Source organism: Rickettsia sp. MAE-05, from assembly GCF_057319745.1.
The window spans coordinates 346,029-461,371 of record NZ_JBLTIO010000002.1 but is presented as its reverse complement, the minus strand read 5'-3'; the positions used below and the strand labels follow the sequence as shown (position 1 = coordinate 461,371).

Genomic DNA, 115,343 nt, shown 5'->3' with positions numbered 1-115,343 from the left:
CGTCATTTGCTAAAGAATATACTGAGCAGATAGATAATCTTAAGAGAGATGATTTAATAGCGATTAGAAGTATAGCAATTGGAGCATATACGAACGAGAAGGTAGCTGAGTTTAATACAAGAGTAAGAGATGAGCTAAAGCATAACGGGGCATTAAAGGGAACTGAAGTACAAATTAGCAGTGGCGAGCGAATGCTGCCGCTGATGAAAGGCGACCAAATAGTATTTGAAGAGAATAGTTTAAGATACGGCATTAGTAACGGAGAAGTTGGTACAATATTGTCAGTCAATCCGTTTGGAGGAAGTGCAAATAGTAAAGGTGATGGGGTTTTACGGGTCTTAGTCCATAAAGCAGATGGCAACAAGGATATAATTGAGATTAATACTTTTTTAGATTCATTTAACAATAAGAGACGAGTGAAGTTAAATCATGGATACGCATTAACCGGTTACAAGTTACAAGGTGAGACGGTGGACAATATGCATGTATATTTTGACCGCTCTATTGGATATGAGGCGTTTTTGGTACTCATGTCACGTCATAGACAGGAGGTTAAGCTTCATGCGTCCGCAGAGGAGCTGGAAAATATAGTGTATCAGCGTCTTGATAGTGATGTTGAGACAGTAAGAAATCAGTTCAAGCTTAACAGCTATGAGATGCGAGATGAGACGCGTATTAATTCTGCAGGGGAGGAATATACAGTTCAAGGGTCATGCCTCCATATTGCAGTTACGCCTATTAAAAAGCTATACGTTCAATAAGAGTACCAATAACCTTATCATGAATATCCAATGACTTGGAAAAGCAGATTGTCTTACGTGCAAGCCTCTTGCATCTCGTTCTAAGGTTCAAGTTACTTCGTTCTATCCGTTGAGTGTATTTTTTACTGATAATATGCTTTTTAGGGTCTAATAACCTAGCATAACTCCCCCATCCATCTGTATAGTAAAAAGTCACCTTGAAATTCTCTAGTTTTTTCAGTAATGATTCTAATGTGCTATCACATCTTGTACCAAACGTATAAGCAACTACTTTTAACGAAATCTTATCCAAGGCATACCAAAGCCATCGTTGTCTGGATTTATTCTGTACATAAGACCATTGTTCATCTATCTCAGGAGCAATAATTACTTCTGTTGTACTGATAGAATGATTTATTGTTTTTAATACTAGATTTTTTTAAAACACGGATAACTGTATTGATACCCACTTTTAATACTCTTACTGTATCTCTAACTCCAGAGCCGTTGATTGACATTTCTACTATTTGCTCCTTAACTCCAGGCTTAGATGCATTATTAATATACTCCAATTGAAAATATCGATTACACCGCTTGCATTGATATCTCTGTTGTTTTGAAATTGAATATCCTGACTTTATTACTTCTTCTGTGTTGTTACAATATCTACACTTAACATCTATTTTTGCCATAACTCCTTAACTATAATTCTCTCTTATTACTGTTTGAGGATTATAGACTATTTACTCTAAACTGCAATACGGAGGCACGACCAAATGTTTGTACTTTCTGTTCTGTAAAAGATTTTTTTATAGATGTTACCTCTGCTTTATATTTTTCTTGGTGGTAAAAATTTCTATCCTTTGCATCTAAGGTTCTCCCTGTTTTCTTTGCTAAATTTTTATTTCTGTCTACATAACTGTTTATAAGTTTAATTTCTTCAATTCCTGTATCATTTCTGTAAATGTAAAGGTTAAGGTAAGTAATGGAGTTATTGAACTTAAGAGCTTTAGATAATTCCTTTATTCCGGTTTCATCTATTTTGCTCCCTGAAAGGTCAAGGTGAGTAATGGAATTATTGAATCGAATCGCTTCGGCAATTAGCTTTGCACTGATGTTATCTATATTGTTTGTCCTAAGGATAAGGTGAGTAATAGAATTGTTAAACTTAAAAGCTTCAGCTAATTCCTGTATTCCGACAGTACTTATGTTATTATACGTAAGGTCAAGGTAAGTAATAGAATTATTGAATTTAATCACTTTGGCAATTAGCTTTGCTCCGACGTCACCTAAGTTAGTAGATCTAAAATTAAGTATAGTACTATTGTTTCTTAAATTGTCTATTTCCTCACTAAATCCTTTTTCTTTAAAAATTCTATTAATTTTTCATGAGATGTTGTTGTTGCTTCTTGCGGAGTTTGAAATTGTCCTTTGAGCACTATTATATCCTTATTAAATTCTATAAATTTCAATATTTTGTTAAAAAAATAACTAGAATATGGATAAACTATAATAAGTAGTTTTAAGAATGCAATGGATATTTAATTAGAAGTATAAATAAATGAATGGAGATTGATTTAAAGAAGAATCACTAGAAAGGTTGAACATTCTCTAACCTTTCTTTAAACGCCGAAAAGCTTGACTTTATGCTGCATCCGCCGTTTGACACCTTTGTAGAAATACCGAAAAATGGAGAATGGTGGCCACGGTTGGAATTGAACCAACGACACAAGGATTTTCAGTCCTTTGCTCTACCGACTGAGCTACGTGGCCGTATATACTCGTTTAATTTGAAAAATTGGCTACGTCGTTCTACAAGTACTGCGGTACTCACGTATAAGTATACGCTGCGTTCCTCGTCTTGTGAACTCCTTGCTCTTTTCCAAACTAAACTTCGTCTATACTATTCTTTCATTTATTTAGGGTGTAAGAAAAACCAAATATAACTAAAGCTTATAATAGATTAATCGGCTTTTGTCTATTCTTAATTAGTAGTATTAGACAAAAATACTTAATTATGATATTATGAGCGTTTATTTTTATAACGGTTTTTTATGATCAAAATCGGCGATATAGAACTTTCTTCAAATGTAATTCTTGCTCCAATGTCTGATATTACGGACTTAGAATTTAGAAAATTGGTGAAAAGATTCGGTGCAGGGCTTGTAGTTTCTGAGATGATAGCAAGTCGGGCAATGGTTGTAAAATCTAGGCAGTCAATGCAAAAATGTGCTATCGTGCATGACGATCCGACAAGTGCATGCGTGCAGCTAGCCGGCTGTGAGCCGAATGTAATAGCTGAAGCTGCTAAAATGAACGAGGATATGGGGGCAAAGATTATCGATCTTAATTTTGGTTGTCCGGCAAAAAAGGTAGTAGGTGGTTATGCAGGTTCGGCTCTAATGAGGGACGAGCAGTTGGCAGCTAAGATTTTTGAAGCTACCGTTAAAGCGGTGAAGATTCCGATAACGGTTAAAATGCGTATGGGGTGGGATGATAACACGAAAAATGCTCCGGCTTTAGCTAAAATTGCTGAAAGCTCAGGTGTTCAGATGGTTACCGTTCACGGTAGAACTAGATGCCAGTTTTATTCCGGTAATGCCGATTGGGATTTTATACGATCAGTTAAAGAAGCGGTAAAAATTCCGGTTATTGCTAACGGCGACATCACTAATTTTGCTAAGGCAAAAGAAGCTCTGCAAAGATCAGGTGCAGACGGTATAATGGTCGGTAGGGGAGCGTACGGCAAGCCTTGGCTTATTTCGCAAATCGCACATTATCTTAAAACCGGCGAAGAAAAACCCGCCCCTTCTATAGCAGAGCAGCTAGATATCGTAACTGAGCATTATGAGGCAATAATTGACTATTACGGTGAATCTGTGGGCGTACCTATTGCACGTAAGCATATTGGTTGGTATAGTAGCGGTTTGCCGAGTTCGGCAGAGTTTAGAGGTGCCGTTAATTTGATGAACGACTCCGCAGAGGTAAAAGAGAAAATTGCAGAATTTTATACAAACGTTATGGATAACGAGAGTAAGTGAAAAGAATTTTAAGTTTTATTTTTGTAATATTGTTTTTTAGTTTAAGTTATGCAAGTGAAAAAGCAGCAATTATAACTGATTATAAACCGGTATTTTTGCCTGTAATTTATGACAAAAAGACGAAAATCGCCATTCGTTCTTATTTAAATAAGGACAAAGCGTATTTCGTTTTAGTAGATCCAAATTCTTTTAAAACTGAGCTAGTCTTACAAGAGCTGGTAATTTTACCTACGAATAAAACAGAAAAAGAAAATCTTCTAAAAAAATTAAATAAAACTCCATATATTAAAGCTTTAAATAAATATAACTCTGCACCTTATATACTGCAAAATTACGGTGCTACGAGTAGCATGTATAAAGTAAAAGGGCAGTTCTTGACAATTGATATGTGTCCTTCTTCCAAAAGCTTTGAAGAAGATTTTTTTAAAAAGCTCGTAGAATTATCGAGCAAACTAAATAAACCTGTTCCGATTGCTATATGTGTTTCAGGCTTATGGATTAATAAGCATACTGAAGAGTTCTTATGGTTATTAAAGCAACAAGAAAACGGTTATTTACAAATAACATGGGTTAATCATTCATTTAGTCATCCTTACTTTAAAGATAAACCTCTTGAAGATAATTTTCTTCTTTCCAATAAAGATGATTTTGAAAATGAAGTATTAGAAGCAGGGAAAATATTAGTAAGTTATAATATTGCTCCGTCACCTTTCTTTCGTTTCCCCGGATTAGTTTCTGATCAAACATTAATAGAAAAGCTAAAAGATTTAGGATTTATTCCGCTTGGTAGCAATGCTTGGCTTGCTAAAGGCGAAAAAGTTCAAGACGGCTCTTTCATATTAGTACACGGTAATAGTAACGAAAAAGCCGGAATAGATTTAATTATGCCGATGTTACCGGAATTAAAGTTACTTCCTATTGAAAAGGCGTTTTTATCACATGACAATTGATTAGCTAGATATTAAAATTGGAGCATCAATGACTCAAGCAGTAAAATCACCAGTAATTATAAATAAATACGGCAAACTTCTTATATCACCTGAAGAATATGAGAAATTTAATCAGTTTGAAGATATGTACTGGGCAATGCAAGCAAGAAATGCAAGTAAAAGCGATTTTTTATCAGAGGAAGAGAGTAAAGATTTTTTAGATAAGATGTTAAAGAAATAGATATGATTATAACTTAATTTTTCTAGTAGGACTTTTACCTCTTTGAATATCAAGCTTTGTACCGAATAACGGAGAGGCTTGTAAAAAATCAATAAGGGAAGATTCTGACGAATTTGTTATAATGCTACACAAACGTTTATTTTCGTCTAATACTTCTAGATTTACCTCGATTAAAGGCGGGGTAAGTAAATGCTTAATAATTTCAGACCATTCTATTAAAATTAAATTGCCGTTTAATGCCTCTTCAAATCCAAGTTCATAAATTTCTTCAGGTGATTTAAGACGATAAAGATCATAGTGATAGATAGTGAAGTTAGATGCTTTATAGTCACTTGATCCCCCCTCGCCTACTGCGTTGCTCGTCGCTCTCCTATTAGTTATAGGCTTTGCTCCTCGCTCCTTGTATGCAAAGGAGGCTGAATTGACTATATATGTTTGTAGTAAGTTAAAAGTCGGGCTTATAATACTCGTATTTTCACCGCAAAAATGTTTAATAATTTCACGGCAAAAAAATGTTTTACCAGCTCCAAGGTCACCGTTAAGTAAAACTATATCATTTGGCTTTAAGCTTTGTGCTAAAAGTTTTGCAAGTTTTTTTGTCTCTTCTTCGTTATTTAATATAAGCATTTTTTAACTTGATTAATCATTTGTAAATATTGGTTCTGAAAAGTGCTTGAATTAATATTTTTCACATTCCAGTTTTCGCTATTTAATATTATTATTTTAGCGTTTAATTTATCGTATAATCGTGAATTTTGTTCGCTACTTAACACAAGACATTTGTTATTAGACTCTTTAATTAAATCTTCTAGCTTGCGTATATATCGTAAGCTTTTCTGACTTTCGCTATATAATTTTGCAGTTTTAATATTAGTATTAACAAAAAAATACTCGCTACTATCACTTAATAAAATTACGTCTTTTATCGCCCTAAGCTCGTTATTTTTAATTTCTTGTAGCTTGTTTAATTCTTTAAGTGCTATTGAAAGGTTATTATTAATATCTTCTTGTAGCTCAGGCAATTTTTCACTAAATATTCGTGCAAATTCCTGTAGTAAAATTCTTACATTATCAAGATCAAGCCAAATATGCCAATTATAGTCAAATGATTTGAATTCACTTCCATCGTCACTTGTCGCTCTCCTATTAGTTATAGGCTTCGCTCCTCGCTCCTTGTAATTAAATCCAACTGATTTGACTATATCTTTTATAATGGTTAAAGATTTAATATCACTAATTTTAATAATGTTTTTGCTATGATTATCAATTAATTTCTCGGCAAAACCGTCAAATTGTTCATTAATATAAATAGCTATATCGGCATTTTTAACTTTTACTAAATCACTAGGTTTTATATTATAATGATGAGGACAGTCGCTACTAATAGCTAAACTTTCTATATCGGCTTTATCTTTAACAAGCATCGAAACAATACTAGCAATTGGCGTAATACTTACAACTATTTTAGGCTTAGCGTAGCTAGTAAGGCTGAAGAAGGTGAGACATAATAAAATCGTCATTGCGAGCGACTGAAAGGAGCGTGGCAATCTCAGGATTTTGGCACGAGATTGCTTCGTCAAAATTTTCAATTTTTCCTCGCAATGACGGTTTAACACACTATCTCTCATAACTTCTCCAACAACTCCAATTTACTAGGCTTGAAATCCTGCTCTATCCAAAAATTTTTTAGATATTCTAGCTTTGCTCCTATCTCTTTTTTTTCTATATTCATATTTAATAAATCATTACCGTTTACTTGGAATTTCGGACGTAATAATGTATCATATTTATAAATAAATTCTTTTACTTGTGAATGGTCTAGTTTACCGATTATGCAGGCTGCTAATAAATATTCCTTATAGTTCTTTTTTTCAAACCAAATTTTTTTTATGTTAGCTTCAGAATCATTCAGAAAGTTTAGTATCGATAATATTTGCATTGCTTCCTGTCTTGAGAATTTCCAATCGAGAAGAAGCTTTGAATTTATATTTTTTAAATTATATAGTAATAAAGCATAATTAGTTGCTAATTCTAATTCTTTAGATTGCTCAAAAAATTTTATTTCATAATTTTGGATAGAGAATATTAGTTCTAATATTCCTATGTGGGACATAGCTTCTAAAATTTGTGCTGCTTTTTTTGAAACAATGATTTTATCCATTTCGCTTTTTATTCGCTCTCGTGATAAAGTTTTTAAGCCGTCTTTTAAAGCTTTACATGCTTTAAAGCTGCCATCATCAAGTTGATTCGCATAATAGCTAGAAAACCGAAAAAAGCGTAGGATTCGTAAATAATCTTCTTTAATTCTATCTAGAGCTTCCCCTATAAATACAACCTTTTCCTGCTGCAAATCCTTAAATCCTTCAAAATAATCATATATCTCGTTCTTAAAGGGACAATAGCTTAAAGCATTAATAGTAAAATCTCGTCTTGCGGCATCTTCGGCAAAATCGTTTGTGAATATTACTTTGGCATGTCTGCCGTTACATTCGATATCTTTCCTGAGAGTTGTAATCTCAAATTTTTCCTCGTTTAAAATAGCCGTAATCGTACCGAATTTTAAGCCGGTCGGGATGGTTTTTATCTTAGCTTTTGATAAAATATTTATTACTTCATCCGGTGTTAAATTAGTAGCTATATCGATATCGTAGCTATCTTTCTCTAGTAACGCATCCCGCACGCAGCCGCCGATAAGTCGTGCTTGCCCTTTTTCATTTAAAAGGCTCAAGATTTTTTTATATCCTTTTGAAGGAATTTTTAAAGTTTTATGTATAACTTGCATTATTTGATTTTACCGTACATTCCTTTTTATTGCAAAAGATAAGTATAACAGGGCTTTTTTTAAAAAAATCATGATTAATCGTTATTAAACTTCCTTTGCATTTAGCTTTGTAGTTAAGGTTGATATGAATTTCGGCGTCTTTACAATAATTGTTTTTATTAATAATAATTTTCTGTCCGTGATTAGTTATGAAAATACTATCTTTTAAAGGTAACACCATACTATCTTTTTGTCCGAACCAATTAGCCCAATAAGTTCTATTAAATGTAGGCATTTTATCGGCATAAATTATAAGCTTGTCGTCTTTGTCTTTAATGCCTACTGCCATATGATTTATGTCAAATATTAATTCCGGCTTTGGAGAGTAGAACATAAATATAAAAGATATTATCATAATTACAAGACCAAGCAAACGCCACGAAGTTTTCCATATACAAATCCAAAAAAACCGAATAAAAAAAGTAATATGCTGAAATTGGTAATATAACCGAAATACCATACAGCTCTCGGTAAGCTATTAAAATAGGCGGCTGATTTTATTATTATTTCAATAAAAAATCCCATGATCATTAATATATAGCTATCAAACCCAATCATAGTAAAAGGCAGAGATAGCAAAGCAAGCGGCATAAGAAAAAATGATGTTATCGGAACAACAATGAGGTTAGCCGGCACTGAATAAGTGGAAAATATGAAGAATTGATTAATTACTACCGGAGCGGTTATAATACTTGCTAAGAAGCTTGAAAAAATATTTGAAGCCATATAAAATTTTACTGCTCCAAAAATGCCTTTATTTTCCCCGATTAGCCATGAATTTTTTAAGTAAAACTCGAAACCTGCGACAAGGGATAATACGGCGATAAAAGATAATTGGAAACTTGGATGAAAAATATATTCGGGATTTAACGATAATATTATAAAAGACGCAATTGCAAGTGAACGAAGAGGAAAGCAAGAACGTCCGATAATAATACCGTAAATAAAGATTGCAGCAGTAATAAAGGCTCTAGTTGCTGCTATTTGCATACCGCTTAGCTCTAAATAACCAAAGCTTCCTATTAGCGAACAATAAGCAGAGATTAATTTTATATTGAAATTATATGCCAAATAATTTGAGAGATTTAATAAAAATCTTGTAGTAAGGAAAATAATCATCACAACTAAAGATAAATGCAAACCTGAAACGCAAAGCACGTGTGATATACCGCTTTGCCTCATATCCTGCATTATTTGCCTGTTTAAACCTTTCGTTTCACCGAGTAATATCGCAGCTGCAAAATTCCCTTTATCTTTTCCTAGCTTGTCTATTAAATTATTATAAATAAAGATACGCACTCTATAAATAAAACTATCAAAATTTGTCTCGTTACGTTCTATAATTTGTGGCTGCGACATGGCATAGCCGTTTGCCCCTATATCCGATAGATAAGCGTAAAAACCAAAATCATACCCCCCGGGGAGTATAGCATTTTGCGGCTTATAGAGTTTAGCAAGCAAAGTAATTCTGTCATTTATCCTAATTTCTTGTATATATTTTTTTGGTATACTAATTTTAACTTTTTGTAAATTACGGTTAATTTTTTCAATCTTAATGTTGTTTAATACTATTTGTCCTCCTATAATAGTCGGTTTTATAGATTCTATATTGCCGCTAATTTTTGTTATTATTGGTTTATGAAGTGTTTCGCCGTGTAAATTTGTCACGCGATATTTAGAGATAAATACGCCAAAAATAAAAGCAATAATCATCCAATAAGTAAACTGTAAAAATATATTAGAATTTCTAGTAAAGGTTAATATTAAGCAAGCACAAAAAATGAAAAAATTGTTGTAAATGAAAGCTCAAAATCAAGCGAAAAATAAACAATAATACCGTAAATGAAACTAACAAAATACCAAATATTTAAATTATTATACTCTGCTTCCAAAGTTATTTTAAAATATTGTAGCATTTTCAATTGAAAGTTAAAAATGTATTATACGTTATATCTATTATATTTCAATAATTAGAATAAAATTCTCTCGTAATTATAAGTTAAGATAAATTAACTTATATATTGCTTTTTATTAACTTATTTATTATAATGTCCAACGTTTATGTATATAAAATTTTAATTTAAATTGAGATATTTGTAATGAATAAGTTAACAGAACAAAATTTACTAAAAAAATCAAGATTTTTAAAATATTCTCTTCTGGCCTCTATTTCAGTAGGAGCGGTAATGGCAATGCCTGTTGAAGGAATGGCGATGAGTAAAGAAGCATTTCGCACCGAACTTAGTAAGAGATTATCGATCAGATTGCCACAATCAAACAAAAATAGAGATACGACAAGTACACCGCAGCAGATAGGAACAGTGATTGTACCGGAACCGGAAAGAAACACATATACTTCATCTGAAATAAGAGAAATGGAAATATCTAAGCAATCTAATCCATCTAATTCATTAGATGATATTCCTAATTATATAAAGGTAGCACGTAGTAAGTCTGATGTCGGAAAAGTGAGAAAAGTACGATCACTTACTAGAAGAAAAACATTTGTAGGTGCTAAAAAAGTAGAGCAAAATCAAAATAATTATACTCCTGAACCGACAGAGCAAACGCCTCAAAAACCAGAAATTATAATAACAGCGTCTTCGCCTACTGTTAGCCCAGCTTCAAATGGCTTTGTCACTGCACCTAATACACCAAATACTACTCTGACATCACCGGAACATTATACTACGGCACCTGGTACTCCATCAATACCGGCGACTCCGTATCAGCCTACTCCAGATTCTAAACCAAATGATAATTTGGGAGCTAAGACACCGCCAAACACAAACTCAAAGGCGGTACGAAGATTATCGTTTAGTAGCGAGCCACAACAGACAGTACAACCTAGCACCCAGGCTAAACCTCCAGTTCCTCCAAAACCTCTATTGTTGAGTAGTGCTGGGGTTGCAGCGAAGATGGTAAGCAATATATTACGAGTTAATGAGATGTTAGGAATCAAGTTAGCTGAAGTAGAATCGACAATTAAAAATACCCAAGGCAAAAAAAATAAAAAACCGTTACAACAGCTAAAACAACAGATAGCTTCATCGCAAAAAACAACAGAAAAACTAAAATTAGAAGCTGCAGAGATAGGAATAAAAATAAAAGAATTAGATGAAAAAAATAAGAGTGAATTGGATAAAGATAATGCAAAATTAAAAGAAAATAATAAAAAAATAGATGAACTTCAACAAAAGTTAACAACTAAAAACAACGAAGCAAATAGGTTATCTGAAGAAATAGATATTTCAGTAAATAAGGTAGTTTTAATAAAACCTCAAGTAAAAGCTCCGGTTACGGAAATGACGCCGGCTGGGCCATTCTTAAATCAGCAGCAACAACTAGAGGTGCTTACTCAACAGCAGGAAGTCAATGCTGTTAAACAAGATATTGCTGTAGAAAAACAAAAAAACAGCAACAAGCGGAGGATAAGCAAAGGACTGAAAGAGAAAAGAAAAGAAGAAAATCATCAACAAGAAAAAGCAAGAGATATAGTAAGAATCAGGGAAGATATTGCAAAAAAAATGCAACAAATATCAAATGCTAATACAACATCGAACAGGTTGCAAGAATTAGAATTAAAAGTAGGAGCTATAGAGGATGAAAAGCAAAGACAAGAAGCACAAAAACAATTATCGGAAATAAAGAAGCAAGAAAAAGATATAAAAGCGACGGCAGATGAAGCTCAAAAAATATTGAATGATGCAAAAAAGGAAGCAAGTAGAACAAAGCTAAAAAAACTGCAAGAGCAAATGGACAATCATGTTGCAATGGTAACAAATGATAAGATTGGAGAAAATATAAAAAAACTAGAGGGACTAGCTCTTACTCCGTCAACAGCTTCTTCTGCTGTTACTATTTCTATCCAGTCGCTAACAGCAAAGCCAACCATGCAATTAAGTGATAAGTTTCAGAGAACTTTGCAGGAAGATGAAGATGGGTACTTAGAGCCAATAAAAGTTCAGCAGCAACCTCATACAGTAATGTTGTTGAATCAAGAAGTGGCAGACCCTAAAAGTATGGATTCAGGCTTGGGAAGCTTACCAAGCGGTATTTTAGGTAAAGAAACAGATGAAGATGCTGGATTTGGTCAAGGTTCGGGAAATGGGCATCATAAGGAGCTTATTTTAAGCGTAGATAGTAAATTAATAGAAAAGGCAGCTCAACTTATAAGTGACTTAGATGTAAAAAGAAGTGAAATACTGCAAACAACCAGTCCTTCACAACAAAAATCACTTAATTTAGCTTTACAGGGAATAGAAAATGATTACCAAGAAGCAATTGAAGTCTATCAAGGATTACAACAGGCATTAATAAACAAACCGGAAGATATAAAAGCACATAATGCAAAAGCAGAAAAAAAATTGGACGCTATTAAAAGCAGAGCGGATAAATACTTTAATAATATAGAAACAGATGTAGATATTGGATTTAATCAAGATTGGAGTAATGTGCATACACAAACTGCACAAAGTGATTCAGTATTAAAGATGCAACAGGCACTACTGGAAAAACGTTCAAAAGAAGGTTCAAATCCTAACTTTACAACATATTTAGACCCACAGCCGGGAGAAGAGGGGCTTAAAAGCATTGATTCAGGACTTGGGAGTTTGCCAATCGGTGCTTCGGTAATACCTCAATATGTAGAGGAATTAAATAACCTAGCGTCATTTTCTTCACTAAACCAAATACAGCAAGAAAAGTCCCAGATAATAACATATATGTTATTATCAGAAACATCAGCATTAAGTGATGATGAATTTAGAGCAGTGGCAAATGAAGTTCATCCTAAAATACGACCCATATTAACATATAATAGGCAGAAAGAGAAAGAAGCTAAACTAGTAGAAGCTGAAGCGGCACATAGCCAAGCTGTTCAAAATGCAATAAAAACTCCAAATAGTACTCAAGCAAAAGAGGCAGTAGAAAATGCAGCTAAGTTATTTGGGCAACATAATAATAGCTTTAAATTAACGCAAGACCTTCGTGATGAGCATAGAAAGAAATATTATGAGATGCCTAAAAAAGTGACTGATTCCATTAATAGTTTGGATTTAGCAGTTCTTGCAGAATCGCAACAGTTAAAAGAACCTAGATCAAAAAGTCTAGAAGCTCTTGATTTAGCTGGATCTGTATCATCACAATTAAAGCAAGCAGAATATAAGTCGGTGTTATCACCTTCATCTTCTGTTAACAGCCTGCTTAGCAATGAAGATGAGCAAAACCATGAATTGGAAATACCAAAACTATCGCTTTCCTTTTCATTCGGTAGTCTAAACAGTGATGCAGAATCAAATTTATCTCGTTCACCGTCAATTAAGAGCTTAAATGATTTAAGCAGTTCTAATGTTATAAAATTAGGAAAATTAAAACTTAAACATGAACAAACAATCACTGATATAGAAGCTATTGAAGCACAGTACTCTCTATTACGTAATCAATGTGAAGATGATCCAAAACTTGAGGAATTAGCTATAAAACATTTGGAACTACAGAAAAAACAGTCAAAGTTAGAACAAGATATAAAAGCCATAGATCCTTTATTTCAAGTTGCTGGATATTCAGACACAGGCAGCTCAGAGCTATCACGTTCCCATTCAGTTGGCGACATAAGCGATTTACTTAGCGATACAGAATCAAATCTATCCCGTTCACCTTCAATTAACGGCTTAGAAGATTTAAGCGGTTCTAAAAAGGATAAACCACTAAGGCGTTCAGCTTCAGCTAGTAGCCTAAATATATTTGGTAGTAATGAAGATTTATCATGGGATAATACAGGAGATATAGGAGTAGGTCATAGATATGGAGCTGAGGATAGCTGTCCAACTCCGGACCAATCAAGCTCAAAGATAGCCAATAGTAGTGATAAAAATTCAAGTGAAACTAAATTAGCTCTTCTACGGACATATCAAATGGCAGTAATAGTTAAAAGGCAAGAACTGGAACAATTGCTAAGTACAAGCTCAGGAGCTGCTCAAATCGTTCAGCAGATTGAAGTGCTGAGAGAAGAAGAAGAACTTGTAAGTAAGGTTTTGAGTAGAGCTGAAAAAGACCCGTTAGCATTTGATCAAGCTTTTTCTTTTGAAGAAATAAATAAAGAGCTTAAGAAATACGATGCAGAAATTCCTATATCCTTGGATCCACAATATAATTCAGACGAAGATATTGCAATTTTAGTCAGTAGTTTAGATGAGGTGGTTGAAAAATTCAATCGTGAAATGGATAAAATTCCAGCGTCAGATGGTAAATCAGAATCTACCTTACCTGCAGGCAATGAAGAACAAGAAGACACAGAAGTAACAGAATCTGGTATTCAAAAAGCAGGAGATAAAAGGTTACTTGCACTACCTGTATCAAGTAATGAGTGTGCATTAGCATTAAGTGATGGTAGAGAAAAGGAATGTTTAGCATTAGGCGATGGTAGCGAAGATGAAGAAAGTTATGATTCAGGATTTGAAGAGGAAGAAGAAATAATAGAGCAATTATCCGATTCCGATGGGGGTAACCTTAAAATAACGGAAGTTGATACGGCTATTCCTCTTGAACAGAAAGCAAAAAAAGAAATGCAAACGCAAATTTCAGAAAATGCTCCTACTTTAAATCAAGCGAAAGTTGTTAATACTATTGTAAATAATATGATTCGTAATAGATTAGATGCATCTATGAATATGTCTAATAATATGGTAGCGGTAGGAGCCGGTGATGAAGAAGAATCTCGTATAAAAAGAGGTTTGTGGATGCGTGGTATTTACGGTACTAATAATCATGGACGCGTAGAAAATATGACCGGTTATAGAGGTACTAACAAAGGTGCTACTATTGGGTTTGACGTTGAAATCGACAATAATATTCTAGGTATAGCTTACAGTAATGTTCATTCAGTATTTAAATTTAAAAATAGTAAAAATAATGACAAAGAACTTATTGATAGTCATGTGGTTTCTATTTACGGACAAAAAGAATTACCGAGGAATTTTGCACTACAAGCTTTAGTATCTGCTTCTAAAAACTTTATTAAAGATAAGACAACTTATTCATACGGTGATACTAAAATTAGAAGTAATGTAAAACATCGTAATCATAGTTATAATGCGGAAGCATTACTGAATTATAATTATCTTTTGCAGAACAAGCTTGTTATTACCCCAAATATCGGTTTAAGATACGGGAAGTCACGAGACGGGATATATAATGAAACCGGTATTAACGTACAAGAAATAGCTCTTACAATGAAAGAGAATAATATATTGTCCGGAATTGTCGGTACTAAAGTCAAAGTACCTTTAAAAGATGTTCTAAAATTTAATAATTTAGGTCTAACATTCCAAGGAGCGGTAGAACATAATTTTAAAGAGAAAACCCAAAGAATAAATAGAGTTGTTAAAATATTTGATAATACATTCAAACAGGATTATCTAATACCGAAGCAACCGAAAACATCCTATAATTTAGGAACGGGTATTATAGGTAGTATCAAGAATACTACTATTTCTTTGGATTATAATTATTATCTAAATAAACATTATAGAAGCCATCAAGGTAGTGTTAAGCTTAAGGTAAACCTATAATTTTTATACTTGCAATATTGGCAAAGTTGTTGTATAAAACTTCTAACTTACTGTCATGCCGTAGATTAATTCCATCACTGTCATACCGTGGCTTGTCCACGGTATCCAGAAAAAAACTAAAAATACTAATATTAGTATTTTTAACTGGATTCCGTGAATAAATCACGGAATGACAACAAAAAAAGTGAGCCGGTCGTAGCCACGGTATGACTAATATATCTATTTGCCTACTTTAAAGGCCCCTTCGTCTAGCGGTTAGGACACCACCCTTTCACGGTGGGAACACGGGTTCGAGTCCCGTAGGGGTCACCATTCTATATTTTCCTATAAACTCATTACCTCAAATAATCTAATTTTAAATTCAGAATAAAAATAATAGTTGAAAGTAATAACTTTTAATGGTCGTGCCTCCGTATTGCAGTTTAGAGTAAATAGTCTATAATCCTCAAACAGTAATAAGAGAGAATTATAGTTAAGGAGTTATGGCAAAAATAGATGTTAAGTGTAGATATTGTAACAACACAGAAGAAGTAATAAAGTCAGGATATTCAATTTCAAAACAACAGAGATATCAATGCAAGCGGTGTAATCGATATTTTCAATTGGAGTATATTAATAATGCATCTAAGCCTGGAGTTAAGGAGCAAATAGTAGAAATGTCAATCAACGGCTCTGGAGTTAGAGATACAGTAAGAGTATTAAAAGCGGGTATCAATACAGTTATCCGTGTTTTAAAAAATCTAGTATTAAAAACAATAAATCATTCTATCAGTACAACAGAAGTAATTATTGCTCCTGAGATAGATGAACAATGGTCTTATGTACAGAATGAATCCAGACAACGATGGCTTTGGTATGCCTTGGATAAGATTTCGTTAAAAGTAGTTGCTTATACGTTTGGTACAAGATGTGATAGCACATTAGAATCATTACTGAAAAAACTAGAGAATTTCAAGGTGACTTTTTACTATACAGATGGATGGGGAGTTATGCTAGGTTATTAGACCCTAAAAAGCATATTATCAGTAAAAAATACACTCAACGGATAGAACGAAGTAACTTGAACCTTAGAACGAGATGCAGAGGCTTGCACGTAAGACAATCTGCTTTTCCAAGTCATTGGATATTCATGATAAGGTTATTGGTACTCTTATTGAACGTATAGCTTTTTAATAGGCGTAACTGCAATATGGAGGCATGACCGCCTACATTAACAAGAGAGCCAGCAATATCTTGATGATTCCATTGCAATGCTATTAGAAATATTTTTAGACCTTCCTCTAAATATTTTAGACCCTTAGAAATATCGCCTAAACCTCGGTAAGATCTACCAATATTATTGAGAAAAATAGCAATATTATGGTAATTATTTTGATTCACTACTTGTAACATTTTTAAAGCTGCTTTTTGATATTTCAGACCTTTATAAGCATTGCCTAAGATTCGATAAGCCTTACCAACATTATTAAGGACATTAGCAATAGAAGAGGGATTGCTATTAGATAACTCTTGAAACATATTCAAAGCTTCTTTAAAATATTTTAATGCTTTAGAGATATTGCCTAAACTGATATAAATCTCACCAATATTATTAAGAGAAGTAGCAATATCAGGATGATTGCCATTGTATAAACTTTTCTTCATCTTTAGAGCTTCTTTTAAATATTTTAGACCTTTAGAGATATTACCTAAATTTCGGTAAGCTAAACCGACATTATTAAGGGAGGCAGCAATATCAGGATGATTGCTTTGATACAAATCTTGCGACATTTTTAAAGCTTCTTTTAGGTATTTCAGCTCTTCTTTAGTATCTCCTAATTTTGCATATACTGCTCCAACATTATTGAGAGAGTCAGCAACATAAGGATGATTGCTTTGATATAATTCTTGAAATATTTTTAATGCTTCTTTGTAATATTTTAATGAGTCCTTAAGTTTATATAACACGCTTTCATTATAATTCCCTAACTTTTTATATAAATTTGCTTTTCTAAGTTCATTGATTTTAATATTATCATCGCTTAATATTTTTATTATATGTGAATAAAGTAATTTAGCATTTTCCCAGTCTTCGTTTGGAACAGCTGTTAAATAAGGAAATAAATTATCTAATACTTCTACTAATTTTGTATAAATCTCTTTTTCATCTATTGCATGTTCTTTATATTTATTTATATATTGCTTTGTTATAGACTGCACTAACCTATGTAATTGTAAACCGGCTTGTCCATTTTGATATGTTAAATTCATTAATGATAGTGCTTCTAACCTTTTTATAGCTTCTTGTAGCTTTTCTTCATCTATTAGAAATAATTCTTTGAAAATCTCTATGCTGATAAAATCAGGGTCTAAATATGCCGAATATTGTAATATTTGCCAAGCTGCCGGTGATTTTTCTAATAATTGTAGTAATAAAACGGTTTCTATGTGATCATCTTTGCTATTTTTAAAGTAATTAATATAATCATCTACTTTAAGTAGTTTATTTTCTTTTAAATACGCTACTGCTTTAGATAACCTATAAGGTGATGCAGCATCTTTACTACCAAACTCTTCTACTAATTTATAAATATCTTTCTCGTTTAATCTATTTCCTAAAGATTTTTCTAGATATGATATTGCTTCTTTTTGCTAAAATACTTTAATTCAATATTTAAATCCTTATGTAATTTTAAATCACTATGTAAATTTTTATCTTTAGTAGTAATTATTGCTTGTGCCTTATCGTTAGGTATATTCATTATACTGTTAAGATAAGGCTCTATAACTGCATATTCTTCAACGGTCATGCCTCCATATTGCAGTTACGCCTATTAAAAAGCTATACGTTCAATAAGAGTACCAATAACCTTATCATGAATATCCAATGACTTGGAAAAGCAGATTGTCTTACGTGCAAGCCTCTTGCATCTCGTTCTAAGGTTCAAGTTACTTCGTTCTATCCGTTGAGTGTATTTTTTACTGATAATATGCTTTTTAGGGTCTAATAACCTAGCATAACTCCCCCATCCATCTGTATAGTAAAAAGTCACCTTGAAATTCTCTAGTTTTTTCAGTAATGATTCTAATGTGCTATCACATCTTGTACCAAACGTATAAGCAACTACTTTTAACGAAATCTTATCCAAGGCATACCAAAGCCATCGTTGTCTGGATTTATTCTGTACATAAGACCATTGTTCATCTATCTCAGGAGCAATAATTACTTCTGTTGTACTGATAGAATGATTTATTGTTTTTAATACTAGATTTTTTAAAACACGGATAACTGTATTGATACCCGCTTTTAATACTCTTACTGTATCTCTAACTCCAGAGCCGTTGATTGACATTTCTACTATTTGCTCCTTAACTCCAGGCTTAGATGCATTATTAATATACTCCAATTGAAAATATCGATTACACCGCTTGCATTGATATCTCTGTTGTTTTGAAATTGAATATCCTGACTTTATTACTTCTTCTGTGTTGTTACAATATCTACACTTAACATCTATTTTTGCCATAACTCCTTAACTATAATTCTCTCTTATTACTGTTTGAGGATTATAGACTATTTACTCTAAACTGCAATACGGAGGCACGACCATGTAGGCTTAGCTTATGAAACATTAAGCGATATTAATAAGTCAACGGAACTTTATAAACAAGCTTATTTAATGTTTATGCAAACTTTAGGTTCAAATTATGCTATTACTAAAGAATTAAAAAATTACCTTGAGGAAAAAGCCCCGGAATTTATAAAAAATAACGAAACTAGGGAGTTTATATTACAACGAGGTGATTTTGAGGAAGTTACATTAGAAATTAAACAAAAAATACAAAAAGAGTTTTAAATAAAATATATATTAATGCGGCTAAAGATAAATGGAGTAGTAAGTTCTCAATCTTAGGAAATTGGGGGGTAAAAGGCTATTTAGGCGATAGATATTTAGCAAAACAACTAGGAGCTTTATCTAATATTAAAAATATAGAAATAGCTAAAATGTTATGCTTTGAAGCAATTTGCTTAGGGGCGATTAACAGCCTTAGCAAAAACTTCGCTTGTGTAAAAGAATTCACTAGAGCCTATCCTGAATTAACCAACAAGATAACAAACGAACATCCGGAGTATTTTATTGACGGCTCAATATTACGGGCATGTATTAATGACGAGGAAATCTTAAGGAAATTGCTAGGTAGCGGTTGTGTGGCTATGTAGCTTTATCCTCATCACGAGAAGAATAAGATTTATCCATTAAATTTTTAGCAATGTCGCTTTCTGAAAATTTAGCTGATTGGAAATATTCGGATACAAGTTTTATTACCTCATCACAAAATTCATCTTGTAGCTCTTTAGTTGCAGTTGATTTTTGGTTTTGAATTAACTGTATAGCATCAGATTTTTTATGCTCTAAAAATTCTTCAATTTCTTTAGTTTTTTCTTGAATGATTTTCTTAGTAACTTCATTGCTTTCTTCTATCATTTGAGAGCGTAAAGTTTCTAATTTTTGTATTTGTGCGTTGGTTTGTTCAAAGAGCAAAGCAGCATCTTCTTTTAACTTTTCAGCTTTTAGAACTTTTTCTTGGACTTCTAAAATCTTAGCATCTAAAGAATTTAAAATGGCTTTTTTTGCCGGTCTATAAATTAAATATACAAAAATTATAAAACTAATGGCAAGCCAAAAGCTTTCATCTAGGAAATTCATTGTTTTATTTTTTTACGTTATTGCCTAATTATCAATATCGTCATTGCGAGCGACTGCAAGGAGTGTGGCAATCCAGAAAAATAATAAAAAAATGTTATACATTTTTTTACTGGATTGCTTCGTCAATTATTTCGTAATTTTCCTCGCAATGACGTAGGCTTTTTAAGCTATCTATATCTGCTTTAGCTCCGGCTATTTTTTCAATAATATTAACTGCAAGCTTTATAATTGCTTCGCTTTTATTAGTTCTAAATTGCTTAGCAGCTAAATTTATATCTTCAATATTGTGATTTATAGAGTTTTTTAAATCCTGCTCTAGATTCTTTTTTTTAATTAAAAATTCTGATTCTAAAGAGTCTATTTTTTCTTTTTTTAGCCTATCTATTTCGGTATTTGTTTTGTCTATTTCCTCGTTATAATATTTATTTAGCTTTTCTACTTCTTGGGTTAGCGTATCGGCCCTCGTAATATTATCTTGAATATTTGTCTGTCTATTATTAAAAATTTCTTCGGCTTTTGGAGTGATAAATTTATAAACAAAGATATACAATAAGCCGAAAGTAACGATAAGCCAAAAAATTTGTGAATAATAGGTAGCAATATCAAATTGAGGCATCTTATTTAAAAATGAATTTTAAGAAAAAATAAGTAACATAGCAATTACAAAGGAAAAAAGCCCCATTGCTTCAGCAAGACCTGCACCGATCAGAGCCATTCTTTGTAAGTTTTCTGCAGCTGAAGGGTTTCGTGCTATTGAACTAAGTAGAGAGCTAAATATATTACTAACGCCTAGAGCCGCACCGTACATGCCGATAGCCATAAGCCCTATACCAATAAATTTTAAAGAAACCATATCCATAAAAAACCTAACTTTTAATTAATCAAAAAATAAATATATACTCGCTGAATTTAAAAAATTGGCTTTTTTATTTTTTGCTTTTAATCCTCACGTACTAGTATGTACGCTGCGGTTAAAAGCTTCAAAACGCCTCGCTCTTTTTCAAATTGAGCTTCGTATACCAACTCTTCATTTACTCAAGGTATATAAATTATTACTAACCGAATAGCGAATTATGTAATAATCCGCTATTCGCATCAGTGTAAATTAATAGCATCATTAAGATACATACAAGATAAAATAGTAAAAATATAAGCTTGAAGTATTGCAACAAAAATTTCAAACCCAATTAGTATCACCATAAGAGGGATTGGCAGAAATTTCAAGTAAATCATTAACGAGACGGTAAAACCGGCTATTACTTTTAATAAAACATGTCCCGCCATCATATTAGCGGCGAGTCGCAATGATAAACTAACCGGTCTTGCTAAATATGTAAACAGTTCAATTACTATCATCAATGGTGCTAACCATAAAGGAGTACCGTGTGGTAAAAAAAGAGTTAAAAAACGTAAGCCGTGTTTTACGAAACCGACTATAGCGACCGTTAAAAATACTAGAATTGCTAAGGTAAAAGTAACGATAATATGACTAGTAGCAGTAAAGCTATAAGGCGTCATACCAAGCAAATTACAGAATAAAATAAAAATAAACAAACTAAAAACTAACGGAATAAATTTGCGTCCTTTTACTCCTATATTCTGATTTAACATATCAGCTACAAGATTATAAACTATTTCAGCACTTACTTGTAATCTAGAAGGTACTAATTTCCGGTTATAAAAAGCTAAGTAAAAATAAGTTAAGGCTAAGATGCCGGCAAGTAACATATAGATACTCGAATTAGTAAAGCTGACGTCAAAACCGAACATTTTGATGTCTATCAATTTTTTGATATCAAATTGTGCTAAAGGGCTATGAGTCATTTCCTTACTTTTTATTATTCACTTTTTGCCTTATAATGTTAAAGCCGGCAATCATTCCTATTATTGTAAATATAATAAGAAATAAAGGTTTAGAATTAAAAAACTTATCCGTAAATATTCCAATTACGACACCTACCATTGTACCTGAAACTAAATCTACAGCGATAGTGAACGGGCTAATCTCTTGCTGAATCTTAGAATTAGAAATCTTAGGAGTTTTTAAATCTTTAATTCTCGCTTTGATATCTTTTAGTTTTTCCGTATTCATTAGTTTATCTCCGTCATTGCGAGAAGACGTGGCTCAATTTCACCTCTGTCATCCCGTGGTTAAGCCACGGGATGACAGAGGTGAAATTGAGCCACGTCTTCTCGCAATGACGATCTACTGTCAAAATTACAAACTCATCTCATTTTTTGCTTTTTCTCTCTGCTCCTCTAAAGCTTTATCGACTGCCGTAGAAATACTATCTATACTATAATTTCCGGTTTGTACTCCGTTAACGAAGAAAGAAGGAGTACCTATAAATTTTGGTGCTTTTGCTACAAAATTAGTATTAGCAATTAGCGTTTCAGTAATTTTATCACTATTTAAACATTGCTTATATTCTTCCGGAGGAACACCGCCAAGCTGACCTATATCAGTTAATAATTCTCTGTATTTATTGCTATATGCCCATTTATCTTGTTGTTGTAATATGATATTATGAAACTGTACAAAACTATTTATATCACCTTTGCAGCGGGCTAAAATTGCAGCGTCTAAATCTTGTTTTGTAGCAATAAATTCACGAACCACATATGCAATTTTATTAGTATCGATATATTTTTTCTTAAGTTCCGGAAAAATTGTTTGATGATAATAAGCACAATGCGGACAGGTAGGAGAAAAATACTCGACTACTATAACATTTGATTTTTTGTTACCGAGAACCATATCATTATCATCAACTTTAAAAGTAACTTTAACAGGTTTTATTTCAGGATTTTTTTGTTCTTGTGAAGTCGGCGTTGATACTTCATCAGTCTGATTATTATCGTTATCAGGAACTATTGATTCAGCCGTGTTTTCAGAATTTACTGTTTCTTGATTTATTTCTTGAGAAGTGTTGTTGTTTTGCAGAGTTTCCTGCTCTATTATTTGTTTCTCTTCTTGATTCTTATTTTGTGTTTTTTCTTCTGAACAACTACTCAAAAATAATAAAAATATCGGTACGATAAAAATACTTCGCATAACTTTCCCTTAACTATTAACTTTCTCTACAATAAAAGCGTATCAATTTTATTTCAATAAAAATATCTACTTTATAATAGAAGCAAAATGTGCTATGCTATAGAAAATAATAGTCTAACATTAAGTTCTTAGGCACTAAAACCACTACGGAGGAATTAATAATGGCAAATACAACACAATCCGAAAATAAAACCGAACAAAAATCCGAGTTTAAAATAGGGCAGAGAATTGTCTATCCTGCACATGGAGTTGGTGAAATAACAAATATTGAATATCATACTATTGCAGGTACTGAAATTAAAGTATATGTAATTTCCTTTTCGCAAGATAAAATGACATTAAAAGTGCCTGTTAGTAGAGCTGCGGTTGTTGGTCTTAGAGCGGTTGCAAGCAGAAAAGATTTAGATGTCATATATTCAACTCTTCAAGGTAAACCAAAACAAGGAAATAGAATGTGGAGTAGAAGAGCCCAAGAATATGAAGGCAAAATTAACTCAGGTAATATTGTAGCCATAGCCGAAGTATTACGGGACTTACATAAAAATGTTGATAATGATCGTTCTTACAGTGAAAGAACACTCTACGAATCAGCTTTAAATAGACTCGCAGGCGAGCTTGCTATCCTTGAAAACATCCACCCAACTGAAGCAATTAATAAGTTAGTTGAAGTATTACGTGAAAAATTAGTAGCCTAAATACCAAATCGTCATTGCGAGGAAATTTACAATAGTAAATTGTACGTTCGCAATCTCAGGATATTTGATGAGATTGCCACGCAGCCATGGCTGCGGTCTTGTTGCATGGCTTGAAAAACACGCTCGGTGTCATTCCTGCGAAAGCAGGAATCCATCATAAAGCGAGATAACCTCAGCTTTTAATTTCAAAAATTTGTTATATGTATGCTTTTTTTTGGATTCCTGCTTTCGCAGGAATGACATAAAGAGCATTACCGGTCCACACGCGGGCAATGCCATGCGGGAATAACATAATGCAACAAAGCAGACTTGACCACGAACATTTTAATTACCCTACTAACAGATAGTTCACCCGAAATTTCTCAAGGGATGCAGTAACTACATAGTCAACAAATTCTTTTAACAATTTGGGATCAGTTACTTCCTGTCCTTTATCGTCACGAGCAGTTAAAAGTTTTGAATTAATTTTTTCAAGAACGCCTTTCTTAATATCATCAATATTATGCGTACCATCTAACATTTCTAAAATATATTTTTCATGTATCGGTATACCTACCATATCGTTAAGTCTATTAGTGACGCTAAACACGCTAGTTACATTATTAAAATGTGCTTGTTTTGCTTGGTATCTTGCAAATTCGCTAGTTTTGGGTTTTTCGGTGATAGTTGCTATAGCATGCGGTTTGGTCTCAAATATTTTTAGATAACCTTGAAAAATGAATGTGATAAAATGCTGTTCTAATGCTGCTAAGAAATCTTGTAATTGATATTTACCAAGCTTTTTAAAAGCTTCTTTTGCTACTTGTTCTAAGCTTATCGGATTGCTAATATTTTCAGCATATACATATAAAATAGCTTTCATAATCGGTGAAGTGGTTGAAATAAAAGGATCAGGTAAATTTTCGTAATAGAAGCTAATATTTTCCTGTTCGTTAGTTAAATCAACATCTTTTTCTAGAGTTACCGGTCTAATATTAAGGCTAGTATAAAACCCTTTTAAATTATTAAATTCAATTTTTCTGTTTATAGGTATGTTTTGATGACATAATAATGTCGAGCGGAATTTTCTATTAGTGATAAAATCCATATATTGCTCTGTACGAACAATATCGTTAACAGCTTGTAGTTGTTCTGCTGCTTTAGCCGGTAAATTACCGATAAACATTGCAGTAAGCGACGTATCACCTAAGTAATTTAGATTATTGTTTTGAGCTTTTTCTATGAATTGGTGAAAATATGTACCTGTATTAATTTCGCCTAAATATTCATGTAATACATACGAGTCCGTATATGCGGATAATAATTTTGTTTCATCTCGTAGGAAATTAGAATAAGGAGTTGTAGAACTTTCTAATGAGTCATTGATAAACTTTAAAAGTAATCTAGCTTGCTGTAATTTATCGTGGCTAGTATTAAATAGCTCTGAATGGAACATCATCATTTCGCGTATTGTTCTCTGCATATTCCAGCCAGGCAGCGTATTATAGCTTACGAAAGCGATACCGTTTGGATTTAGCAGTTTATTACAGACTTCAAGTATTTTATCTTGTACTTCTTTAGGCACCCACGAATATACGCCGTGACAAACTATATAATCAAACTTACCGTATGACTCATCAAGGTCCAATATAGATAATGCCTTTAGCTCTGCATTTTTTATTTTCAAATCACTGATAATTTTTTTACCTAATTCTATTTGTGTTTTGGATAAGTCAACACCTAGAGATTGTGATTTAGGATATGTTTCAGCAAAGTTAAGCAGATTAACACCAACTCCACAACCGATATCAAGTACTTTAGCAGTTTCAAGAGGCGGAGGGTTTAGTCCAAATAGCTTACCGATAGTTCTTAAATACGGTGGGGAGGTATAACTGAAAGTAAATGGAGAGTAAGGTACTTCATCGTAGGATATTTTATTAGCTTGTTTTGTCATATATTTTTCTTAAATAAAAAAATAATTCTAAGGAGTTTTAAAAGATTAAGCAATAGATTTTACATACAAAAACTTTTAAATTTAGTTTGCTGTTTTTATATTTTATGACTATACTCTAAGTACTATATAACCTATATTTAGTAGTCATATAGTATTAAGATAAATATTAATTGTATTTATATTATGAAAAATAGTAATGTTCAAATATCTGCTACTGAGTTTAAAAAGCATTTCTTAAATCTAGTTGATCAAGTTAAAAGTAAACATAATTCTTTTATTATTACAAAAAGAAAATTGCCGGTTGCTAAGGTAGTGCCTCTAGATACTTATACCAAAGAAAATAAAAAAAGTTATTTTGGTTGTTTAAGAGGTACTGTTAAAATTAATGATGATATAGTAAATTTTTCTTGTGAATCTGACTGGGAAGTAAATAATGACTGATATTGAAGCTAGTAACCAAGATGGGTTGATTTTAGATACTCATATATTAATTTGGTATGTAGAAGGAATTAGATTATCTGAAGCACAAATCAATTTAATAGATAAAATAAGAGAGCAAAATAAGCTATATATATCTGCTATATCTATATGGGAAATAGTAATGCTTGAAAATAAAGGTAAAATAGCATTTTCAATTGAGTTAAATGATTGGATTGATAAGTTACTATCTATACCTGGCTTAAATTTAATTGACCTGTCGGTTTCAATTTTAATACAAAGCTGCCTCTTACCTCATTATGAACATAAAGACCCGGCAGATAGATTTATTATAGCAGCTACTAGAACTACTAATGCGTGTTTATTTACTTTTGATCAAAGAATTATAGAATATGCCAATTTAGGTTATTTAAAAATAATCCAAGCTAAATAATTATAACTTAAACAATTGTGCTTTACTTGCAAAATTTCCTATTCCCTCTAAATCGGTAGCGGTAACCCATAGCTGCATGTTTAAACCGGTAAAAAATTCGATTAAATACCCTCGTCTTTTGTCGTCTAAATGCACAAAGACTTCGTCTAAAAGTAAAATCGGTGCTATTTTAGTTAGCTTTATAGCATAATTCATTTCAGCAAGGATTATCGCAATTAATATAGCTTTCTGCTCACCTGTAGAACAAAATTTTGCTAAGATATTTTTCTTTTGATGCTTTACTAAAAAGTCGCTTTTATGAACTCCAAAGCTAGTACGACCAAGTAGTTTATCTTTGCTTCTTGTTTGATAAAGTTCTGCAGTAATAAAATTAACAATATTTTCTTCGCCGTCTAATATTTTTTGTTCAACAATGCCGTCAATCGATAAATCGGCTTTTGGAAACTCATTTTCAAGTTCATCTATTGCTTGCTGCATAAATTCTAAGGTTTTTAAGCGATTATTAGCAATATGACTAGACATATCAGCCATTTTTTCTTCTATGATTTTCAGCCAATTATCATCTCTTATATCTTCTGCTAGAATTTTATTTCTCTCATACATGTAATATTCATATTTACTCACTAATTCTGCATGCTTTGAATCAAAATTATAAACTATTCTATCAAGAAATTTTCTTCTATCACTACTACCGCTTGTAAAGATTCCTTCCATTTGCGGAGTCAGCCATACCATGCTGGTAAATTTACTTAACTCATTATTGGCTATTTTACTTTCGTTATACTCGGTTATTCTTCTATTAGAGCTACGTTTAAATTGTGTGGTAAATTCTGCAAGCCCTAATTTGCTTTGCAATAGAGCTTTAACTAGACACTGATCTTCTGAAGCTTTGCATATATCGGCAAGTTTAGCTGACCGAAGTCCTCTACCTGGATAAAACAACGATATAGCTTCTAAAATATTAGTTTTACCGCTACCGTTTTCACCTATTAAAATTATGGGGGTATTATCTGTTTTTAATTCAAGATTTTTAAAATTACGATAATTTTCAAGGCTTAAGGAATGTAGGAAGATATTTTTCATTTTATGAAAGAGAATAATAGTTAATGATGCGTTGTATTTATACTTCGAGTAAATGAAGAGTTGGTATACGAAGGTCAATTTCAAAAAGAGCAAGGAGTTCACAAGGCGAGGAACGGAAGCCGTTACTTAATACGTGAGTACCGCAGATCTTGTAGAACGACGTAGTCAATTTTTGAAATTCACCGAGTATATATACCGTCTAGAAATTGCCATAGTAGTTTTGCACCTTTTATCGCTCCTTGATATACTAATTTTTGTTCTTTTGAGCTTAAATTATTAATCAAATTTGCACATTCTTGTGTATGCCATTGATCAACTTTACTATGAACAATGAAAAATTGTAAAGTTCTGTAATCTGAAATTCCATAAAATTTTTGTAATCCTTGAATTTTAGAGTCAGATACTTCAGGAGTTTGACGCTCATAAGCATAAAGCGCTCCAAGACCTATAGAAAAAGATTGCTCTGTTAATTTAAAATAACCTTGAACAAGTTTTTGAGTTGAGTTTAATTTAGGTTCTGAAGTGAGCTGGCTTCTTAAACATCCAAGCCCTTCAGCAAAACGTTTCCATAGTTCCGGGTGATTTTCTTCACCTTGCTCTTCTTCTATAAGATTACCAAGTAATATTTGCCTAGCTTGTATATCACTACATTTGGAATGTATTGCACTTATATAACGTGGGAAAGCTGTAACGTGATGATAATATTCTTTTGCGTAAATTTGTAAAGTATAATGAGTAAGTTTCCCCATATTCCATAATTGATAAAATGGATGATTTAAAAGGTTATATTGTTCAAGATCTATATTAAGCTGTTCTAAAAATTTCATCTTACCTCTTTATTTAATGAATTTGTAAATTTGATAATCATTTGTCTTGTCTATTATTATCGAATGCCATCCTGCTAGAAAATCAATAGGGAAAAAAGCATATCCATCATAATTTTTATTTATTTTTGTAAGTAAAAATTCATCAATAAGATTTTGCTCTAGGAAAAGAGTCGCTATTTCTGCCCCTCCAACCATAAAAATTTTCTTATCAGTAAAAGGTTTTATTACCCGCCAAAAATCATCTAAAGATTTAATAAAAAATATATTATTATAAGATTGTAATGGTGTATTTCTTGAAAAAACAATACAAATACAATTTTTTAAAATCTTTGCAGGTATAGAGTCAAAGGTTTTTCGTCCCATGACTATAATATTATTTTTTACCGTCTGATAAAAATATTCAAACTCCTTAGTATAAGACCAAGGCATCTGACCTTTATTACCTATCACCCCTTGTGGGTCACATGCCATTATACCAATGATTTTTCTATTTTTCATGAGATGAATATTTAATCATATGGTTTGCTACAAAAAATCTTTGATGCTCTACAACATTATGCACTCGTAAATAATCAGCTCCATGCTCTGTTAAATATTTTGATATTGCTATTGTTTCTAAATCTCTTTCTGATGCTTTGGAATTATAAAAAGCAGAAATATAAGATTTTCGTGAGTGTCCTACCAATATCTCACATCCTAGATTTTTAAATTTTTTAATATGTTGTAATATATATAAATTTTGATAAACGGATTTTCCAAAACCAATTCCAGGATCAAGAATAATATTTTTTCTATCAAATCCACATTTTTCTAATCTTGTTATTTCTTGCTCTGCCCATATATTTAAGCTAGCAAGCGGATAGTTATCGAAATCAAGACATTTTTGTTTTTGCGGTGGAACGGTTAATGAGTGCATAGTAATAATTTTACAATTATAATCGGCAATTAATCGTAATGTATAATTATCTAGATTATTTTTAACCAAATTTATACAGGAAATAGGGTATTTTTAAAACATTTTTAATTACTTCAGGAGTAAAACTATCAATACTGACTATAACTTCTTTTTCCTTTATAACTTCCCTAAGCTCTTCAAGAACATTCCCAAGCCTTGCATATTCTTCGTCTTCAGTAATAATTAAAGCAGAAGGACGTGTTGATTGTGATCCAAGCTCAATTATTGTAGCCCCTTCATTTATCAAGCGTACAAAATTTCTAACGGCATCTTCTTTATGAAAATTTAATCCTCCATCAGAAAAAGAATCAGGAGTAATATTTAAAATACCGACAAATTGAGGATTTAAAACAAGAGAGCGTATAACTCCTTGATTCTCAATTAAATGTGCTATTTCTGCAAAGGTTTTATTGTTGTAAAAATTATTAGTCGGACATGTATAACGACATTCCAAACTTAAACCTGCAATTAGATGAATAAGAAACGGTCTGTTTAATAATTCAGGATGCGGTATTTTTAAATCAGGCAAATCTATATGGCAATTACTCCAAAGTAGGATATCTAAGTCAATAACTCTTGGAGACCATTTATCGTAAGAACTTGCTCGACCTAGTTGTTTTTCAATCTTTTTAAGCTCAATTAGAAGTTTACTGGGCGTTAAAGTACTTTTACCCTGCACCACCATATTTAAATATGACTTATTCCAAGCTTTATCGGCATTAGGTGGTAGAATAACTTGTGTTTCAAAAATAATAGATTGCTTAAGCAATATAAAACCACAGCTTTTTAGTAAATTTAGAGCTTTTTTAATATTTAAAAGTCTATTACCTAAATTACTGCCTATAGAAATATAAATCATAGTATACTCGCTGAATCCCCCAAAATTGGCTTCGTCGCTTTGTAAGTCCTCCGGTCCTCACGTATTATTATACGCTCCGTTCCTCGTCTTGTTGATTCCTTGCTCTTTTTCAAATTAAACTTTGTATATCTTCTCCTGAATAAGAAAAAGAAACTCCGCCATGCATTCCTGAAACCGGTGATTTTAATTTAGTAACGGTTACGTTTAGAAAAATCTTTTCTAATTTAGATTCGATAAAATTTTGATAAATAATATCATATATTTGTGCGGCTAAATACTCGATAAGATTAAAGTGATTTTCTTGAGAAAGTTTTTGTACTAGTCGTACGATTTCTGCATAACAAACAGTATCGTTTATATTATCCGTTACAGTAGCAGGCGGGGGAGTTGATAGAAAGAGTTGTATGTTAATTTTTACAGGTTGAGCGTGGTGTTTTTCTTGAGTACTGCAGCCAAGATGTACCCAAGTTATTAGTTCCGAAATATTAAGTTTACATGAATAATTTAAGTTGAAAGCTTGATACTTATCATAATGTTAATGTTAGTTTAATATAAGCTCTTTATAAAAAGATACAATAGTTAAATTGATATACCGCCACTTTTTTTAAAGCCAGCATGAGCTTTTTCAAGTTTTTTAATAAGTCTGGGTGAATATGATTTAATGTCTTTTTCCTTGCCGCCTTCGTATTTTTTAGCGAGTTTCATTCCCCCTCTGATCATATTATAGGCGAAGTTCATTAGCTTTGTTTCTCCTGCTATTCTTTTTGGATTCATAAACATATAAACTTGATAAACGGCAAAGCTCTTTATTAAACGCTTTAAGTCCATTCTAGCTTGTTTGGTTATACCTTGTAATTTATCTTTTGGGTTTGCAAGGTTTTTATTAGCGTCTCTAACGATTTTAGAACGTTGATGCATTAAATAATTACTGACTTCGGCAACGTTCTTGTTAATGAGCTTCTCATCCATTTTAAGCATTTTAAGCTTTAAGTTTTTAGTTTTACCTAAATACTTACGGATTAATAAGATAATTCGGCTTTGCAGTTGACTTAAATCCATAGTTTGTTCGTTTAAGATAGCAAGTATCCGCTCTATCTCATACTCAAACTCTTCATTTTGGCTTAATTCTTCAAAAATTTCCTCCACCTCTTTACTCTCAAGTACAAGATCGTCACTAATACCCATTAATGCATCTTTTATTTGATCGGCGATTTTTTTGGTATCATCGGAAAATTGATTATTTGTCATAATCTAATTCATCGTTAAATATAGCTATTTTTATACTAGCACCACATTTCTACTTGTCTATAAAAATTGTATTAAGAGATATTAAATTTTTCTCATTGAGGATACTCTGAGGAATTATAACAAGCACCTAACATATTGCTAGAATCTTCATTATTATCATAATATGTTTTAAATGAAGTATTAGGGATTAAATCATTGAATTTAAGTAAAGGTTCTTTAAAATATGAATCATGTGACCGGCTTGTCGTAATATTCGTATAATCAGTTTCTAGTTTTTCTTCTTTAAATTTTTCTGCTAAATTTTTGTATTTTTCAGCTTGTTGTATAAATTTAAGCTGAATACAAGGTGAAGAAATCATTGATGCTAACTCTTTAGACAAATCATATAATATTCCGTAAGGTTTAGGTCCTCCTTGTTCTTCTATGAGAGCTATCGTATTAAGAAAAAATACTTTTAGTGAATCTTGCAGACTTTTTTCTGATATATCTAGATTATATTGGTTATAAAAATCACCTTGGCTTGAATATAATTCAATTATCTCTGATGTTAATTTAGCTATATCTTGCGGGTTCTTTTGCTGTATTTTCTTTTTAGTTCTGATTCTTTGAGATGTAATAATTTATTAAAAGCTTCTTTTGCATAAGATATATGAGTAGTAGTTTTAAAATATTCTAAAGCTTTTACATAATTTCCGCTTTTAAATTCAATATTCCCAAGTTTTATATTTGCCTCTTCAGAACCAAGATTAGCAGCGTTTTCATACAATTCTATTGATTCTTTAGATAGTTTTGTTGAGCCATTAGCTGTATAGATTTGTGCTTGCCCACAATAAATTTCTGCTAATTGATGTTTATATAAGTTTTCGTTTTTATAACAATCATTAATAGATTTATGAGTTTCTTTTTAGTAATTTTTCTAATAAATTGTAAATAGGTAGCTCTTGATCCGGTAACACAGGTTTATGTAAAAGCTTATCATATATTACTTCATCAAGATTTCTAGATATTTCTGTAATAGATTTAGAGGCGGTAATATACTTCCAAAGAGATTTAGCTTCTTGCTTGCTGACTGATCCTATTAGTTTTTCTAAATTACTAATGCTATTATTTATAGTTATACCTAATACATTATTAAAATTCTTAAAGCTCTTTGTTAAAAATAATTTAATATTATCTAGATTTTCAATATCAGGGCTAGAATTGTTAATATGCTGTAAAAAGTTTTTTAAGTTATATATATTATTGATTGCTTTTAAATCTAAAACATCGTTATTTTTGATATCTTCATAAAATTTTTCAATAGTCTCATTTAATTTGTTATAGAATGAATCTTTATCTTTGCATATTGTATGCTTAAATGATTCTAATAACTTTTCTTTTATATTATATGCCCCAAGGTTACTAAATAAATCGTTAAACCATTTTGCAGAATTAATTGTAACCAAATTTTCTTTTTCAGAAAATTTGATGTCAGATAAATATTTAAGGTAATTTAGAAGGTTCTCTAATTTATTTTCTGATTTCGGTGTTTCTAAAAGCTGATTTAATTTTTTAACGGTTTCTAAGAAACTTCCTATAGTTTTGGCATTGTTTTCTAACTGTTTATAACAATTTACTATATCTATTAATTGTTTCAATTTGTCTGTTTTAGCCGAAATATCTTCAAAACTTAAATTACTTTCTATATTTTGTTTCCATTTTTTTTCTATATATGTTTTAAACTCATTGATACTAATTAGTATTTCTTTATCAATTACATTTATAGAATTTAAAATATATGTTAAATTTTCACCGTCGATTGTTATTTTATTATATTCATCTGGAATGATATAATTATCATCTGTAATATTTAATAGATCTTTATAGTCTTTTGCTTGTTCGCTAGCTTGAGGTAATAAATAAATAGAATCTTTTATTTTATTAATAATAATCTTTTGCTCATCGCTAAAATTACCGAGTTTGGTCATGCCTCCATATTGCAGTTACGCCTATTAAAAAGCTATACGTTCAATAAGAGTACCAATAACCTTATCATGAATATCCAATGACTTGGAAAAGCAGATTGTCTTACGTGCAAGCCTCTTGCATCTCGTTCTAAGGTTCAAGTTACTTCGTTCTATCCGTTGAGTGTATTTTTTACTGATAATATGCTTTTTAGGGTCTAATAACCTAGCATAATCCCCCATCCATCTGTATAGTAAAAAGTCACCTTGAAATTCTCTAGTTTTTTCAGTAATGATTCTAATGTGCTATCACATCTTGTACCAAACGTATAAGCAACTACTTTTAACGAAATCTTATCCAAGGCATACCAAAGCCATCGTTGTCTGGATTTATTCTGTACATAAGACCATTGTTCATCTATCTCAGGAACAATAATTACTTCTGTTGTACTGATAGAATGATTTATTGTTTTTAATACTAGATTTTTTTAAAACACGGATAACTGTATTGATACCCGCTTTTAATACTCTTACTGTATCTCTAACTCCAGAGCCGTTGATTGACATTTCTACTATTTGCTCCTTAACTCCAGGCTTAGATGCATTATTAATATACTCCAATTGAAAATATCGATTACACCGCTTGCATTGATATCTCTGTTGTTTTGAAATTGAATATCCTGACTTTATTACTTCTTCTGTGTTGTTACAATATCTACACTTAACATCTATTTTTGCCATAACTCCTTAACTATAATTCTCTCTTATTACTGTTTTGAGGATTATAGACTATTTACTCCTAAACTGCAATACGGAGGCACGACCCCGAGTTTTATAGAGTCATCAATAATTTTAGATATACGAGTATTATTATTGCTTGCTGGACTATCGGTCACTACTATAGATAAATTACTTTCATTTATATCAATATATCTCAATAATTTAGTAAATTGTTCAAATATACCGACAAGTTTTTCTAGATTGGCTTTGACAAGGGAAGAGTTAGAGTTTTTGGTTTCAATATTTTTTATTGCTAATATAAATTTAGTAGGAGTCGTGCTTAGAATTTTTTGTAGAAAAAATTTATCAATAGTAGATTCAGAGGATAAATTAGCAGCATCCAAATAAGAACTTTTATATGTTAAATATTTTTCATTTTTTATATAAAAACTATCTAAAATATTTGAACTTTCTGTTAGATTTTTTTGAGAAGTCCCAATCTCCATACTCATTACTTTCTAATATTAATTTACCGTCTTTAAGAAAATTAGCTATAAGATTTAAATCTTCTTTCTCTTGCTCCTAATATAATTATAGCTTTATTACTCCCATCAATAATAGATTCATATTTCTCACTATCTTTATTAATTAAGTCGATAAAATTTTTATCCTTTAACATATCGGATATAAAATTTTCTATTTCTTCTTGTTTCAACATCATTGTATCCCTCATATTTTCTGCCTTATTGTTTTCAATATTATTTGTTATTTCAAACGAATTTTGATTTAGGGGTGTTTGTATCGGTTGAGTTTCATTGGTGTTGTCATTTAGTGTTGGGGGTGGGTGGTCTTCGGGGGTGGTGGTGTCTACTATTTCCGTATTTTCTTGTTTTTTAAATTTATCATTTAAACGTTTTACACAAGTGATATAATTGTACATGATTAATCCGTTTCTAGTTGTTTTTTTATTTAATAATCTTAACTTTAAGATTAACTCAAAAATTTCAACTTAGTTAATAAATTAATTAATTTATTTTAACTAAAAATATGTATATGATAAAAATATCACAATTTAGATATTACGATATTTAATACAGTATAAAGATGATTTTTATTGCATATATGATAAGAATAAGTTTTATTATAAATAAATATTAATAATTACTTAGGTTATGAGAAATAATAAAAACCAGATGTATATTATAAAAATTTTTATAGCCCTAGCTATGATTACGGGCATAATATTTTTATGTTTATTTTATTCTTCATTAACTCCGTCTAAGCTTAAGATTGGTGCAAAAACTAGTAATATGGACGATTCACCTAAAATTAAGTTCACTCTTATAGATCAAGAAGGAAAGAAATTTGATAGTACCCATTTGCAAGGTCATTTAAGTTTGATTTATTTTGGTACTACCTATTCTTTGTATGACAATCAAGCACTAAAAAGAGTAGAAGATATTATTAAGATTTTGAAGAAAGAGAATATTTTAGTACAAGTAGTTTTTATTACTTTAGATCCTGAGCATGATACAAGTGAGGTATTAAAAAAATATTTAGAAAAAATAGATGGTAATTTTATAGGTTTAACGGGGAGTAGAAGATATTGAACAATTAGCAGATCAATTTAAGGTCTTCTATACATCCAAAATATTTGATGTAAAAACAAACGAATATGAATTACAACATTCTAATTTTGTGTATTTAATTAGCAGCCAGGGAAAATTTTTAAAGCATTATTGCTTAGGCTTACCGAAAAATGGCTAACAGATAATCTCTAAGCATTTCCTATTTGTGATGAGAAATGTATTTCATCAATGCCTAGATGTTTTAATGCATTATGCCATTTACTTTCAGGATTATCGGCAAAAATAAATTCTTTATTACAATCCATAACCAACCATAGGTTTTTTTCTAATTCTTCTTCAAGCTGCCCTGGTTTCCATGCGGTATAACCGACAATGAATAAGCTATTTTTAGGTCCTTTACCGAAAGCTATATCTTCTGAAATTTCTAAATTAGAGCTTACTGCTAAATCATTCTGGAAATCCAATAACAAATTTTTATTATAATCGCTAGAATGAAGAAAAAAACCTTTTTCATGTTCTACGGGTCCGCCAAGATATATAGGAACCATAACTGGGGTTGTTATTTCGTCATTTTTTATTTTAAAAAACGATTTTAAATCTATATGATTTACTAAGCGGTTAAATATTAATCCTATTGCTCCTTCTTCCGTGTGTGATAACATATAAATTAAGGATTTATGGTAAATGCCTTTTGTAATTACATGCGGTGTAGCAACGAGTGTTTTACCGGATAAGTTATGAAAAATTTTATCGCCCATAAATAAAACTTTAATTATAATATTAGAGGTGATCTATAAAGATATTTTAATTGATAATTAAAGAGCTTTTTTAGCGAAAATGAATAAGATTTTTGTAGTAATAGTAGTTCATATTTCAAAAAAATCTTACAATTTATAGCAAGAAAGAATCTAACTAGCTTTAAAATATCTTTATAGATCACCTCTTAAAGTATATAAGATTTAAATCCAATTATTCAATAGAAGTTAACAATAATGATCACATTTTTTGATATTACTATTTTTGCTATTATTACTCTTTTCTCATTTTTCGGCTTATATCAAGGTATAATCGGGTTTTCAACTAGAATACTCGGTTTTATTACTTCTATAATGTTAGGATATTTCTTATATCCGTATATTTCTGAACTAATCGGGAAATATATGGATAATGAGGTTATAAGAATAATTATAGCCGGTGTTATATCTTATGTTGTTTCTTTAATTTTATGTGTTTTTATAGTTTATAAATTTCTTGCTATAATTTCGTTTATGAGAAACGGTTTTATTGACAGATTCTTAGGGCTATTAGCAGGATTTGCCGTAGGTACTACTATCTCGTTAGTACTATTTTTTATAACAATGATCTTTACTTCTGAAAATTATTTTAAAAGTAAATCTTTAAAAGATTTTGTGGTAAGTAGCAAACAGAGCAAATATGGAGGAGTGTTGAAAGTTTCCGTTACCACTGATTATTTAGATGAATTAAGTAAAAATATTATAGTTATAATTCCAAATGAAACCTTAAAATCTATTGAAATATTTGAAAATAAAGACTTAAATAATTTTAAAAACTCCCTTAAGAAATCAAATGATTCTAACGATGATGAGGATATATTTTCTCAAGAAGGTCATGCCTCCATATTGCAGTTACGCCTATTAAAAAGCTATACGTTCAATAAGAGTACCAATAACCTTATCATGAATATCCAATGACTTGGAAAAGCAGATTGTCTTACGTGCAAGCCTCTTGCATCTCGTTCTAAGGTTCAAGTTACTTCGTTCTATCCGTTGAGTGTATTTTTTACTGATAATATGCTTTTTAGGGTCTAATAACCTAGCATAACTCCCCCATCCATCTGTATAGTAAAAAGTCACCTTGAAATTCTCTAGTTTTTTCAGTAATGATTCTAATGTGCTATCACATCTTGTACCAAACGTATAAGCAACTACTTTTAACGAAATCTTATCCAAGGCATACCAAAGCCATCGTTGTCTGGATTTATTCTGTACATAAGACCATTGTTCATCTATCTCAGGAGCAATAATTACTTCTGTTGTACTGATAGAATGATTTATTGTTTTTAATACTAGATTTTTTTAAAACACGGATAACTGTATTGATACCCGCTTTTAATACTCTTACTGTATCTCTAACTCCAGAGCCGTTGATTGACATTTCTACTATTTGCTCCTTAACTCCAGGCTTAGATGCATTATTAATATACTCCAATTGAAAATATCGATTACACCGCTTGCATTGATATCTCTGTTGTTTTGAAATTGAATATCCTGACTTTATTACTTCTTCTGTGTTGTTACAATATCTACACTTAACATCTATTTTTGCCATAACTCCTTAACTATAATTCTCTCTTATTACTGTTTGAGGATTATAGACTATTTACTCTAAACTGCAATACGGAGGCACGACCATACTGTTATTATCATCTAATTCTGCTTCATTGTAAGCATCGACATATTCTTCAAGTTCTGCTCCATCTTGTTTTTTTAATTCTTCCAGTTCATTTAAGGAGTAGATTTCTTTCAATATCTCTTCTGCTGTTTAGTAATCTATTTCATCGTCATTATACATAATGCTTCACACCTCCGTTCATTAGATTTTTATTGTATCTAACTTACTTATTTATCAAAGTTAGAAAGGTGATTATAACAAAGTAATCGACTAGGCTCAAGAAAAAATTAATGAAAATTATAAGTTATGCAATAATTTAGTTTTCGTACGCAGAGCTTAATCAATTATCTTTATCCGTAGCTCTTCCTTTTCTCTAGCTATTTTCACGGTATTGCCGCTACTTATTTCGCCTGCTAAAATCATTTTGGCTAAGTTATTTTGTATTTCCCTCTGGATAAGGCGTTTTAAGGGTCTTGCTCCAAAACTTGGGTCATAGCCTTTTTCGGCTAAATAATTTAAAGCAGATTCATCAAATTCAAGAATAATATTTTGTGCTAGTAAAATTTTCTTTAAGCTTTCAAGCTGTATCTTAACTATATCATGAACATTATTACGATTTAGGCGATGGAATAATATAATCTCGTCTAACCTATTTAAAAACTCTGGCTTAAATACAGCTTTAACATATTCCATAACCTCATCTTTTACTTTATATGTATCTTCGTCCTCTTTCTGATTAACGAGTATCTCAGCACCTAAATTAGAAGTTAAAACTATAATAGTATTTTTAAAATCAACTGTGATACCCTGACTATCGGTTAATCTTCCCTCATCAAGTATTTGCAGCATAATATTAAATATGTCGGGATGGGCTTTTTCAACTTCATCAAATAATATTACCTGATAAGGGCGGCGTCTTATGCTTTCCGTTAACACCCCCCCTTGATCATATCCGATATAGCCGGGAGGGGCTCCTATTAAACGAGAAATAGCATGCTTCTCCATATATTCCGACATATCTATACGAAGTATCGCATTACGGTCATCAAAAAGAAAACTGGCTAAGGCTTTGGTAAGCTCGGTTTTACCTACTCCTGTAGGTCCTAAGAATAAGAAGGAACCAAGCGGGCGGTTAATATCCTGAATACCTGCACGTGATCTTCTAACTGCATCACTAACGCCTTTAATTGCTTCATCTTGTCCTATAACCGATTCACGTAATTTCTGCTCCATTACAAGCAAACGCTCACGTTCACTTGATAGCATAGTATCAATCGGAATACCAGTAATACGAGAGATAATACTTGCTATATCACTTTCCGATACAATTTCTTTTAATAGCCCTTTATTATCCATACTTTCGGCTTCCTGAATCTTTTTCATAATCTCAGGTATAATTCCGTATTTTAGCTCACTAGCTTTAGCGAGATTAGCGTCACGCTCGGCACGCTCTAGATCGATTCTTGCTCGTTCTAACTCTTCTTTAAGTTTTTGGGCTTGCTGTAGTTTAGACTTTTCTGCTTGCCATTTAGCGTTCATATCATATGATTTAGATTCTAACTTTTCGAGTTCCTCGGTTAAATGGGTAATTTTCTTTTTAGAATGCTCGTCATTTTCTTTTTTAAGTGCTGCAAGCTCAATTTTTATCTGAATAATACGGCGATCTAGCTCGTCAAGCTCTTCAGGCTTACTTGACAATTCTATTTTCATACGGCTACAAGCTTCATCAATCAAATCAATAGCTTTATCAGGTAAATAACGATCGGTAATATAACGGTTTGATAACGTCGCTGCTGCAACTATTGCACTATCGGAAATTCGTACGGCATGATGCAGCTCGTATTTTTCTTTAATTCCTCTAAGTATTGATATAGTATCTTCTACGCTTGGTTCACCTACATAAACAGGTTGGAAACGACGAGCGAGTGCTGCATCCTTCTCGATATATTTACGATATTCGTCTAAAGTAGTAGCTCCGATGCAATGTAGCTCACCACGAGCAAGCATCGGCTTTAGTAAATTTGAGGCATCCATAGCACCATCGGTTTTGCCCGTACCAACCAATAAATGCAATTCATCAATAAATAAGATAATTTCACCGCTTGATTCCTTGATTTCACCAAGTACTGCTTTAAGACGCTCCTCAAATTCGCCTCGATATTTAGCTCCTGCTATTAATGCTCCCATATCAAGCTCTATAATACGGCAATTAATAAGCGATTCAGGTACGTCCTTACTAAATATGCGTTGTGCTAAGCCCTCTATTATAGCAGTTTTACCGACTCCTGGTTCACCGATCAACACAGGATTGTTTTTCATGCGTCGTGATAGTACCTGCACGGTTCTTCTTATTTCTTCATCACGTCCGATTATCGGGTCAAGCTTACCGCTTTCGGCAAGCTCTGTTACGTCTCTGCCGTATTTCTTTAGAGCATCGCAACTATTTTCTGCCGATTCGGTATCTGCTTTTTTGCCTTTACGAAGCTGTAAAATAGCTGCTGCTAATTTTTTACTATTAATTCCATTATTCGTTAAAATTTTACCGGCTATAGTATTATCATAAGTTAATGCTTCAAATATACGCTCTATGGTTACAAAGCTATCCCCACTGTCTTTAGCAATGCTACTAGCTTTTTCTAAAACTTTAAGAGCTTCAGCAGAAGAATAAACTTGTCCCCCTCCCTCAACCTGAACTTTTGGAATTTTATTTAGTTCTAGCTGAACTTGATCTTTTAATAAGTTTATATTACCTCCGGTATTATTAATAAGGGTTTGAATTATACCTGTTTCTTCACTTAAAAGACTAGATAATAAATGCAAAGGTAATATTTGCTGATGATCGTTTTTAGCAGCAATCGATTGGCTACTAGCTATCACTGATTTAGCATGTGCAGTAAATTTATCAATATTCATATAAATAACATATTTTAATTAATAAAGTTAAATATTTTTAACTAGACTATTTTTATATAATAATTTTTAATTAAAATAACAAGAGATGAACAACTACATATAGAATTTTATAATGCTTTCATCATTAAAAAAACAATTTGATAACGATAAGGCGTTTTTATTAAATCATACAAAAGAATTTTTAACTACATCCGGAGTAGGCGTTCCTTTAGAAACAAATAGAGCTAAAATTGAAGAAGCTGTTGAAAAAGGCAGCTTTACCGGGGCATTACAGGGTTTAGAAATTTTACGTCATAAGAAAACCGGTATAAAGCTTACTAAAATTGAAGGAAAAAATGGCGAAACTTCAATATTAATACGTGACGGTCGCAACAATCCTAATGAAAAAATTGTTTTAGGCACTGAAGCTTTTGAAATGCAATATTTAAACGCTATCAGAGGAGCGATAGACATAGCAAAGACCGAAAATAAACCTGAGCTTGTGCTGAAATTAAATAAAGAAGCAGTAAAATTTATTAATAGTTTTAATGCTTTGAATATGGAAAAATCACAAGAAAATATCTCAAAAAATATGCAAACTGAGATTGACAAGGTTGCTGAATTGCTAGGAACAAATGGTATTAAAAATGCTCATAAAAAATTAAATGTTGCTAAAGATTTTCAAAATTTCAATGATGAGCATTGTAATATAGTAACTTTGTCAAAAGTCACCAATTATGAGGGAAAAGAGCATATTGTAGTCGAAGCGGAAGTAGCTTTTAAAGGCTTAACAGAAGAACAAAAGCAAGAATATCAAAATAGAGAAGGTAAAAACTGGTATAATGTAATGCCTGAATGGGAGAGGAAGCTTGTTGATCAGTACGCTGATGCAATTAAAAACGGTAAGCATGTTATCCCAACCCAGTTACGACAAATTGTTGGCATGAAAAATGCCTTTGAGAAAATTGGGGCAATAACCGACAAAGACGGTAAAAATTTTGAAACATTGCTTACATCTAAACATGCAGGTACATTAGCCTCGATTTCAAATGATATAGATTCTAGACAAAAAATTACCGACTTAAATTCACGCCAAGCCCAAGAATGGCTTGAAGACGGCGTTACTATTCATACCAATACATTAAACTCAGGTCCTATAGGAGCTGGCAATGATCCCACAATTGTTGATCAGACAAAAAAATCTATGGAAAATGTCGGTGGGAAAAATACTAATACTCCTCTTAATTTATTTAGGCTTATAGGAGTAACAAATAATTTTTCAGGAGTGAGTGATACTTTAAACAAAATAGCAGAAAATTTACCAACTCAAAAAGGAATTGATGAATTAAAAGCACATATTAAACCTAGAAGCAAATTTGAACGTTTTTTTAGGATAAATAAACCTAAAGGAAATGCAGTAGAAATAATTAACAATGCAAATTTAACGGATCAGGAAAAAGAAATATTAAAAAAAGCTGTAACATTAAGAGAAAATATTGAGCAAGCAGATATTCCTTTTAGAGTATCTTTCGAGACAAAACTTCCTTTTATATCGTTTGATAAAGAAAATATTAATCTAAATATATCAGATGCCTTAAGTAATTTAACAGAAAAAATAAGACAAAATAAACAAGAAAATAAAACCACTAGTTTAATAAATTTACCTCAGGAAGAAATATTAACAATGTGTGCTAGCGGTAAAGATAGAGAAGGACTTAATGAACATAATAAAATATCTCAAGCATTATCAAAATATACCGGTATAAAAATAACAGACATCGATAAACAATTACTTAAAAACGGTCATATTGCTCAACAAGCAGGTAGTATTTATGCAGGCGGTGCAACTATCGGCTGTTATGGAACAAAAAGCGAAAATAAAGCGGGTATTCCAAAAAGTAGAAAAGAAACACTTGCTGGTATAATGGAGGTAACGGCTAAAACAAATAAAATTGAAGACAAAAAAAAAGATGGATAAAAAGATAGATGCAGAATATGAAAAAAATCATCCTAAAGAATCTATCGTAATACGCAGTGATAAGAAAGTTGTTAAACCGTTAACTAAATCGGTGTCACAACTTAAACCAAGTATAACCCCACCGGTTAAATTTAATAAAAGTCAAAATATAGGTATGGAGAAATAATGTCAGAAATTGCAATTGTAACAGGCGGTACTAGAGGAATAGGTAAGGCTACCGCTTTAGAATTAAAAAATAAGGGCATTACGGTAGTTGCTAATTTTTTCAGTAATTACGACGCTGCTAAAGAGATGGAAGAAAAATACGGTATCAAAACTAAACGCTGGAATGTTGCGGATTTTGAAGAATGCAGGCAAGCAGTAAAGGAAATTGAAGAGGAATTTAAAAAACCGGTAAGTATTCTTGTTAACAATGCCGGTATTACCAAAGATAAAATGCTACATAGAATGAGCCATCAAGATTGGAATGACGTCATTAACGTTAATCTCAATTCTTGCTTTAATATGTCTAGTAGCGTAATGGAACAGATGCGAAACCAAGATTACGGTCGTATAGTAAATATCAGTTCAATTAATGCTCAAGCAGGGCAGGTTGGGCAGACTAATTACTCTGCTGCTAAAGCCGGAATCATCGGTTTTACTAAGGCTCTTGCTCGTGAAACTGCTTCTAAAAATATCACCGTTAACTGTATAGCTCCAGGGTATATTGCAACCGAAATGGTAGGAGCAGTACCCGAAGACGTACTTGCTAAAATCGTTAATAGTATCCCCAAAAAAAGACTAGGACAGCCTGAAGAAATAGCTAGAGCCGTGGCATTTTTAGTTGATGAAAATGCCGGCTTTATAACAGGCGAGACTATTTCTATCAACGGCGGCCATAATATGATTTAAACAAATATAACTAATAATAGATAGAATATGATAAAACAAATATTGAAAGATATTAAAACACTATGTAAAAGTCGTAATTATGAAGGAGCATTTAATAAATTAGCAGAAATTAAAGGATTAGTCGGATATATACAATACTATCACTATGGAAATGGTATAATCTATACTTCCCAAGCAGAAACTAATAATGATATAACAGAAAAGCAACAGCTTTACTTTAAGGCAGAAATTTCATTTCGTAAAACAGCTCAATACAAATCTATCCCTAAAAATACTTATTTTTTATTAGGCAAAATTCTTTGTAAAGTAGGTAAATTCAAGGAAGCTAAGATTGTACTCGAACAATATACACCTTCCCAAAAGAACCAGAAAGAATTTCTTAGTCAAATACCCCAAGAACCTAATAAAACTACTAATTCACCGCTGCTACCGAGAGAAAATGATTTATCTAAGAGTCAATTAATTGCACTTAATAAAAGCAACAATAACGAAGAGTTGGCAAAATCAGTAGTAATGCTAGCAAGCAGAGTAACTACACTTGAACACAAGGTTACAGACATAGAGCTAACTATTGCAGACATGAAAAAAATGTTAGCATCTGCAAATATCTCGCTTATTGTAGATATAAACACCCAAATTAAAGAATTGCAAGTCCTTAATCCTAAATTAGAAGAATATTATAAACATTTTAATATGGCTTTACACAATGTATGTATTGCTGCTAGTGCCGTAAGTAGCGGCTTAGTAGTTCCTGATTCGGGGCATTTGGAACGTATAAGTGCCTCTTCTTGGGTGAAATGTTTGTTATCTTGGCGACATAGCAGCGTCCGGTTTTTTAAGTCCTATTGCCACTGCTTTAATAGCAGTTCTGCATGATGCCGGGGATAATATATTTAACTCTAAGGAAGAAAAAAGGCTAGTAGATGTACTTACTAAATTTTGTAAAATGATTAATAAGCAATCTAATATGACCGTATCTATAGAACAAGATTTACAGAGATTAGCTTTATTTTTTGCTAATTTAAGGAGTGCAGAAATCAAAAAAACTAATGGGACAGATTTCAGTAATTTCTTTACGACTAAACTGCCGTTGCAAGGTAATTTTTTTCGTTATGATACTAATAATACCGACGAAATGAATAGTAATCCTATGGAAAAATTAGCACTTCAAGATGCTATTTCTTTGATTGGTTATATGTATCATAATGCAGAGAGTATATTAAAGAATTCTAAATCATTGTTAAACCAAATTATAACTACTGCAAAAGAGGGATTAAGTACATCATGGGAGGAGATAAGAAAAACTACTCCCGGTACTGTAGAAAATGATTTATGGCAAATAGAAAAGCAAGTACCTGAATCTGAAATAATAACTGAGAAAGCAAAAATCGGACAGCTGCGAAGTGTGAAGATATCTTGCGTTTCAGTTGATCTCTCAAAACCACTTTTGAAAAAAATAGGATTTTCTTCAACTGGCATCAGAAGAGGGGTTGAAGATTTTTTTAATCAAAAATATTTTGCTGATAAATTTACTGAAGAAGAACAAGGTTGTTTTGTCTTATTTTTAGCATATAAAATATTTAGATATGGTAATAAGGCATGTCTCGAATATTTTAGTGAGAAACAGCCGGAGCTAATTACAAAAATTTTCAATGATTATCCTCATTTATTTTTTAGGAGAGAGGCAATTAACACATGTATTAAAAATGAAGATGATAGACAAAAAGCACTAGATGCAATAAAATTAACATCATCGGATAAATTTTTTATAGGCTGCTTTGACAAAGTATTCTCTAAGGTAGATGTCGTTGTAGGCCTTAGAGTCGCAGCGTACACTTTAGTACGTGAGGATTCGAGTACCGGATCGACGTACAAATTACCCCTAGAAGTAGAGTTTCTGAAGAGGTCTAATGACTAGCATATACTACATTCTTGACAATGTTCCTGCTATTTATAAGCAGGACATGGAAATAGAGTATGAGCATTTGGCGATGCAATTAATTAAGTCTGGTAAATTACGGATAGATACTGATGATTGCTGCAATTTTGCAAGATTTACCGAGCCTGCTCTTAATATAAGCTTAATGGTTAGTAAAGAAGAACTAACAAGCCCGCATTTAATCCCTGAAACTACTAAGCTTTTTCAAAATTTATACAAAAATTCCGCTTCAGATCAGAAAATAAAATCAATTTTTGACAATTTAAAAAAGCAAATACAAAAATTGCAGCCGGTTAAGAAAGAAGTAACCGAAATGCTGGCACGTCTTTTTGTTCAGTCGGCTCATCCGATTGTAATAAGGTGGCTTCTTCTTAATAAGACGGAAGTATTCCTTACCTATTCACATAATATCGGCGATATGATGGATATGGTTAGCTGGCAACGAGTAGGCGGTAATAGCGGTATGCAAAGCACTAACGGCAAGGACGTAGCTATTTTTGTTTCATGCGGCGGTAATCCTTTTGCTGAAAACAATAAAGACTATCCTATGTACGGTAATGGCTGGCCTGCCGTTGCTAGGCTTCAGATTATCGCAGCCCAAGAGCTTGGGCATTTTGCCGATATAAAAAGAGATGATAAAGGCAGGCAAATAACTCGCCATTCGGCTAATTTTTCCGGTACTAAAGCTACTGATAAAGTACGAATTGCTAGAAAAAATGATATAATACATTGTCATAATTTGCTTAGTAAGCTCCTTAAAGCAGGCATGAAAAAGCAATTAGATTATGAAACGAAACTTAAATTTTATAATGCAAACAAGCTTAGCGGCTTAAAAGTTTATGCTATAAAATTTATGATTTTTATATATAAATTTCGGCTTTTAAATTATAGCAGTAGGAATAACCTAATATTTGTAAAAAAATTTAAAACCGATAAATATATGGCGTTAATGATTGATGCTATGTTTAAAGATATGCAAGCTAATTTATCGCCAAACGCTGAAGTGTATAAAAATAAAAACCCTGAAATTGAAGAAGCTGTAGCCTGTATTGAGGCACTCGCTAGAGTACCGCAACAAGCCGTAAAATGGGGATATTTAACTACCAAAGAAACTATGCACGACCTTTATAAAATATATTATAACGAGGTTATACCTTCTTTAATTACTAGCTATAATGTTGTCACCGGTGAAAATTATAAACGTGATTTTAAAAAACCAAAAAACGGCTTCTTTTCTAAAACCAATATCTTCAGGAATAAGAAGCTAGTATTAAAACCAGTTAGAGAATTGTAAGTATACTGATGTGAAATGAAAAGTAGTATACGAAGGTCAACTTCAAAAAGAGCAAGAAATTCACAAAGCGAGGAGCGGCAGCAGTTACTTAATACGTGAGTACCGCAGCTCTTGTAGAATGACATAGCCAATTTTTGAAGTTGACGGTCATGCCTCCATATTGCAGTTACGCCTATTAAAAAGCTATACGTTCAATAAGAGTACCAATAACCTTATCATGAATATCCAATGACTTGGAAAAGCAGATTGTCTTACGTGCAAGCCTCTTGCATCTCGTTCTAAGGTTCAAGTTACTTCGTTCTATCCGTTGAGTGTATTTTTTACTGATAATATGCTTTTTAGGGTCTAATAACCTAGCATAACTCCCCCATCCATCTGTATAGTAAAAAGTCACCTTGAAATTCTCTAGTTTTTTCAGTAATGATTCTAATGTGCTATCACATCTTGTACCAAACGTATAAGCAACTACTTTTAACGAAATCTTATCCAAGGCATACCAAAGCCATCGTTGTCTGGATTTATTCTGTACATAAGACCATTGTTCATCTATCTCAGGAGCAATAATTACTTCTGTTGTACTGATAGAATGATTTATTGTTTTTAATACTAGATTTTTTTAAAACACGGATAACTGTATTGATACCCACTTTTAATACTCTTACTGTATCTCTAACTCCAGAGCCGTTGATTGACATTTCTACTATTTGCTCCTTAACTCCAGGCTTAGATGCATTATTAATATACTCCAATTGAAAATATCGATTACACCGCTTGCATTGATATCTCTGTTGTTTTGAAATTGAATATCCTGACTTTATTACTTCTTCTGTGTTGTTACAATATCTACACTTAACATCTATTTTTGCCATAACTCCTTAACTATAATTCTCTCTTATTACTGTTTGAGGATTATAGACTATTTACTCTAAACTGCAATACGGAGGCACGACCAGGATGAGCATACCCTATGTATTAGTATGAAAAACAAGCCAATCATATATGATACATGGAAAAGTAATTTTGATCTATGGCTTTCTAACATAGAGCAATTAGTATCCACAAATACCGATATAGACATGGAAACTTATACATTAGGATCCGACGCTTCACAAATTGATATCATAACTTGATATAAAAAAGAAATATTACTTACCGAATTATGGATAAAGATTTATCCATAATTCGGGTCAATTTAGAGTTAATAACATTCAATTTCAGTTAATGTTATACTTTCAGTACCTGATAATTTATAACAATCATTACTAGTAGAGTTAGGAATTTGTAAGTCAAATAATAGTGTTTTTTCTTCTTTATACGGATCAACTAAGTAAGAATTTGTAATATCTGTAACTATTGGCGATAAGTAAGTTGTTGTTTCAATAAGCTTATCAATAGCATTCTGTCCGTCTTTTAATATTTTATCGACTAGTTTTTTATCTTTATAGAAAGTATTTACGGCACCTATTAAGGTTGTTGATATCTCATATATAATAACACCGTTTTTAATTATAGTGGTTATATTAGAATCTAATTTTGCTGTTTTAGAAAAAATTAAAGAAATAACAGTAGGATATTTATTAAATACATTAGGTAGTTCTAAAAAATTATTTACGGCTGAATAGGCAGAATTGGTTGCTTCTGAAAAACAATTAAATGCTTTATATATGTTTTCATAATTGTTATTGCTCATAAACTTACCTCTTTTTTATATAGATAATTACCATGAAACATGGTAATTACATATCATACTACTATATTAAGAAGTGTCAATATTAAAATTTATTTACTGATATCCTCTAAACTCCATCTAGCTTTTGGACAGAAATTCAAAGGAGTAAATAGCTTATTATTGTAACGCTCAAGTCCTGCATATGCAATTATTGCAGCATTATCGGTACATAAACGGATAGGCGGATAAATAAGCTGATAACCATATGTTTTAGCACAATTACTTAATATTTCTTGTAAATATTTATTGGCAGCAACCCCACCGGCAATAACTATAGCGTCATTTAAAAAGCTTGATCCAAGCGAATTTTGCGGGTAGAGCCTGTGCTCACGTACTTTTGTACGCTCCGCAGGCTCTTCCTTAAATTCATTTTGTCTAAAGCTTTTTAAATTTAGCTGTGTAGTATAATCTATATTCTCGTAATAATCATTTACAACTCGTTCATATGCTATAATAGCATCCTGTACCTTACTACTTAGAATTTCTCCTATGGTGAACTGAAAACTTGCCGCTATATCATTAATTACAGCGTCATTAAGTTCCTTTAAACTCATTATTAAAGTACGTACGGCAGTTTTAAGCCCTGAAAAGGACATATTGCAATTACCGCTGTTAATTATAGGTTTTGGAAATTTATATTTATGAGGATCGCCAAGTTTTGCTCTTTTCTCAATTTCAGGTCCTCCAGGAAAGGCTAAGTTTAGCATTTTTGCTACTTTGTCAAAGGCTTCGCCTACGGCATCATCTATAGTAGATCCTAATATTTTATATTTTCCAAGCCCTAGGACCGCTACAAATTGGCAATGTCCCCCCGAAGCTAACAAGAGTAAATAAGGATAAGGGATATTATCGGTTAGCCTTGCGGTTAAAGCATGACCTTCTAAATGATTAATTGCAATAAATGGTTTTTTTAAAGCACTGCTTAGCGACCTTGCAAACATTGAACCGACTATAACACCGCCGATTAAGCCTGGACCGGAAGTTGCGGCAATTGCACTAATTTCCGTTAATTTAGTGTTGCTCTCTTTTAAAACATTTCTTAATGCTTTATCTAGATTCGATAAGTGAGAACGTGCAGCAATTTCAGGTACGACCCCTCCAAAAACTGCATGTTCTGTATTTTGTGAAATAATTATATTAGATAGGATTTCTCGATTTTCGGTGATTATAGAAACAGCTGTATCGTCACAGCTTGATTCTATACCTAAAATTTTTATCATTCAAATTGAAACCGGTATTGGCTAAAAAAGTAGTGTTGCCTGCGTGGATACCAAATCGTCATTGTTGCGTAGACCGTTTCCGTCATTGCGAGGAGTTGCGTTAGCAACGACGCGGCAATCTCAGGATATTTAACGAGATTGCCACGCAGTCTACGACTGCTCGCAATGACAACTCGTATCCATGCAGCCGGCTCGCAATGACGATATTTATCTTTATTTAATAATGCTTAATTAGATACCTTTAAGGTATTTAGTTGGTTATACAGCTTATAAATAGATTGTTCGGCATCAATAATTTTTTTATTAACTATTTTTAGTAATTTTTCCGAAGGTTTTTCTGTTATTTGCGTTGCAGAACTTACTTGCTCTGCTAAATTTTTAAGTGATTCTTGTATTTCTACAAAAGATTTCTTAAATTGTTCTTTAATAGTAATAGATGATTCTTCAAGCTCTTTAATTTTTAAGCATAGATTTTCTAATAAATGATCTATTTTAGTTTGCATTAAAGTCAATTTTTGCTTTTGTTTTTCACTAAGATAGCTTAAAGTTTCTTGCATTTTTGCCTGTATACGTACTTTTGTAGTACGTTCAAGTTCTGAAGCTAAACCTATTTTACTCATTAAAAATATTATCCATTTGTGAACGTCAAAATGATACCATTTTGCACCGTTACGATAATCTGAAGGAAAAGCATGATGGTAATTATGCCAATTTTCACCTAGTAAAAATAGAGCCATCCACCAAATATCTCCGGCCGTGCCTTTGTAATATTGTTTACTACCGGCAAAGTGGCATAAAGAATTAACACAGAAGGTTGCTTGCTGCTGTAGGAATCTACCGAGCCCCATAAATAAAAATCCTGCATATGCCGATAATATAGTACCGCCGACTAAGTAACCGATAAATAAAGGCACGACAATATTCATAAAAGCTGCTATTTGCCAATAATATTTTAGCTGCCATTTTAATAAATTGTTTTTCCCGTGCTTAGCCCAAGTAATGCGATCAATAGACTTATAGCTACCGCTTCCGACTAGCATCCATCCTATATGAGACCACATAAAGCCTAAAAATTTATTGTCAAATTTTAAAGGAGTATGCGGATCTTGGTCTTGATCCGTATATCTATGATGTTTATAATGATTCGATGCCCAAGATAAAGCCGGTCCTTGTAATGTTCCTGCAGACAGCATAATTAAGACAAACTCGGCATATTTATTTATTTTATAGGCATTATGAGACCATAACCTATGCAAACCAATCCCAACGGTAATATTATTAATATAATAACTAGCAATTATAAAAATAACTTCAGTTAGTCCTATCCCATAATCAAACGAATATTTAACTACAAGAGATATAATAAAAATAGGATAAAATATTAAAGCAAATAAAGCAGGCTTATTTAGTTTACTTAACATAAAATTTACAGTTTTTAGTTATAAAATATATAAATTGGCAACGAATAAAATCTTATTATATTATAGTATACATAAATATAATTAATAAATATTAACATACTTAATGCATAAATACAAAGAAAATTTTGACAACAAAATTCTAGTCGCTATCTTTATTTAAACAATAACCGATAAAACGAACTGTTTTAATAATTAAATTGTCTTTCCCTAAGGCCTCTCTAATTCTATTTATATGAACATCTATAAGACGTTCATTAAAAGTCTCTTCACTTTCCCATAAATATTTTATTATTTCTTGACGCGAAAACACTTCATTTGGAAACTGAAAAAAAAGCCGCAAAATTTTAAACTCAGTAGGACCTAGGCGAATATTCAGTCCGTCTTTGTATACTTTTTCAGTATTTAAATCAATATTTATATTCTTAAATTTAATAATATTATCCTGTAAAACTGACTTAGAACGTCTCAATAAGCTCTTTAAAGTACCTACTATTTGCTCAGATAAAAAGGGCTTATAAAAAATAGTACGTTATCGTCTATTTCTGTTAAATTTAATTGCTTGTTTGGTAATAAAAATATTATAGGAGTTTTAGAAAATTTATTAATTTTTCTAACGTTATTTATTGTTATTAAAGGATTTTCTTGTAATTCTGCACTAATAATCATGATAGCAAGCGGCTGACTAAAGAAATAAGTTAATGCTTTTTCTAGAGTTGAAGCCCTAATTATATTAAATCCTGCTCTCTCTATATCATTACTTAAAGAAATATTAACACTTTTTTATTTTTTCTTCTATAATTAAAAACTTTTGTAATAATTTTCTGATTTATTAGGGTTTATAGCAAACTTTTTATAAAAAGAAACAAAGAAATAATAATTTTTTAAAGATAATACTTGAATTTAATAGTTTTAGTTGCTATAAATAGCTTTATTTTAAAGTTTGTTTGTTGGAGATTTTTATATATCATGAGCTTTTATGAATCAGTTTTTATTATACGCCAAGACGTATCATTAAACGATATAGATAAAATCGTTGATGATTTTGCTAAAATTATTAAAGATAATAATGGCACTATCGTAAAAAAAGAATATTGGGGGTTAAGAACTTTAGCTTACAAAATCGGTAATAACAAAAAAGGACATTATTATTTTTTAGGTCTAGATATTACTGGTAATGTAAAAGAAGAGCTAGAAAGAAAAATGAAGCTTAACGAAAATATCATTAGATTTCTTACAATTAAAGCAGATTCAATTAGTAGTGAACCTTCACCGATATTAAAAAATCAGAGTACAGAGAATACTCCGGTAATTGATGTAACGATTAATAATTAAATTTGTAAGAATTAAGGTTAAAGAATGTTAAAAAGTAATAATGCTAGTGAAACAGCTACTCGCAAGGTAGGAGATAAAACTGCTAAAAAAGTGTTTTTTAGAAGACGTAAAGGATGCCCTCTTTCTGTGCCTAATGCACCTGTTATTGATTATAAAAATCCTGAGCTTTTAATAAAATTTGTCTCTGAAGGCGGTAGAATGCTACCAAGCAGGATCACAAATGTTTGTGCAAAGAAACAAAGAAAGCTAAATAATGCTATTAAAATTGCAAGAATTTTAGCGTTATTACCTTTTGTATTTCAAGCTAAATAAAGGCATAATACATGGAAATTATATTAATAAAACCCGTAAGAAAATTAGGTAAAATTGGCGACATGCTCAAAGTAGCAGACGGATTTGGTCGTAATTATCTTTTACCGCAAAAATTAGCTATTAGAGCTACTGAGCCTAATAAAGAGCTAATAGTGAAACAAAAACACGAATTTGAAGCAAAAGATAAGCAAATAAGAGAAGAAGTAGAAAAAATTAATGCTCTTATTAAAGATCAAAAATTAGTTTTTATCCGTCAAACATCAGATGACGGTAAACTTTTCGGTTCGGTTACTAACAAAGAAATAGCCGATAAATTATCTGAAAATGTATCTTATAATATCTCTCATTCAAATATTATTCTTGATAAACAAATTAAATCTACCGGAATTTATACAGTTGAAATAAGACTCCATGCGGAGCTTAATGCTATAGTTACGGTTATTGTTGCAAGATCAGAATCAGAAGCACAAGATTATTTACGCGAACAAAAGACTGAAACTTCAGTAGATTTAGCTGAGTCAGCATAAATTTTTTCTATCGTCATTGCGAACGAACATCGTTCCTGCGGCAATCTAGTTAAAAATTCTGATTTACAGATATTTTTTTAATTATTTTTCTGGATTGCTACGTCGCTTCGTTTCGGTGTTGTTGCATGGATCGAAAAATCTACTCGATGTCATTCCCGCGTAGGCGGGAATCCAGCATAAATCGAGCTTTTAATTTCAAAAATTTGCTGTATTTATACTTTTTTCTGGATTCCTGCTTTCGCAGGAATGACATACTACTACGTTTGACCACAATATCCAAACACTTTACAATACTAATATTTTTCAACTATGCTATATGAAAAATTTGAGTATAATATCAATAATCTAATAGGTAATTTTGGTTTATCTAAAATAGCGGTTGCAGTCTCCGGTGGGAGCGATTCGGTAGCACTTCTTTATCTCGCTAATATTTGGGCAGAAAAAAATAATATAGAATTATCTGTTATATCGGTTGATCATAACTTACGGGAACAGTCGAAGCAAGAGACCCATTATATCCAAAATATCAGTAATAGTCTAAATCGTAAACATTATAGTTTATCTTTTGATCACCAAAATAATTTTTCCAATTTACAAGAAAGAGCAAGAGAAGGACGCTATGATTTGATGACAAATCTATGTCTAGAACTCGATATATTAGTACTTTTAACTGCTCACCATGAAGATGATTACGTAGAAAATTTTTGTTTAAGATTAGAACGTAATAGCGGTATATTTGGACTTAGTAGCAGTAATATTAATTGGTATAATAATATACAAATAATTAGACCGCTATATAATATTCCAAAAAGTGAATTAGTAGAGTATTTAGTCAGTCATAATATAAAGTGGTTTGAAGATGAGTCAAATTCATCTGATAAATATAGACGAAATATTATTAGGCAAAAATTAGCTAAAGGCGAAGATTATATTAAAGCCGATATAATCTTACAACAGCTTAAAATTAATGATTTACTGGATAATAAATTTAAACCGGAGTTAATATCAGCAATAGCCGAAGCAGTCAAAATTTTTGAATATGGCTTTGCTTTTCTTGATTTAGTTAAATTTGATAAGTTTTCAAATGAGGTGAAAGTACAAATAATTAATTTTTTACTGATAATAATTAGCGGACAATCTAGAGCAGCTCGTTTTTATTCGGTAGAACCTATTTTGAAATTAATTACTCAAGACGTAAACTTTAAGAATACCCTTCATGGCTGTGTAATTAATCGTATACAAAACGAGTTACTTATATACAGGGAATTCAGCAAAAAATTACCTGAAAGTAAAATATTATTGGATAAATCCGTTATTTGGGATAATAGATTTTGCATCACAAGAAATCAAGAAACTCCAAATTGTTTTGTAACTCATCTATCGTTAGAAGATTATAAAATGATAAAGAAACAATTAGATCTAGAACCTTTGAAAAATCTATCCTGCAAAAACCACAATGCAATTTTATTTACCTTACCTATCATTAAAATACTTGAAAAAGTTATAGCAATACCACATATATCATATTATGATAACGACATGTGGAACTTTGAAGTATCTTTTGCTCCAAATTTTGTATCTCGTTTCACCCATTTTTGCTAACACCGGTATTTAGCTTTGTTGCATGGATACCAAATCGTCATTGCGAGCAGCCATAGGCTGTGCGGCAATCCATAAAAAATTAAAAAAATGCTATAAATTAGTGTTTTTTACTGGATTGCTTCATCAAAACTTGCAATTTTTTCTCGTAATGATGAAAAAAACGATCCATGCAACAACGCCTCTAATACCGATAAAAATTTTTATTAGGTTTTATATCGATGAATAATCAAGGTAGAAGTATTTTAGCTTGGGCAGCACTTTTTGTTTTTGTAATATTACTTTTTAATGTTTTCCAATCTGACGGTTTACTTGGCGGAAGAAATAATATAACTTTCTCGGATTTTTTAACACGAGTTGATGAAAAGACCGTTAATTCGGTAAAAATTCAAGGTAGAGTAATTGAAGGCACTTCAAATGACGGCTCTTCTTTTAACACTTATGCTCCTGATTATCCTGATTTAGTAAATCGTCTTACTAGTAATGACGTTAATATTGAAGTGGTGCCTCTTGAAACAAGAATGAATACCTTTTTAGGCTTTTTAATTTCTTGGTTTCCTATGCTTTTATTGATAGGTGTTTGGGTTTTTTTCATGCGTCAAATGCATGGAGGCGGGAAAGCCATGGGGTTTGGAAAATCGAAAGCTAGGTTGCTATCAGATAAAGGACCAAAAATTACCTTTAAAGATGTAGCGGGTATCGATGAAGCAAAAGAAGAATTAACTGAAATAGTAGATTTCTTAAGAGATCCAAGCAAGTTCCAAAAGCTTGGGGGTAAAATACCGAAAGGCTGCTTACTTATAGGGCCTCCTGGAACAGGAAAGACCCTTCTTGCTAAAGCAATTGCAGGTGAGGCTAATGTTCCGTTTTTTAGCATATCCGGCTCTGATTTTGTTGAAATGTTTGTAGGCGTTGGTGCAAGCCGTGTGCGTGACATGTTTGAACAGGGTAAACGTAATGCTCCTTGTATTATCTTTATCGATGAAATTGATGCGGTAGGTCGCCATAGAGGTATCGGTATGGGCGGCGGTAATGATGAACGTGAGCAAACCTTAAACCAAATGTTAGTCGAAATGGACGGCTTTGAAGCAAATGAGGGAGTTGTGATCATTGCAGCTACTAACCGTCCTGACGTACTTGACCGTGCATTATTGCGTCCCGGTAGGTTTGATCGTCAAATTGCCGTTGCAAACCCTGATATAAACGGTCGTGAACAAATTCTAAAAGTACATTTAAAGAAAATTAAATATAATAGTACGGTACTAGCACGAATTATTGCTCGTGGTACCCCGGGCTTTTCCGGTGCTGAACTTGCTAACTTAGTTAATGAGGCTGCTCTTATCGCTGCAAGGCTTGGTAAGAAAGAAGTAGATATGCACGACATGGAAGAGGCAAAAGATAAGGTGCTGATGGGAGTTGCACGTCGTTCTATTGCAATGTCGGAGAAAGAAAAAAGATTAACTGCGTATCATGAAGGAGGACATGCGTTAGTCGGGCTTTATTGTCCTGCAGCATCGCCTATTCATAAGGCTACAATTATACCGCGCGGTAATGCTCTTGGAATGGTGCAAAGACTTCCTGAAACTGATGAATATTCTCAGAATCGTGAACAGATGGAATCATCTATAGCAGTTTATATGGCAGGAAGAGTAGCAGAGGAAATTATTTTCGGTAGAAATAAAGTTACCTCAGGAGCTTCATCGGATATAAAAGGTGCAACTAATATTGCAAGAGCGATGGTTACAAAAGCAGGTTTAAGCGATTTAATAGGACCGATATTCCACGGTTCAAGCAGTGACGATATGTATGGTAGACAAGGAAGTAATGAAACCTCGGAAGCCACTGCAGAGTTAATTGATGCCGAAGTTAAAAAGATTATTACACAAGGATATGAATTTGCAAAAGATATTTTAACAAAACATATAGATCAACTTCATACACTGGCTAATGCTTTGATTGAATATGAGACATTATCCGGTCAGCAAATTAAAAATTTACTTAGCGGTAGAGCTTTAGATTCAGAAGAGGAAAACAAATTTCCTTTTAATGATTCATCTATTATAAAGGTAGATAAAGAAAAATCACCTGAAAAAGCAAAAACAAGTAAGGCTAAAAAAGAAAATTCCGCTTCCTAAGTTTAATAGTATAATTTATGTATAAGTTTATAGATTTATTTTGCGGTATCGGGGGCTTTAGAAAAGCCTTGGAAACAAAGGGGCTTGAATGTGTTTTTTCTTCTGATATAGACAAAGACGTACAAGAAGCATATAAAAGAAATTTTGGTGATAAACCGCATGGTGATATTACTGAAATATCAGAAAACAAAATCCCTAAACATGATATTTTATGTGCTGGTTTTCCTTGCCAATCTTTTAGCATTTCAGGTAAGAGGCTTGGTATAGGAGATAATAATGGCAGACTTTTTTATGAAATAATCAGAATAGCACAATATCACAAACCCTATATATTATTACTTGAGAATGTTAAAAATATTCTGACTATTAATAATGGTAGCGTAATTGAAACTATAGACCAAAAATTAGATGAGATTGGCTATAAAGTATATAGAAATGTGTTAAATGCTTCATTATTTGGAGTACCGCAAGCAAGAGAAAGAGTTTATTTTGTTTGTTTACGAAAAGACTTTAGCAGTGAATATACACTCAAATATGTAAAACCGGAAGAGTCTTATAAAAGGATTTTTCTCAATGATATTTTAGAAAAGGAAGTTGATAAAAGTTTATATATTAATAGAGATGATATTGTTTTAGATAAAACACCGGTTGAAAAGCAATTAAAGCCAATTAGGATTGGTCAAGTTAATAAAGGCGGTCAAGGTGAAAGGATTTACAGCCCTTTCGGTCATTCAATAACTTTATCGGCTTTTGGTGGCGGTGTTGGTGCTAGAACCGGTCTTTATTATATAAATGACAAGATAAGAAGATTATCAATCAATGAATGTAAATATTTAATGGGTTTCCCCCAAGATCATTATGTTGCAGATGGATTAAAGGGTTATAGGCAGTTAGGTAATTCAGTAATTCCACAAATAATAGCAAATATATATGACTCAATAATAGCAGTTTAATGGATAATGGAAACGCATATATAGGTAAAAATGTAGAAACTCTTTTTAAAAATAGTATCAGTGAACATATTGATATAATAGATAAGATTAGAGATGTTTTTAAAATAGAAGGCAATTTTTCACATGCTATTAGCACAGGAATATATGCAGAAAAATCTGATGTTAAAATGAATTTTAGCTGCGGTTATAACATAGATGTTAGTATTAAGGCATATAAGCAGGCAATAGCCTATAATCAACTTACAAGAGCATCTATAAGTAATTTTTGCAAAACATTTAACTTAAATTGTTTAGATTATCTACAAAATTTGATAATTAACAAATCGAGAAATATTAAGTCAAATTTAATTCCATTTGAAGAACAAGAAAGGGTGTTATTAATTTTTCAGCCTATTGCAAAAGAAATGGTTAAATGGTCATTCTCAAATGAAACTGCAAGAGAGTTATTAGTTTTATATCCGAGAGAGGAAAAACTAATGCGTATATATGTAATGAAAGATGTTCTAAAAGCTCTAAATTATGATATTATTTTTATAAATAAGGGTAATATTATAATAGGTAATTATATTGTAATTCAACGAAAAGGGGGGAATGGCTCTTTAAGTAAAACAATCCCTAAAGATTCAATTAAACATCCCGGTAATAACATTCAACTAAAATTAAAAATCAAAGATTTTGTTAATGGTATGAAAAATTGTGAATTAGCTAATTATTTTATATAGTCCTAAAAATAAATTTTAAGAGAGTACTTAAATGGCAGAGTTAAGATTACCGCCAAATTCAGTAGTAAAAAAAGGAAAAGAGCATAAAGAACAAGAGGAAATGCTTAAACCTAGAAAGGTAAAAATTTATAGGTATGACCCTGATCTTGATGAGAATCCTACTATCGATAGTTTTGAGATAGATTTAAGCAAAACCGGACCAATGGTTTTAGATGCTTTAATTAAAATCAAAAACGAAATCGATTCGACTCTAACGTTCAGGCGTTCTTGTCGAGAGGGAATTTGCGGTAGTTGTTCCATGAATATTGACGGTACAAATACTTTAGCTTGCATAAAACCGATAGAAGAGATATCAGGCGATATCAAAATCTATCCGCTTCCTCATATGAAAGTAGTGAAAGACTTAGTACCTGATATGTCGCATTTTTATGCACAATACGAATCTATAGAACCTTGGCTCAAAACCGATAGCCCTACCCCTTCAAACTCTGAAAGGTTACAGTCGATTAAAGACCGAGAAAAGCTTGACGGTTTATATGAGTGTATATTATGTGCTTGCTGTTCTACTTCCTGCCCTAGCTATTGGTGGAACGGTGATAAATATTTAGGTCCTGCGATTTTACTACAAGCATATAGATGGATTGCCGATTCAAGGGATGATCATACCGGCGAACGTCTTGAAGATTTAGAAGATCCGTTCAAGCTTTATCGTTGCCATACGATTATGAATTGTACTAAGACCTGCCCGAAAGGCTTAAATCCTGCTAAAGCTATCGGTAAAATAAAAAGTTTAATTGCAGAACGCCACGGTGTGTAATGAAAAACTTATTTGTTATTTACATAGGGGGTTCTTGTAGCGGAGCTTTAATAGAATTGCATGATATTAGATTAGTTATAGCCGAAACTATTGAGGATACTTATGATTATTTAAAAAAAAGTTGGTGGGGTTCTCTAGAAAGTTTGCATTTAGATGCCTGGGGTGTACTAACTTGGGCTGATGGATATAGCATTGAAATTGTTGACTTTGAACCTAATAATAATCAAGCCAAGTTATATTTTATTAATTTGGGAGGATATGATAGCAAACAATTTACAGAGCTTCATAAAAATATTTTTGTTGTAGCAAAAAGTGAACAAGAAGCAAAATCTCGTGCGTTACAACATATCACAAATTGGGAAGTACCACATAAAGATTATCAGTTTGATGTGGATAAGATTTTGAATGTTAGCGGCTTCCTGAATAATAAAATAAAACTAACTCCTTGTGCCAAAGAGAGTCCTTTTGAATTTATATGTAAATATGTTCCCATTGGAAAATAATGAATTAATTCGTTATCTGTAATACTTTAAATAATGTTCCCATTTGTTTCGGTGATATTAATCTTTCTACTTGTTTTTCTATTATTCTTGCTTGCTCCTCGCTAAGCTTGTCTTGCAATGTTTGCTTGCGTAATAAGATTCCGTTTTCTATTAAAAAATCTCGTTGCGATATTGTATCTATTACATTTATTTTACTATTTTTAGCTACTGTTTTTAATGTATAAAAATCCACATGTGCCGATAAATCAGCTTCTCCAAGATTTTCAAGGATGGGGCAATATTTATGGTTTTTAACCGCTTGTAATGTTGGATTATACTGATATCTAGTTCTGTTACCCGGAGCTAGATCATAGCCGTAATCTATTATTAAGCAGCTGCCGCTTAGTTTTTTTAGATGCTGTGCTATAAATTTTATAATTTCTATTGAGTTATAAGATTCTTCAAGTACTGCTCCATCTTTTGCCTCAATATGAGTTCGTAGTAAATATTCTTGTAATTGCTTATTAATGCTTATTTTGTCATATTTAATTCTTCCGTCTACCGGTTGCACTACAAATGTTTTTTCATACCATAATTCCTTGACTTTAATATATTGCTTTATCGGCATAGCATCAAAGAATTCATTAGCTATTATTATAGTAGGTTTTTTGGGTATATCTTCTACAAATGATTGATGGCTAATCGGTAAATTAATATCTTGTAAATTAGCCTTTTGATGAGCAATAAAATTTTGATTAATTTCTATTAGTTCAATTGATAAAGCTTTGTAAAATTCCGGTACTAATTTTGCAGTGCGTAGTAAATCACGCATTAATAGACCTCGACCGGGACCAAGCTCAACCAAACTAAGACTTTTTGGGCAACCGATTCTTTGCCACTCTTTGATACACCATAAACCGATAATTTCACCGAATAGCTGCGAAATTTCAGGAGCTGTAACAAAGTCACCTTCGCTAGCCAACGATTTTACTTGCTGATAATAGGAAGTAGGATTTGATTGTAATACTTCCTGCATGAGAACATCGCAAGTAATATATCCGGTTTGATCAATTAACTGCCTTATTTTCGATTCGACTGACATATTAAATAAATCCCTAAAAGCAACATCGGTATAGATAAAATCTGTCCCATAGTTAAGCTATCTAAAATAAACCCGATCTGCACGTCAGGTTCTCTAAACATCTCAACAATTATACGGAAAAGAGAATAAAATATTAAATATAGCCCTGAGTTTAAGCCTTGCTTTTTAAGAGTTCCACGTTTAAATACTGAGTATGCTAATATACAAAATAATATTAACCCTTCAAAAAAAGCTTCATATAGCTGACTAGGATGACGGGACTGTAAATCGCTATTTGGAAAAATTATCCCGAAAGAAGAAGTTGTAATGCGTCCATATAATTCACCGTTAATAAAATTGGCGATTCTGCCTAAAAACAACCCGATAGGTACTACAGGCGCTATAATATCCGTGAGGCTTAAAAAATTCACTTTATATTTTCGGCAAAACAAATAAGCGGCGATAGTCATTCCTATAGTAGCACCGTGAAACGACATTCCACCTTCATAGGTTTTTAAAATTTCTATTGGATTTGAAAAATATTTCAAAGGGTTATATAGTAAAACATAACCGAGGCGACCTCCGACTATTATGCCTATAACGGCATAAGTAATGAAATCTTCTAGATTTTTTTTAGTAATTTGAGGCTTAAATTTTTCTATAATTTTGTTTGCATAGAACCAACCTAGCAAAATTCCTACTACATATGAAAGAGAATACCAAGAGATAGCAAGTGGACCTATAGAGAAAATAATTGGATTGATATTAGGAAATGTCATAATAAGTTATTTAATTCATTTAACGTCTGAGTTACGGAAAAATTATGTAAGTAATGGTCATGCCTCCATATTGCAGTTACGCCTATTAAAAAGCTATACGTTCAATAAGAGTACCAATAACCTTATCATGAATATCCAATGACTTGGAAAAGCAGATTGTCTTACGTGCAAGCCTCTTGCATCTCGTTCTAAGGTTCAAGTTACTTCGTTCTATCCGTTGAGTGTATTTTTTACTGATAATATGCTTTTTAGGGTCTAATAACCTAGCATAACTCCCCCATCCATCTGTATAGTAAAAAGTCACCTTGAAATTCTCTAGTTTTTTCAGTAATGATTCTAATGTGCTATCACATCTTGTACCAAACGTATAAGCAACTACTTTTAACGAAATCTTATCCAAGGCATACCAAAGCCATCGTTGTCTGGATTTATTCTGTACATAAGACCATTGTTCATCTATCTCAGGAGCAATAATTACTTTTGTTGTACTGATAGAATGATTTATTGTTTTTAATACTAGATTTTTTTAAAACACGGATAACTGTATTGATACCCACTTTTAATACTCTTACTGTATCTCTAACTCCAGAGCCGTTGATTGACATTTCTACTATTTGCTCCTTAACTCCAGGCTTAGATGCATTATTAATATACTCCAATTGAAAATATCGATTACACCGCTTGCATTGATATCTCTGTTGTTTTGAAATTGAATATCCTGACTTTATTACTTCTTCTGTGTTGTTACAATATCTACACTTAACATCTATTTTTGCCATAACTCCTTAACTATAATTCTCTCTTATTACTGTTTGAGGATTATAGACTATTTACTCTAAACTGCAATACGGAGGCACGACCTAAGTAATTGACGAAGTAATCGAGTTTTTTATTATTTTTATGAATTGCCACAGCCACTTCGTGGCTTCGCAATGACAGTATCTATATTTGCTTAGCAATACCAAGTTCTTTTGAGTTAAAATTATTGATAAAAATAAAATTCTTAGTAATAATAAAAAAGATTTATATTTATAATAATAATGATAGGTAAAATATGCAATATTTAATGGATCTATATCATACCTCAAGTACTGAGTTAGTATTATTGTTTGTTATGTTAGTATCTCTTATACCGGTGATATTTCTAATTAAAAGATTAATTTTTATTCCTGTAAAAAATTATTTAACTAGACATCATTATGATGATTATGAAAGGATACTAAAAAAATATCCTATATTTCGTTATTTATTACACACTTTATTAGCACTTTACTTTATAGGTTGGGGAAATGTTTTTCATCCTACTTCTTTTAAAGCACATGTGTTACTTGGAATCAAAGATACTATAGTAATCTTATATACTGGTATATCCGTGACGATGTTATTATTAACGCTTATAGATGCTTTTGCAGATTTGTATAACAATAGGATCAAGGCCGTTACAAAAAATGCACCGCTTAGCTTATATTTTCAAATATTAAAAATTATTGTCATAGTTATTGCAGCAATGGTAACTATTTCATATATATTAAATATTTCGCTTAGTACATTCTTAACAAGTTTAGGTGCGGCAGCAGCTCTTTTAACATTTGTTTTCAAAGATACCGTTTTAGGGTTACTTGCAAGCTTGCAACTAACTACTCAAGAAATTATTAATATTGGAGACTGGGTACGTATAGGCGAAATTGAAGGAACAGTTGAAAAAATTACTATTTCCGTAGTAACAATTAGGAATTTTGACCAATCTATTTCTACAGTTCCTACTTACAGTATTTTAAATTCTAATGTAACTAATTATAGAGGAATTAGTGAATCAGGAGCAAGAAGGGTAAAGAGAGTATTTAATATTAATATGGCAACTATTAACTTCTGTGATGCTACTATTTTAAAAGAACTAAAAAAATCTCCTTATATATCAAAGGATGTAATAGATAAAATAACTCTTGATAAAGAAGAGAAAGATTTAACCAACATTAAACTATTCAAATTATATATTCAGGAATATCTAAAGAATAATCCAGCAGTTTATACCGAAGGATTTACTTTTCTAGTAAGACAGCTTGAACCTACGATTAATGGGTTGCCTATAGAAATATATATCTTTGTTAAAGAAGTGAATTTAGTAGGTTATGAAAATATACAAGATAATATTTCTGAACATTTAATTTCTATACTTCCTGAATTTAAATTAAAAATATTTCAGAATGTAGGAGTGGTATAATATATCTGAAGTTAAATTTGTATCCAAGATGGAAGCCACCCTTCATCTTGGATATTCACTACTTTTGAAAGAAAAGAAGTATATATACTACTTGATTATTTTCTCTAAATGCTTTAAAACTTAAAGCTTTAAAAATATGAAAATTTAAGACCTAGGAATGAATAATAATATAATTAATTTAATAGCCGCTATTATACTGTCTTTAAGTATAATTTTCGGTTGGCAATATTTTGTTGTAAAACCTGAACAAAAAAAACAGCAACAGCAAATAGCAGTGCAGAAAGCAGAAAATTTAAAGAAACAACAGTTAAAAGCTTTAGTAGAACCTGCGACTGATATTGTTGTTCAAGAAGAAAGCGGGGTACAGCGTATTAAAATAGAATCTGAATCACTCACAGGTTCTATTTCACTAAAAGGACTTAGATTTGATGATTTAATATTAAAGAAATATAAGCAAGATTTATCTAACAATAGTCCTGAAGTGAGATTATTTTCACCGGCTAATACAGAAAATGCCTATTTTGCTGAAATTGGTTTAGTTAGTAATTTATCTAGTGTAAAACTCCCCAACAACGATACTATATGGAATAGTGATAGTGAAATATTAAGCCCTGAAAAACCTGTTAATTTATTTTGGGTTAATGAAGATGGAGTTAAATTTTTAGTTACTATTACTGTCGATGAAAACTATTTATTTACTATAGAGCAAACTATCGTTAATAATAGCGATAAAGAGCTTCCAATCCAATCATATGGTTTAATAAATCGTAAATATACCGCAGTGGAAAAAGCGGTAAATATACTGCATCAAGGACCTATAGGTTGTATAGACGAGAATCTTAAAGAATATTCGTATGATGATATTAAAGATAAGAAAAGTGAAAAATTTGCAGCAAGTAAGGTTGACTGGATAGGAATTACCGATAAATATTGGTTATCTTCCTTGATTCCTGATAAATCAAGGAATTACAGCTCGAATTTTAATTATGCTCTTAAGCAAGGGACTGAAAGATACCAGGTAGATTTTATTTCACCGGTACAAATAATAAAGCCTGGCGAAAATTTTTCCATTAAAAGCAGAATTTTTGCTGGAGCAAAAAAAGTAGACTTACTTGATAAATATGAAAAGCAATATGATATTAAATTATTTGATAGAGCTATTGATTTCGGTTGGTTTTACATAATTACTAAGCCAGTCTTCTACGCTATGAATTTTTTCTATGGCTATGTCGGTAATTTCGGTGTTAGTATATTAATTGTTACGGTTATAATTAAGCTATTGATGTTTACTTTAGCCAATAAGTCTTATCGTTCGATGAAAAAAATGAAAAATTTACAGCCGGAAATCGATAGGATAAAAAATTTATACAGTGATGATAAAGCACGTTTAAATCAAGAAATAATGGCTTTATATAAAAAGGAAAAAGTAAATCCGGTAGCGGGTTGTTTGCCTATACTTGTTCAAATTCCGGTATTTTTCTCTATCTATAAAGTATTATATGTAACTATTGAAATGCGGCAAGCACCGTTTTACGGCTGGATTAAAGACTTATCTGCCCCTGACCCTACTACTATTTTTAATTTATTCGGCTTATTACCGTTTTCACCGCCGTCATTTTTAATGATTGGAGCATGGCCTATTTTAATGGCTATTACTATGTTCTTACAGCAAAAAATGAGTCCTGAACCTGCGGATCCGATGCAAGCTCAAGTAATGAAATTTATGCCGCTAATTTTTTTATTTATGTTTAGTAGTTTTCCTGTGGGACTTTTAATATATTGGTCTTGGAATAATATTCTATCCATAATTCAACAATATTATATTAATAAATTTAATTAATGAGAATAGATAAAAATTTACCTAATTATCTAACTATTGCTCGAATAATGGTAATTCCGGTTATTATACTGGCATTTTATATAAATAATTCACTTGCACGTAAACTTGGAGCATTATTATTTGTTTTAGCTAGTATTACAGATTTTTTTGACGGTTATATTGCAAGAAAATATAATTTAGTTACGAGCTTTGGCAAGATGTTTGATCCTATAGCAGATAAGCTACTAGTAGGTTGCGTTATTATAATGCTGCTAAAAAAAGATAATGTAGATGAGATACCTTGTCTATTAATTTTAGCACGAGAATTTTTAGTTAGCGGTCTTCGGGAATTTTTAGCTTTAGTAAAGGTTAGTGTGCCTGTATCGAGACTCGCTAAGGTAAAAACGTTTTTACAAATGTTTGCTTTATCGATATTGATACTAGGCTCAAAAGGTTCAGGAATTATTTATTTAGATATAGTAGGGGAAATAATTTTATGGATTGCCGCTTTTTTAACAATCATTACAGGTTATTCTTATTTTAAAGCATGTAAGAAATATTTTTAAATAGGAGAATTTTATGATATATGTAAAATATATAATTTTAGGGTTTATTATGGGGTCTAGTTTAAATCTTTACGCTGCTAACAATGATATAATTGCCAATAAGGAAGTCATAAAGGTAGAAGTAAGTAATGAACATTTAAAAACATTAAATGAAGCTTCTACTCTTTTAATTAGTTGTGTAGATTTTAGATTAATAGACGAAACAGATAAATTAATGAAGCAATTAGGGTTAGACGATGATTTTGATAAAGTATCGCTTCCCGGTGCATCGCTTGCCCTCGTTAACGACAAATATACTTATTGGGGAAAAACAATAGAAGATACGATAGGAATTTTACAGCAGTTACATAATATTAAACAAATTGTGTTTCTTGACCATAGAGATTGTGGAGCTTACAAGATGCTTGTAGGTCAAGAACATTTAGACACACGTGAAAAAGAAACGGCAGCACATGCGGAAATTTTAAATAAAGCACGTAACCTAATCAAAGAAAAATTCCCTCAATTAAAGGTTTATACTTTCTTAATGGGCGTTGACGGTGTAGTAGAGCAGATTTATGAAGATGTAACTCTTAGCTCTGTCATTCCGTGATTTATTCACGGAATCCAGTTAAAAATACTAATAATATTAGTATTTTTTATTATTCTCCTGGATACCGTGGACAAGCCACGGTATGACTAATGAGAAAAATAATTTATTTTGTATCTGTATCCTTATTATCTTTAGAATTAGCAGTATTATTTGGAGAGTCGTCTTCTGTAGGTAGTTTAGAGATGGATAGTTTTTGTTTATATTTTTGTTGCTCTGCTAAAAAATTTTGAGCCTCTTTGGAAAGGCTGTTATATAGTTCACGTTTCTTCTTATTAATATCGACTATTGCCACTCTATATTTTTGTATTTCCTCCCGCACTTCCGGTTTTATAGTACCGGCGTAAGTAGAAAAATCATCTATAATTTTTTGTGTTGTAGCGTCGTTGGTTTTTGCTGCATCTTTTTTTGAGCCGTCAGAAGTTGTACTATTGGCAAAGCAGCTTAGACTCAGTAAAATAGCTATTCCAAATATTATTTTTTTTATCATATAAACCTTAAGCCTTATTCTTAATAAGTGGCGTTGTTGCATGGATCGGTTACTGTCACCCCGTGACTTGATCACGGGGTCCAGCTTAAAATACTAATAAGTATTAGTATTTTAAATTGTTTTCTAGATACCGTGGTCAAGCCACGGTATGACATCGAGCGGGCTTTTCGCTCCTCGCAATGACGACCCCGATGTCAGCACAAAAACTTCTTAATAAGTAGACCATTTTTAAGTCTAATAGTCAATGAAAAGATATAATAGAAATTATTTGTATTTTATTGTTTGGTAAGTATAAATATACTAATAGTTGGGAATAAATATAAAATTATGAAAAATATACAATATTATAATAATAATGCTCAAGAGTTTTATAACAGAACAATTAATGCAGATTTATCTGATAATTATAAAGAATTTATTAGCTATTTGCCGAATAAAGCTCATATTCTAGATGCCGGTTGCGGAGTTGGTCGTGATACAAAATATTTTTTAAGTCAAAGATATCAAGTTACTGCTTTTGACGGTTCAACCGAAATGGTTAAATTAGCTACAAAAGAAACCGGAATAAATGTATTACACTCAACTTTTCAAGATATCGATTTTAAGAAGTCGTTTGATGGTGTTTGGGCTCAAGCAACTCTCCTTCATGTACCTTATAATGAAACAACCAATGTTTATAAAAAAATTCACGCTGCATTAAAGCCAGAAGGAATTTTTTATGCTTCTTACGGATATGGGTCGTGCCTCCGTATTGCAGTTTAGAGTAAATAGTCTATAATCCTCAAACAGTAATAAGAGAGAATTATAGTTAAGGAGTTATGGCAAAAATAGATGTTAAGTGTAGATATTGTAACAACACAGAAGAAGTAATAAAGTCAGGATATTCAATTTCAAAACAACAGAGATATCAATGCAAGCGGTGTAATCGATATTTTCAATTGGAGTATATTAATAATGCATCTAAGCCTGGAGTTAAGGAGCAAATAGTAGAAATGTCAATCAACGGCTCTGGAGTTAGAGATACAGTAAGAGTATTAAAAGTGGGTATCAATACAGTTATCCGTGTTTTAAAAAAATCTAGTATTAAAAACAATAAATCATTCTATCAGTACAACAGAAGTAATTATTGCTCCTGAGATAGATGAACAATGGTCTTATGTACAGAATAAATCCAGACAACGATGGCTTTGGTATGCCTTGGATAAGATTTCGTTAAAAGTAGTTGCTTATACGTTTGGTACAAGATGTGATAGCACATTAGAATCATTACTGAAAAAACTAGAGAATTTCAAGGTGACTTTTTACTATACAGATGGATGGGGGAGTTATGCTAGGTTATTAGACCCTAAAAAGCATATTATCAGTAAAAAATACACTCAACGGATAGAACGAAGTAACTTGAACCTTAGAACGAGATGCAAGAGGCTTGCACGTAAGACAATCTGCTTTTCCAAGTCATTGGATATTCATGATAAGGTTATTGGTACTCTTATTGAACGTATAGCTTTTTAATAGGCGTAACTGCAATATGGAGGCATGACCCGGATATGGTTCAGATATTATACAACGTGATGCTCGCGATTTTTACAATATGAATGAAGATACAATAAAACCTTATTTTGATGGGCTGTTTGATATAGTTAAAATATGGACGGAAAAGAGTAAGAGATTCTCTCCAAGTAAAGAAGCATTATGGTTAAATTTTATTGTAAAAAAAAGTAAAACAATATGATTAGATTAGTTTATTTATTTCTCGCTTTAATAATCAGTTTTAAAATATATGCAAAGGAACATAAAGGCTTAACCTATAATCGTTATGAAAAAGATAAGCATGTTATTCATGTGTTAACTATTGATCCTAAGAATTTTAGGTTAAAATTAGTTAAAGCTCACAATCAGGTTATAGGCAGAGAAACAGTAGACGCTATAGCATGCCGCACTAATGCAGTTGCTGCTATTAATGCCGGATTCTTTGAGATTGCAGGTAGCGATGACGGTAGACCTAGCCTTACCTTAATGGTTGACGGCAAGCTATTTAGTCTTAGAAAACAACTACAAAGTTTGTTAATCATAGATCAAAATAATATTCAAATTACCAAGGCTAGTGCAAAAATTTCTGTAGATATAGGCGATAAATCTATTATTCCAAATCAAGTTAATTATTTTTCAAATCTAAAAGATATTAGTTTTTATAATGATGTTTGGGCGTCTACTACATTAACGCCATATACTAATAAGGAAATCTTGATTGACCAGAATTTGATTATTATGGATATAAGCAATCATGGTGATAATCAAATCCCGCAAAAAGGTTTTGTATTATCTTTTCCAAAAGAAATAAGCTTGCCAGCAGTAAATATCAATGATTCCGTAAAGCTAAATTTAGAATTTATCGATAAAGACGGCAAGCCTATAAATTTAAGCAAAACTGCTTCAGTAGTAACCGGCATCCCTGTATTAGTTCAAAACGGTAAAAATATTGTAGATAATCTAAAGCAAAATGATTCGGCTCATGCACGTACTGCTTTGGGATTGCGTAATGACGGCACTATAGTTATAGTTGTAGCCGAGCATATTTATAAGCAACACGTAAAAGACCTTAAACTTGTACAAGCTAGATTAATATTGCGGAAAGAAAAAGGAGTAACTTTTGAGAAATTAACGCTCCCCGAAGCTTTAAAGATTCTAGAAAAACATCTTGTTAATGATACTATAGTAGGATTAACTACTTCAGAGCTTGCAGATTATATGATAAGCCTTGGATGTGAATCGGCAATTAATCTAGATGGCGGCGGTTCTTCTACATTATTTATGGAAGGAAAAATTATAAATAATGTTACAGGCGATGAAGATGAAGCTTTAGGCGAACATACAATACGTCCCGTATCCGATGCAATAGTTATTACCAAATAATATAGACTGAATTTATGCGTTTCTTGATTATAATTATAACTTTATTGCTAACAGAAGCAACTATAGCAAGGGATTGCTCGTTACCGAATCAGTGGCAGAAATTATGTCCTATTTTAGAATCACGAGTAGAGCAAACTAATAAGAAAATGAAATTACAAGAATCAAATGCCAAAAGCTTAGAGAAATTTTTAAATGCTACTAATTATAATTTTGTATATTTACCTATTTTACAAAATAACTTGCCGAAAACTACCTTAGAGTTATTAATAGCGATCAATGAAAGGGGCTTAGACATAAAAGAAGCCGATTTAATGGCAAAATATTTGCAAGAACTAATAGAATATTATAATTTCCAAAATGTTGCAGTATTTGATGAAAATACTTCTCATATTATAGGCGGCAGTGGCATGAGATTGATTATTCAGGTGAAGGCATGACTTGGCAAGGTCAAAAAGCCAAATATGCTCGTTACGGTATAACAGATTTCAAATCTGTAGATTGCCTGAAAAAGTTCTTTACGGTAGAATCAAAACTACCGTATTTTACTAAGATATATAAGCCTCAATATTAAAGAAACAGGCATTATTACATGGACTAGTAAATGCTCTTTATGTCATTCCCGCGTATGCGGGAATCCATTACTTTAAAGCTTTTTAAAAGTTCGGTTTATCTCGCTTTATAGTGGATTCCTGCTTTTAGCTGAGAATGACATCGAGTAGGTTTTTCGTGCCATGCAACAAGAGTGCTTTTAGTTAGAAATGACATACTAAATTTTAGCTAAAATGATATTTATAAGGTTTAGAGAACTCAGACAAGCCTAAGATTTTATAGTTTGCTGCTCCATAGCTTTTTTACGTTTTTCTAAATATTTTTCTTTTGTCATTATTTTTTCAGGAGCTACATAATCTAAAAATACTTTTCCGTTTAGATGATCGATTTCATGCTGGATAACTCTTGCTAAAAATCCTTCTGCGATGCCTTGGATTTGATTTCCATTTATATCATATGCGTGATAATGAATCTTTTTGAATCTTGCAACTGGACCTGTAGCATTTTCAACAGAAAAGCATCCCTCGTAATCTTCATGTTTATCAATACCTATCGGTTTATATGAGGGATTAATCCATATAGTTTTAGGCATTGTATCCTTAAGATCAGGACGCCATTTTTTTAACTCTTCATTTTCATGTACTGCAAATATTATTATACATTTTGATATTCCTATTTGCGGTGCGGCAAGTCCTGCACAATTTTCTTCTTGATCATATTTCTTTTCTAAAATAGATATATCACGTAAATCTTCTGCAGATAAAGGGAAGTTTAACGTTTTTGCCTTTATTCTAATAGTTTTATCTTCTGAGCTATTTAAGGTTTGAACATTCAAAGTTACATATTCCGGTAGTGAAATATTATTTTCATTTTTCATATTACTTTTACAACCTGTTATGAAAATTATAGCAGTTAATAAAAAAGCTGTTTTTAATTTGGACATATATTTTATGGGAATTATATATTTGTATAACCTATATTTTCTTTTTATTTACCCAAGATGTAAATTCAGACATACTAAAAACTTCTATTAAATTACTACCAACTTGATCTTTAAGCCATTTCAAAGCTTCTTTTTTATATCCATCACCATCAATTATTATTATAGTATCATAAATTCCTTGTTTTTTTATGTTCTGCACAAGATAAGGATATTTTTCATCAACCGATCCTCCGGATTGTTGCCACTTAGATTCTATAATTAGGCAATTGGGGTGACGTTCTGGATGATATAATATAAAATCGCATTTCCATTTAGTACCATAAATACTTTCGCCAACTTCAAACTGTCTAGTATAAATAGGTTGCTTAAGGATCTTAGCTGCACTAAATTTTTTATTAGGTACAAAACAATATCCTTCTCTTTTTAGTCGATCCTGTATAAAAATCTCAAGTTCGTTTCCAGTTTTATTAGCTTGTAAAATTTCAATTTGTTTTACCATTGTACTAATAATTTCTTATTAAAACTTCATTAGTTCTTTGCCTACTGTCGGATTTACAATTTATGCTTCTTGGTGCATTTACTATATCTATACTAAAAGACTTGTATAAGTTCTTTATAAAATCGTTATCTGAATTTGAAAGCATAAAATATACACCGTTCTTATGTAATTCTCTGCATTTTTCATAAAGCTTAATCTGATCTGCTTCTGTAAAGTCAAGCTTTGTATATTTTGTAAATGAAGTATGATTAATAGGTTGATATGGCGGGTCTATATAAACGAAATCTTTAGGCTTAGGCGAAATATTGCCGAAATCCTGATATATTATTTCAGCATTTTGCAAAGCTTTACTACACGCAATTATGTTATTCTCATCAAGAATATTAGGATTAATATAAGCTCCCATCGGGACATTGAATTCTCCTTTGCTATTTACTCTATAAAGACCATTATAACAGGTCTTGTTAAGGTATATGAAACGTGCTGCTATTTCAATAGGGTTATCGCTATTTGCGTTCTTTCTAACAGCATAGTAATAATCTTGAGAGTGATTAGCTTTATGCTTAACTAATAGCTCAATTAATGCTCGAGCTTCATCCTTAATCACCTTGTATGTAATAATCAAATCTAAGTTTATATCTGATATAATAGTTTTGTCCGGAACGAGTGCAAAAAAAAGTGCTCCTCCTCCTACAAAAGGCTCATAATAATTATTGTAACTAGCTGGTAAGCGTAAGCACAACTCTTTGATAAGGCTTCTTTTTCCCCCTGCCCATTTTATAAATGGTTTAGGGATTCCGTCTTCTTCAATCTCTGGAGAATTAATTTTTAACGGAGCTTGACCTATCATTGCTAAAGCCTCGTTAAAAGATAATTCTTCGTTTTTAACTACTTTGAGTTTCATGTCGAACTACCAAGGGTTTATAAGATAAATAATGAAAAATCTTTTGGCTGCCGCAATGCAGACAGTAAGCTCCGTTAGCCTAACATATATAAGTAAAATAATCTATGCACTTTTGTTCAGTAGGTAATTTTTCTAATAAATCAACAACACTTTTAAAATCTAACACTTAACTATACTCGTACAGTATTATATCGAAAAAATTTAAGTTATACAAGTATATGGCACTGTTAACAAAGTCAAATTTAAAGCTAATTAAGATCTTTTTTACTGCAAATTATAAGATTTTTTTGAAATAGGAACGCTATTCCTGCAAAAATCTTATTAATTTTCGTTAAAAAATTTCTTTAATTATCAATTAAAATGACTTTGTTAACAGTGCCATAGCTGCCCTAATTTTATTATAATAATTTATAAATAGAAAATTATAGATAGAAATTAAAATCAAGTAAATAAATTATCATATTTCTTTTATACATCTCAGAGTTAATACATTTTATTTATATTTCCTTTGAGAAAAAATCAATAGGTTTGACTTTTCTAACATATTCTAGTATAATATTTATCTTCAAAATAAATAGAAAAATTTAATTTATGAATACTCCCAAAAGTGATAATTATCTCTCGGAACTAAGAAAAGTAATTTGGCCCATAGAAAAATACGAAAATAAGAAGTTTTTGCCTATGGCATTTATGATGTTCTGTATTTTATTAAACTACTCAACGCTTCGTTCAATTAAAGACGGATTTGTAGTAACGGATATAGGGGCAGAAGCAATAAGTTTCTTAAAAACATATATAGTACTACCTTCTGCCGTAATCGCTATGGTAATTTATGTTAAGCTCTGCGATATTTTAAAGCAAGAAAACGTATTTTATGTTATTACTTCATTTTTCTTAGGGTATTTTGCGTTATTTGCGTTTGTTCTTTACCCCTACCCTGATTTAGTTCATCCTGATCCTGAAACCATAGAATCTTTAAGTTTAGCTTACCCTAATTTTAAATGGTTTATAAGAATAGTTGGGAAATGGAGTTTTGCATCTTTTTATACTATGGCAGAGCTTTGGGGAACAATGATGCTTAGTTTATTATTTTGGCAGTTTGCTAACCAAATTACTAAAACCGATGAAGCTAAACGTTTTTACTCAATGTTTGGTTTACTTGCTAATTTAGCATTGCCTGTAACATCCGTGATTATTGGATATTTCTTGCATGAAAAAACTCAAATAGTTGCAGAACATCTGAAATTTGTGCCTTTATTTGTTATAATGATAACAAGTAGCTTTTTGGTAATATTAACATATAGATGGATGAATAGAAACGTTCTAACCGATCCTAGACTTTATGATCCGGCATTAGTAAAAGAAAAGAAAGCTAAAGCTAAAATGTCATTAATAGACAGTTTTAAAATGATCTTTACCTCTAAGTATGTAGGCTATATTGCATTGTTACTTATTGCTTATGGTATTTCAGTAAACTTAGTTGAAGGCGTTTGGAAATCCAAAGTAAAAGAATTGTATCCGACGAAAGAGGCTTATACTATATATATGGGTAAGTTCCAATTTTATCAGGGTTGGGTTGCAATTGCTTTCATGCTTATAGGTAGTAATATTTTAAGAAAAGTATCATGGTTAGCTGCAGCTATGATAACTCCATTAATGATGTTAATTACCGGTGCAGCGTTTTTTGCATTTATCTTTTTTGATAGTGTTATTGCTATGTATTTAACAGGTATTCTTGCTTCAGGTCCTTTAGCACTTGCTGTTATGATCGGTATGATTCAAAATGTTTTAAGTAAAGGTGTAAAATATTCTTTATTTGATGCCACTAAAAACATGGCATATATTCCGCTTGATAAGGATTTACGAGTAAAAGGACAGGCTGCTGTTGAAGTTATCGGAGGAAGATTCGGTAAATCGGGTGGTGCTATTATTCAATCCACATTCTTTATTTTATTTCCTGCATTCGGTTTTGTTGAGGCAACACCATATTTTGCTTCTATATTCTTTGTAATAGTAATATTATGGATATATGCCGTTAAAGGTTTAAATAAAGAGTATCAAGTTTTGGTAAATAAAACTGAAAAATAGAGTTTGTTAAAATAAAAAAGCAAGTTTCAGAAACTTGCTTTTTTTATAGTCGGAGAGTTTATAATATGACAGATACAAAACCCAAAATTAAAACTCCAAGATCGCCATATGTAAAAAAATATAACAGTTGGCGAATAAGGATTTTGTATTCTATTATTATAGGTTATGCGACTTTTTATTTTTGTCGTCAGAATTTTAATATAGCAACACCTGCTATAAGAGAATATTTTGGGGTTACTAAAACACAAATTGGTTGGATATTAACTGCTTCATCTATTATGTATGGAGTTAGTAAAGCGTGTAACGGGTTTATTAGCGATAAAGTTAACGCTCGGATATTTATGGTTTTGGGTCTTTTATTTGTCGGGGTCATTACTATTCTAATAGGTTTTGCAGACTCTTTATGGCTTATAGGAATTTTATGGATAGCCAGTAACTGGTTTCAATCGATGGGTTGGCCTCCTGCAACAAAAATGCTTACTCACTGGTTCGCTTCAAAAGAACTTGGAACTAAATGGGCTATGGGTGCAACTTCTAATCAAATAGGTGGTGCCCTTGCTATGATAAGCTGCGGTTATTTAATCGATAAATTTGATTGGAGAGCTGCTTTTTTCGTTCCCGGTGTAGTTGCTTGTATAGTATCGCTTTTTTTATATAATAGGCTTCGTAATTCTCCAAAAGAAGTAGGTTTATCTACCGTAGAGGAATATAAAGAATATCCGCCTGAAGCTATAGGGGATTATGAGAAGCTATTAACTCCTCAATTACTTAAAATGGTCTTTTGTAATAAGCTAATATGGTATGTTTGTTTAGCAAACATGTTTGTTTATATAATACGTTCCGGAGTAATTTATTGGGCTCCAACATTTTTAAAAGATTTACGTAATATAAGCCTTGCAAATGCAGGCTTACAAATCGGTTTATATGAAATGATAGGTCTCCCAGGGGCATTAATAGCAGGTGTTTTATCTGATAAACTATTTCAAGGTCGTCGAGGTCCTGTTGCATCCATATGTATGGTATTGCTTAGCTTATTGTTAGTCTTGTTTTGGAAGATTCCTATTCAAAGTGAATTATTAAGTATAGTAATTCTTTCTTTAATAGGTTTTTTTGTTTCAGGACCTCAGCTTCTTGTAGGTATAGCAGCTGCTGATTTTAGTACTCGTCAAGCTGTCGGTACGGCTAATGGATTATCAGGGTTATTTGGTTATTTAGGAGCGGCTATTGCTGGAGTCGGCGTAGGATGGATTAGCGATAATTACGGTTGGAATGGGGTATTTATATTTTTCAGTATTTCTGCTCTTTTAGGAGGAGGGTTATTTGCTTTAACATGGAATCGTTCAGCTAAAAAATAAATTTAACAATTATATAAATAGGTTACAAAATGACAATACAATATACTTTTTCAATGATTAAGCCTGATGCTATCAAGAGGAATAAAATAGGACAAGTTAATACTTATTTGGAAAATGCAGGCTTAAAGATAGTAGCTCAGAAAATGAAATTTTTAACTAAATATGAAGCTGAGTGTTTCTACGATGAACATAGAGCAAGACCGTTTTTTAATAGCTTAGTTGAATACATTACTTCAGGAGCGGTAGTACTTCAAGTTCTTAAGGGGGAAGATGCTATAATTTTAAACCGTACCATTATGGGTGCAACTAATCCTGCTGAAGCTGAAGCAGGAACTATTAGAAAAGATTTAGGCGAATCAATTGAGGCTAATAGTATTCATGGTTCAGATAGTGAAAACAGTGCGAAAAGAGAAATCGAATTTTTCTTTAACAAATCTGAAATTATAGAATAATTAATGCTAAAATATGACGTAATAGTTATAGGCGGTGGACATGCAGGCGTAGAAGCAGCTGCTGCTTCTGCACGTCTTGGAGTTCCTACTCTCTTAATTACGTTAAAACCAGAAAATTTAGGCGAAATGTCTTGCAATCCAGCAATTGGTGGAATTGCAAAAGGTACATTAGTTAAAGAAATCGATGCACTTGATGGGTTAATGGGTTATGTTATAGACCAAGCCGGTATACATTATAAAATGCTGAATGAGACTAGAGGACCGGCAGTTTGGGGACCTAGAGCTCAAGCTGATCGAAAGCTTTATAAAAAAGCGATGTATCAAATATTAACAAATTACCCTAATCTAGATATATTATATGGAAAAGTGGAAGATATAGAAATTAAATCTTCTAAAGTTGAAGCGGTTATTTTAAATAACGATAGCAAAATTCCTTGTCAAAAAATTATATTAACTACTGGTACTTTTCTATCAGGTCTTATTCATATTGGACAAAAAAAAATTCCTGCCGGTAGAGTAGATGAAGAGCCTTCGTATGGATTATCAAATACATTAAAAAAAGTAGGATTTAAGATTGCCCGTTTAAAAACAGGTACACCACCAAGAATTGACGGGCGTACTATTGATTATAGTAAAACAGCTTTACAGCCCGGCGATAAAACTCCTCGTCCTTTTTCTGAATTAACAAATGTTGTCAATGTTCCTCAGATAAATTGTTTTATTACAAAAACAACCTCAGAAACTCATGATATTATACGTGAGAACCTTAATAAATCCGCAATGTATTCAGGACAGATAGAAGGAATAGGACCGCGATATTGTCCTTCTATTGAAGATAAAATAGTCAGATTTAGTACAAAATCAGAACATCGTATATTTTTAGAACCTGAAGGGGTAGATGATTATACGATTTATCCAAATGGTATTTCTACTTCTTTGCCTGAAGATGTACAACATAAATTAATTAAAACAATACCAGGATTAGAAAATGTAAAAGTTTTACGTCCAGGTTATGCTATAGAATATGATTATGTTGATCCACGTGAAATAAGTGTTACGCTAGAGACAAAAAAAATAGCTGGATTGTATTTTGCTGGGCAAATTAACGGTACTACAGGATATGAAGAAGCCGCAGGGCAAGGTATAATAGCCGGTATAAATGCTGCTTTAGCAGTAAAAGATCAAGTACCGTTTATGTTAACAAGAGCAAATAGTTATATTGGAGTAATGATTGACGATTTAACAACCTTTGGTACTATAGAACCTTATCGTATGTTTACTTCTCGCTCAGAATATAGATTATCTTTAAGAGCAGATAACGCTGATTTACGTTTAACGGAATTAGGGATAAATATTGGTGTTGTATCAGAAAAACGTAAAAAAATATTTACAAAAAAATGTGAAGATATAGAAAAAACAAAATCATTATTAAATACCTTGTCTTTAACTACTAGTAAACTTGCTAAAATGGGTATACAGGTTGCACAGGATGGTACATATAAAACAGTATTAGACTTATTTAAAATACCTAGTTTTAATGTTGAACAAGCTATTAAAATTTTTCCTATGCTTAAAGAAATGCAAAATAATAATATTTTGCAATTACTCTATATTGAAGCAAAATATGCTTCATATTTAACTAGACAATACGCAGATATTAATCTATTTCAGAGTGAAGAGGCACAGTTAATACCTAAAAATATTGACTATTTTAAAATACCAAGTATATCATTAGAGATACAGGAAAAACTTTCTTCCCATAAACCTACTACTATTGGTGTAGCACGTCGAATTTCAGGGATTACACCTGCAGCAATTACGGCTATTATAATTTATTTAAAAACTAAATATAGTGATGGAAGTTCCACGTGAAATAATTGAAAAGTTAGAAATTTTTCAAAAGTTAGTTAAAAAATGGAATAAATCAATTAATCTTGTATCGGATAATACTATACATAATTTTTGGCAACGTCATATATTAGACTCATTACAATTAATGCAATATATTGATAATAAAGAAATACACTTGGTTGATATAGGAAGTGGGGCCGGTTTTCCCGGTATAGTATTATCTATAGCAGGGGTAGCAAAAGTAAGTTTAATAGAAGCTGATTTACGTAAATGTATATTTTTAGAAAAAGCATCAAAGATATCAAATAATAACATACAAATAATCAATCAAAGAATAGAAAAAGTAGAAATAGATTGTAGTATATTGACTTGTAGAGCTTTCTCTAAATTAAATACAATATTTAGTTGTATAAAAAATATTTCAGTACAAGAGAAATTTTTATTATTAAAAGGAAAAAATTATTTAACAGAAATAGTAGAAGCTAAAGAGATGTGGTTATTTGATTATTTAATACATCAAAGTATTACTTGTGAAGAAGGAAAAATTCTAGAAGTTAGTAATTTAACAAAAATTATATGAAAGTAATTGCTATTGTTAATCAAAAAGGAGGTGTGGCTAAAACTACAACTACTGTAAATTTAGCTACAGCTTTTGCTGCTGTAAATAAAAAAATTTTAGTTATAGATCTTGATCCTCAAGGGAATAGTAGTACTGGTTTTGGAATTAGCCAGCAACAACGCAAAAATACTATATATCAAGTATTAACAAATTTAATAAAATTGAAAGATGCAATAATTTCTACAGACATACCAAATTTAGAAATAATTACTTCAAACACTAATCTATCTGCTGCTGAATTAGATTTAACAAAATTAAAGGACCGAGAATATATTTTAATGAAGCTATTGGAAGAAATAAAGATATTATATGATTATGTAATTATTGATTGCCCTCCTTCATTAAATTTATTAACAGTAAACGCTTTAGTTGCAAGCGATGAAGTGTTGATTCCAATGCAATGTGATTTTTATTCATTAGAAGGATTAAGTCACTTGCTAAAAACAATTGAAATTGTAGAGAAAAAATTAAATCCTAAGATAAAGATTGCAGGTATATTATTTACAATGTATGATAAGCGTAATCGTTTAACTGAACAAGTAGAAGATGATGTTAGAAAATGCTTAGGAGAATTAGTATTTAAAACCGTTATCCCAAGAAATATTAAATTATCTGAAGCACCTTCATACGGAAAACCGGCTATTATATATGATTATAAATGTTCGGGAGCAATTGCATATATAGAACTTACAAAAGAAATCTTAGAAAGATATGGCGAAAAATAAAGGACTAGGAAGAGGGTTATCTTCATTACTTGGGGAAGAAGTTATTTCTATAGAATCAGAAATAATACAAATAATAAATATTGATAAAATAAGGCCGAATGAGAATCAGCCTAGAAAAAACTTTGAATATGATAAAATAAAAGAATTAGCAGATTCTATATTGAATAATGGTTTATTACAGCCTATTATCGTTGATAATAATTTCCAAATTATAGCAGGAGAGCGACGCTGGCGTGCATGTAAATTAGCAAAAGTTTTAGAGATACCAGTAATTATAAAAAATTTAGATGCTAGAGAGAGTATGGAAATAGCATTAATTGAGAACATACAAAGAACTGATTTAACAGTTATGGAAGAAGCTCGTGGCTTTAAATATTTGGTAGAAAATTTTAATTATACGACAGAAAAATTAGCTGAAAGGCTTGGCAAAAGTCGTAGTCATATAGCTAATTTATTGAGGCTTAATAATTTGCCACAATCTATTCAAGATAAAGTAAATGAGAATATATTAAGCATGGGACAAGCTCGATGTTTAATAAATCATGAACATGCAGAAGTAATGGCCGATCATATTATAAGTAATGATTTAAATGTACGTCAAACAGAAGAGTTAGTAAGACAATGGTATAAAAATGAATATACGAAATCTCCCAACAATAATAACAAAGTAGGAAAGCGTTTTTTAAAAGACAATGCTACCGATAATGATCTTGAATCATTAGTAAAAGTTTTATCAGAAAAATTTGGTATAAAAGTAACCATAGAAAATTATTCTTTAGGTGGGAAATTAATATTTCATTATAAAAATTTAGAAGAACTAGACTTGATATTATTAAAATTAAATTAAAAAAAACTGTTAAAATGTAAAGTATATATACAGCATTCTATTTCTTAAAATAAATACCCAAATAAGAAAAATAATGATAGAAATTACAATGTCTAATTTTGCATTATATGATCATAGAGCAAGAAATTCATACAATGCAGTAATAAATATATTTATCGGTGTAAAATAATAATATAAGGAAATAAGTAATTTATGTCATATCAATATGTTTATGAAATGGTTGGTTTAAGCAAAATTATAAATGGTAAACGAATTTTAAAAGAAACAAATTTATCATTTTTACCAAAAGCTAAAATCGGTATAATAGGTCCAAATGGAGCAGGCAAATCAACTTTATTAAAAATAATGGCAGGTATTGATAAAGAGTTTGAAGGTAAAGCAACAGCTAAAATCGGTATAAAAGTAGGATATTTACCTCAAGAACCGTATCTTGATGCTAGTAAAAATGTTTTTGATAATATCATGGAAGGTCTTCATGAAAAGAAAAAACTTATTGATGAATTTAATTATATAAGTAACAAATTTGCTGCTGAAATCACTGATGAAGAAATGCAAAAGCTTTTTGATAAACAAGCAGAATTGCAAGAAAAAATAGATAATTGTGATGGATGGAATCTAGAACGTGAAATAGAGATCGCAATGCTTGCTTTACGTTGCCCACCAAAAGAAGCAGATATTACAAAAATTTCCGGTGGAGAAAAAAGAAGAGTGGCTTTATGTAAATTGCTTTTAGAGAAGCCTGATATGTTGTTACTTGATGAACCTACAAATCATTTGGATGCAGAATCAGTTTCTTGGCTTGAAGGTTATTTAAAGCATTATGAAGGCACCGTAATAGCAATTACCCATGATCGTTATTTTTTAGATAATGTTACAGAATGGATATTAGAAATAGATCGTGGAAATTGTATACCGTGGAAATCAAATTATAGTTCTTGGCTTGAACAGAAGCAAAAAAAATTAGCTTTAGAAAGTAAAGAAGACGATGATAGAAAAAAACAATTGAATCGTGAACTTGAATGGATTCGTCAAACACCAAAAGCTAGACAATCAAAAAATAAAGCACGTATTACAGCATATCAAGAATTATTAAATAAACAACAAGAACAAAAAACTGATCCTACTCAAATAATTATACCTAACGGACCTCGTTTAGGGGATCTTGTTATTGAAGCAGAACATATAGCTAAAAAATTTAATAATAAAATATTATTATCAGATTTTAGTTTTAAAGTTCCACGTGGAGCTATTGTAGGAATTATTGGACCGAATGGAGCAGGTAAATCTACTTTATTTAATATTATTACAGGTAAAATAACACCAGATAGTGGTTCTATTAAAATTGGTCAAACGGTAAAATTAGGTTACGTTGATCAATCACGGGATCATTTAGATGATAATAAGACTATATGGGAAGAAATTTCAGAAGGTCTAGATGAATTACAACTTGGTAATAGAATAATTAAAAGTAGAGCTTATTGTGCAGCTTTTAATTTTAGAGGCGGTGATCAACAAAAAAAAGTTGGACAACTTTCAGGTGGAGAACGTAACAGAGTACATTTGGCGAAATTATTAAAAGAAGGAGCAAATGTTATATTATTAGATGAGCCGTCTAATGATTTAGATATTGATACGTTAAGAGCACTTGAAGATGCTATTTTAGATTTTGCAGGTTGTGTATTAGTAATTAGTCATGATAGGTGGTTTTTAGATAGAATAGCTACTCATATTATATCATATGATAAAGAAAATAATGCTACATGGTTTGAAGGAAATTATCAAGATTACTATGAATATATGCTAAGTACTAATGGGGAAAGTATTTTAAATCCAAAATATAAACATAAGAAATTAATATAAATATGTCTTTAACACAAATATTATTAATTTTGTTTGTAGGAATATTGGTAATAAAACCGCATGATATTTTTATAATTATTAAAGAATTTAAAAAAATAAAAGCATATTTAATTAATATTAAGTCGTCTATTATAAAAAATATAGATGAGCCGTTAGAAACAGAGCAGGTAAATTTTTATTTAAAAAAATTATTAACCTAGAAGGTTATTATCATGGTAATTATGATTTAACGACAATAAAAGAAAAATATTATACGCTAATAATTAACAATGACTTAATAGAAAATGAATCAACACCTAATATAACCGAGAAACACTAATTCGTGCCTCGCTCAATTAATTAAATATAAGAATTATGCAAAAAGTAGTAAAACTTAAAAATATTAAAATAGGAAATGATTTACCGTTTGTTCTAATTGCAGGACCTTGTCAGATTGAAGGCAAAGATCATGCGTTGTTTATGGCAGAAAAACTTGTTAAATTAACTAGCAAACTTGAGATTCCATTTATTTATAAATCTTCTTTTGATAAAGCTAATAGAACTTCCGTAAATGGGATTAGAGGACTTGGTATTGAGAAAGGTTTAGAAATTTTATCAAAAGTAAAATCTGAATTCGATTGCCCTATTGTTACTGATGTTCATTCAGAGAGTCAATGTACTGAAACAGCCGAAATAGCAGATATTTTACAAATTCCGGCGTTTCTATGTAGACAAACCGATTTACTCCAAGCTGCAGCAAAAACAGGTAAAATAGTAAAAGTAAAAAAGGACAGTTTCTAGCTCCGTGGGATATGAAAATGTACAAACAAAACTAGAAGTTTTTGGGGTAAAAGATATATTATTTACAGAGCGTGGTGCATGTTTTGGTTATAATAATTTGGTATCTGATATGCGTAGTCTTGCAATAATGGCGGAGTTAAATGTACCTGTAGTTTTTGATGCGACGCATTCCGTTCAGCAGCCTGGAGGGCTAGGAGGTAGTACTGGCGGAGAAAGAAAATATGTAGAGCTGCTTGCAAAGGCAGCAACTGCTGTAGGTATCGCTGGTATGTATATGGAAGTACATCAAGATCCAGATAACGCTCCAAGTGATGGTCCATGTATGATTAAGTTGGATAATCTAGAGTCCATTCTTATCAAACTAAAAAAATATGATAAAATTACAAAAGAAAAATAATCTTAGATATTATCTGTAAATAAATGTTAATCAGTAATTAAAGAGCTTTTTTAGCGAAAATTAATAAGATTTTTGCAGCAAAAAGAATTAAATTATCGGTTAACATTTATTTATAGCCTCTTAAACTTTACCTTTCAAAATATATATAAAATATCCTCTATTAATTCAATTTAAAAATAGAAGTGATAATTTTTTACAATATAAAAAATAGAACTTTCTTATCCTCAGAATTTCACCAATTCACCTTTAAATTCTTGTTGTAAATTTACTTATTCAAAAAACTTTTTAAGTAGTGTTAATATTTATTTATTCAACTTATGGAGCAAAAATGTTTTTATTTGAAGTAATATAAATTATTTTAGGTAAATATATATGTTTAGTTGGTGGGGGGCATAAAGAAGAACAAGAAGAACAGGTTTTAAAAAATATAAATGATTTTTTGACGGAATATTTTAATAACCTTTTCAAACAAAAAAACACTTCAAAAAATCTTCTTGAAAAATGTAACGTTTTAAATAAATTACGTAATATTAATATTAAAGAGATATTAACTCCAAACACAAGCTTCATATCTAAGTATGAATATAAAGATATTATAGCTTGGCTTTCTAATAATACTCGTTCTATATTTAATGAAATATTAGTAAAACCAAATAGCGGGCTTGCAGAGTTTATCCAGGTAACTGCTTTGGATTTTAGTAACTACCCCTTTATAACGGAAGATATACAATATATAGCAAATTATTTAAGGAATAATAAGACTATCGAGCAAGTATTTTTGGACAATTGCGGTATAAATGATAAGCAAACAAAAATTTTAGCCGAAATATTTAGGCTTAACAAAACAATAACTAAACTTTCTTTAGTAAGTAATAAAGCAATCACTAATATCGGAATAAAAATTTTATTAGAGATAAAACATAATAATCAGCATAAGTTAGCAGAATTAAAAATCTCTCCTAATTTTAATGATAATTCAGAATTTCAGCTCGTTTCCGAAGTAGATATTTTAAATAAAAATTCTGTAAATACATATTTAAAGAAAACAAAAGCTCGAAACCTCGATTCTGAAATCGAAAATAAAAATTCACAACCTCTTAAAAATTACCATGAGTTGGAAAGACCGTTCGTAAAGAACGGTAATAAGCTTTTAAAATTAATTGCAGAAAGCCATAATGAAATCACTAAAACAGGAAATAGTATAAATAAACTAATTGTAATGGTAGGGATGAACGGAGTAGGAGCGACTACTCTTAGTTGTTTTTTAAGCGGACAAAAATTAGAAGAAGATGAAGACCGCTCTTTATATGCGAAAGAACCGAAATATAATGAAAAAATACATCATCAATCAAATAATGGATATAAGCTTGTTAATAATTTCTTTATATCTGATGATGAAGGTGGAATTAATATTATAGAATGTCCAGGGATTCATAATAAACCTATAAATTCTATTCAAACAATTCTTAATTCATATATTTACCGGCAAATATTAGAATTAGCCGAAAAAGTTAGATTTTCAGTCGTAATTAGAGATAATAGTGCAAATGATGTTGTTGACTCTACATATCAACAATTCACTAATATTTTTAGAGATAGTAATGGTCAGTTAACTCCGGAAATTAAAGAACAATTAAAAGATGCTGTACCTTATATAATTTCTATTGCTGATTATAAAACTAAAGAAGAAAAAAAAGCTAAAATTAAAGTAGAAGAAAGTAAACTCCGTAAGGACGCAAAGCGTCAAAATCTAGATGAAGGACAAAAATTTATAATTGAAGAGCTAAGAAAATCTGTAAATTTATTTAAAAAACCTAGCGGTGATACTAAATCTTTTCTAGAAACACTTGATACTAAAGATTTTTTTATTGTTATAGATGCTATTTCGTTAGTAGTTAGAACAATCGCAAATAATGAAATAGAAGAAGAACGAGAACAAATTTTTTCTTATATCGAGGCTATTTTTCAGAGTAAGAATGAAGAAGAAAAAAATGCTAATATTGTTCTAATAGATGAATGGCAACGTAAAATCTTGGATGTACTTGCTCTTTCCAAAGATACAGGAGACGTCTTGCCTAAGTCTGCTTCCGCAAATTTTGCTACAACTATAGAGGTTATTTCTCAGAGTAAGAATGAAGAAGAAAAAAATACTAATATTACTGTAATAGATGGGCAGAAACATCCTGATTTGTATGTACTTGCCCTTCCAAAGGCACAGGAGATGTTCTGCCTAATTCTGCTTCCAATACAAATTCTACTATAATTGCTGAGGAACAGAAAAATATCATGACTACTGCGTTGAAATTTGAGCTACAAGATATTTTGAGTAAAAAAAACTTATATGAGCCGCTTATTATTGAACAAGTAAAAAAATTGATGTCCCTATGTGTAAAACCTTTTTCAGATACGCTTAATATTAAGGACTTAAGTCAAGCCAAGGACCTAAATCAAGTCAAGGACTCAAGCCAAAATAAATGGGCTACAATAAAAGAAATATATATAAAACCGCAAAAATCAGAAACACAGAAGCCAATTTTATCACAAGTTTTATCTAATCAAGTCAAGGAAAATATTTTAACTATAGGTAAAATTATTATAAATTTCTTTCAAGTCAATAAACATAATATAATAAGCTCATTTATTTCTTCTGATAATCTTAATTTACATCAAGAATTAGATTCAGACACGTTCTCAAACAATTATTCATTAATTCAACCTTATTTGCCAAAAAAAATATTAAATAAATCACCGGCACAAAAAACTGAAGAAAGTTTTTTTCCTGCTTTAAGAGAAATAGAAGAGCTTAATGAAATATATATTAAATATTCTGATGATCACCTAACCATGGTTACTTCATTTTTAGAAATTATAAGAAAGTTTTATGAGTCGAAAGATATAAGTGCTAAAACTCATTTCCAAGAAATATTAGGTAATTATGTATATTTCTTAAATCAGCAATGGAAAGCTTTATCTTTTTGTAAAAAATTTTATCCGCAATCGCAAAAGTGGCAGCCGTTGACAGAGGCAGTTGACGAAGCAAAAAAAATCTTAATTGAAGAGAATTTATTAGATCAAGCTATATTAGATATAAAATTAAAAAATAACGGAACAACAGAGTATTATACTGAAGCTTTAGAATGGCTTGATAAACTTACGGGACCGCAAGTTGAAGTTGTTGTTATAGCTATAAATGAGATAAAAGCCAATGCTCATTATTATTTAGGCATGATCTATGAAAATAGTAAATCGGAATTAGATTGGTTTAGAGCAATAAGAGAATATATTAATGCTCTAGAAATTGATAAAGATTTGGTCGTGCCTCCGTATTGCAGTTTAGAGTAAATAGTCTATAAGTATTAAAAACAATAAATCATTCTATCAGTACAACAGAAGTAATTATTGCTCCTGAGATAGATGAACAATGGTCTTATGTACAGAATAAATCCAGACAACGATGGCTTTGGTATGCCTTGGATAAGATTTCGTTAAAAGTAGTTGCTTATACGTTTGGTACAAGATGTGATAGCACATTAGAATCATTACTGAAAAAACTAGAGAATTTCAAGGTGACTTTTTACTATACAGATGGATGGGGGAGTTATGCTAGGTTATTAGACCCTAAAAAGCATATTATCAGTAAAAAATACACTCAACGGATAGAACGAAGTAACTTGAACCTTAGAACGAGATGCAAGAGGCTTGCACGTAAGACAATCTGCTTTTCCAAGTCATTGGATATTCATGATAAGGTTATTGGTACTCTTATTGAACGTATAGCTTTTTAATAGGCGTAACTGCAATATGGAGGCATGACCAAAGATTTTAACTTTCTCTATGGTCATGACACGATTCCGTACATTTCTAGCAATATTTGTAAAAAAATAGGTGACTTATTTTTAGTACTCGGGAAATGGTATAAAAGTAAAAATGAAAATGTAAGTGCTATCAAGTTAATTCATGAAGCAATGAAATATTTTAAAGTAAGTTTAAGTATAGCCAATATTGAGGATAGTAGTAATATTCTTCATGAAATTTTTAGTATTTTAAAAAGTAAACGAGAAGAAAAAGCCCATTATATATCTTTAGAAAAAGATCTTCATATATCTGTAGCAGAATTTTTATTTAAATTAAATTTAATACAAAAAGCAGGGCTTGAATATTTGAGAGCTGCAAGTAGAATAGATAAAAATGATAAGGAAAAACAAGAATTAGTATCAAAAGCGTTAAAAGCTTTTGATACGGATATGGCAAAAAATATTGGTTTTATACGTGCAATGCTTGAAAAAGGCAAAATAGAAGATCTTAGTATGTTTACCAAGGAGGTTAACAGAACAAAATTTTTCAACGATACACAGACTCTAGTAAATAATTTTGTACCACTGCCGGAGCCGCAAGCCATAGAGTGGCCAAAAGTACAACAAAATCAAAATGAGCAATTGACTAATGAACAAAAAGAAACAAATAAACAAAATGATATACAGCCTCAAAAACAAGAAGAAGTTTTAGTTCAGCTGCAGCAAACACAGCAGCATCAACCACCACCGTTGCCACCGGAAAACAGCCCACTTCATACTGTAGAAAATATACAAAAACCGGATTACTAGTATACTGAAGATGATATAAAAAATATATTAGAAGCAAATATAGACAAAAATAAATTCTCTATAGTTACCCATGTTGATTTAGCACACCCTGAACAAGTAAGAGATGCACTTAGAGAAAGAGTGCATGAGGATTTAATTAAAAATAATAAAATTGTACTTATGGCTATTAATACAGGACATGGGCATTGGGTAAGTATGGTGATTACTAAAGATAATAATACAAATAAGATAATATTTACTTATAATGATCCTTTGGGCAGATCGTTAAATGATCGTCCTGACTTAATAGAACTTATTACTGAGGTTTGCTCTGAGGTAGAAATAATAGACTTACAAATTCTAGGTCATGCCTCCATATTGCAGTTACGCCTATTAAAAAGCTATACGTTCAATAAGAGTACCAATAACCTTATCATGAATATCCAATGACTTGGAAAAGCAGATTGTCTTACGTGCAAGCCTCTTGCATCTCGTTCTAAGGTTCAAGTTACTTCGTTCTATCCGTTGAGTGTATTTTTTACTGATAATATGCTTTTTAGGGTCTAATAACCTAGCATAACTCCCCCATCCATCTGTATAGTAAAAAGTCACCTTGAAATTCTCTAGTTTTTTCAGTAATGATTCTAATGTGCTATCACATCTTGTACCAAACGTATAAGCAACTACTTTTAACGAAATCTTATCCAAGGCATACCAAAGCCATCGTTGTCTGGATTTATTCTGTACATAAGACCATTGTTCATCTATCTCAGGAGCAATAATTACTTTTGTTGTACTGATAGAATGATTTATTGTTTTTAATACTAGATTTTTTTAAAACACGGATAACTGTATTGATACCCGCTTTTAATACTCTTACTGTATCTCTAACTCCAGAGCCGTTGATTGACATTTCTACTATTTGCTCCTTAACTCCAGGCTTAGATGCATTATTAATATACTCCAATTGAAAATATCGATTACACCGCTTGCATTGATATCTCTGTTGTTTTGAAATTGAATATCCTGACTTTATTACTTCTTCTGTGTTGTTACAATATCTACACTTAACATCTATTTTTGCCATAACTCCTTAACTATAATTCTCTCTTATTACTGTTTGAGGATTATAGACTATTTACTCTAAACTGCAATACGGAGGCACGACCTAAATATCGTACAAAATATGATTTACATTTTATTCCTAATATCGGTTTTAAATATGATTATTCAAGAGCTAGCAACTACAAAGAATATAATGTAGATATAGAAAACTTAATGATTCAAAAGAAATCAAATCAATCATTTGAAAGTAGTATTGGCGGTAAAATAGTGTTCAAGCCTATAACAACCGTAAATAATATAGTATTAACACCAAGCTTGTACGGTAATATTGAGCGTCACTTCAATAATAAAAATACAAAAGTTAATGCAAAAGCGACTTTTAAAGGGCAAACATTACACGAAACAATTATTATACCAAAACAACCTAAGCTTGGATATAATATCGGCAGTAATATACTTATGAGTAGGAAAAATATAAATGTTCTACTTGAATATAATTATTATACCCATAGAAAATATCAAAGCCATCAAGGGCTTATTAAATTAAAAGTCAATTTATAAAGCTATTACTCAACCACCATAAGATTTTAGCTTATTAGTGGTTGAGTATACTTCGACACAAGTTGGAAAAGAGCAAGGAGTCTATAAGCCAAGGAACGGCAGCAGTCGGCATCCGAGGAGTTACAAAAACATTGTAGCCGATTTTCCAAATTCACCGAGTATAGTTTTTTCAGTTTCCCTAACTTATCTGCTAATTTATGCAACAATTATTTTTAATTTAACTAATAGGTTAATAAAAAATAATGTTTTTCTTGATAAATATTAATAAATGTTATATAATTCGCCTCGTTTATATATTTAAAAATAATCATTGAGGTTAAGTAATGAGTATAACAGGCAAATTAAAATCAGTATTGTTAACCTACTCTTTCGTTATTAGTATATCAATAAATTTATTTACCACCGGTTCAGAAGCAGCCGGCGGTCCACCACCACCACCTCCACCGCCTCCACCGGGATGGACATCTCAAGCAACGTCATCAAACAATATTGGTAGTGGAGGACAAACTACTCAACCAGAATCATCAAAAAGCACTAGTAGCAGTAAAAAACCTTCCTCATCAATAAAAACACCACCTACTCAATCGCTAGAAGTACCTACCCCTACTGGAAAATTTGGTAAAAAATACGCTAAATTAATTAATCCGGATGCTGCTCAAGTAGTTTTAATGTCATCATTTTCAACGAAAATAATATCTCTTATACGCGACGAATTAACACTTAAAGATTTTGCCGCTGATGCAGACAAAATTCTTACTCTTTTTAGTAAAAAAAATGATGAAATTTTAGGTGAGGCAAAAGAAAAGTATAAAGAGCTTATAAAAGATCCTTATATAGCTCAGTTTGTAAATACAAAAAACGCAAACCAACAAACAGGAGATTTTTTAGATAGCAAGCTCTTCGATGAAGATCAAGAAGAAGCAATATTGCGTCTTTTATCATTAGAGCAACTAGATGCACAAAGGAAACAAGAAATTTTAAGTAAACAAGGGGATATATTAGAACAATTAAAATTTATAAAGGAAAATTCTGAAATTCTAGGTGCATACGGTAAGACAGCATCAACAGATATATCAAAAAAACTACCTGAAGAATTACCTAAAATTTTAAGTCAACAGGGCGATATATTAGAACAATTAAAATTTATAAAGGAAAATTCTGAAATTCTAGGTGCGTATGGTAAGACGGCATCAACAGATATATCAAAAAAATTACCTAAAGAACTACCTAAAATTTTAAGTCAACAGGGCGATATATTAGGACAATTAAAATTTATAAATAAAAATTCTGAAATTCTAGGTGAACACAGTAAGGCAACATTAAAAGATAAACTGAAAGAATTATCTAAGCAGTTAAATAAAATTTCAAGCAATCAATTAGTAGGTTTTATACTTGATGAAAATAAAATCAACACGAACTTAAAAAACGTTCCCTTTTCAAAAAAAGAAGTAAGAGAGCTAATAGATAGCTTAAATAATGAAATTTTAAAGAAAATTTTTCTCCAAGATGATGGTACGATAACTGAACAAGATTTAACTAGAATATTACAAAAATATAAAGAAACAGATTTAATAAAGAATTTAACTAAAGCTATAGTATATATTGATGGTAATGAAAGTAATAAAACTGTAAATAAAACTTTAGAAAAAGGTTTAGAAAACACTACTCCAGAACAACAAAGATTGATCGTAGATGTATTGACTAATAACCCAAGGATACGAAAAGCTCTTATAACAAAAATAGACAGAGAGCGAAAACAAGAAGAAAATAAAAAATTAAAAGAAAACACAGAAGGTGATCCTTTAGTAGAGGGACTAAAGAAGGCACTTGCACAAAGACAATCTACAACCCAAGAAACAATAGATAAAAAGATAGAAGAGAGTAAGCGAGAAAAAGAAACAGCATCAACAACAGGAAGTGAGAATGTGTGGAATAGATTAAAAAATATGAATAATCTAGATAACCAAAATAATAATCAAAACACACAGGATGAGAATAATAAAGAAAATACACAGGATGAAAATAATAAAGGATGGCAAGAGGATAATCAAAATACACAGGATGAGACTAATAACAATGTTGACAGAATAACAAAAGCAAAACAGGAATTAGAGCAAGCAGTTAACGCTGCAACAAGAAAATTTAGTGAAATGAGCAGTCTCCTAAAAGACAATACAATAAAAAATGCAACAGCATGCCAAGGATATTTAAAAGGAGCTGAAGATAAACTAACCTTAGCAGAAGAAAAAGGACAAGAACTAATAGATAATGCAGCCCAAGCATTCGCAATAATACCTAAAGAATATCAAAATGATATGGATGAGAATTGGCAGCATTACTTATCACCGGAAGATCAATCAAAAATAAATAAACTAAATGAGGAGATTAATACACTAAACAACGGAAAAATATCCGGGAAATTTACATCACGTGCAAACTCATCGCAATTTAAAGCAAAACAAGAAGAACTTCAAATATTAACTGAAAGATTAAAAGAAAGCGTAGTTACAAAACAAAAAAAACAACTGGTTCAAAACTACGTAAATGAAATGGTTACAAATGCTAAAAAGGCAGTAGAAAAAATAGAAACAACTTTAGAGGACTTAAACAAGAAGAAAGAAAATAAACACAATAATGCAGAATCTAGTCCACGAATTTCTAAGGAAATACTAGAGGCTCAAAATTGGTTAAAAAAAGCTATAACAGTCTTAAGTACTGCTGAATGCAATTATGAGCTTGCTAAGAGGCGAGGTAACATATCTAACAGCGATAGCGATGATGATTCCGATAACGAGTCAGATAAAAAAATAACACCGATACAAGCAAGAGAAATACAGTTAAACGATGCTAAAGAAAAGGTAGCAAAAGCTAAGAAAAACTTAGAGGATGCTGAAGCAAAAGATGCAGAGCGTAAACAACAAGAAGCAGAAGCAAAGCATCAAGAAGACCTGAAGCGTAAGCAGGACGAAGCAAACCGCAAAGCGGCAGAAGATGAGGCAACACGTAAAGCAGAACAGGCAGAAACAGAATATTTAGAAGATATGGTTTCAATGTTTAAAAATGCAGAAGATGAAGCTGAACAAAAAGAAAAAGCAGAGCGTAAACGTCAAGAAGACCTGAAGCGTAAGCAGGACGAAGCAAACCGCAAAGCGGCAGAAGATGAGGCAACACGTAAAGCAGAACAGGCAGAAACAGAATATTTAGAAGATATGGTTTCAATGTTTAAAAATGCAGAAGATGAAGCTGAACAAAAAGAAAAAGCAGAGCGTAAACGTCAAGAAGACCTGAAGCGTAAGCAGGACGAAGCAAACCGCAAAGCGGCAGAAGATGAGGCAGCAAAACGTAAAGCGGCAGAAGATGAAGCAAATAAAGCGGCAAAAGATGAAGCAACGCGTAAAACAGAAAAGGCGGAAGCAGAATATCTAGCGTATATGGCTTCAATGTTTAAAAATGCAGAAGATGAAGCAAACAAAGCGGCAGAAGATGAAGATACACAAAAAGAAGAAACAAAACGTCAGCGTCAAGAAGAGCAGAGCCGCCAAGAGCAAGAGCGTAAACGTCTAGCAGACGAAGAAGCTGAACAAAAACGTAAACAAGAAGAAACAGAGGGAGAAGAATCAAAAAAGATATAGCTTTAGAAAGCGAAGACGAAGCTATCGATTTGTCATTCAAAACTGAAGCAATCGCAGAGCAAGATGAAGCGGCACAGAGACAACAAGTATCTGATGACACCAGTAGGAAAGTAGCAATATTAGTTAAGGCAACTTCAACTCTCCATAAACCTGTTCACTATAATATTTTAAGTGATAGATTAAAGGTTGCTGCAATAGGTGCCGGTGATGAAGAAGCTAGTATAAACAGAGGCGTATGGATTAGCGGCTTATACGGCATTAACAAACAAGGAACTTGGAAGAATATTCCAAAATATCAAGGTCGCACAACCGGTGTAACTATCGGGGTCGATGCTGAATTCATCAATAGTCATGATGTTATCGGAATAGCTTATAGCCGTTTAGAATCCCAAATTAAATATAATAAAAAACTAGGAAAAATAGCTGTTAACGGTCATCTTTTAAGCATTTACGGTCTAAAAGAACTAATTAAAGGTTTCTCATTACAAGCTATAACATCTTACGGTCATAATGATATTAAGAATAAATCTAAAAGTATTAATAATATAATTGGAAAATACCAAAACAATAATTTAAGTTTTCAAACCTTATTAAATTATAAATATCGTACAAAATATGATTTACATTTTATTCCTAATATCGGTTTTAAATATGATTATTCAAGAGCTAGCAACTACAAAGAATATAATGTAGATATAGAAAACTTAATGATTCAAAAGAAATCAAATCAATCATTTGAAAGTAGTATTGGCGGTAAAATAGTGTTCAAGCCTATAACAACCGTAAATAATATAGTATTAACACCAAGCTTGTACGGTAATATTGAGCGTCACTTCAATAATAAAAATACAAAAGTTAATGCAAAAGCGACTTTTAAAGGGCAAACATTACACGAAACAATTATTATACCAAAACAACCTAAGCTTGGATATAATATCGGCAGTAATATACTTATGAGTAGGAAAAATATAAATGTTCTACTTGAATATAATTATTATACCCATAGAAAATATCAAAGCCATCAAGGGCTTATTAAACTAAAAGTCAATTTGTAAAATAAATAAGGATAAGTTTCTCCTAAGAGCTTATCCTTTCTTAATAAACAAGCTTATTAACCAAACTGCCAAATAGAATATCAGCGTACTAAATACGGTAAAAAATAGTTTAAATGAATAGCTATTAAGTACAAGCTGACCTAATTGGTCAAAAGGAAAAATATTAAATAAGCTCATAATCCCAATTACAATAAAAGTATCAATAAATAAAGAAATTGCCGTACTAAAATTATTTCTTATCCATAAATATTTACCTTTAGTAATTTTACGGGTCATGCCTCCATATTGCAGTTACGCCTATTAAAAAGCTATACGTTCAATAAGAGTACCAATAACCTTATCATGAATATCCAATGACTTGGAAAAGCAGATTGTCTTACGTGCAAGCCTCTTGCATCTCGTTCTAAGGTTCAAGTTACTTCGTTCTATCCGTTGAGTGTATTTTTTACTGATAATATGCTTTTTAGGGTCTAATAACCTAGCATAACTCCCCCATCCATCTGTATAGTAAAAAGTCACCTTGAAATTCTCTAGTTTTTTCAGTAATGATTCTAATGTGCTATCACATCTTGTACCAAACGTATAAGCAACTACTTTTAACGAAATCTTATCCAAGGCATACCAAAGCCATCGTTGTCTGGATTTATTCTGTACATAAGACCATTGTTCATCTATCTCAGGAGCAATAATTACTTTTGTTGTACTGATAGAATGATTTATTGTTTTTAATACTAGATTTTTTAAAACACGGATAACTGTATTGATACCCACTTTTAATACTCTTACTGTATCTCTAACTCCAGAGCCGTTGATTGACATTTCTACTATTTGCTCCTTAACTCCAGGCTTAGATGCATTATTAATATACTCCAATTGAAAATATCGATTACACCGCTTGCATTGATATCTCTGTTGTTTTGAAATTGCATATCCTGACTTTATTACTTCTTCTGTGTTGTTACAATATCTACACTTAACATCTATTTTTGCCATAATCCTTAACTATAATTCTCTCTTATTACTGTTTGAGGATTATAGACTATTTACTCTAAACTGCAATACGGAGGCACGACCCAATACTATAGGCTTGACCACGAAATCCAGTTAAAAATACTAAAATTATTAGTATTTTTTATTGTTTTTATGGACCTAGTTAGCAAGCGAACTAGGTGACACAGTAGGTTTTACCGGTCTACGCAACAATGCCAACAAAGATAGACAATGACAAGTATGAGAGATATTACTAAGATAAAGCTGTAACTATTTAGCTATAGGTAAACTATTTTCTGCTTGATTTTCTTCAATTTCATTAATTTTAGAAACTAAATCTGATTTCTTTTTTGAGGAAAGGTTAGCAAGTACTATTGCGTTTATTAAAAATAATGTTGTAAGTATTATAGTGCTTTTAGTAAGAAAATTACCGACTGTTTTAGCACTGACTACTCCCATATTATTACCGCCGCTTATACTACTAATTCCATCCGATCCGCTACGCTGCATCAGAATAACTATAATTAACAATATAGCAATAGTAATATGTACAAAAAGAAGGATGTCTATCATAATATATATTTTCAGTGGTGCTACTAGGGGGAATTGAACCCCCGGCCTCTTCATTACCAATGAAGTGCTCTACCCCTGAGCTATAGTAGCTTAGAATTTTATTTTAAACTCTTTTTGCCACATATTTGCTATTAAATCAAGAAGAATTTTGAAAATTCATTTACTATATTACTAAAAAGCTCTTATTCTAGCTTTTCATTCTATCCACTTATATGTACCTCATCAGAAGATGCTACTGTAGCTTCATTAGCATACATCCCAAATTCTTTATGTAAATAATCACTTAAAATCTTTAGTGTTTTTTCTTTGGTTTGGCATGCTAATATCATTTTATTATCTTGTACTAACTTTTGTAATTGGGCTATCTCTTTTGCAGAAGCAGGTCTCATTTCTAAGGAGCCGCTTTCTTCTTGCCGTAATCGGTCGGTTGTTACAGTCGTAGTAACTCTATGACACGTACCGAATAAGTCTATATCCATCCTTGAAATTGCCTCGTTATTAGTTATTTTTTCAACAGTTTTGGAGTGATTTATGCTATCCTGTGAGATACAAGCAAAAACTAATCCTTTTTTAGTTATTTTGTGTTCGTAAGCATTGCCATAGTAAGAACTCTTAGGTGTCAAGACTACAATTTTATCATTAAATTCAATTAGGTTTGCAGGTTTTGTAATTTTTTTCATATTTTATCTAAGCTTCTATTTTTGTAAAAATATAAGGCGAACAATGCAAAAATACAGCTTAATATGACGTAATAAACTGCCGAGGTTACATGCCCTGTTTTTTGTACTAAATATTCAAAGACAAGAGGCGTAGTACCTCCGAAAATACTTGTAGCAGTGTTATATGAAATAGACAGAGCGGTGTTACGTATATTTGTAGGATAAAACTCTGCTTGTAATGCCGGTTCAGGACCGATATAACTAGCGGCAAGTATAGCTAGTATAAATTGTGAGATAATTACGCTTGTAAAGTCACCGTTCTCAAAATTATTAAGTAAAAACGGCGTTGTTATAATAATTATTATCAGGTTAATTACAAAAATTTTCCTGCGACCTATAATATCGGATAAATAACCGCTTAATAAAGTTACAGCTATCATAATCACGTAACATACGCTAGCGAGGCTATTTACTTCATTTTCAATAAAGTTACGGCTGATTTTTAAAAACGATACTAAGTAAATTGTAGTTAAATAGAATATTATCGAACCGGGAGCATTGATAAAAATCGAGATTAATATATCAAACCAATGATTGGTAATGACTTTTTTTAACGGTGATTGTAAAATCTTTTTCTGCTCTCTTAGATTTTTAAAATTCGGTGTTTCATGTGTATTTTTTTTAATATACAATGCTGCAAAAAGAATAAAAAATCCAAGTAAAAAAGGTATTCTCCAGCCAAAACTATCAAATTGTGAAGCTGTTAGGATATTCTTAACGATATAAGAAACAAAAGAACCAAGCAATAAACCGGAGCATATACTAGACGTTGAAATACTACCGGTAAAGCCTCGATGTTTAGGGCTAGTATGCTCAATAACAAAGGAAATAGAACCGGTCAAAGCTCCTCCCATTGATAATCCTTGTAGAATTCGTACACAAATCATTAATATAGTCGCAGTTATACCTATAGTATGGTAAGTTGGTAATATTCCTATTAATACGGTTGGGGCAGACATGCAAAATAACGCACTAGTTAAGGCTACTTTGCGTCCAAATCTATCACCAATAACACCAAAAAATATGCCACCCAACGGTCTCGCCAAATAACCTATAGCAAATACTAAAAAAGCTTGCAATAAAGAAGTATTAGCATCATCATTCGGGAAAAATTTTGCTCCTATTATGGGTGCAAAATAACCGAATAATACATAATCATACCATTCAAAAGTGTTAGCGATAGCGCTTGAAAATACTAGCTTACTGCGATTCATGTTTTCTACTCATAGCTTTTTTTTCGGAGTATATTATAAATAAGGTGGCAGGAATTATTATTACTGCTCCATGAAGTGTGCTTTTATCGGGAAACTCACTAAATATGAAATATGCCGCTATTGCTGAAATCACCAGCTCTAAATATCTATAAGGAGCGGTAGCGGTTGCATCTACCATGGAAAAAGCTTTAAGTAGGAAGAATAATATTAAGCTACCGCTACTACCTAGTACAAATAATAAAGCTAATTCAAAACCGCTAGGGGTTAGCCAATATTGCGATGCAACAGGCAATGATACTACAGCAGTTACTATTGCCGAATAAAATAGCATACTGATCATCGATTCTTTTATTACGAATTTTTTATTAATAATGTCAAGCATAGCAAATGAAATAGCCGCTAATACAAAATACAAAATTTCGGGGTTAAAATCCTCGGCATGAGGTTTAAGCGTAACAACAAGCCCTATACATCCTACTACGGTAACTACCCATCTTTGCCAAATAATATTTTCGTTAAGAAAAAATACGGCAAGTATTAAAGTAAATAAAGGGATAGAAAAACTTACAACGGTTGCGGTAGTAACGGGAGCTATGGTAAGACCGTAAGTCCAGGAAGTCATACCGAAAAATAATAATAATCCTCTTAATATATGTACAAAAGGACGACTTGTTTTTAAGGTATTTTTACCGTAATAAAAAACAAAAGGTAGTAAAACTATGCTACTGAAAAAGAAACGGAAAAAAGCTACTTCAAAGCTATGTAAACGAGTCCCAAGATATTTAGACATTACATCATTGGCACTACTACTTACTAAACTAAGTAAAAACCAACATATACCGGTTAAATATGTTTTTAATGCATCATTCATTAATATGCTCCAATAATTTCTATAATTTTACTTAAATGTCTTGACTTTTAGCATAAAAGAATTCTATCTTTTATGAAAATGGTATAAATATATAAACAAAAATTTTATATAATAATACGGTAATCAATTTTAAGCAAGTAAAGGTTATAATTAATATGTTAAGAATAGTGAAAAAATTAGGGATAATTTTGTTTGTATCCAGCATAAGTATTAATAGTTTTGCTAAAAGCATGTATGATGATGTAGATTCTGCTCCTGACTATGATAGTACACCGTATTACGAAAACGAAGGAAGTTTAGTTTTCAAGATGCGTCTAGGAGGTGTTTTTTCAAGTGCTAAGCAAAAGGGATTACCTACTCCGACCTCTCCTCAACCTGTTCCAGTAGGAGAAGTTGCAAAAAACGGTTATGGAGGTGATGCATCCACTACTATATTCTTTAACAATTATTTAGCTACTGAATTATCACTTGGCTTTAATGTTTTACGCACTAAATATACATCCCTTGCAGCCGTTGCTCATAATTATGGCGTTGATAATGTCAAACTAGGAAAAAACAAGCCTATTTATATGATCCCTGCAACGGTTACCGGACAATTTCATATAGCTCCTTACGGCGGGATAAGACCGTATGTCGGTGTAGGTTATCACGGTTCTTACATGCTTACTCAAGCTACCGGTCTTAAAATTAGAAACGGACACGGTCTAGTCGGACAAATAGGTGTAGATTTTTATGCTAAAGATGATACTTTAATCAATATCGACGTAAGACAATTTTTCTTAAATCCTAAACTTGAGTATAAACCGAATTTAGTAGGTACTAAAACCGTAACCTCTAAAGTTAAACTTAATCCTTTAATAGTTTCTATAGGTATAGGGTTTAATTTTTAAAAATCTCTCGTCATTGCGAGCGACTAAAAGGAGCGTGGCAATCTCATGAAACAGTACAAAATTCCTGAGATTGCCACGTCGAGGCTTCGCCTCTCCTCGCAATGACGTTTCCAAATTATTAAATAAATCCACCTATGTCCCTACAAATTATCCAGTTATTATACTTAGTTGCGGCTGTTTGTTTTATTCTGTCGCTAAAGTTTTTATCCTCACAGAAACAAGCACGTTTAGGCAGTACCATAGGTATTTTGGGGATGGTGATAGCAGTCGGCGTTACTTTTTTCCTTCCGGATTTTACTCATAAATTACCCATTATAGCAACCATATTATTAGGCGGTATAATCGGAGGGATTATTGCACTTAAAATCTCCATGACGGCAATGCCTCAATTAGTTGCCGGATTTCACTCTTTTGTTGGTCTTGCTGCGGTATTTGTAGCTTACGCTACGATACTTGCTCCTGAAAATTTTTCTATAGGAATAGCCGGAAGTTTACCGATTAATTCATTAATCGAAATATCGCTTGGAGTTTCTATAGGAGCGTTAACTTTTAGCGGTTCGGTTATAGCTTTTCTAAAACTACAAGGCTTAATGAAAAGTAGCCCGTTAAAATTCTACGGTCAGCAATATATATGCTTATTAACGGCAATAATATTGGCTATTCTAGTAATATCTTTTATTCGTTCAGAAAATATATTTTTATTTAATCTAATAGTTTTTTTATCACTGTTAATCGGAATATTACTAATAATACCGGTAGGCGGTGCAGATATGCCTGTTATAGTATCAATGCTAAATTCTTATTCAGGTTTTGCAGCAGCCGGTATCGGCTTTACGCTTAGCAATAGCCTACTCATTATTACCGGTGCATTAGTCGGTAGTAGCGGAGCTATACTTAGCTATATAATGTGCAGGGCTATGAATCGTTCATTAATCAAGGTTATTTTTGGAGCGTTTTTGTCTGCACCTACCGGGATTAACAAGGATATAGACGACGATAAAATAGCAAAAACAAGCTGCCCTGAAGATGCGGCACATTTACTACTTAATTCATCATCGGTGATAATTGTTCCCGGTTACGGTATGGCAGTAGCCCAGTCTCAGCATATCATAAAAGAGATGGTTGATATATTAGAACGTTCAGACATTAATGTACGTTTTGCCGTACATCCGGTAGCAGGTAGAATGCCTGGACATATGAATGTTTTACTTGCAGAAGCTAATATAGATTATGAGAAAGTGCTTGAACTTGAAGAGATTAATAGAGATTTCGCTACCACTGATGTAGTGCTTGTGATTGGGGCAAATGACGTAACTAATCCTGCTGCCAAAAATGATCCAGACAGTCCAATTTATGGTATGCCGGTACTAGATGTCGAAAAAGCACGTACTATTTTGTTTATTAAACGTTCTATGGCTTCAGGATATGCAGGTATAGAAAATGAGCTATTTTATCACGATAATACTTTTATGTTATTCGGCGATGCTAAGAAAGTAGTTGAGGAGATAGTTAAGTTTCTAAATGAAGATTGACTTAAATAACTCTATTTGTTATAACTTCTTAAATTAAGCCAAAAAACAATTATCATGAATTCGCAAAAAACATTACCGCTTCTGCCAAAAGCCACGGCTATGTGGTTAATTGAAAATACTTCTTTAACTTTTAAACAAATTGCCGATTTTTGCGGTATTCATGAATTTGAAATAAAAGGTATGGCTGACGGAGACGTCGCACAATCTATAAAAGGTTTAAATCCAATTGCAAACGGTCAGTTAACTTTAGAGGAAATTGAGCGTTGCAGTAAAGATCCTAATGCTAATTTACAAATTTCATATAGCCCTGCTGATGAGTTGATGAAAAATCAGAAAAAACAGCGTGCTAAATACACTCCTATAGCAAGGCGTCAAGATAAACCGGATGCTATATATTGGTTATTGTCTAATTATCCGAACATCCAAGACCATCAAATAATTAAATTAATAGGCACTACTAAGACTACTATAGATGCTATTAGAACTCGTAGCCATTGGAATATGAATTCTATTCGTCCTCGTGATCCCGTATTACTGGGAATCTGTAGTCAAATAGACCTGAATAAAATAGTAGAAAGCCTAAAGCCTACACAAAATCCTATAAAAGAATCATAAAATTATACTAACTTCTATCCTGCGAAAAGCTTGCTTACGTGAATTATTCTTTGATTGTTATCCCGACTATTGCGTGGATAGCAAATCGTCATTGCAAGCAGGCGTTGCTTGCGTAGATATCTTAATTGTCATTGCGAGGAGCGAAGAGCGTTGTTGCATGGATCGTTTTATGTCATTCCTGCGAAAGCAGGAATCCACAAAAAAGTATAAATATAACAAGTTTTTAAAACTAAAAGCTCGATTTATCTCGCTTTATAGTAGATTCCTGCTTTTAGCTGAGAATGACATCGAGTAGATTTTTCGATCCACGCAACAACACCGAAGCGAAGCGACGTGGCAATCCAGAAAAAATAATAAAAAAATTCTGATTTACAGAATTTTTAACTGGATTGCTTCGTCGAATTACTACGTAATTCTTCTCGCAATGACGGAAAATCAATCCACGCAACAACGCCTTTCTCGCAAACGGATTTTTTATGGATTAGAAAAGTGATTATTGCCTAATAAATCGTTTATCGCTAGGTAAAGTATAACTTTTATTGGTAGAACGATAGGGACAAATATCAATTCCTCCACGCCTAGTATACACTATATAAATAGAAAGAAAATCAGGATTTATAGTGTTTTTAATATCTGTAAAAATACGCTCGGCACACTGCTCTGCAAACTCATTACAATTTCTAAAAGATATTAGATATTTCAGGAAAGAATCATGTTTTAACTTTTTTCCTTTATATTTTATAACGATTGTACCCCAATCCGGTTGACCGGTTACTAAGCAATTTGATTTTAGTAAATTAGAATTAATCTCTTCTTCTACCAAAACATCTTCATGCTCAATTAAACTATTATCGGGCGGACCGTAATTATTGCATACTATATCTAAATCATCGATATTTTTACCGCTTGGAACACCAAATTCTATTTTTGTATTTATAGGAAATATACATCCCGTTACTTTAGCGTGTGTAACATTACTTAGATCCTGCAAGATAATTCTTTCTAGTTCTTCTACTGATTCAACAACAAAGTTATTAAAAGAATTTAGATATAGTTTAAATGATTTTGATTCTACTATATTTTCAGAATCCGTCGGTATATAAAAAGTGCCTACTCCAACCCATGGCTTACCGTTCTTATTAAGACAAGATAGTTCATATGTATTCCAAATATCTACACCGTAAAACGGAAGATTATTACTATTTATTCCAAGTTCGTTTCGATTATTTATACGTGGAATTTTAAATAATAAAGTTGCATCATAACTATCTTTATAAGTACTTTTTTTACCAAGTAAAGAAGTAGATAAAGGCATTAATTATGCTCCTTGTGCTAAAATTTCTTTTTGTTGTAATTCATCATATTCTTTTAGCATATAGCCGCGTCCCCATACTGTGTCGATATAATCTCTACCGCCGGCAGCATCACTTAACTTCTTACGAAGTTTACAAATAAATACGTCAATAATTTTCATTTCCGGTTCGTCAACACTACTATATAAGTGATTTAAGAACATTTCTTTAGTTAAAATAGTTCCTCTTCGGAGTATTAATAGCTCTAAAATAGCATATTCTTTGTTCGTCAAATGTACTTTTTTGCCGTCAACTTCTACAGTTCTAGTATCTAGGTTTACGCTAACCTTATCAAACCTAAATACTGATGCTGCATGACCTTTAGAACGTCTAACTATAGCTTTAATTCTAGCAACTAATTCCTCTCTTACAAACGGCTTGGTTAAATAATCATCGGCTCCAGAAGAGAAACCGGTAATCTTTTGATCCGTATCCGTTAAGCTAGATAAAATTAAGATTGGGGTTTTTATTTTTGCAGCACGCAATCTTAATAATATCTCAAAACCATTAATATCCGGTAACATAAGATCTAAAATCACTAGATCATAACCACCTACTTTACCAAGCCTTAAACCTTCCACACCAACTGAAGCTTTATCGCAAACTATACCTTCTGAAGCTAAAGTTAGCTCAATTAAGTTAGCCATTTCCGGCTCGTCTTCAATTAACAAAACTCTCATTATTTTTCTCCATAAAATTCAATTTTTATATTGTGCTATAATTTAATTACAGTTAATTATTGTTAACTAAATTATAATTTTTTATCTAGTGCTTTATACATTCATTAATAACATAAGTAAAGAATATTTAATCAAATTGATAAAATTTTTACTATTAAGCTCTATCTGTGATTTAAAAACCATGGCGTTTAAAACGAAATTTATTAAATAATTAAATGATTTTCTTAGTTTTGATGCACTGACATTTTCTTATGATATAAGGCACCAAAGTCTATAGGATCAATCATTAAAGGCTGGAATCCTGCATCTTGAGTACAGCTAGCTATAATTTTTCTAGCAAATGGAAATATCATTGCCGGACAATGAACAGATAATAAAATCGGATGTTGTTCAGAATCAATATTAATTAAATTAAATACTCCAGCATATTTTAATTCTATCTGAAATAATTTATATTTTTCATTTCTTGCAGTTGCTTCGATATTTAATTCTACTTCGTAGAAATTTTCTTCCGATAAATTAGTAATATTTATATCTAGAGATAAATCAATTTGAGGGCGTTGTTCTAAAGCCGCAAGAGAAGACGGGGCAGAAGGGTTCTCAAGAGATAAATCTTTTATATATTGTGCATTAACGGAAATATGCGGCATTGCCTCATTAGTATCGGTGTTTATTGTACTCATAAAAATCCTTATTAAAAATTTAATATAATTTTTTAGAGCCTATTCACGATTTTATTTTGATTGATAATTAAACAGGTTTTTAAGCGAAAATTAATAAGATTTTTGTAGGAATAGTATTCTTATTTCAAAAAAATCTTATAATTTGCGGCTAAAAAGATTTTAATTAGCTTTAAAATTAAGATCGTGAACAGGTTCTTGCATAAAAAAGTTATGTTAACGGTAAAGTTACGCCTACTTGTTTCATATATTTTCCTTGTCGATCGGCATATGAAGTATCACAAACTTGATCACTTCTTAAAAATAAAAACTGACAAGCTCCTTCATTTGCATATATTTTAGCAGGTAATGGAGTAGTATTAGAAAACTCTAAAGTTACATGTCCTTCCCACTCCGGTTCTAACGGAGTCACATTTACTATTATACCGCATCTTGCATAAGTGGATTTGCCGACACAAATAACTAATACATCACGCGGTATTTTAAAATATTCTATAGTTCTGCCAAGGGCAAAACTATTAGGTGGAATAATACACACATCTACTTCTCTATCAACTAAATTATATTCACTGAAATTTTTTGGATCAACCGTAGTAGAATTTATATTGGTGAATATTTTAAATTCATTAGATACTCTAGCATCATAGCCGTAAGAAGATAAGCCGTAAGAAATAATCTTTTCTTTATTATGAACTCTTACCTGCTTTTCCGCAAAGGGCCTTATCATACTTTGATTTATAACAGCTTCTTTTATCCACTTATCTGACATTATAGCCATAATCAAAACTTAATTTAATTAATAAACTAATGATTATAACTCATAATTATTTACAATACAAAATTTTTCTTTAAAACTATAAGTCTGAGGCTGCGTGAATAATGATAGTGATAATAATACAACATTGTATACTTTAAATTAAATTATTACAAATTAAAATAGTTTTTTATTGTCAATTCTGAAAAGTATTATTATATTCTAGCGTAGTTGATTTATATTTATTAATACTAAATTTATTTTGTATAGTAAATTTTATTATTTAAGTTTATAGGGACTTTATTAAAGTGAAAAAATTATTATTAGCTGCAAGTATTATTTGCCTTGCATCGGCTGGTCTTGCCGAAGAAAATCCAACACCTGTTATTTCTAATTCTGATACTGAAATAAAATTAGAAGGGTTTTATTTATTTGAAAGCGGTTATATTAAACAGGATCATTTAATTTTATTTGATAAAAATGTAACTGATAACAGGAAAAAGCTAGGGTTTTACACGGAAGCAGCGTTTGCGGCAACTATTTCTAAAACTATCAATGATGTAATAGCAGGTGCTAAAATAGTGCTTCAGCCTACTACAAGAGCAAAAACCTCTGCAAGTTATAACGGATCACATATCTTTATTGAAACTAGTTACGGTAAAGTAGAATTAGGCTCTCCTGTCGATGCAAGTGCTAAATTGCGTGTTACCGGCTCTCAAGTAACCGCAGGTACCGGAGGATGGTATAGATATGCTCTACTTGATGGTCAATATATGAGATATAACGGTTTAAAACCGGATTTCGATACTAGTGCTAGCTTTTATCTTGAATCATACTCTAACTCTTTTGATCAAATGAATGAAAAAACTGAAAAAGCTAGAAGGGCGAACTTTTTTACTCCTAAAATGAAAGGTTTCCAAGCTGGTATCTCTTATACTCCCGATACTGCTAATACGGGCGGTAACAAAGATATAAATAATTTAACGCTTGAAAGCTCAGGAAGAAACGGAGTTAGTGTTTCTAGAACCGGAATAAAGACGGTTTCCTTAGGAAACGGCGAAACTATGACTATAAATCAGAATATTAGAGATGCTTTTTCTGCCGGCTTAACTTATGAACATGAAATTAGCGAAGATGCAGACTTAAAATTATCCGTTACCGGAGAGTATGGTAAACCTGCTCGTCGTCTTGTTCATGCTAAAATAGACGGAACTACAATCCAAGTGCTTAATACTTATAAGCTTTCTAATTTAAAAGCATATAATCTTGGAGCCGTATTTACTTATGGTAATTTCTCTTGCGGAGCTTCTTACGGTAATTTAGGTAAAAGCTTAACCGCTAAGGAATATTATAAAGTCGGTCGTGATACCTATTATTACAATGGAGCAGTTGCTTATGGACAAGGACCTATAAAAACAAGTCTTGAATATCTTAAAACTTCAAGATATAAAAACACCGTCGATGCTGTAAGCTTAGCTACTGAGTATAAGATCATGCCTGGTTTATTACCATATGCTGAAATTTCTCATTTCCAAGCTAAAGGTAAACCTGTATATTACCCTGAAGCACCTAGTAAAACAACACGAGGTACTGTTGGTCTTATAGGTACAAAACTTAAGTTTTAATTATTTACAAATTAAGTTCCATCACTACGCTTAGAGCAATCTTATGTATAGTACTGGACAATTTTTAAAAAGCCCTCTATGTCATCCCTGCGAAAGCAGGGATCCAAGCTAAAAAATCTTGATTTTAAAGATTTTTTAGGTTTTACTGGGTTCCAGCTTTTGGGCGTTGTTGCATGACTCTTAAAACTCACTCAATGTCATTCCTACGTAGACCGGTAAAACCCACTGTGTCACCTCGTGGCTTGACCACGGGGTCCATAAAAACAATAAAAAATACTAATAATTTTAATATTTTAACTAGAACCCGTGGTCAAGCCACGGGATGACAGAGGTGAAATTGATCCACACAACAATGCCACGCGGGAATGACATAGAGTAAAAACTTTCTGGTACTATAAATCTTACGCCTTAATTATTAATCAAACTATCAACAAATTATAGTTCCGTCGTTGCAGTAATGTTGTCTTCTCTTCTGCTAATCTTTAAACCCATTCTATTAGCTTACAGCTCTCTAATTCTTGTCAAATTATGTGTTATCATTTACTTAAAAATGCTGCAGCCAAGATGAATTTAAAGTTGGTCTACACAGCATAAATTACATAAGTATCGGCGAATCCTAAAAAATTCGTACTATATTACCTTTTGATTAAATAAAATTATATATTTTACTTTTTTTATTTTTAGATATTGACTTTCTTTAATTACCATATATTGCGATGCAACCATAATATATGGTAATCATGTGATATATGATTTTTATTATTTTAAAACAGGAGTAACAATATGAATCATGCTCAATTTACAAGCTCAGGATATTCCTTTGTAAATGGATTAAAAGCAGTTACAAGATATGCAACCGCTTCTAAATTATTATTTAAAGATACCTATAATTTTGTTTCTAGTCCTAACTTAAAAAAAATATTTACAATATTACATGCTTTAAATATTCAGAAAGTCTATACAAAAGACGGGGATTTTGAGGCAGCATTGAAGTTTTTTAATATGAAACAGGATAATTCTCTCAAGATAAAGATAGATGTAACTCAGAACATCGAAAAACCCGCATCAGAGGACAATGAAAATTTTTTCTCTCCTATATTAAACGTATTTAAAAACATGATGGAAACAAGTAATATTATAGATAAATATATTACTGCAATCCCTCATTTAATGAGTATAGGTTTTACCTTAAAAAAAATTTCAAGCCCCAACCACGTTATAAGCAAATTTGATGCAATAAAGGTTCCAGCACTTATGGCGGCTGCTACCGCTATCGGAAAACCTTTAATAGATACAATTAGAGAGGATTGTTCTACTATAATCCAATTTTTTAAAGATAGTAATAAGCTCTTAACCGGGGCTTATAATTTTTTCGGTAATAATAATGAAGATTTTACATATTATCAGTTAGAGGAAAGCCATCAGGATAATCAGGTTGATATTATAGGAGTAGGAGATAGTAACATCTATTAATTTAAATAGGTAAGATGAATTTAAAAACTTATAAAAACTTTTAATAATAGAACGATACAAGCGAATTTATAGATAATTCGCTTGTATCAAGCCATATAAAATATACTGTTTTTTGTATACACTCAATCTTTATTATAATTATGATGAAAATCTATTATTTTTAGGGAAGCCCATAGGCGGTAATTTACCGGTACTCCCTCTTTTTCCTAAAAATGCAATGATGTTTTTCTCAAGTTTTACTTTTCCATTGTTGTTCCAACCTAAGCCATCTTCTTTATTAAATATTTTAATATCAAGTAACTTTGCATTCTTAAATTTTTGTAGCGTTACGCCTTGCCCCTTTTTCATTTCCGGTATTTCATCTATATTAAATACCAATAATTTACGACTCTCACCGATACAAGCAACAGCGTCACCCAATACAGGTAAACAAGCTGTACAGGCATGACCATCCGGTACATTCATAATTTGCTTTCCCGTTTTTGTTTGAGCCATTACTTCGTTTGAATTAACTAAAAACCCCTTACCTACACTACTTGCCAGTAATAAAAGCTGATCAGGCTTGTAGACTAAAATATTTGTAATATCGTTATTGCCTATATCCACAAGCAGCTTTATAGATTCTCCTGTTCCTTTACCTTTAGAAATATTATCGGCAAGCAAAGTAAAAAACCTACCCTCCGAACTTACTATTAGTATCTTATCGGTCGTGTAAGCCTCTATAATAAACTTCTCTGCATCACCTTCTTTATATTTAATATTCGATAAATCAGTGTTATGACCTTTTAACGAACGCACCCATCCCATTTTTGAGCAGATAATAGTAATCGGCTCTTTAGTAATAAACGCTGTTATATCAACTACCTGATTCGTAAGCGTTACTTCTTCAAAGCTTGTACGTCTAGCTCCTATTACTGTATTTAATCCAAATTTCGTTTGTACTGCTTTGATTTCTTTTTTAACTATTTTCCATAGTTCTTTAGGATTATTTAAAATCTCTTCTAATATAGCTTGTTGCTTCTGCAAGTTACTATGCTCATTAATAATTTCCTGCTCTTCAAGTTTGCGTAACGAGCGAAGACGAGTATTTAATATCGCTTCTACCTGTATTTCGGTTAGTTTAAACCGCTCCATCATTATAGCTTTCGGCTCATCCTCTTCACGAATAATTTTAATTATCTCATCAAGATTTAGATAAGCTATTCTAAGACCTTCTAGAATTTCTAAACGATGCTTGATTTTGTTTAAAAGATAAGTTGACCTGCGAGTAACAATATTTTGTCTATGAGCTAAAAACTCTTGTAAAACTTCTAAAATATTCATTACTCTCGGCACGTTATTACTACCGATCACATTCATATTTAGCTGAATACGGCTTTCTAAATTCGTTAGCTTGAATAGAGATTCCATAACTATTTGTGGATCACATCCCCGATCTCTCGGCTCTATAACCAATCTTATAACGTCGGTTGATTCATCCCTAATATTGCCGACAAGCGGGATTTTTTTATCCTTTAGTAATATCGCTATTTGTTCTATAAGTTTTGATTTTTGAACTTGATAAGGTATCTCGGTTACGACTATCTGATATGTACCGTAACTTAGCTCCTCTTTCTCCCATCTGCTTCTCACTCTAAAACTACCACGCCCGCTAGTATATGCAGCATTTATAAATTCGGCTTTATCAATAATTATGCCGCCGGTTGGAAAATCAGGACCTTTAATGAAATTCATTATATCGTTAATTTCAGCTTTCGAGTGGTCGATTAAATACATTAGAGCATCACATAACTCATGTAAATTATGCGGCGGTATATTGGTTGCCATACCGACTGCTATACCTTCCGAACCGTTAGCTAGTAAGTTCGGAAAACTTGCGGGCATTATTATCGGTTCTAAATCTGAATCGTCGTAAGTAGGGCGAAAATCTACCGTATCTTTATCAATATCTACCATTAATAAAGTACATATTTCCGTCATGCGTGATTCGGTATAACGCATAGCTGCTGCATTATCGCCATCGATAGAGCCGAAATTACCCTGTCCGTCAATTAAAGGATAACGAAGCGAAAAATGCTGAGCAAGACGTACCAAGGTATCATACACTGCCACATCACCGTGCGGGTGGTATTTACCTATTACGTCACCGACCACCCTTGCACATTTTTTATAACCAGAATTCGGCTCAAGTCTTAGCTGTAGCATTGCGTATAACAACCTACGATGTACAGGCTTAAGTCCATCGCGTACGTCAGGAAGCGAACGTGACATAATCGTTGACAACGCATAAGCAAGATAACGCTCCGATAACGCATTACCAAAGTCAATATTTTCTATTTTAGCTTCTTTCATAATCGTAACAATCTCTGCGGTGTCCTATTTTTAATATTCGAATAGTAATGTTTTCAATTTGATAAATTACTCTATAGTCACCTATCCTTAAAGAACGAGAGTTTTTTAAATTATATCTTAAAGGTTTACCAAACTTTATCGGATTAGCAAGTAGTTTTTCTTCAATAACAGATTGTATCATAGCTTTAATAGGAGGAGAAAGTTTTGGAATATCTCTAGAGGTAACCTTATCTAAGTAAATAATATTATACACCTTATTTACTTCCAAGCATCTTCATGCTTTACCCAGTATTTAGCTTCTGCTAGTCTTTTTTCTGCAAGTTTTGAAAATAAAGCATCTTCTTCAAGCTCAAGGCTAGATATAATAAGCTTTTTTGCTACTTTAGAAGAAGAAGATTTATTAATTTTTGCCAAATTTGTGATTTCATCGAAAGTTTTTTCGTCTAAAGAAACTAGTAATCTTTTAGCTGCCATAATTTACCATAAATTATATAGTTATTATTAATAGTATCATATCTGATACATTTGTCAATTTTAATTCCGTATTATTATTTCAACACACAACTCTGCTTGTTATAAGCTAGTTTCTTGCAAACTGCTTTAGCTTGACTAAGACTACCATAATCACCGGCTAAGATTAAATAGAAAAATTTGCCGTCGTCATATTTAACTTTTTTGGTTGTGATAACAACATTTTTAAGAATTTTCGGGAATTTCTTTTTTATTCTTTCCCCTTCTTGCATTGCTTCTGCTTCAGATTTTACCGAACCAAGCTGTATTTTATAACTCTCATAATTATTACAACTTTTAGTATTAGTAGCTTTGCTTCCTTTTTCACGCTTTATTATATTTAAATCAGTTTCATTTTTGGAGTTACTATTTGGCTCTATTAATGCAATAAGGCTAGATATTTCATCAAAAGATTCATCGCTTTGACTTTGGTTACGAGAATCTATATTCATAGGTTTCTCAGGGTCAGGAAGCAATTTTACGGTTTTAATATTTGTATCTTTAGCAATAAGGTTTTCATATATACTACTATGTACTGCTGCTATTTGGTTATTTTCTATTATAGACGGTTTTATTTTTGTAGGCAGCTCATCAGGATAAATAGTAATTACCGGCTTGCTATTCTGATAATATTGATAACCAAAATAAATAGCGGATATACATATTAAGCACACTAGAAATATTTTAACAAAAATATTATTGATCATATTTAGTAATTTGATAATAAAAAAACGTTATTGCGAGGAAAAACTGTAAGTTTTGACGAAGCAATCGCAGGAGGATTACTTCATGAGATTGCCACGCCGCCTACGGCTGCTCGCAATGACGATGAAAACCTAACTACATCCTATTCATAGGCTCTACACCTATCACTTCAAGACCACTAGCTATAACTTTCTGTATGGCACTTGCAAGAGCAAGACGAGCAGTAGTTAATTCTTTATTGCTCTCGATTACAAATCTATAATCACTATTTTCTTTACCAAAATTCCACATAGAATGAAATCTTGAAGCTAAGTTTATTAAATAAAATGCAATGCGGTGTGGTTCAAAATATTTTGCAGATGTTTCTAATGTTTTTGTCCAGCTAGCCAAAAGTTTTATGATCTCAATTTCTTCTTCAGAGGATAATAAAGATAAATCATACTTGCCTTCTTCAAAGTCATTATAAGATTCAGTCATTAATTCTCTAGCTTTTGATAAAATAGATATTGTTCTCACATGTGCATATTGTACGTAGAAGATAGGATTTTCTCTTGATTGTTCTTTCACTTTTGCTAAATCAAAATCAAGCGGTTTATCATTTTGCCTAGTCAGCATCATAAATCTTATAATATCTTTCCCCACCTCATGATTTACATCTTGTACACTAGCAAAGCTCCCAAGACGTTTTGACATTTTAACCGGCACACCATTTTCAACAAAATTGACTAATTGACAGATTTTAACGTCTACTTTAACTTGTTCTTTGCCTAGAGCCTTAACTATTGCCTCAATTCTTTTAACATATCCGCTATGGTCCGCACCAAGTACATAAATTAAGTGATTTGCTCCTCTATCTATTTTATCCTTAGCATATGCAAGATCGGAAGCAAAATACGACCAACTTCCGTCAGCTTTTTCTATAGGACGATCCTGACTATCACCATAATTGGTAGATTTAAATAATTTTTGAACTCTGTTATCCCATTCATCGTGAACTTTACCTTTAGGAGCAGGGAGTGTTCCTTCATAAATCAGCCCCATACCGGTAAGTAATTTCACTGTTTCCTCTATTTCGCCTTTATCATGCAATGACTGTTCAGAAAAAAATATATCATGTTTAATATCGAGATCCGCTAAATCTTTTTTATTTAAATCAAGCATCTTTTCTACGGCAAAATTTTTGACTATTTTGAACCTTTCATCTTCGTTCATCGTTAATAATTTATTACCGTATTCTTTCGCCAAAATTTGCCCAAGCGGAATCAAATACTCGCCCGGATATAAACCGGTAGGGATAGTAATTTTCTCGCCCAGAGCTTCTCTATAACGTAATAATACCGTACTAACTAAATCATTTATTTGCGAACCTGCATCATTAACATAATATTCTTTTGTAACGGAATAACCTACTTTTTGCAAAATTCTAGCTAGCACATCACCATATACCGCACCCCTAGCATGCCCTATGTGCATTGGACCGGTGGGATTTGCCGAAACATACTCGATGTTAATATTTCTGCTTTTATCTATATCAATTTCAAAAAACTTTTCTTCGTGCTGTAGAATATCTTTAATTGCTATCTGCCAAGTTTCAGCTTTTATAGTAAAATTAATAAAGCCGGGTCCTGCTATTTCTATACTTGCAATATAAGGTAATGTTATAAGGACTTCTTTAAACTTTAAAGCCACTTCCCTAGGAGAAATATTTTCTTTAGCAGCAATAATCATTGCAATATTACTTGATAAATCACCGTTAAAACTATCTTTCGGAGTTTCAATAGTAGCATTATTTGCTATTTCTTGATTATTATATAATTGCCTGCTTGCCGCAATTATATCTTGTTTTAATTGATTAAATATATTCATAATTAAATTTTTAGATATTATTAAAATTCAGCGAACAAAGCTGATTGTATTCTTGAATGGCAAAACGGTCGGTCATACCTGCTATATAATCGGCAATAACTCTAGCTTTACTATATGTTTCATTAAAGTCTATTAACATTTTCCAATTAACCGGTAATAAATTAATATCATCCATATAAACCTTAAACAGACCTTGTACGATTTTAGTACATTTAAGGCTGATGGCCGTAATTCTATTACTTTTATAAACTCGCT

The 115,343-nt window shown here is 31.7% G+C and carries 110 protein-coding genes, 3 tRNA genes and 18 pseudogenes (2 of these 131 cut by a window edge); 63 read left to right on the top strand and 68 right to left on the bottom strand.

Going from position 1 to position 115,343, the window contains the following annotated elements:
* Window positions 1-761 carry the 3' portion of an AAA family ATPase gene (locus ACNFN7_RS06015; RefSeq protein ID WP_485441222.1) on the top strand. It extends 367 nt beyond the left edge of the window, so only the last 761 of its 1,128 coding nucleotides appear in the window; its start codon lies beyond the left edge, outside the window; its stop codon occupies window positions 759-761.
* Here ACNFN7_RS06015 and ACNFN7_RS06010 read toward each other — a convergent pair.
* From ACNFN7_RS06010 to ACNFN7_RS06000, 3 genes and pseudogenes are all read right to left on the bottom strand, one after another.
* A pseudogene (locus tag ACNFN7_RS06010) lies at window positions 739-1,432 on the bottom strand (IS1 family transposase). The gene ACNFN7_RS06015 and the pseudogene ACNFN7_RS06010 overlap by 23 nt on opposite strands.
* Before the next feature lie 40 nt (window positions 1,433-1,472).
* Complete coding sequence (locus ACNFN7_RS06005; RefSeq protein WP_485441221.1) at window positions 1,473-2,000, bottom strand: hypothetical protein; 528 nt, start codon at window positions 1,998-2,000, stop codon at window positions 1,473-1,475.
* A gap of 437 nt (window positions 2,001-2,437) precedes the next feature.
* Window positions 2,438-2,513, bottom strand: a tRNA-Phe gene (locus ACNFN7_RS06000).
* 281 nt (window positions 2,514-2,794) lie between these two features.
* On the opposite strand from ACNFN7_RS06000, the gene dusB reads away from it, so the two are divergent.
* The 3 genes and pseudogenes from dusB to ACNFN7_RS05985 form a co-directional block, all read left to right on the top strand.
* Window positions 2,795-3,781, top strand: a complete 987-nt coding sequence (dusB, locus tag ACNFN7_RS05995; RefSeq protein WP_485441220.1) for a tRNA dihydrouridine synthase DusB — start codon at window positions 2,795-2,797, stop codon at window positions 3,779-3,781.
* The gene (locus ACNFN7_RS05990; RefSeq protein WP_485441219.1) at window positions 3,778-4,731 is read left to right on the top strand and encodes a polysaccharide deacetylase family protein; all 954 of its coding nucleotides are present in this window, start codon (window positions 3,778-3,780) and stop codon (window positions 4,729-4,731) included. The genes dusB and ACNFN7_RS05990 overlap by 4 nt, the downstream gene beginning before the upstream one ends.
* A gap of 124 nt (window positions 4,732-4,855) precedes the next feature.
* Window positions 4,856-4,942: pseudogene (locus ACNFN7_RS05985) on the top strand (type II toxin-antitoxin system Phd/YefM family antitoxin); the annotation flags it as partial.
* Between the two features lie 15 nt (window positions 4,943-4,957).
* Here the strand turns inward: ACNFN7_RS05985 and ACNFN7_RS05980 are convergent.
* Complete coding sequence (locus tag ACNFN7_RS05980; RefSeq protein WP_485441218.1) at window positions 4,958-5,578, bottom strand: tRNA (adenosine(37)-N6)-threonylcarbamoyltransferase complex ATPase subunit type 1 TsaE; 621 nt, start codon at window positions 5,576-5,578, stop codon at window positions 4,958-4,960.
* Window positions 5,566-6,471, bottom strand: coding sequence for a metal ABC transporter solute-binding protein, Zn/Mn family (locus tag ACNFN7_RS05975; RefSeq protein ID WP_485441255.1), 906 nt, complete (start codon window positions 6,469-6,471; stop codon window positions 5,566-5,568). Before ACNFN7_RS05975 ends, ACNFN7_RS05980 begins: the two co-directional genes overlap by 13 nt.
* A gap of 9 nt (window positions 6,472-6,480) precedes the next feature.
* On the opposite strand from ACNFN7_RS05975, the pseudogene ACNFN7_RS05970 reads away from it, so the two are divergent.
* A pseudogene (locus ACNFN7_RS05970) lies at window positions 6,481-6,558 on the top strand (octaprenyl-diphosphate synthase); the annotation flags it as partial.
* Between the two features lie 17 nt (window positions 6,559-6,575).
* On the opposite strand, the gene ACNFN7_RS05965 reads toward ACNFN7_RS05970, so the two are convergent.
* The 4 genes and pseudogenes from ACNFN7_RS05965 to ACNFN7_RS05950 all read right to left on the bottom strand — a co-directional run.
* Complete coding sequence (locus ACNFN7_RS05965; protein ID WP_485441217.1) at window positions 6,576-7,733, bottom strand: CCA tRNA nucleotidyltransferase; 1,158 nt, start codon at window positions 7,731-7,733, stop codon at window positions 6,576-6,578.
* Window positions 7,734-7,923: 190 nt separating this feature from the next.
* Window positions 7,924-8,127 (bottom strand): annotated as a pseudogene (locus ACNFN7_RS05960) (ComEC/Rec2 family competence protein); the annotation flags it as partial.
* 2 nt (window positions 8,128-8,129) lie between these two features.
* Window positions 8,130-8,954 carry a ComEC/Rec2 family competence protein gene (locus ACNFN7_RS05955; RefSeq protein ID WP_485441254.1) on the bottom strand — a complete coding sequence of 275 codons (825 nt, stop codon included), beginning with the start codon at window positions 8,952-8,954 and terminating at the stop codon, window positions 8,130-8,132.
* Window positions 8,955-9,179: 225 nt separating this feature from the next.
* Window positions 9,180-9,509, bottom strand: a pseudogene (locus ACNFN7_RS05950) (hypothetical protein); the annotation flags it as partial.
* Between the two features lie 362 nt (window positions 9,510-9,871).
* Here ACNFN7_RS05950 and ACNFN7_RS05945 point away from each other — a divergent pair.
* The 3 genes and pseudogenes from ACNFN7_RS05945 (at window position 9,872) to ACNFN7_RS05935 (ending at window position 16,508) form a co-directional block, all read left to right on the top strand.
* Window positions 9,872-15,343, top strand: a complete 5,472-nt coding sequence (locus ACNFN7_RS05945; protein WP_485441216.1) for an autotransporter domain-containing protein — start codon at window positions 9,872-9,874, stop codon at window positions 15,341-15,343.
* A 237-nt stretch (window positions 15,344-15,580) separates the two neighbouring features.
* Window positions 15,581-15,655 (top strand) — tRNA-Glu (locus tag ACNFN7_RS05940).
* Between the two features lie 170 nt (window positions 15,656-15,825).
* Window positions 15,826-16,508, top strand: a pseudogene (locus ACNFN7_RS05935) (IS1 family transposase).
* Here ACNFN7_RS05935 and ACNFN7_RS05930 read toward each other — a convergent pair.
* The 4 genes and pseudogenes from ACNFN7_RS05930 to ACNFN7_RS05915 form a co-directional block, all read right to left on the bottom strand.
* Window positions 16,460-17,113, bottom strand: coding sequence for a tetratricopeptide repeat protein (locus tag ACNFN7_RS05930; protein WP_485441253.1), 654 nt, complete (start codon window positions 17,111-17,113; stop codon window positions 16,460-16,462). The pseudogene ACNFN7_RS05935 and the gene ACNFN7_RS05930 overlap by 49 nt on opposite strands.
* Window positions 17,114-17,164: 51 nt before the next feature.
* Window positions 17,165-17,347, bottom strand: a pseudogene (locus ACNFN7_RS05925) (tetratricopeptide repeat protein); the annotation flags it as partial.
* A 602-nt stretch (window positions 17,348-17,949) separates the two neighbouring features.
* Window positions 17,950-18,132, bottom strand: a complete 183-nt coding sequence (locus ACNFN7_RS05920; RefSeq protein ID WP_485441215.1) for a hypothetical protein — start codon at window positions 18,130-18,132, stop codon at window positions 17,950-17,952.
* Window positions 18,133-18,156: 24 nt separating this feature from the next.
* Window positions 18,157-18,849: an IS1 family transposase gene (locus ACNFN7_RS05915; RefSeq protein WP_485440450.1), complete on the bottom strand. Its 693-nt coding sequence runs from the start codon at window positions 18,847-18,849 to the stop codon at window positions 18,157-18,159.
* Between the two features lie 153 nt (window positions 18,850-19,002).
* Here ACNFN7_RS05915 and ACNFN7_RS05910 point away from each other — a divergent pair, with 153 nt between their 5' ends.
* Both ACNFN7_RS05910 and ACNFN7_RS05905 read left to right on the top strand, forming a co-directional pair.
* Window positions 19,003-19,179, top strand: coding sequence for a hypothetical protein (locus ACNFN7_RS05910; protein WP_485441214.1), 177 nt, complete (start codon window positions 19,003-19,005; stop codon window positions 19,177-19,179).
* A 149-nt stretch (window positions 19,180-19,328) separates the two neighbouring features.
* Window positions 19,329-19,544 carry a hypothetical protein gene (locus ACNFN7_RS05905; protein ID WP_485441213.1) on the top strand — a complete coding sequence of 72 codons (216 nt, stop codon included), beginning with the start codon at window positions 19,329-19,331 and terminating at the stop codon, window positions 19,542-19,544.
* Here ACNFN7_RS05905 and ACNFN7_RS05900 read toward each other — a convergent pair.
* The 6 genes from ACNFN7_RS05900 to ACNFN7_RS05875 form a co-directional block, all read right to left on the bottom strand.
* The gene (locus tag ACNFN7_RS05900) at window positions 19,537-20,031 is read right to left on the bottom strand and encodes a F0F1 ATP synthase subunit B (RefSeq protein WP_485441212.1); all 495 of its coding nucleotides are present in this window, start codon (window positions 20,029-20,031) and stop codon (window positions 19,537-19,539) included. The genes ACNFN7_RS05905 and ACNFN7_RS05900 overlap by 8 nt on opposite strands.
* Window positions 20,032-20,137: 106 nt before the next feature.
* Window positions 20,138-20,647 carry a F0F1 ATP synthase subunit B family protein gene (locus ACNFN7_RS05895; protein WP_485441211.1) on the bottom strand — a complete coding sequence of 170 codons (510 nt, stop codon included), beginning with the start codon at window positions 20,645-20,647 and terminating at the stop codon, window positions 20,138-20,140.
* Window positions 20,648-20,665: 18 nt separating this feature from the next.
* Window positions 20,666-20,890 (bottom strand): F0F1 ATP synthase subunit C, encoded by a 225-nt coding sequence (locus ACNFN7_RS05890; RefSeq protein WP_010420727.1) that lies wholly within the window; start codon window positions 20,888-20,890, stop codon window positions 20,666-20,668.
* Between the two features lie 236 nt (window positions 20,891-21,126).
* Window positions 21,127-21,855: a F0F1 ATP synthase subunit A gene (locus ACNFN7_RS05885; protein ID WP_485441210.1), complete on the bottom strand. Its 729-nt coding sequence runs from the start codon at window positions 21,853-21,855 to the stop codon at window positions 21,127-21,129.
* Between the two features lie 4 nt (window positions 21,856-21,859).
* Entirely contained in the window at window positions 21,860-22,123 is a 264-nt protein-coding gene (locus ACNFN7_RS05880) for an AtpZ/AtpI family protein (RefSeq protein WP_485441209.1), read from the bottom strand.
* Between the two features lie 126 nt (window positions 22,124-22,249).
* The gene (locus ACNFN7_RS05875) at window positions 22,250-23,086 is read right to left on the bottom strand and encodes a DsbA family protein (protein ID WP_485441208.1); all 837 of its coding nucleotides are present in this window, start codon (window positions 23,084-23,086) and stop codon (window positions 22,250-22,252) included.
* A 161-nt stretch (window positions 23,087-23,247) separates the two neighbouring features.
* Between ACNFN7_RS05875 and ACNFN7_RS05870 the strand changes: the two genes are divergently transcribed.
* Complete coding sequence (locus ACNFN7_RS05870; protein WP_011270389.1) at window positions 23,248-23,781, top strand: CarD family transcriptional regulator; 534 nt, start codon at window positions 23,248-23,250, stop codon at window positions 23,779-23,781.
* A gap of 328 nt (window positions 23,782-24,109) precedes the next feature.
* On the opposite strand, the gene ACNFN7_RS05865 is transcribed toward ACNFN7_RS05870, so the two are convergent.
* Entirely contained in the window at window positions 24,110-25,714 is a 1,605-nt protein-coding gene (locus ACNFN7_RS05865) for a class I SAM-dependent methyltransferase (RefSeq protein WP_485441207.1), read from the bottom strand.
* Between the two features lie 183 nt (window positions 25,715-25,897).
* On the opposite strand from ACNFN7_RS05865, the gene ACNFN7_RS05860 reads away from it, so the two are divergent.
* Window positions 25,898-26,155, top strand: coding sequence for a type II toxin-antitoxin system Phd/YefM family antitoxin (locus ACNFN7_RS05860; RefSeq protein WP_410526718.1), 258 nt, complete (start codon window positions 25,898-25,900; stop codon window positions 26,153-26,155).
* Window positions 26,148-26,585, top strand: a complete 438-nt coding sequence (locus ACNFN7_RS05855) for a type II toxin-antitoxin system VapC family toxin (protein WP_485441206.1) — start codon at window positions 26,148-26,150, stop codon at window positions 26,583-26,585. The genes ACNFN7_RS05860 and ACNFN7_RS05855 overlap by 8 nt, the downstream gene beginning before the upstream one ends.
* Here the strand turns inward: ACNFN7_RS05855 and recF are convergent, their stop codons facing one another.
* The 13 genes and pseudogenes from recF to ACNFN7_RS05790 form a co-directional block, all read right to left on the bottom strand.
* Window positions 26,586-27,668: a DNA replication/repair protein RecF gene (gene recF, locus ACNFN7_RS05850; protein WP_485441205.1), complete on the bottom strand. Its 1,083-nt coding sequence runs from the start codon at window positions 27,666-27,668 to the stop codon at window positions 26,586-26,588.
* 179 nt (window positions 27,669-27,847) lie between these two features.
* The gene (locus ACNFN7_RS05845) at window positions 27,848-28,495 is read right to left on the bottom strand and encodes a CADD family putative folate metabolism protein (protein WP_485441204.1); all 648 of its coding nucleotides are present in this window, start codon (window positions 28,493-28,495) and stop codon (window positions 27,848-27,850) included.
* Window positions 28,496-28,504: 9 nt separating this feature from the next.
* Window positions 28,505-28,993, bottom strand: a complete 489-nt coding sequence (locus tag ACNFN7_RS05840; RefSeq protein WP_485441203.1) for a dihydrofolate reductase — start codon at window positions 28,991-28,993, stop codon at window positions 28,505-28,507.
* Window positions 28,983-29,480 (bottom strand): dihydropteroate synthase, encoded by a 498-nt coding sequence (locus ACNFN7_RS05835; protein ID WP_485441202.1) that lies wholly within the window; start codon window positions 29,478-29,480, stop codon window positions 28,983-28,985. Before ACNFN7_RS05835 ends, ACNFN7_RS05840 begins: the two co-directional genes overlap by 11 nt.
* A complete protein-coding gene (gene folK / locus ACNFN7_RS05830) occupies window positions 29,473-30,309 on the bottom strand; it encodes a 2-amino-4-hydroxy-6-hydroxymethyldihydropteridine diphosphokinase (RefSeq protein WP_485441201.1) in 837 nt (278 codons plus the stop codon). The genes ACNFN7_RS05835 and folK overlap by 8 nt, the downstream gene beginning before the upstream one ends.
* A gap of 109 nt (window positions 30,310-30,418) precedes the next feature.
* A complete protein-coding gene (locus ACNFN7_RS05825; protein ID WP_485441252.1) occupies window positions 30,419-30,781 on the bottom strand; it encodes a dihydroneopterin aldolase in 363 nt (120 codons plus the stop codon).
* Window positions 30,782-30,888: 107 nt separating this feature from the next.
* The gene (locus ACNFN7_RS05820) at window positions 30,889-31,557 is read right to left on the bottom strand and encodes a DUF5394 family protein (RefSeq protein ID WP_485441200.1); all 669 of its coding nucleotides are present in this window, start codon (window positions 31,555-31,557) and stop codon (window positions 30,889-30,891) included.
* Window positions 31,558-31,649: 92 nt separating this feature from the next.
* On the bottom strand, window positions 31,650-31,916 hold the full coding sequence (locus ACNFN7_RS05815; RefSeq protein ID WP_485441199.1) for a hypothetical protein: 267 nt from the start codon (window positions 31,914-31,916) through the stop codon (window positions 31,650-31,652).
* Window positions 31,917-32,113: 197 nt separating this feature from the next.
* Window positions 32,114-32,323: a hypothetical protein gene (locus ACNFN7_RS05810; protein ID WP_485441198.1), complete on the bottom strand. Its 210-nt coding sequence runs from the start codon at window positions 32,321-32,323 to the stop codon at window positions 32,114-32,116.
* A gap of 631 nt (window positions 32,324-32,954) precedes the next feature.
* Window positions 32,955-33,194: pseudogene (locus ACNFN7_RS05805) on the bottom strand (hypothetical protein); the annotation flags it as partial.
* Window positions 33,195-33,548: 354 nt separating this feature from the next.
* A pseudogene (locus ACNFN7_RS05800) lies at window positions 33,549-34,241 on the bottom strand (IS1 family transposase).
* Window positions 34,242-34,282: 41 nt separating this feature from the next.
* The gene (locus tag ACNFN7_RS05795; RefSeq protein ID WP_485441197.1) at window positions 34,283-34,726 is read right to left on the bottom strand and encodes a hypothetical protein; all 444 of its coding nucleotides are present in this window, start codon (window positions 34,724-34,726) and stop codon (window positions 34,283-34,285) included.
* Between the two features lie 41 nt (window positions 34,727-34,767).
* The gene (locus ACNFN7_RS05790; RefSeq protein ID WP_485441196.1) at window positions 34,768-35,160 is read right to left on the bottom strand and encodes a hypothetical protein; all 393 of its coding nucleotides are present in this window, start codon (window positions 35,158-35,160) and stop codon (window positions 34,768-34,770) included.
* 232 nt (window positions 35,161-35,392) lie between these two features.
* On the opposite strand from ACNFN7_RS05790, the pseudogene ACNFN7_RS05785 reads away from it, so the two are divergent.
* Window positions 35,393-35,987: pseudogene (locus ACNFN7_RS05785) on the top strand (SCO family protein).
* 10 nt (window positions 35,988-35,997) lie between these two features.
* Here ACNFN7_RS05785 and ACNFN7_RS05780 read toward each other — a convergent pair.
* A complete protein-coding gene (locus ACNFN7_RS05780) occupies window positions 35,998-36,567 on the bottom strand; it encodes a YqgE/AlgH family protein (protein ID WP_202069560.1) in 570 nt (189 codons plus the stop codon).
* A gap of 234 nt (window positions 36,568-36,801) precedes the next feature.
* Here ACNFN7_RS05780 and ACNFN7_RS05775 point away from each other — a divergent pair, with 234 nt between their 5' ends.
* Complete coding sequence (locus tag ACNFN7_RS05775) at window positions 36,802-37,521, top strand: CvpA family protein (protein WP_485441195.1); 720 nt, start codon at window positions 36,802-36,804, stop codon at window positions 37,519-37,521.
* On the opposite strand, the pseudogene ACNFN7_RS05770 reads toward ACNFN7_RS05775, so the two are convergent.
* From ACNFN7_RS05770 to clpB, 3 genes and pseudogenes are all read right to left on the bottom strand, one after another.
* A pseudogene (locus ACNFN7_RS05770) lies at window positions 37,465-38,158 on the bottom strand (IS1 family transposase). The gene ACNFN7_RS05775 and the pseudogene ACNFN7_RS05770 sit on opposite strands and share 57 nt — an antisense overlap.
* Window positions 38,159-38,209: 51 nt before the next feature.
* Window positions 38,210-38,356, bottom strand: a complete 147-nt coding sequence (locus ACNFN7_RS05765; RefSeq protein WP_485441194.1) for a hypothetical protein — start codon at window positions 38,354-38,356, stop codon at window positions 38,210-38,212.
* Between the two features lie 201 nt (window positions 38,357-38,557).
* Complete coding sequence (gene clpB / locus ACNFN7_RS05760) at window positions 38,558-41,134, bottom strand: ATP-dependent chaperone ClpB (protein WP_485441193.1); 2,577 nt, start codon at window positions 41,132-41,134, stop codon at window positions 38,558-38,560.
* A 112-nt stretch (window positions 41,135-41,246) separates the two neighbouring features.
* Here clpB and ACNFN7_RS05755 point away from each other — a divergent pair, with 112 nt between their 5' ends.
* The 6 genes and pseudogenes from ACNFN7_RS05755 (at window position 41,247) to ACNFN7_RS05730 (ending at window position 47,215) form a co-directional block, all read left to right on the top strand.
* A complete protein-coding gene (locus tag ACNFN7_RS05755) occupies window positions 41,247-43,091 on the top strand; it encodes a hypothetical protein (RefSeq protein ID WP_485441192.1) in 1,845 nt (614 codons plus the stop codon).
* Window positions 43,084-43,257: a hypothetical protein gene (locus ACNFN7_RS05750; protein ID WP_485441191.1), complete on the top strand. Its 174-nt coding sequence runs from the start codon at window positions 43,084-43,086 to the stop codon at window positions 43,255-43,257. The genes ACNFN7_RS05755 and ACNFN7_RS05750 overlap by 8 nt, the downstream gene beginning before the upstream one ends.
* Entirely contained in the window at window positions 43,257-43,982 is a 726-nt protein-coding gene (locus ACNFN7_RS05745; RefSeq protein WP_485441190.1) for an SDR family oxidoreductase, read from the top strand. The genes ACNFN7_RS05750 and ACNFN7_RS05745 overlap by 1 nt, the downstream gene beginning before the upstream one ends.
* A 27-nt stretch (window positions 43,983-44,009) precedes the next feature.
* Window positions 44,010-44,858, top strand: coding sequence for a hypothetical protein (locus ACNFN7_RS05740; RefSeq protein ID WP_485441189.1), 849 nt, complete (start codon window positions 44,010-44,012; stop codon window positions 44,856-44,858).
* 70 nt (window positions 44,859-44,928) lie between these two features.
* Window positions 44,929-45,897: pseudogene (locus tag ACNFN7_RS05735) on the top strand (palindromic element RPE1 domain-containing protein); the annotation flags it as partial.
* The gene (locus ACNFN7_RS05730) at window positions 45,893-47,215 is read left to right on the top strand and encodes a DUF2748 family protein (RefSeq protein ID WP_485441188.1); all 1,323 of its coding nucleotides are present in this window, start codon (window positions 45,893-45,895) and stop codon (window positions 47,213-47,215) included. The pseudogene ACNFN7_RS05735 and the gene ACNFN7_RS05730, both read left to right, overlap by 5 nt.
* A gap of 175 nt (window positions 47,216-47,390) precedes the next feature.
* Here the strand turns inward: ACNFN7_RS05730 and ACNFN7_RS05725 are convergent.
* From ACNFN7_RS05725 to ACNFN7_RS05705, 5 genes and pseudogenes are all read right to left on the bottom strand, one after another.
* A pseudogene (locus ACNFN7_RS05725) lies at window positions 47,391-48,084 on the bottom strand (IS1 family transposase).
* A 329-nt stretch (window positions 48,085-48,413) separates the two neighbouring features.
* Window positions 48,414-48,905, bottom strand: a complete 492-nt coding sequence (locus ACNFN7_RS05720; protein WP_485441187.1) for a DUF5424 family protein — start codon at window positions 48,903-48,905, stop codon at window positions 48,414-48,416.
* Window positions 48,906-48,994: 89 nt separating this feature from the next.
* Window positions 48,995-50,164: a tRNA (adenosine(37)-N6)-threonylcarbamoyltransferase complex transferase subunit TsaD gene (tsaD, locus tag ACNFN7_RS05715; RefSeq protein WP_485441186.1), complete on the bottom strand. Its 1,170-nt coding sequence runs from the start codon at window positions 50,162-50,164 to the stop codon at window positions 48,995-48,997.
* Window positions 50,165-50,391: 227 nt separating this feature from the next.
* Window positions 50,392-51,585, bottom strand: coding sequence for a fatty acid desaturase (locus ACNFN7_RS05710; protein ID WP_485441185.1), 1,194 nt, complete (start codon window positions 51,583-51,585; stop codon window positions 50,392-50,394).
* A gap of 139 nt (window positions 51,586-51,724) precedes the next feature.
* Window positions 51,725-52,054, bottom strand: a complete 330-nt coding sequence (locus tag ACNFN7_RS05705) for a winged helix-turn-helix domain-containing protein (protein ID WP_485441184.1) — start codon at window positions 52,052-52,054, stop codon at window positions 51,725-51,727.
* A 497-nt stretch (window positions 52,055-52,551) separates the two neighbouring features.
* Between ACNFN7_RS05705 and rpsF the strand changes: the two genes are divergently transcribed.
* The 9 genes from rpsF (at window position 52,552) to ACNFN7_RS05660 (ending at window position 60,485) form a co-directional block, all read left to right on the top strand.
* Window positions 52,552-52,917 (top strand): 30S ribosomal protein S6, encoded by a 366-nt coding sequence (gene rpsF / locus ACNFN7_RS05700; RefSeq protein WP_041078796.1) that lies wholly within the window; start codon window positions 52,552-52,554, stop codon window positions 52,915-52,917.
* 24 nt (window positions 52,918-52,941) lie between these two features.
* Window positions 52,942-53,229, top strand: a complete 288-nt coding sequence (gene rpsR / locus ACNFN7_RS05695) for a 30S ribosomal protein S18 (RefSeq protein ID WP_010420625.1) — start codon at window positions 52,942-52,944, stop codon at window positions 53,227-53,229.
* Window positions 53,230-53,240: 11 nt separating this feature from the next.
* Window positions 53,241-53,756, top strand: coding sequence for a 50S ribosomal protein L9 (gene rplI / locus ACNFN7_RS05690; protein WP_485441183.1), 516 nt, complete (start codon window positions 53,241-53,243; stop codon window positions 53,754-53,756).
* A gap of 309 nt (window positions 53,757-54,065) precedes the next feature.
* Window positions 54,066-55,358, top strand: coding sequence for a tRNA lysidine(34) synthetase TilS (gene tilS, locus ACNFN7_RS05685; protein ID WP_485441182.1), 1,293 nt, complete (start codon window positions 54,066-54,068; stop codon window positions 55,356-55,358).
* A 218-nt stretch (window positions 55,359-55,576) separates the two neighbouring features.
* Window positions 55,577-57,490: an ATP-dependent zinc metalloprotease FtsH gene (gene ftsH, locus ACNFN7_RS05680; protein WP_485441181.1), complete on the top strand. Its 1,914-nt coding sequence runs from the start codon at window positions 55,577-55,579 to the stop codon at window positions 57,488-57,490.
* A gap of 17 nt (window positions 57,491-57,507) precedes the next feature.
* Window positions 57,508-58,443 (top strand): DNA cytosine methyltransferase, encoded by a 936-nt coding sequence (locus ACNFN7_RS05675; RefSeq protein WP_485441180.1) that lies wholly within the window; start codon window positions 57,508-57,510, stop codon window positions 58,441-58,443.
* Window positions 58,443-59,165 carry a hypothetical protein gene (locus ACNFN7_RS05670; RefSeq protein ID WP_485441179.1) on the top strand — a complete coding sequence of 241 codons (723 nt, stop codon included), beginning with the start codon at window positions 58,443-58,445 and terminating at the stop codon, window positions 59,163-59,165. Before ACNFN7_RS05675 ends, ACNFN7_RS05670 begins: the two co-directional genes overlap by 1 nt.
* A gap of 31 nt (window positions 59,166-59,196) precedes the next feature.
* Complete coding sequence (locus tag ACNFN7_RS05665) at window positions 59,197-59,982, top strand: succinate dehydrogenase iron-sulfur subunit (RefSeq protein ID WP_040256770.1); 786 nt, start codon at window positions 59,197-59,199, stop codon at window positions 59,980-59,982.
* The gene (locus ACNFN7_RS05660; RefSeq protein WP_485441178.1) at window positions 59,982-60,485 is read left to right on the top strand and encodes a DUF1543 domain-containing protein; all 504 of its coding nucleotides are present in this window, start codon (window positions 59,982-59,984) and stop codon (window positions 60,483-60,485) included. The genes ACNFN7_RS05665 and ACNFN7_RS05660 overlap by 1 nt, the downstream gene beginning before the upstream one ends.
* 4 nt (window positions 60,486-60,489) lie before the next feature.
* Here ACNFN7_RS05660 and ACNFN7_RS05655 read toward each other — a convergent pair whose 3' ends face one another.
* The 3 genes from ACNFN7_RS05655 to ACNFN7_RS05645 form a co-directional block, all read right to left on the bottom strand.
* Window positions 60,490-61,566 (bottom strand): class I SAM-dependent methyltransferase, encoded by a 1,077-nt coding sequence (locus ACNFN7_RS05655; RefSeq protein WP_485441177.1) that lies wholly within the window; start codon window positions 61,564-61,566, stop codon window positions 60,490-60,492.
* The gene (gene lgt, locus ACNFN7_RS05650; RefSeq protein ID WP_485441176.1) at window positions 61,545-62,324 is read right to left on the bottom strand and encodes a prolipoprotein diacylglyceryl transferase; all 780 of its coding nucleotides are present in this window, start codon (window positions 62,322-62,324) and stop codon (window positions 61,545-61,547) included. Before lgt ends, ACNFN7_RS05655 begins: the two co-directional genes overlap by 22 nt.
* An 85-nt stretch (window positions 62,325-62,409) precedes the next feature.
* Window positions 62,410-63,103, bottom strand: a protein-coding gene (locus ACNFN7_RS05645) for an IS1 family transposase (protein WP_485440526.1) whose coding sequence is annotated in 2 segments (ribosomal slippage) — window positions 62,410-62,818 and window positions 62,817-63,103 — 696 coding nt in all. Because the reading frame shifts where the segments join, the coding sequence is not laid out codon by codon here.
* A 275-nt stretch (window positions 63,104-63,378) separates the two neighbouring features.
* Between ACNFN7_RS05645 and ACNFN7_RS05640 the strand changes: the two genes are divergently transcribed.
* The 4 genes from ACNFN7_RS05640 to ACNFN7_RS05625 all read left to right on the top strand — a co-directional run bounded on the left by ACNFN7_RS05640 (window position 63,379) and on the right by ACNFN7_RS05625 (window position 67,522).
* Window positions 63,379-64,545 (top strand): mechanosensitive ion channel family protein, encoded by a 1,167-nt coding sequence (locus ACNFN7_RS05640; RefSeq protein ID WP_485441175.1) that lies wholly within the window; start codon window positions 63,379-63,381, stop codon window positions 64,543-64,545.
* A gap of 157 nt (window positions 64,546-64,702) precedes the next feature.
* The gene (gene yidC / locus ACNFN7_RS05635) at window positions 64,703-66,385 is read left to right on the top strand and encodes a membrane protein insertase YidC (protein WP_485441174.1); all 1,683 of its coding nucleotides are present in this window, start codon (window positions 64,703-64,705) and stop codon (window positions 66,383-66,385) included.
* On the top strand, window positions 66,385-66,930 hold the full coding sequence (gene pgsA / locus ACNFN7_RS05630; RefSeq protein WP_202069581.1) for a CDP-diacylglycerol--glycerol-3-phosphate 3-phosphatidyltransferase: 546 nt from the start codon (window positions 66,385-66,387) through the stop codon (window positions 66,928-66,930). Before yidC ends, pgsA begins: the two co-directional genes overlap by 1 nt.
* 13 nt (window positions 66,931-66,943) lie before the next feature.
* Window positions 66,944-67,522 carry a carbonic anhydrase gene (locus tag ACNFN7_RS05625; RefSeq protein ID WP_011270483.1) on the top strand — a complete coding sequence of 193 codons (579 nt, stop codon included), beginning with the start codon at window positions 66,944-66,946 and terminating at the stop codon, window positions 67,520-67,522.
* Window positions 67,523-67,625: 103 nt separating this feature from the next.
* Here the strand turns inward: ACNFN7_RS05625 and ACNFN7_RS05620 are convergent, their stop codons facing one another.
* Window positions 67,626-68,009, bottom strand: coding sequence for a hypothetical protein (locus ACNFN7_RS05620; RefSeq protein WP_485441173.1), 384 nt, complete (start codon window positions 68,007-68,009; stop codon window positions 67,626-67,628).
* A gap of 327 nt (window positions 68,010-68,336) precedes the next feature.
* On the opposite strand from ACNFN7_RS05620, the gene ACNFN7_RS05615 reads away from it, so the two are divergent.
* The 6 genes and pseudogenes from ACNFN7_RS05615 (at window position 68,337) to ACNFN7_RS05590 (ending at window position 71,493) form a co-directional block, all read left to right on the top strand.
* Window positions 68,337-68,771 (top strand): class I SAM-dependent methyltransferase, encoded by a 435-nt coding sequence (locus ACNFN7_RS05615; RefSeq protein WP_485441172.1) that lies wholly within the window; start codon window positions 68,337-68,339, stop codon window positions 68,769-68,771.
* Between the two features lie 56 nt (window positions 68,772-68,827).
* Window positions 68,828-69,521, top strand: a pseudogene (locus ACNFN7_RS05610) (IS1 family transposase).
* A 79-nt stretch (window positions 69,522-69,600) separates the two neighbouring features.
* Window positions 69,601-69,741 (top strand): tellurite resistance-like protein, encoded by a 141-nt coding sequence (locus tag ACNFN7_RS05605; protein ID WP_485441171.1) that lies wholly within the window; start codon window positions 69,601-69,603, stop codon window positions 69,739-69,741.
* Window positions 69,738-70,922, top strand: coding sequence for a phosphodiester glycosidase family protein (locus ACNFN7_RS05600; protein ID WP_485441170.1), 1,185 nt, complete (start codon window positions 69,738-69,740; stop codon window positions 70,920-70,922). Before ACNFN7_RS05605 ends, ACNFN7_RS05600 begins: the two co-directional genes overlap by 4 nt.
* 23 nt (window positions 70,923-70,945) lie before the next feature.
* A complete protein-coding gene (locus ACNFN7_RS05595) occupies window positions 70,946-71,359 on the top strand; it encodes a hypothetical protein (protein ID WP_485441169.1) in 414 nt (137 codons plus the stop codon).
* The gene (locus ACNFN7_RS05590; protein WP_485441168.1) at window positions 71,356-71,493 is read left to right on the top strand and encodes a hypothetical protein; all 138 of its coding nucleotides are present in this window, start codon (window positions 71,356-71,358) and stop codon (window positions 71,491-71,493) included. Before ACNFN7_RS05595 ends, ACNFN7_RS05590 begins: the two co-directional genes overlap by 4 nt.
* 246 nt (window positions 71,494-71,739) lie before the next feature.
* Here the strand turns inward: ACNFN7_RS05590 and ACNFN7_RS05585 are convergent, their stop codons facing one another.
* From ACNFN7_RS05585 to ACNFN7_RS05570, 4 genes and pseudogenes are all read right to left on the bottom strand, one after another.
* The gene (locus tag ACNFN7_RS05585; RefSeq protein ID WP_485441167.1) at window positions 71,740-72,414 is read right to left on the bottom strand and encodes a peptide deformylase; all 675 of its coding nucleotides are present in this window, start codon (window positions 72,412-72,414) and stop codon (window positions 71,740-71,742) included.
* 31 nt (window positions 72,415-72,445) lie between these two features.
* Window positions 72,446-72,913: a PD-(D/E)XK nuclease superfamily protein gene (locus tag ACNFN7_RS05580; protein WP_485441166.1), complete on the bottom strand. Its 468-nt coding sequence runs from the start codon at window positions 72,911-72,913 to the stop codon at window positions 72,446-72,448.
* Between the two features lie 4 nt (window positions 72,914-72,917).
* Window positions 72,918-73,655, bottom strand: a complete 738-nt coding sequence (locus ACNFN7_RS05575) for a DNA adenine methylase (RefSeq protein WP_485441165.1) — start codon at window positions 73,653-73,655, stop codon at window positions 72,918-72,920.
* A pseudogene (locus ACNFN7_RS05570) lies at window positions 73,604-73,817 on the bottom strand (hypothetical protein). The gene ACNFN7_RS05575 and the pseudogene ACNFN7_RS05570 overlap by 52 nt, the downstream one beginning before the upstream one ends.
* A 591-nt stretch (window positions 73,818-74,408) precedes the next feature.
* Here ACNFN7_RS05570 and tlc1 point away from each other — a divergent pair.
* From tlc1 to ACNFN7_RS05495, 15 genes and pseudogenes are all read left to right on the top strand, one after another.
* Entirely contained in the window at window positions 74,409-75,905 is a 1,497-nt protein-coding gene (gene tlc1, locus ACNFN7_RS05565; protein ID WP_485441164.1) for an ATP/ADP exchange transporter Tlc1, read from the top strand.
* Window positions 75,906-75,970: 65 nt separating this feature from the next.
* Window positions 75,971-77,260 (top strand): MFS transporter, encoded by a 1,290-nt coding sequence (locus tag ACNFN7_RS05560; RefSeq protein WP_485441163.1) that lies wholly within the window; start codon window positions 75,971-75,973, stop codon window positions 77,258-77,260.
* Window positions 77,261-77,289: 29 nt separating this feature from the next.
* Window positions 77,290-77,712 (top strand): nucleoside-diphosphate kinase, encoded by a 423-nt coding sequence (ndk, locus tag ACNFN7_RS05555; protein WP_011270474.1) that lies wholly within the window; start codon window positions 77,290-77,292, stop codon window positions 77,710-77,712.
* A 3-nt stretch (window positions 77,713-77,715) separates the two neighbouring features.
* Complete coding sequence (gene mnmG, locus ACNFN7_RS05550; protein ID WP_485441162.1) at window positions 77,716-79,584, top strand: tRNA uridine-5-carboxymethylaminomethyl(34) synthesis enzyme MnmG; 1,869 nt, start codon at window positions 77,716-77,718, stop codon at window positions 79,582-79,584.
* Window positions 79,568-80,143, top strand: coding sequence for a 16S rRNA (guanine(527)-N(7))-methyltransferase RsmG (gene rsmG, locus ACNFN7_RS05545; RefSeq protein WP_485441251.1), 576 nt, complete (start codon window positions 79,568-79,570; stop codon window positions 80,141-80,143). The genes mnmG and rsmG overlap by 17 nt, the downstream gene beginning before the upstream one ends.
* Entirely contained in the window at window positions 80,140-80,907 is a 768-nt protein-coding gene (locus ACNFN7_RS05540; RefSeq protein ID WP_485441161.1) for a ParA family protein, read from the top strand. Before rsmG ends, ACNFN7_RS05540 begins: the two co-directional genes overlap by 4 nt.
* A complete protein-coding gene (locus ACNFN7_RS05535; RefSeq protein WP_011270470.1) occupies window positions 80,894-81,754 on the top strand; it encodes a ParB/RepB/Spo0J family partition protein in 861 nt (286 codons plus the stop codon). The genes ACNFN7_RS05540 and ACNFN7_RS05535 overlap by 14 nt, the downstream gene beginning before the upstream one ends.
* A gap of 192 nt (window positions 81,755-81,946) precedes the next feature.
* On the top strand, window positions 81,947-83,614 hold the full coding sequence (ettA, locus tag ACNFN7_RS05530) for an energy-dependent translational throttle protein EttA (protein ID WP_485441160.1): 1,668 nt from the start codon (window positions 81,947-81,949) through the stop codon (window positions 83,612-83,614).
* A gap of 2 nt (window positions 83,615-83,616) precedes the next feature.
* Window positions 83,617-83,933 (top strand): annotated as a pseudogene (locus ACNFN7_RS05525) (DUF2672 domain-containing protein).
* A 35-nt stretch (window positions 83,934-83,968) separates the two neighbouring features.
* A pseudogene (kdsA, locus tag ACNFN7_RS05520) lies at window positions 83,969-84,791 on the top strand (3-deoxy-8-phosphooctulonate synthase).
* A 439-nt stretch (window positions 84,792-85,230) separates the two neighbouring features.
* A complete protein-coding gene (locus ACNFN7_RS05515; RefSeq protein ID WP_485441159.1) occupies window positions 85,231-87,054 on the top strand; it encodes a hypothetical protein in 1,824 nt (607 codons plus the stop codon).
* 23 nt (window positions 87,055-87,077) lie between these two features.
* Window positions 87,078-88,133 (top strand): hypothetical protein, encoded by a 1,056-nt coding sequence (locus ACNFN7_RS05510; RefSeq protein ID WP_485441158.1) that lies wholly within the window; start codon window positions 87,078-87,080, stop codon window positions 88,131-88,133.
* A gap of 23 nt (window positions 88,134-88,156) precedes the next feature.
* On the top strand, window positions 88,157-88,576 hold the full coding sequence (locus ACNFN7_RS05505; RefSeq protein ID WP_485440853.1) for an IS1 family transposase: 420 nt from the start codon (window positions 88,157-88,159) through the stop codon (window positions 88,574-88,576).
* Window positions 88,577-88,600: 24 nt separating this feature from the next.
* Window positions 88,601-89,395 (top strand): hypothetical protein, encoded by a 795-nt coding sequence (locus ACNFN7_RS05500; protein WP_485441157.1) that lies wholly within the window; start codon window positions 88,601-88,603, stop codon window positions 89,393-89,395.
* A gap of 15 nt (window positions 89,396-89,410) precedes the next feature.
* Window positions 89,411-89,824 (top strand): Ulp1 family isopeptidase, encoded by a 414-nt coding sequence (locus tag ACNFN7_RS05495; RefSeq protein WP_485441250.1) that lies wholly within the window; start codon window positions 89,411-89,413, stop codon window positions 89,822-89,824.
* On the opposite strand, the gene ACNFN7_RS05490 is transcribed toward ACNFN7_RS05495, so the two are convergent.
* Window positions 89,768-90,461 (bottom strand): IS1 family transposase gene (locus ACNFN7_RS05490; RefSeq protein WP_485440658.1). Its coding sequence is split into 2 segments (ribosomal slippage): window positions 89,768-90,176 and window positions 90,175-90,461, totalling 696 coding nucleotides; the frame shifts between segments, so codons are not numbered across the junction. The two genes, ACNFN7_RS05495 and ACNFN7_RS05490, sit on opposite strands and share 57 nt — an antisense overlap.
* Window positions 90,462-90,490: 29 nt before the next feature.
* Here ACNFN7_RS05490 and ACNFN7_RS05485 point away from each other — a divergent pair.
* From ACNFN7_RS05485 to ACNFN7_RS05475, 3 genes are all read left to right on the top strand, one after another.
* On the top strand, window positions 90,491-91,000 hold the full coding sequence (locus ACNFN7_RS05485; protein WP_485441249.1) for an autotransporter outer membrane beta-barrel domain-containing protein: 510 nt from the start codon (window positions 90,491-90,493) through the stop codon (window positions 90,998-91,000).
* Between the two features lie 323 nt (window positions 91,001-91,323).
* Window positions 91,324-94,632: a hypothetical protein gene (locus ACNFN7_RS05480; RefSeq protein WP_485441248.1), complete on the top strand. Its 3,309-nt coding sequence runs from the start codon at window positions 91,324-91,326 to the stop codon at window positions 94,630-94,632.
* A 29-nt stretch (window positions 94,633-94,661) separates the two neighbouring features.
* Window positions 94,662-95,687 carry an autotransporter outer membrane beta-barrel domain-containing protein gene (locus ACNFN7_RS05475; RefSeq protein ID WP_485441259.1) on the top strand — a complete coding sequence of 342 codons (1,026 nt, stop codon included), beginning with the start codon at window positions 94,662-94,664 and terminating at the stop codon, window positions 95,685-95,687.
* Between the two features lie 30 nt (window positions 95,688-95,717).
* Here ACNFN7_RS05475 and ACNFN7_RS05470 read toward each other — a convergent pair.
* The 7 genes and pseudogenes from ACNFN7_RS05470 to ACNFN7_RS05440 all read right to left on the bottom strand — a co-directional run.
* Window positions 95,718-95,957, bottom strand: a pseudogene (locus ACNFN7_RS05470) (queuosine precursor transporter); the annotation flags it as partial.
* A gap of 30 nt (window positions 95,958-95,987) precedes the next feature.
* Window positions 95,988-96,680 carry an IS1 family transposase gene (locus ACNFN7_RS05465; protein ID WP_485441156.1) on the bottom strand — a complete coding sequence of 231 codons (693 nt, stop codon included), beginning with the start codon at window positions 96,678-96,680 and terminating at the stop codon, window positions 95,988-95,990.
* 267 nt (window positions 96,681-96,947) lie between these two features.
* Window positions 96,948-97,250, bottom strand: coding sequence for a preprotein translocase subunit SecG (gene secG / locus ACNFN7_RS05460; protein ID WP_004996773.1), 303 nt, complete (start codon window positions 97,248-97,250; stop codon window positions 96,948-96,950).
* Between the two features lie 15 nt (window positions 97,251-97,265).
* A tRNA-Thr gene (locus tag ACNFN7_RS05455) sits at window positions 97,266-97,340 on the bottom strand.
* Window positions 97,341-97,450: 110 nt separating this feature from the next.
* On the bottom strand, window positions 97,451-97,639 hold the full coding sequence (locus tag ACNFN7_RS05450) for a hypothetical protein (RefSeq protein ID WP_485441247.1): 189 nt from the start codon (window positions 97,637-97,639) through the stop codon (window positions 97,451-97,453).
* Window positions 97,640-97,926: 287 nt separating this feature from the next.
* The gene (locus ACNFN7_RS05445; RefSeq protein WP_485441155.1) at window positions 97,927-99,183 is read right to left on the bottom strand and encodes an MFS transporter; all 1,257 of its coding nucleotides are present in this window, start codon (window positions 99,181-99,183) and stop codon (window positions 97,927-97,929) included.
* The gene (locus ACNFN7_RS05440; RefSeq protein ID WP_485441154.1) at window positions 99,170-100,054 is read right to left on the bottom strand and encodes a DMT family transporter; all 885 of its coding nucleotides are present in this window, start codon (window positions 100,052-100,054) and stop codon (window positions 99,170-99,172) included. The genes ACNFN7_RS05445 and ACNFN7_RS05440 overlap by 14 nt, the downstream gene beginning before the upstream one ends.
* A gap of 155 nt (window positions 100,055-100,209) precedes the next feature.
* Here ACNFN7_RS05440 and ACNFN7_RS05435 point away from each other — a divergent pair, with 155 nt between their 5' ends.
* From ACNFN7_RS05435 to ACNFN7_RS05425, 3 genes are all read left to right on the top strand, one after another.
* Window positions 100,210-100,944: an OmpW family outer membrane protein gene (locus tag ACNFN7_RS05435; RefSeq protein WP_485441153.1), complete on the top strand. Its 735-nt coding sequence runs from the start codon at window positions 100,210-100,212 to the stop codon at window positions 100,942-100,944.
* Between the two features lie 134 nt (window positions 100,945-101,078).
* Window positions 101,079-102,476, top strand: coding sequence for an NAD(P)(+) transhydrogenase (Re/Si-specific) subunit beta (locus tag ACNFN7_RS05430; RefSeq protein ID WP_485441152.1), 1,398 nt, complete (start codon window positions 101,079-101,081; stop codon window positions 102,474-102,476).
* A gap of 54 nt (window positions 102,477-102,530) precedes the next feature.
* On the top strand, window positions 102,531-103,091 hold the full coding sequence (locus ACNFN7_RS05425; protein ID WP_485441151.1) for a cell cycle transcriptional regulator TrcR: 561 nt from the start codon (window positions 102,531-102,533) through the stop codon (window positions 103,089-103,091).
* 493 nt (window positions 103,092-103,584) lie between these two features.
* On the opposite strand, the gene queF is transcribed toward ACNFN7_RS05425, so the two are convergent.
* From queF to dcd, 4 genes are all read right to left on the bottom strand, one after another.
* A complete protein-coding gene (gene queF, locus ACNFN7_RS05420) occupies window positions 103,585-104,406 on the bottom strand; it encodes an NADPH-dependent 7-cyano-7-deazaguanine reductase QueF (RefSeq protein ID WP_485441150.1) in 822 nt (273 codons plus the stop codon).
* Between the two features lie 3 nt (window positions 104,407-104,409).
* On the bottom strand, window positions 104,410-105,123 hold the full coding sequence (gene ctrA / locus ACNFN7_RS05415; protein ID WP_485441149.1) for a response regulator transcription factor CtrA: 714 nt from the start codon (window positions 105,121-105,123) through the stop codon (window positions 104,410-104,412).
* Window positions 105,124-105,347: 224 nt separating this feature from the next.
* A complete protein-coding gene (gene secB / locus ACNFN7_RS05410) occupies window positions 105,348-105,806 on the bottom strand; it encodes a protein-export chaperone SecB (protein ID WP_485441148.1) in 459 nt (152 codons plus the stop codon).
* 208 nt (window positions 105,807-106,014) lie between these two features.
* A complete protein-coding gene (gene dcd / locus ACNFN7_RS05405) occupies window positions 106,015-106,581 on the bottom strand; it encodes a dCTP deaminase (RefSeq protein ID WP_485441147.1) in 567 nt (188 codons plus the stop codon).
* 284 nt (window positions 106,582-106,865) lie between these two features.
* Here dcd and ACNFN7_RS05400 point away from each other — a divergent pair, with 284 nt between their 5' ends.
* Window positions 106,866-108,182 (top strand): porin, encoded by a 1,317-nt coding sequence (locus ACNFN7_RS05400; protein WP_485441146.1) that lies wholly within the window; start codon window positions 106,866-106,868, stop codon window positions 108,180-108,182.
* Window positions 108,183-108,965: 783 nt separating this feature from the next.
* On the top strand, window positions 108,966-109,655 hold the full coding sequence (locus ACNFN7_RS05395; protein ID WP_485441145.1) for a hypothetical protein: 690 nt from the start codon (window positions 108,966-108,968) through the stop codon (window positions 109,653-109,655).
* Between the two features lie 138 nt (window positions 109,656-109,793).
* Here ACNFN7_RS05395 and parC read toward each other — a convergent pair whose 3' ends face one another.
* The 6 genes from parC to ACNFN7_RS05365 all read right to left on the bottom strand — a co-directional run.
* A complete protein-coding gene (gene parC / locus ACNFN7_RS05390) occupies window positions 109,794-112,007 on the bottom strand; it encodes a DNA topoisomerase IV subunit A (protein ID WP_485441144.1) in 2,214 nt (737 codons plus the stop codon).
* Window positions 111,994-112,275 (bottom strand): type II toxin-antitoxin system RelE family toxin, encoded by a 282-nt coding sequence (locus ACNFN7_RS05385; protein ID WP_485441143.1) that lies wholly within the window; start codon window positions 112,273-112,275, stop codon window positions 111,994-111,996. Before ACNFN7_RS05385 ends, parC begins: the two co-directional genes overlap by 14 nt.
* Window positions 112,266-112,481, bottom strand: coding sequence for a hypothetical protein (locus ACNFN7_RS05380; protein WP_485441142.1), 216 nt, complete (start codon window positions 112,479-112,481; stop codon window positions 112,266-112,268). The genes ACNFN7_RS05385 and ACNFN7_RS05380 overlap by 10 nt, the downstream gene beginning before the upstream one ends.
* Before the next feature lie 74 nt (window positions 112,482-112,555).
* Window positions 112,556-113,224 carry an SPOR domain-containing protein gene (locus ACNFN7_RS05375; protein WP_485441141.1) on the bottom strand — a complete coding sequence of 223 codons (669 nt, stop codon included), beginning with the start codon at window positions 113,222-113,224 and terminating at the stop codon, window positions 112,556-112,558.
* Between the two features lie 133 nt (window positions 113,225-113,357).
* The gene (gene argS / locus ACNFN7_RS05370) at window positions 113,358-115,088 is read right to left on the bottom strand and encodes an arginine--tRNA ligase (protein WP_485441140.1); all 1,731 of its coding nucleotides are present in this window, start codon (window positions 115,086-115,088) and stop codon (window positions 113,358-113,360) included.
* A 10-nt stretch (window positions 115,089-115,098) separates the two neighbouring features.
* Window positions 115,099-115,343, bottom strand: partial view of a deoxyguanosinetriphosphate triphosphohydrolase gene (locus ACNFN7_RS05365; RefSeq protein ID WP_485441139.1) — the end only. Its footprint extends 907 nt past the window's final position; the window shows 245 of its 1,152 coding nt (coding positions 908-1,152); the start codon falls outside the window, past its right edge — the gene reads right to left on this strand; its stop codon occupies window positions 115,099-115,101.

What these genes read in the sequence shown, in the direction of transcription:
- dusB (WP_485441220.1), top strand. Translation starts at nt 2,795, where the DNA reads ATGATCAAAATCGGCGATATAGAACTTTCTTCAAATGTAATTCTTGCT.
- ACNFN7_RS05980 (WP_485441218.1), bottom strand. Translation starts at nt 5,578, where the DNA reads ATGCTTATATTAAATAACGAAGAAGAGACAAAAAAACTTGCAAAACTT.
- ACNFN7_RS05975 (WP_485441255.1), bottom strand. Translation starts at nt 6,471, where the DNA reads ATGACGATTTTATTATGTCTCACCTTCTTCAGCCTTACTAGCTACGCT.
- ACNFN7_RS05965 (WP_485441217.1), bottom strand. Translation starts at nt 7,733, where the DNA reads ATGCAAGTTATACATAAAACTTTAAAAATTCCTTCAAAAGGATATAAA.
- ACNFN7_RS05955 (WP_485441254.1), bottom strand. Translation starts at nt 8,954, where the DNA reads ATGAGGCAAAGCGGTATATCACACGTGCTTTGCGTTTCAGGTTTGCAT.
- ACNFN7_RS05945 (WP_485441216.1), top strand. Translation starts at nt 9,872, where the DNA reads ATGAATAAGTTAACAGAACAAAATTTACTAAAAAAATCAAGATTTTTA.
- ACNFN7_RS05930 (WP_485441253.1), bottom strand. Translation starts at nt 17,113, where the DNA reads ATGTCGCAAGATTTGTATCAAAGCAATCATCCTGATATTGCTGCCTCC.
- ACNFN7_RS05920 (WP_485441215.1), bottom strand. Translation starts at nt 18,132, where the DNA reads ATGACCGTTGAAGAATATGCAGTTATAGAGCCTTATCTTAACAGTATA.
- ACNFN7_RS05915 (WP_485440450.1), bottom strand. Translation starts at nt 18,849, where the DNA reads ATGGCAAAAATAGATGTTAAGTGTAGATATTGTAACAACACAGAAGAA.
- ACNFN7_RS05910 (WP_485441214.1), top strand. Translation starts at nt 19,003, where the DNA reads ATGTTTATGCAAACTTTAGGTTCAAATTATGCTATTACTAAAGAATTA.
- ACNFN7_RS05905 (WP_485441213.1), top strand. Translation starts at nt 19,329, where the DNA reads ATGTTATGCTTTGAAGCAATTTGCTTAGGGGCGATTAACAGCCTTAGC.
- ACNFN7_RS05900 (WP_485441212.1), bottom strand. Translation starts at nt 20,031, where the DNA reads ATGAATTTCCTAGATGAAAGCTTTTGGCTTGCCATTAGTTTTATAATT.
- ACNFN7_RS05895 (WP_485441211.1), bottom strand. Translation starts at nt 20,647, where the DNA reads ATGCCTCAATTTGATATTGCTACCTATTATTCACAAATTTTTTGGCTT.
- ACNFN7_RS05890 (WP_010420727.1), bottom strand. Translation starts at nt 20,890, where the DNA reads ATGGATATGGTTTCTTTAAAATTTATTGGTATAGGGCTTATGGCTATC.
- ACNFN7_RS05885 (WP_485441210.1), bottom strand. Translation starts at nt 21,855, where the DNA reads ATGACTCATAGCCCTTTAGCACAATTTGATATCAAAAAATTGATAGAC.
- ACNFN7_RS05880 (WP_485441209.1), bottom strand. Translation starts at nt 22,123, where the DNA reads ATGAATACGGAAAAACTAAAAGATATCAAAGCGAGAATTAAAGATTTA.
- ACNFN7_RS05875 (WP_485441208.1), bottom strand. Translation starts at nt 23,086, where the DNA reads ATGCGAAGTATTTTTATCGTACCGATATTTTTATTATTTTTGAGTAGT.
- ACNFN7_RS05870 (WP_011270389.1), top strand. Translation starts at nt 23,248, where the DNA reads ATGGCAAATACAACACAATCCGAAAATAAAACCGAACAAAAATCCGAG.
- ACNFN7_RS05865 (WP_485441207.1), bottom strand. Translation starts at nt 25,714, where the DNA reads ATGACAAAACAAGCTAATAAAATATCCTACGATGAAGTACCTTACTCT.
- ACNFN7_RS05860 (WP_410526718.1), top strand. Translation starts at nt 25,898, where the DNA reads ATGAAAAATAGTAATGTTCAAATATCTGCTACTGAGTTTAAAAAGCAT.
- ACNFN7_RS05855 (WP_485441206.1), top strand. Translation starts at nt 26,148, where the DNA reads ATGACTGATATTGAAGCTAGTAACCAAGATGGGTTGATTTTAGATACT.
- recF (WP_485441205.1), bottom strand. Translation starts at nt 27,668, where the DNA reads ATGAAAAATATCTTCCTACATTCCTTAAGCCTTGAAAATTATCGTAAT.
- ACNFN7_RS05845 (WP_485441204.1), bottom strand. Translation starts at nt 28,495, where the DNA reads ATGAAATTTTTAGAACAGCTTAATATAGATCTTGAACAATATAACCTT.
- ACNFN7_RS05840 (WP_485441203.1), bottom strand. Translation starts at nt 28,993, where the DNA reads ATGAAAAATAGAAAAATCATTGGTATAATGGCATGTGACCCACAAGGG.
- folK (WP_485441201.1), bottom strand. Translation starts at nt 30,309, where the DNA reads ATGATTTATATTTCTATAGGCAGTAATTTAGGTAATAGACTTTTAAAT.
- ACNFN7_RS05820 (WP_485441200.1), bottom strand. Translation starts at nt 31,557, where the DNA reads ATGACAAATAATCAATTTTCCGATGATACCAAAAAAATCGCCGATCAA.
- ACNFN7_RS05815 (WP_485441199.1), bottom strand. Translation starts at nt 31,916, where the DNA reads ATGATTTCTTCACCTTGTATTCAGCTTAAATTTATACAACAAGCTGAA.
- ACNFN7_RS05795 (WP_485441197.1), bottom strand. Translation starts at nt 34,726, where the DNA reads ATGGAGATTGGGACTTCTCAAAAAAATCTAACAGAAAGTTCAAATATT.
- ACNFN7_RS05790 (WP_485441196.1), bottom strand. Translation starts at nt 35,160, where the DNA reads ATGTACAATTATATCACTTGTGTAAAACGTTTAAATGATAAATTTAAA.
- ACNFN7_RS05780 (WP_202069560.1), bottom strand. Translation starts at nt 36,567, where the DNA reads ATGGGCGATAAAATTTTTCATAACTTATCCGGTAAAACACTCGTTGCT.
- ACNFN7_RS05775 (WP_485441195.1), top strand. Translation starts at nt 36,802, where the DNA reads ATGATCACATTTTTTGATATTACTATTTTTGCTATTATTACTCTTTTC.
- clpB (WP_485441193.1), bottom strand. Translation starts at nt 41,134, where the DNA reads ATGAATATTGATAAATTTACTGCACATGCTAAATCAGTGATAGCTAGT.
- ACNFN7_RS05755 (WP_485441192.1), top strand. Translation starts at nt 41,247, where the DNA reads ATGCTTTCATCATTAAAAAAACAATTTGATAACGATAAGGCGTTTTTA.
- ACNFN7_RS05750 (WP_485441191.1), top strand. Translation starts at nt 43,084, where the DNA reads ATGGATAAAAAGATAGATGCAGAATATGAAAAAAATCATCCTAAAGAA.
- ACNFN7_RS05745 (WP_485441190.1), top strand. Translation starts at nt 43,257, where the DNA reads ATGTCAGAAATTGCAATTGTAACAGGCGGTACTAGAGGAATAGGTAAG.
- ACNFN7_RS05740 (WP_485441189.1), top strand. Translation starts at nt 44,010, where the DNA reads ATGATAAAACAAATATTGAAAGATATTAAAACACTATGTAAAAGTCGT.
- ACNFN7_RS05730 (WP_485441188.1), top strand. Translation starts at nt 45,893, where the DNA reads ATGACTAGCATATACTACATTCTTGACAATGTTCCTGCTATTTATAAG.
- ACNFN7_RS05720 (WP_485441187.1), bottom strand. Translation starts at nt 48,905, where the DNA reads ATGAGCAATAACAATTATGAAAACATATATAAAGCATTTAATTGTTTT.
- tsaD (WP_485441186.1), bottom strand. Translation starts at nt 50,164, where the DNA reads ATGATAAAAATTTTAGGTATAGAATCAAGCTGTGACGATACAGCTGTT.
- ACNFN7_RS05710 (WP_485441185.1), bottom strand. Translation starts at nt 51,585, where the DNA reads ATGTTAAGTAAACTAAATAAGCCTGCTTTATTTGCTTTAATATTTTAT.
- rpsF (WP_041078796.1), top strand. Translation starts at nt 52,552, where the DNA reads ATGAGCTTTTATGAATCAGTTTTTATTATACGCCAAGACGTATCATTA.
- rpsR (WP_010420625.1), top strand. Translation starts at nt 52,942, where the DNA reads ATGTTAAAAAGTAATAATGCTAGTGAAACAGCTACTCGCAAGGTAGGA.
- rplI (WP_485441183.1), top strand. Translation starts at nt 53,241, where the DNA reads ATGGAAATTATATTAATAAAACCCGTAAGAAAATTAGGTAAAATTGGC.
- tilS (WP_485441182.1), top strand. Translation starts at nt 54,066, where the DNA reads ATGCTATATGAAAAATTTGAGTATAATATCAATAATCTAATAGGTAAT.
- ftsH (WP_485441181.1), top strand. Translation starts at nt 55,577, where the DNA reads ATGAATAATCAAGGTAGAAGTATTTTAGCTTGGGCAGCACTTTTTGTT.
- ACNFN7_RS05675 (WP_485441180.1), top strand. Translation starts at nt 57,508, where the DNA reads ATGTATAAGTTTATAGATTTATTTTGCGGTATCGGGGGCTTTAGAAAA.
- ACNFN7_RS05670 (WP_485441179.1), top strand. Translation starts at nt 58,443, where the DNA reads ATGGATAATGGAAACGCATATATAGGTAAAAATGTAGAAACTCTTTTT.
- ACNFN7_RS05665 (WP_040256770.1), top strand. Translation starts at nt 59,197, where the DNA reads ATGGCAGAGTTAAGATTACCGCCAAATTCAGTAGTAAAAAAAGGAAAA.
- ACNFN7_RS05660 (WP_485441178.1), top strand. Translation starts at nt 59,982, where the DNA reads ATGAAAAACTTATTTGTTATTTACATAGGGGGTTCTTGTAGCGGAGCT.
- ACNFN7_RS05655 (WP_485441177.1), bottom strand. Translation starts at nt 61,566, where the DNA reads ATGTCAGTCGAATCGAAAATAAGGCAGTTAATTGATCAAACCGGATAT.
- lgt (WP_485441176.1), bottom strand. Translation starts at nt 62,324, where the DNA reads ATGACATTTCCTAATATCAATCCAATTATTTTCTCTATAGGTCCACTT.
- ACNFN7_RS05640 (WP_485441175.1), top strand. Translation starts at nt 63,379, where the DNA reads ATGCAATATTTAATGGATCTATATCATACCTCAAGTACTGAGTTAGTA.
- yidC (WP_485441174.1), top strand. Translation starts at nt 64,703, where the DNA reads ATGAATAATAATATAATTAATTTAATAGCCGCTATTATACTGTCTTTA.
- pgsA (WP_202069581.1), top strand. Translation starts at nt 66,385, where the DNA reads ATGAGAATAGATAAAAATTTACCTAATTATCTAACTATTGCTCGAATA.
- ACNFN7_RS05625 (WP_011270483.1), top strand. Translation starts at nt 66,944, where the DNA reads ATGATATATGTAAAATATATAATTTTAGGGTTTATTATGGGGTCTAGT.
- ACNFN7_RS05620 (WP_485441173.1), bottom strand. Translation starts at nt 68,009, where the DNA reads ATGATAAAAAAAATAATATTTGGAATAGCTATTTTACTGAGTCTAAGC.
- ACNFN7_RS05615 (WP_485441172.1), top strand. Translation starts at nt 68,337, where the DNA reads ATGAAAAATATACAATATTATAATAATAATGCTCAAGAGTTTTATAAC.
- ACNFN7_RS05605 (WP_485441171.1), top strand. Translation starts at nt 69,601, where the DNA reads ATGAATGAAGATACAATAAAACCTTATTTTGATGGGCTGTTTGATATA.
- ACNFN7_RS05600 (WP_485441170.1), top strand. Translation starts at nt 69,738, where the DNA reads ATGATTAGATTAGTTTATTTATTTCTCGCTTTAATAATCAGTTTTAAA.
- ACNFN7_RS05590 (WP_485441168.1), top strand. Translation starts at nt 71,356, where the DNA reads ATGACTTGGCAAGGTCAAAAAGCCAAATATGCTCGTTACGGTATAACA.
- ACNFN7_RS05585 (WP_485441167.1), bottom strand. Translation starts at nt 72,414, where the DNA reads ATGTCCAAATTAAAAACAGCTTTTTTATTAACTGCTATAATTTTCATA.
- ACNFN7_RS05580 (WP_485441166.1), bottom strand. Translation starts at nt 72,913, where the DNA reads ATGGTAAAACAAATTGAAATTTTACAAGCTAATAAAACTGGAAACGAA.
- tlc1 (WP_485441164.1), top strand. Translation starts at nt 74,409, where the DNA reads ATGAATACTCCCAAAAGTGATAATTATCTCTCGGAACTAAGAAAAGTA.
- ACNFN7_RS05560 (WP_485441163.1), top strand. Translation starts at nt 75,971, where the DNA reads ATGACAGATACAAAACCCAAAATTAAAACTCCAAGATCGCCATATGTA.
- ndk (WP_011270474.1), top strand. Translation starts at nt 77,290, where the DNA reads ATGACAATACAATATACTTTTTCAATGATTAAGCCTGATGCTATCAAG.
- mnmG (WP_485441162.1), top strand. Translation starts at nt 77,716, where the DNA reads ATGCTAAAATATGACGTAATAGTTATAGGCGGTGGACATGCAGGCGTA.
- rsmG (WP_485441251.1), top strand. Translation starts at nt 79,568, where the DNA reads ATGGAAGTTCCACGTGAAATAATTGAAAAGTTAGAAATTTTTCAAAAG.
- ACNFN7_RS05540 (WP_485441161.1), top strand. Translation starts at nt 80,140, where the DNA reads ATGAAAGTAATTGCTATTGTTAATCAAAAAGGAGGTGTGGCTAAAACT.
- ACNFN7_RS05535 (WP_011270470.1), top strand. Translation starts at nt 80,894, where the DNA reads ATGGCGAAAAATAAAGGACTAGGAAGAGGGTTATCTTCATTACTTGGG.
- ettA (WP_485441160.1), top strand. Translation starts at nt 81,947, where the DNA reads ATGTCATATCAATATGTTTATGAAATGGTTGGTTTAAGCAAAATTATA.
- ACNFN7_RS05510 (WP_485441158.1), top strand. Translation starts at nt 87,078, where the DNA reads ATGACTACTGCGTTGAAATTTGAGCTACAAGATATTTTGAGTAAAAAA.
- ACNFN7_RS05500 (WP_485441157.1), top strand. Translation starts at nt 88,601, where the DNA reads ATGACCAAAGATTTTAACTTTCTCTATGGTCATGACACGATTCCGTAC.
- ACNFN7_RS05480 (WP_485441248.1), top strand. Translation starts at nt 91,324, where the DNA reads ATGAGTATAACAGGCAAATTAAAATCAGTATTGTTAACCTACTCTTTC.
- ACNFN7_RS05465 (WP_485441156.1), bottom strand. Translation starts at nt 96,680, where the DNA reads ATGGCAAAAATAGATGTTAAGTGTAGATATTGTAACAACACAGAAGAA.
- secG (WP_004996773.1), bottom strand. Translation starts at nt 97,250, where the DNA reads ATGATAGACATCCTTCTTTTTGTACATATTACTATTGCTATATTGTTA.
- ACNFN7_RS05450 (WP_485441247.1), bottom strand. Translation starts at nt 97,639, where the DNA reads ATGAGACCTGCTTCTGCAAAAGAGATAGCCCAATTACAAAAGTTAGTA.
- ACNFN7_RS05445 (WP_485441155.1), bottom strand. Translation starts at nt 99,183, where the DNA reads ATGAATCGCAGTAAGCTAGTATTTTCAAGCGCTATCGCTAACACTTTT.
- ACNFN7_RS05440 (WP_485441154.1), bottom strand. Translation starts at nt 100,054, where the DNA reads ATGAATGATGCATTAAAAACATATTTAACCGGTATATGTTGGTTTTTA.
- ACNFN7_RS05435 (WP_485441153.1), top strand. Translation starts at nt 100,210, where the DNA reads ATGTTAAGAATAGTGAAAAAATTAGGGATAATTTTGTTTGTATCCAGC.
- ACNFN7_RS05430 (WP_485441152.1), top strand. Translation starts at nt 101,079, where the DNA reads ATGTCCCTACAAATTATCCAGTTATTATACTTAGTTGCGGCTGTTTGT.
- ACNFN7_RS05425 (WP_485441151.1), top strand. Translation starts at nt 102,531, where the DNA reads ATGAATTCGCAAAAAACATTACCGCTTCTGCCAAAAGCCACGGCTATG.
- queF (WP_485441150.1), bottom strand. Translation starts at nt 104,406, where the DNA reads ATGCCTTTATCTACTTCTTTACTTGGTAAAAAAAGTACTTATAAAGAT.
- ctrA (WP_485441149.1), bottom strand. Translation starts at nt 105,123, where the DNA reads ATGAGAGTTTTGTTAATTGAAGACGAGCCGGAAATGGCTAACTTAATT.
- secB (WP_485441148.1), bottom strand. Translation starts at nt 105,806, where the DNA reads ATGAGTACAATAAACACCGATACTAATGAGGCAATGCCGCATATTTCC.
- dcd (WP_485441147.1), bottom strand. Translation starts at nt 106,581, where the DNA reads ATGGCTATAATGTCAGATAAGTGGATAAAAGAAGCTGTTATAAATCAA.
- ACNFN7_RS05395 (WP_485441145.1), top strand. Translation starts at nt 108,966, where the DNA reads ATGAATCATGCTCAATTTACAAGCTCAGGATATTCCTTTGTAAATGGA.
- parC (WP_485441144.1), bottom strand. Translation starts at nt 112,007, where the DNA reads ATGAAAGAAGCTAAAATAGAAAATATTGACTTTGGTAATGCGTTATCG.
- ACNFN7_RS05380 (WP_485441142.1), bottom strand. Translation starts at nt 112,481, where the DNA reads ATGGCAGCTAAAAGATTACTAGTTTCTTTAGACGAAAAAACTTTCGAT.
- ACNFN7_RS05375 (WP_485441141.1), bottom strand. Translation starts at nt 113,224, where the DNA reads ATGATCAATAATATTTTTGTTAAAATATTTCTAGTGTGCTTAATATGT.
- argS (WP_485441140.1), bottom strand. Translation starts at nt 115,088, where the DNA reads ATGAATATATTTAATCAATTAAAACAAGATATAATTGCGGCAAGCAGG.